At 40.2% G+C, this 115,343-nt stretch carries 110 protein-coding genes, 1 other RNA gene, 2 pseudogenes and 1 riboswitch (1 of these 114 running past the window's edge); of the genes and pseudogenes, 34 read left to right on the forward strand and 79 right to left on the reverse strand.

Translation table 11 applies throughout. The annotated features are described in order from the left end of the window. Positions 1-336: 336 nt before the first annotated feature. The 8 genes from lpdA to M5U24_RS00040 all read right to left on the reverse strand — a co-directional run bounded on the left by lpdA (position 337) and on the right by M5U24_RS00040 (position 8,223). A complete protein-coding gene (lpdA, locus tag M5U24_RS00005) occupies positions 337-1,755 on the reverse strand; it encodes a dihydrolipoyl dehydrogenase (protein ID WP_157820702.1) in 1,419 nt (472 codons plus the stop codon). 6 nt (positions 1,756-1,761) lie between these two features. After that, the gene (locus tag M5U24_RS00010; protein ID WP_261341070.1) at positions 1,762-1,890 is read right to left on the reverse strand and encodes a hypothetical protein; all 129 of its coding nucleotides are present in this window, start codon (positions 1,888-1,890) and stop codon (positions 1,762-1,764) included. Positions 1,891-1,948: 58 nt separating this feature from the next. Next, a complete protein-coding gene (locus M5U24_RS00015; protein ID WP_099326474.1) occupies positions 1,949-3,409 on the reverse strand; it encodes a radical SAM protein in 1,461 nt (486 codons plus the stop codon). Between the two features lie 4 nt (positions 3,410-3,413). Further along, positions 3,414-4,883: an NAD(P)/FAD-dependent oxidoreductase gene (locus M5U24_RS00020; RefSeq protein WP_164994875.1), complete on the reverse strand. Its 1,470-nt coding sequence runs from the start codon at positions 4,881-4,883 to the stop codon at positions 3,414-3,416. Between the two features lie 5 nt (positions 4,884-4,888). Beyond that, positions 4,889-6,127, reverse strand: a complete 1,239-nt coding sequence (locus M5U24_RS00025) for a beta-ketoacyl-[acyl-carrier-protein] synthase family protein (protein WP_099326472.1) — start codon at positions 6,125-6,127, stop codon at positions 4,889-4,891. 98 nt (positions 6,128-6,225) lie between these two features. Next, complete coding sequence (locus tag M5U24_RS00030) at positions 6,226-7,446, reverse strand: beta-ketoacyl-[acyl-carrier-protein] synthase family protein (RefSeq protein ID WP_099326471.1); 1,221 nt, start codon at positions 7,444-7,446, stop codon at positions 6,226-6,228. A gap of 18 nt (positions 7,447-7,464) precedes the next feature. After that, positions 7,465-7,914 (reverse strand): 3-hydroxyacyl-ACP dehydratase FabZ, encoded by a 450-nt coding sequence (gene fabZ / locus M5U24_RS00035; protein WP_099326470.1) that lies wholly within the window; start codon positions 7,912-7,914, stop codon positions 7,465-7,467. Positions 7,915-7,962: 48 nt separating this feature from the next. Continuing rightward, a complete protein-coding gene (locus tag M5U24_RS00040; RefSeq protein ID WP_099326469.1) occupies positions 7,963-8,223 on the reverse strand; it encodes a phosphopantetheine-binding protein in 261 nt (86 codons plus the stop codon). Positions 8,224-8,652: 429 nt separating this feature from the next. On the opposite strand from M5U24_RS00040, the gene icd reads away from it, so the two are divergent. The 3 genes from icd (at position 8,653) to M5U24_RS00055 (ending at position 11,803) form a co-directional block, all read left to right on the forward strand. Further along, positions 8,653-9,897, forward strand: coding sequence for an isocitrate dehydrogenase (NADP(+)) (gene icd / locus M5U24_RS00045; RefSeq protein ID WP_205713392.1), 1,245 nt, complete (start codon positions 8,653-8,655; stop codon positions 9,895-9,897). Positions 9,898-10,992: 1,095 nt separating this feature from the next. Further along, a complete protein-coding gene (locus M5U24_RS00050) occupies positions 10,993-11,268 on the forward strand; it encodes a hypothetical protein (protein WP_157820701.1) in 276 nt (91 codons plus the stop codon). Between the two features lie 208 nt (positions 11,269-11,476). Beyond that, positions 11,477-11,803, forward strand: coding sequence for a carboxymuconolactone decarboxylase family protein (locus tag M5U24_RS00055; protein WP_099326468.1), 327 nt, complete (start codon positions 11,477-11,479; stop codon positions 11,801-11,803). A 672-nt stretch (positions 11,804-12,475) separates the two neighbouring features. Here M5U24_RS00055 and M5U24_RS00060 read toward each other — a convergent pair. Both M5U24_RS00060 and M5U24_RS00065 read right to left on the reverse strand, forming a co-directional pair. Continuing rightward, positions 12,476-13,330, reverse strand: coding sequence for an ISAs1 family transposase (locus tag M5U24_RS00060; RefSeq protein ID WP_298201247.1), 855 nt, complete (start codon positions 13,328-13,330; stop codon positions 12,476-12,478). Then, positions 13,318-13,803: a Druantia anti-phage system protein DruA gene (locus tag M5U24_RS00065; RefSeq protein WP_298201249.1), complete on the reverse strand. Its 486-nt coding sequence runs from the start codon at positions 13,801-13,803 to the stop codon at positions 13,318-13,320. Before M5U24_RS00065 ends, M5U24_RS00060 begins: the two co-directional genes overlap by 13 nt. A gap of 378 nt (positions 13,804-14,181) precedes the next feature. On the opposite strand from M5U24_RS00065, the gene M5U24_RS00070 reads away from it, so the two are divergent. The 7 genes from M5U24_RS00070 (at position 14,182) to M5U24_RS00100 (ending at position 21,959) form a co-directional block, all read left to right on the forward strand. Then, positions 14,182-15,090 carry an SIR2 family protein gene (locus M5U24_RS00070; RefSeq protein ID WP_298201250.1) on the forward strand — a complete coding sequence of 303 codons (909 nt, stop codon included), beginning with the start codon at positions 14,182-14,184 and terminating at the stop codon, positions 15,088-15,090. A gap of 138 nt (positions 15,091-15,228) precedes the next feature. Next, entirely contained in the window at positions 15,229-16,224 is a 996-nt protein-coding gene (locus M5U24_RS00075) for a hypothetical protein (RefSeq protein WP_298201252.1), read from the forward strand. A gap of 151 nt (positions 16,225-16,375) precedes the next feature. Next, entirely contained in the window at positions 16,376-16,681 is a 306-nt protein-coding gene (locus tag M5U24_RS00080; protein WP_099326463.1) for a hypothetical protein, read from the forward strand. Positions 16,682-17,090: 409 nt separating this feature from the next. Continuing rightward, entirely contained in the window at positions 17,091-17,387 is a 297-nt protein-coding gene (locus tag M5U24_RS00085; RefSeq protein ID WP_099326462.1) for a YHS domain-containing protein, read from the forward strand. Between the two features lie 359 nt (positions 17,388-17,746). Continuing rightward, entirely contained in the window at positions 17,747-19,297 is a 1,551-nt protein-coding gene (locus M5U24_RS00090; protein WP_099326461.1) for a hypothetical protein, read from the forward strand. 244 nt (positions 19,298-19,541) lie between these two features. Continuing rightward, the gene (locus tag M5U24_RS00095; RefSeq protein ID WP_099326460.1) at positions 19,542-20,174 is read left to right on the forward strand and encodes a MarC family protein; all 633 of its coding nucleotides are present in this window, start codon (positions 19,542-19,544) and stop codon (positions 20,172-20,174) included. A 243-nt stretch (positions 20,175-20,417) separates the two neighbouring features. Further along, a complete protein-coding gene (locus M5U24_RS00100) occupies positions 20,418-21,959 on the forward strand; it encodes a DUF481 domain-containing protein (RefSeq protein WP_169703446.1) in 1,542 nt (513 codons plus the stop codon). Positions 21,960-22,071: 112 nt separating this feature from the next. Here the strand turns inward: M5U24_RS00100 and M5U24_RS00105 are convergent, their stop codons facing one another. The 4 genes from M5U24_RS00105 to cobK form a co-directional block, all read right to left on the reverse strand. After that, the gene (locus M5U24_RS00105) at positions 22,072-23,229 is read right to left on the reverse strand and encodes a glycosyltransferase family 4 protein (RefSeq protein WP_099326458.1); all 1,158 of its coding nucleotides are present in this window, start codon (positions 23,227-23,229) and stop codon (positions 22,072-22,074) included. Positions 23,230-23,290: 61 nt separating this feature from the next. Then, positions 23,291-23,950: a metallophosphoesterase gene (locus M5U24_RS00110; RefSeq protein WP_099326457.1), complete on the reverse strand. Its 660-nt coding sequence runs from the start codon at positions 23,948-23,950 to the stop codon at positions 23,291-23,293. A 77-nt stretch (positions 23,951-24,027) separates the two neighbouring features. After that, positions 24,028-24,183: a hypothetical protein gene (locus tag M5U24_RS00115; RefSeq protein ID WP_157820699.1), complete on the reverse strand. Its 156-nt coding sequence runs from the start codon at positions 24,181-24,183 to the stop codon at positions 24,028-24,030. A 221-nt stretch (positions 24,184-24,404) separates the two neighbouring features. Beyond that, entirely contained in the window at positions 24,405-25,085 is a 681-nt protein-coding gene (gene cobK, locus M5U24_RS00120; RefSeq protein WP_298201383.1) for a precorrin-6A reductase, read from the reverse strand. 360 nt (positions 25,086-25,445) lie between these two features. Here cobK and lhgO point away from each other — a divergent pair, with 360 nt between their 5' ends. Beyond that, positions 25,446-26,639, forward strand: a complete 1,194-nt coding sequence (gene lhgO, locus M5U24_RS00125; protein ID WP_099326455.1) for an L-2-hydroxyglutarate oxidase — start codon at positions 25,446-25,448, stop codon at positions 26,637-26,639. Positions 26,640-26,854: 215 nt separating this feature from the next. Here the strand turns inward: lhgO and M5U24_RS00130 are convergent, their stop codons facing one another. From M5U24_RS00130 to M5U24_RS00150, 4 genes and pseudogenes are all read right to left on the reverse strand, one after another. After that, positions 26,855-27,034: a hypothetical protein gene (locus tag M5U24_RS00130; RefSeq protein WP_164994260.1), complete on the reverse strand. Its 180-nt coding sequence runs from the start codon at positions 27,032-27,034 to the stop codon at positions 26,855-26,857. Between the two features lie 115 nt (positions 27,035-27,149). Further along, positions 27,150-28,067, reverse strand: a pseudogene (locus M5U24_RS00135) (type I restriction endonuclease). Then, entirely contained in the window at positions 28,051-28,572 is a 522-nt protein-coding gene (locus M5U24_RS00145; RefSeq protein ID WP_099326453.1) for a transposase, read from the reverse strand. The pseudogene M5U24_RS00135 and the gene M5U24_RS00145 overlap by 17 nt, the downstream one beginning before the upstream one ends. Before the next feature lie 15 nt (positions 28,573-28,587). Beyond that, entirely contained in the window at positions 28,588-28,827 is a 240-nt protein-coding gene (locus M5U24_RS00150) for a hypothetical protein (RefSeq protein WP_099326452.1), read from the reverse strand. A 323-nt stretch (positions 28,828-29,150) separates the two neighbouring features. Here M5U24_RS00150 and M5U24_RS00155 point away from each other — a divergent pair, with 323 nt between their 5' ends. Continuing rightward, positions 29,151-30,182 (forward strand): ISL3 family transposase, encoded by a 1,032-nt coding sequence (locus M5U24_RS00155; RefSeq protein ID WP_298201258.1) that lies wholly within the window; start codon positions 29,151-29,153, stop codon positions 30,180-30,182. A gap of 371 nt (positions 30,183-30,553) precedes the next feature. On the opposite strand, the gene M5U24_RS00160 is transcribed toward M5U24_RS00155, so the two are convergent. The 20 genes from M5U24_RS00160 to M5U24_RS00255 form a co-directional block, all read right to left on the reverse strand. After that, positions 30,554-31,105: a hypothetical protein gene (locus M5U24_RS00160; protein WP_172953495.1), complete on the reverse strand. Its 552-nt coding sequence runs from the start codon at positions 31,103-31,105 to the stop codon at positions 30,554-30,556. Further along, positions 31,059-32,810, reverse strand: coding sequence for an FAD:protein FMN transferase (locus M5U24_RS00165; protein ID WP_099326449.1), 1,752 nt, complete (start codon positions 32,808-32,810; stop codon positions 31,059-31,061). The genes M5U24_RS00160 and M5U24_RS00165 overlap by 47 nt, the downstream gene beginning before the upstream one ends. 175 nt (positions 32,811-32,985) lie before the next feature. Next, positions 32,986-33,456, reverse strand: a complete 471-nt coding sequence (locus tag M5U24_RS00170; RefSeq protein WP_099326448.1) for a hypothetical protein — start codon at positions 33,454-33,456, stop codon at positions 32,986-32,988. 573 nt (positions 33,457-34,029) lie between these two features. Continuing rightward, positions 34,030-36,321 (reverse strand): hypothetical protein, encoded by a 2,292-nt coding sequence (locus M5U24_RS00175; protein WP_099326446.1) that lies wholly within the window; start codon positions 36,319-36,321, stop codon positions 34,030-34,032. A 2-nt stretch (positions 36,322-36,323) separates the two neighbouring features. Continuing rightward, a complete protein-coding gene (locus M5U24_RS00180) occupies positions 36,324-36,986 on the reverse strand; it encodes an HD-GYP domain-containing protein (protein ID WP_099326445.1) in 663 nt (220 codons plus the stop codon). 413 nt (positions 36,987-37,399) lie between these two features. Next, entirely contained in the window at positions 37,400-37,717 is a 318-nt protein-coding gene (locus M5U24_RS00185; protein ID WP_099326444.1) for a DUF2325 domain-containing protein, read from the reverse strand. Between the two features lie 74 nt (positions 37,718-37,791). Then, entirely contained in the window at positions 37,792-38,835 is a 1,044-nt protein-coding gene (locus tag M5U24_RS00190) for a lysylphosphatidylglycerol synthase transmembrane domain-containing protein (RefSeq protein WP_298201261.1), read from the reverse strand. 108 nt (positions 38,836-38,943) lie between these two features. Further along, a complete protein-coding gene (locus M5U24_RS00195) occupies positions 38,944-41,502 on the reverse strand; it encodes a multiheme c-type cytochrome (RefSeq protein WP_099326442.1) in 2,559 nt (852 codons plus the stop codon). Between the two features lie 3 nt (positions 41,503-41,505). Then, positions 41,506-42,591 carry a family 1 encapsulin nanocompartment shell protein gene (locus M5U24_RS00200; protein WP_157820694.1) on the reverse strand — a complete coding sequence of 362 codons (1,086 nt, stop codon included), beginning with the start codon at positions 42,589-42,591 and terminating at the stop codon, positions 41,506-41,508. A 72-nt stretch (positions 42,592-42,663) separates the two neighbouring features. Then, positions 42,664-43,638 (reverse strand): cation diffusion facilitator family transporter, encoded by a 975-nt coding sequence (locus M5U24_RS00205; RefSeq protein ID WP_099326440.1) that lies wholly within the window; start codon positions 43,636-43,638, stop codon positions 42,664-42,666. A 128-nt stretch (positions 43,639-43,766) separates the two neighbouring features. Further along, positions 43,767-44,867, reverse strand: a complete 1,101-nt coding sequence (locus tag M5U24_RS00210) for a hypothetical protein (RefSeq protein WP_298201264.1) — start codon at positions 44,865-44,867, stop codon at positions 43,767-43,769. After that, positions 44,837-45,085: a hypothetical protein gene (locus M5U24_RS00215; protein WP_298201266.1), complete on the reverse strand. Its 249-nt coding sequence runs from the start codon at positions 45,083-45,085 to the stop codon at positions 44,837-44,839. The genes M5U24_RS00210 and M5U24_RS00215 overlap by 31 nt, the downstream gene beginning before the upstream one ends. Before the next feature lie 612 nt (positions 45,086-45,697). Then, positions 45,698-46,027, reverse strand: a complete 330-nt coding sequence (locus M5U24_RS00220) for a hypothetical protein (RefSeq protein WP_099326438.1) — start codon at positions 46,025-46,027, stop codon at positions 45,698-45,700. Then, entirely contained in the window at positions 46,024-46,971 is a 948-nt protein-coding gene (locus tag M5U24_RS00225; RefSeq protein ID WP_169703062.1) for a hypothetical protein, read from the reverse strand. The genes M5U24_RS00220 and M5U24_RS00225 overlap by 4 nt, the downstream gene beginning before the upstream one ends. 200 nt (positions 46,972-47,171) lie before the next feature. After that, positions 47,172-48,608 carry a carboxypeptidase-like regulatory domain-containing protein gene (locus M5U24_RS00230; protein WP_197705241.1) on the reverse strand — a complete coding sequence of 479 codons (1,437 nt, stop codon included), beginning with the start codon at positions 48,606-48,608 and terminating at the stop codon, positions 47,172-47,174. A gap of 130 nt (positions 48,609-48,738) precedes the next feature. Continuing rightward, positions 48,739-49,158, reverse strand: coding sequence for a carboxypeptidase-like regulatory domain-containing protein (locus M5U24_RS00235; protein ID WP_099326436.1), 420 nt, complete (start codon positions 49,156-49,158; stop codon positions 48,739-48,741). Between the two features lie 207 nt (positions 49,159-49,365). Beyond that, the gene (locus M5U24_RS00240) at positions 49,366-51,033 is read right to left on the reverse strand and encodes a glycosyltransferase family 39 protein (RefSeq protein WP_099326435.1); all 1,668 of its coding nucleotides are present in this window, start codon (positions 51,031-51,033) and stop codon (positions 49,366-49,368) included. A gap of 275 nt (positions 51,034-51,308) precedes the next feature. Beyond that, the gene (locus tag M5U24_RS00245) at positions 51,309-52,736 is read right to left on the reverse strand and encodes an FAD-dependent oxidoreductase (protein WP_099326434.1); all 1,428 of its coding nucleotides are present in this window, start codon (positions 52,734-52,736) and stop codon (positions 51,309-51,311) included. A gap of 117 nt (positions 52,737-52,853) precedes the next feature. Further along, complete coding sequence (locus tag M5U24_RS00250) at positions 52,854-53,282, reverse strand: hypothetical protein (RefSeq protein WP_169703071.1); 429 nt, start codon at positions 53,280-53,282, stop codon at positions 52,854-52,856. Further along, a complete protein-coding gene (locus M5U24_RS00255) occupies positions 53,279-54,328 on the reverse strand; it encodes a hypothetical protein (protein ID WP_298201270.1) in 1,050 nt (349 codons plus the stop codon). Before M5U24_RS00255 ends, M5U24_RS00250 begins: the two co-directional genes overlap by 4 nt. A 582-nt stretch (positions 54,329-54,910) precedes the next feature. On the opposite strand from M5U24_RS00255, the gene M5U24_RS00260 reads away from it, so the two are divergent. Further along, positions 54,911-55,219: a hypothetical protein gene (locus tag M5U24_RS00260; RefSeq protein ID WP_099326432.1), complete on the forward strand. Its 309-nt coding sequence runs from the start codon at positions 54,911-54,913 to the stop codon at positions 55,217-55,219. A gap of 50 nt (positions 55,220-55,269) precedes the next feature. Here M5U24_RS00260 and glgC read toward each other — a convergent pair whose 3' ends face one another. The 8 genes from glgC to M5U24_RS00300 all read right to left on the reverse strand — a co-directional run bounded on the left by glgC (position 55,270) and on the right by M5U24_RS00300 (position 63,948). Further along, entirely contained in the window at positions 55,270-56,502 is a 1,233-nt protein-coding gene (gene glgC / locus M5U24_RS00265) for a glucose-1-phosphate adenylyltransferase (protein WP_099326431.1), read from the reverse strand. Further along, positions 56,486-56,869 carry a response regulator gene (locus M5U24_RS00270; protein WP_099326430.1) on the reverse strand — a complete coding sequence of 128 codons (384 nt, stop codon included), beginning with the start codon at positions 56,867-56,869 and terminating at the stop codon, positions 56,486-56,488. The genes glgC and M5U24_RS00270 overlap by 17 nt, the downstream gene beginning before the upstream one ends. Positions 56,870-56,892: 23 nt before the next feature. Beyond that, positions 56,893-58,602, reverse strand: a complete 1,710-nt coding sequence (locus tag M5U24_RS00275; RefSeq protein ID WP_099326429.1) for an ATP-binding protein — start codon at positions 58,600-58,602, stop codon at positions 56,893-56,895. Positions 58,603-58,869: 267 nt separating this feature from the next. Continuing rightward, positions 58,870-60,333 (reverse strand): glycogen synthase GlgA, encoded by a 1,464-nt coding sequence (glgA, locus tag M5U24_RS00280; protein ID WP_157820692.1) that lies wholly within the window; start codon positions 60,331-60,333, stop codon positions 58,870-58,872. Beyond that, a complete protein-coding gene (locus M5U24_RS00285) occupies positions 60,330-60,653 on the reverse strand; it encodes a hypothetical protein (protein WP_298201274.1) in 324 nt (107 codons plus the stop codon). The genes glgA and M5U24_RS00285 overlap by 4 nt, the downstream gene beginning before the upstream one ends. Before the next feature lie 10 nt (positions 60,654-60,663). Further along, a complete protein-coding gene (locus M5U24_RS00290) occupies positions 60,664-61,362 on the reverse strand; it encodes a DUF4931 domain-containing protein (protein ID WP_298201276.1) in 699 nt (232 codons plus the stop codon). A 49-nt stretch (positions 61,363-61,411) separates the two neighbouring features. Further along, positions 61,412-62,773 carry a multiheme c-type cytochrome gene (locus tag M5U24_RS00295; RefSeq protein ID WP_099326426.1) on the reverse strand — a complete coding sequence of 454 codons (1,362 nt, stop codon included), beginning with the start codon at positions 62,771-62,773 and terminating at the stop codon, positions 61,412-61,414. Positions 62,774-62,919: 146 nt separating this feature from the next. Beyond that, the gene (locus M5U24_RS00300; protein WP_099326425.1) at positions 62,920-63,948 is read right to left on the reverse strand and encodes a DUF1573 domain-containing protein; all 1,029 of its coding nucleotides are present in this window, start codon (positions 63,946-63,948) and stop codon (positions 62,920-62,922) included. A gap of 344 nt (positions 63,949-64,292) precedes the next feature. On the opposite strand from M5U24_RS00300, the gene M5U24_RS00305 reads away from it, so the two are divergent. Together M5U24_RS00305 and M5U24_RS00310 are read left to right on the forward strand one after the other, a co-directional pair. After that, positions 64,293-65,087: a cyclase family protein gene (locus M5U24_RS00305; protein WP_099326424.1), complete on the forward strand. Its 795-nt coding sequence runs from the start codon at positions 64,293-64,295 to the stop codon at positions 65,085-65,087. 40 nt (positions 65,088-65,127) lie between these two features. Further along, the gene (locus M5U24_RS00310; protein WP_099326423.1) at positions 65,128-66,429 is read left to right on the forward strand and encodes a multiheme c-type cytochrome; all 1,302 of its coding nucleotides are present in this window, start codon (positions 65,128-65,130) and stop codon (positions 66,427-66,429) included. A 187-nt stretch (positions 66,430-66,616) separates the two neighbouring features. On the opposite strand, the gene M5U24_RS00315 is transcribed toward M5U24_RS00310, so the two are convergent. Together M5U24_RS00315 and M5U24_RS00320 are read right to left on the reverse strand one after the other, a co-directional pair. Continuing rightward, positions 66,617-66,778 carry a hypothetical protein gene (locus tag M5U24_RS00315; protein WP_157820691.1) on the reverse strand — a complete coding sequence of 54 codons (162 nt, stop codon included), beginning with the start codon at positions 66,776-66,778 and terminating at the stop codon, positions 66,617-66,619. A 337-nt stretch (positions 66,779-67,115) separates the two neighbouring features. Further along, positions 67,116-67,244, reverse strand: a complete 129-nt coding sequence (locus M5U24_RS00320; protein WP_261345340.1) for a hypothetical protein — start codon at positions 67,242-67,244, stop codon at positions 67,116-67,118. Between the two features lie 239 nt (positions 67,245-67,483). On the opposite strand from M5U24_RS00320, the gene M5U24_RS00325 reads away from it, so the two are divergent. The 6 genes and pseudogenes from M5U24_RS00325 (at position 67,484) to M5U24_RS00350 (ending at position 74,625) form a co-directional block, all read left to right on the forward strand. Further along, positions 67,484-68,365, forward strand: a complete 882-nt coding sequence (locus M5U24_RS00325) for a Druantia anti-phage system protein DruA (RefSeq protein ID WP_099325006.1) — start codon at positions 67,484-67,486, stop codon at positions 68,363-68,365. Beyond that, positions 68,352-69,723: pseudogene (locus tag M5U24_RS00330) on the forward strand (IS66-like element ISCku7 family transposase). Before M5U24_RS00325 ends, M5U24_RS00330 begins: the two are co-directional and overlap by 14 nt. A gap of 187 nt (positions 69,724-69,910) precedes the next feature. Then, a complete protein-coding gene (locus M5U24_RS00335) occupies positions 69,911-70,855 on the forward strand; it encodes an HD domain-containing protein (protein WP_099326421.1) in 945 nt (314 codons plus the stop codon). Positions 70,856-71,195: 340 nt separating this feature from the next. Next, entirely contained in the window at positions 71,196-73,262 is a 2,067-nt protein-coding gene (gene rnr, locus M5U24_RS00340) for a ribonuclease R (protein WP_298201279.1), read from the forward strand. After that, positions 73,238-73,384, forward strand: a complete 147-nt coding sequence (locus M5U24_RS00345; RefSeq protein ID WP_298201281.1) for a hypothetical protein — start codon at positions 73,238-73,240, stop codon at positions 73,382-73,384. Before rnr ends, M5U24_RS00345 begins: the two co-directional genes overlap by 25 nt. A 203-nt stretch (positions 73,385-73,587) precedes the next feature. Beyond that, positions 73,588-74,625, forward strand: coding sequence for an IS630 family transposase (locus tag M5U24_RS00350; protein ID WP_099326419.1), 1,038 nt, complete (start codon positions 73,588-73,590; stop codon positions 74,623-74,625). 36 nt (positions 74,626-74,661) lie between these two features. Here the strand turns inward: M5U24_RS00350 and M5U24_RS00355 are convergent, their stop codons facing one another. From M5U24_RS00355 to M5U24_RS00415, 13 genes are all read right to left on the reverse strand, one after another. Further along, positions 74,662-74,946, reverse strand: coding sequence for a MazF family transcriptional regulator (locus M5U24_RS00355; RefSeq protein WP_099326418.1), 285 nt, complete (start codon positions 74,944-74,946; stop codon positions 74,662-74,664). Positions 74,947-74,963: 17 nt separating this feature from the next. Further along, the gene (locus tag M5U24_RS00360) at positions 74,964-75,131 is read right to left on the reverse strand and encodes a hypothetical protein (protein ID WP_197705240.1); all 168 of its coding nucleotides are present in this window, start codon (positions 75,129-75,131) and stop codon (positions 74,964-74,966) included. Between the two features lie 393 nt (positions 75,132-75,524). Then, on the reverse strand, positions 75,525-75,824 hold the full coding sequence (locus M5U24_RS00365) for a hypothetical protein (protein ID WP_099327104.1): 300 nt from the start codon (positions 75,822-75,824) through the stop codon (positions 75,525-75,527). Between the two features lie 189 nt (positions 75,825-76,013). Beyond that, complete coding sequence (locus tag M5U24_RS00370; RefSeq protein WP_099326417.1) at positions 76,014-76,793, reverse strand: transposase; 780 nt, start codon at positions 76,791-76,793, stop codon at positions 76,014-76,016. Between the two features lie 32 nt (positions 76,794-76,825). Continuing rightward, positions 76,826-77,020: a hypothetical protein gene (locus tag M5U24_RS00375; RefSeq protein WP_099326416.1), complete on the reverse strand. Its 195-nt coding sequence runs from the start codon at positions 77,018-77,020 to the stop codon at positions 76,826-76,828. A gap of 89 nt (positions 77,021-77,109) precedes the next feature. Continuing rightward, positions 77,110-78,066 (reverse strand): hypothetical protein, encoded by a 957-nt coding sequence (locus M5U24_RS00380; RefSeq protein WP_157820690.1) that lies wholly within the window; start codon positions 78,064-78,066, stop codon positions 77,110-77,112. A 27-nt stretch (positions 78,067-78,093) separates the two neighbouring features. Continuing rightward, on the reverse strand, positions 78,094-78,510 hold the full coding sequence (locus M5U24_RS00385) for a toll/interleukin-1 receptor domain-containing protein (protein ID WP_099326414.1): 417 nt from the start codon (positions 78,508-78,510) through the stop codon (positions 78,094-78,096). Beyond that, positions 78,507-78,941, reverse strand: coding sequence for a toll/interleukin-1 receptor domain-containing protein (locus M5U24_RS00390; protein WP_099326413.1), 435 nt, complete (start codon positions 78,939-78,941; stop codon positions 78,507-78,509). The genes M5U24_RS00385 and M5U24_RS00390 overlap by 4 nt, the downstream gene beginning before the upstream one ends. 12 nt (positions 78,942-78,953) lie before the next feature. Continuing rightward, the gene (locus M5U24_RS00395) at positions 78,954-79,427 is read right to left on the reverse strand and encodes a hypothetical protein (protein WP_099326412.1); all 474 of its coding nucleotides are present in this window, start codon (positions 79,425-79,427) and stop codon (positions 78,954-78,956) included. Continuing rightward, positions 79,424-80,002 carry a TIR domain-containing protein gene (locus M5U24_RS00400; protein WP_099326411.1) on the reverse strand — a complete coding sequence of 193 codons (579 nt, stop codon included), beginning with the start codon at positions 80,000-80,002 and terminating at the stop codon, positions 79,424-79,426. The genes M5U24_RS00395 and M5U24_RS00400 overlap by 4 nt, the downstream gene beginning before the upstream one ends. Positions 80,003-80,017: 15 nt before the next feature. After that, positions 80,018-80,554, reverse strand: a complete 537-nt coding sequence (locus M5U24_RS00405; protein ID WP_099326410.1) for a toll/interleukin-1 receptor domain-containing protein — start codon at positions 80,552-80,554, stop codon at positions 80,018-80,020. Positions 80,555-80,621: 67 nt separating this feature from the next. Then, positions 80,622-82,715 carry a DUF262 domain-containing protein gene (locus tag M5U24_RS00410; protein ID WP_099326409.1) on the reverse strand — a complete coding sequence of 698 codons (2,094 nt, stop codon included), beginning with the start codon at positions 82,713-82,715 and terminating at the stop codon, positions 80,622-80,624. 701 nt (positions 82,716-83,416) lie between these two features. Next, the gene (locus M5U24_RS00415; protein WP_298201288.1) at positions 83,417-84,202 is read right to left on the reverse strand and encodes a transposase; all 786 of its coding nucleotides are present in this window, start codon (positions 84,200-84,202) and stop codon (positions 83,417-83,419) included. A 535-nt stretch (positions 84,203-84,737) separates the two neighbouring features. Between M5U24_RS00415 and M5U24_RS00420 the strand changes: the two genes are divergently transcribed. The 3 genes from M5U24_RS00420 (at position 84,738) to M5U24_RS00430 (ending at position 85,764) form a co-directional block, all read left to right on the forward strand. Continuing rightward, positions 84,738-85,043, forward strand: coding sequence for a hypothetical protein (locus tag M5U24_RS00420; RefSeq protein WP_099326407.1), 306 nt, complete (start codon positions 84,738-84,740; stop codon positions 85,041-85,043). 65 nt (positions 85,044-85,108) lie between these two features. Next, the gene (locus M5U24_RS00425) at positions 85,109-85,444 is read left to right on the forward strand and encodes a type II toxin-antitoxin system HicA family toxin (protein WP_197705238.1); all 336 of its coding nucleotides are present in this window, start codon (positions 85,109-85,111) and stop codon (positions 85,442-85,444) included. Next, positions 85,435-85,764: a type II toxin-antitoxin system HicB family antitoxin gene (locus tag M5U24_RS00430; protein ID WP_164995302.1), complete on the forward strand. Its 330-nt coding sequence runs from the start codon at positions 85,435-85,437 to the stop codon at positions 85,762-85,764. Before M5U24_RS00425 ends, M5U24_RS00430 begins: the two co-directional genes overlap by 10 nt. A gap of 669 nt (positions 85,765-86,433) precedes the next feature. Here M5U24_RS00430 and M5U24_RS00435 read toward each other — a convergent pair. The 6 genes from M5U24_RS00435 to M5U24_RS00460 all read right to left on the reverse strand — a co-directional run bounded on the left by M5U24_RS00435 (position 86,434) and on the right by M5U24_RS00460 (position 92,069). Beyond that, complete coding sequence (locus M5U24_RS00435; RefSeq protein ID WP_099326405.1) at positions 86,434-86,652, reverse strand: type II toxin-antitoxin system HicA family toxin; 219 nt, start codon at positions 86,650-86,652, stop codon at positions 86,434-86,436. Then, positions 86,649-86,849, reverse strand: a complete 201-nt coding sequence (locus M5U24_RS00440) for a HicB family protein (protein ID WP_099326404.1) — start codon at positions 86,847-86,849, stop codon at positions 86,649-86,651. The genes M5U24_RS00435 and M5U24_RS00440 overlap by 4 nt, the downstream gene beginning before the upstream one ends. 330 nt (positions 86,850-87,179) lie before the next feature. After that, positions 87,180-88,679, reverse strand: coding sequence for a multiheme c-type cytochrome (locus tag M5U24_RS00445; protein ID WP_099326403.1), 1,500 nt, complete (start codon positions 88,677-88,679; stop codon positions 87,180-87,182). A gap of 308 nt (positions 88,680-88,987) precedes the next feature. Then, entirely contained in the window at positions 88,988-90,184 is a 1,197-nt protein-coding gene (locus M5U24_RS00450) for a sensor domain-containing diguanylate cyclase (protein WP_099326402.1), read from the reverse strand. Positions 90,185-90,598: 414 nt separating this feature from the next. Continuing rightward, positions 90,599-91,387 carry a sulfite exporter TauE/SafE family protein gene (locus M5U24_RS00455; RefSeq protein ID WP_099326401.1) on the reverse strand — a complete coding sequence of 263 codons (789 nt, stop codon included), beginning with the start codon at positions 91,385-91,387 and terminating at the stop codon, positions 90,599-90,601. 511 nt (positions 91,388-91,898) lie between these two features. Next, positions 91,899-92,069, reverse strand: coding sequence for a hypothetical protein (locus tag M5U24_RS00460; RefSeq protein ID WP_164995304.1), 171 nt, complete (start codon positions 92,067-92,069; stop codon positions 91,899-91,901). 35 nt (positions 92,070-92,104) lie between these two features. Between M5U24_RS00460 and M5U24_RS00465 the strand changes: the two genes are divergently transcribed. The 4 genes from M5U24_RS00465 (at position 92,105) to M5U24_RS00480 (ending at position 94,724) form a co-directional block, all read left to right on the forward strand. Then, positions 92,105-92,623 (forward strand): pyridoxamine 5'-phosphate oxidase family protein, encoded by a 519-nt coding sequence (locus tag M5U24_RS00465; protein ID WP_099326400.1) that lies wholly within the window; start codon positions 92,105-92,107, stop codon positions 92,621-92,623. A gap of 231 nt (positions 92,624-92,854) precedes the next feature. Then, the gene (locus M5U24_RS00470; protein WP_099326399.1) at positions 92,855-93,133 is read left to right on the forward strand and encodes a peptidylprolyl isomerase; all 279 of its coding nucleotides are present in this window, start codon (positions 92,855-92,857) and stop codon (positions 93,131-93,133) included. Positions 93,134-93,163: 30 nt separating this feature from the next. Then, positions 93,164-93,409: a YdcH family protein gene (locus M5U24_RS00475; RefSeq protein WP_099326398.1), complete on the forward strand. Its 246-nt coding sequence runs from the start codon at positions 93,164-93,166 to the stop codon at positions 93,407-93,409. 133 nt (positions 93,410-93,542) lie between these two features. Further along, positions 93,543-94,724, forward strand: coding sequence for a DUF362 domain-containing protein (locus M5U24_RS00480; protein ID WP_099326397.1), 1,182 nt, complete (start codon positions 93,543-93,545; stop codon positions 94,722-94,724). Positions 94,725-95,000: 276 nt separating this feature from the next. Here the strand turns inward: M5U24_RS00480 and fdhF are convergent, their stop codons facing one another. Next, positions 95,001-97,691, reverse strand: a complete 2,691-nt coding sequence (gene fdhF / locus M5U24_RS00485) for a formate dehydrogenase subunit alpha (protein WP_298201292.1) — start codon at positions 97,689-97,691, stop codon at positions 95,001-95,003. Positions 97,692-98,232: 541 nt separating this feature from the next. Between fdhF and M5U24_RS00490 the strand changes: the two genes are divergently transcribed. Both M5U24_RS00490 and M5U24_RS00495 read left to right on the forward strand, forming a co-directional pair. After that, on the forward strand, positions 98,233-98,403 hold the full coding sequence (locus tag M5U24_RS00490; RefSeq protein WP_164995306.1) for a hypothetical protein: 171 nt from the start codon (positions 98,233-98,235) through the stop codon (positions 98,401-98,403). Between the two features lie 164 nt (positions 98,404-98,567). Beyond that, positions 98,568-99,560, forward strand: a complete 993-nt coding sequence (locus tag M5U24_RS00495; protein WP_261341110.1) for a cation diffusion facilitator family transporter — start codon at positions 98,568-98,570, stop codon at positions 99,558-99,560. Between the two features lie 167 nt (positions 99,561-99,727). On the opposite strand, the gene M5U24_RS00500 is transcribed toward M5U24_RS00495, so the two are convergent. The 4 genes from M5U24_RS00500 to ssrS all read right to left on the reverse strand — a co-directional run bounded on the left by M5U24_RS00500 (position 99,728) and on the right by ssrS (position 102,554). Continuing rightward, positions 99,728-100,354: a cyclase family protein gene (locus tag M5U24_RS00500; protein WP_157820688.1), complete on the reverse strand. Its 627-nt coding sequence runs from the start codon at positions 100,352-100,354 to the stop codon at positions 99,728-99,730. Positions 100,355-100,608: 254 nt separating this feature from the next. Then, the gene (rsrA, locus tag M5U24_RS00505; protein WP_099326393.1) at positions 100,609-101,433 is read right to left on the reverse strand and encodes a mycothiol system anti-sigma-R factor; all 825 of its coding nucleotides are present in this window, start codon (positions 101,431-101,433) and stop codon (positions 100,609-100,611) included. Beyond that, the gene (locus M5U24_RS00510) at positions 101,430-102,017 is read right to left on the reverse strand and encodes a sigma-70 family RNA polymerase sigma factor (protein WP_099326392.1); all 588 of its coding nucleotides are present in this window, start codon (positions 102,015-102,017) and stop codon (positions 101,430-101,432) included. Before M5U24_RS00510 ends, rsrA begins: the two co-directional genes overlap by 4 nt. A 352-nt stretch (positions 102,018-102,369) precedes the next feature. Next, a non-coding RNA gene (gene ssrS / locus M5U24_RS00515) (6S RNA) lies at positions 102,370-102,554 on the reverse strand. A 177-nt stretch (positions 102,555-102,731) separates the two neighbouring features. Between ssrS and M5U24_RS00520 the strand changes: the two genes are divergently transcribed. The 4 genes from M5U24_RS00520 to alr all read left to right on the forward strand — a co-directional run bounded on the left by M5U24_RS00520 (position 102,732) and on the right by alr (position 107,484). Then, a complete protein-coding gene (locus tag M5U24_RS00520; protein WP_157820687.1) occupies positions 102,732-103,754 on the forward strand; it encodes a hypothetical protein in 1,023 nt (340 codons plus the stop codon). Positions 103,755-103,942: 188 nt separating this feature from the next. Beyond that, positions 103,943-104,944: a biotin synthase BioB gene (gene bioB / locus M5U24_RS00525; protein WP_099326390.1), complete on the forward strand. Its 1,002-nt coding sequence runs from the start codon at positions 103,943-103,945 to the stop codon at positions 104,942-104,944. Between the two features lie 225 nt (positions 104,945-105,169). After that, complete coding sequence (gene bioF, locus M5U24_RS00530; RefSeq protein WP_099326389.1) at positions 105,170-106,345, forward strand: 8-amino-7-oxononanoate synthase; 1,176 nt, start codon at positions 105,170-105,172, stop codon at positions 106,343-106,345. A 14-nt stretch (positions 106,346-106,359) separates the two neighbouring features. Further along, positions 106,360-107,484, forward strand: a complete 1,125-nt coding sequence (alr, locus tag M5U24_RS00535) for an alanine racemase (RefSeq protein WP_164995308.1) — start codon at positions 106,360-106,362, stop codon at positions 107,482-107,484. A 25-nt stretch (positions 107,485-107,509) separates the two neighbouring features. On the opposite strand, the gene M5U24_RS00540 is transcribed toward alr, so the two are convergent. The 7 genes from M5U24_RS00540 to mdh form a co-directional block, all read right to left on the reverse strand. Next, positions 107,510-107,689, reverse strand: a complete 180-nt coding sequence (locus M5U24_RS00540) for a hypothetical protein (protein WP_099326387.1) — start codon at positions 107,687-107,689, stop codon at positions 107,510-107,512. 31 nt (positions 107,690-107,720) lie between these two features. Beyond that, complete coding sequence (locus M5U24_RS00545; RefSeq protein WP_164995309.1) at positions 107,721-109,859, reverse strand: ChaN family lipoprotein; 2,139 nt, start codon at positions 109,857-109,859, stop codon at positions 107,721-107,723. Between the two features lie 906 nt (positions 109,860-110,765). Beyond that, positions 110,766-110,957 carry a hypothetical protein gene (locus M5U24_RS00550; RefSeq protein WP_099326385.1) on the reverse strand — a complete coding sequence of 64 codons (192 nt, stop codon included), beginning with the start codon at positions 110,955-110,957 and terminating at the stop codon, positions 110,766-110,768. A 237-nt stretch (positions 110,958-111,194) separates the two neighbouring features. After that, a complete protein-coding gene (locus M5U24_RS00555; protein WP_157820686.1) occupies positions 111,195-112,328 on the reverse strand; it encodes a hypothetical protein in 1,134 nt (377 codons plus the stop codon). Between the two features lie 259 nt (positions 112,329-112,587). After that, positions 112,588-112,669: riboswitch (cyclic di-GMP riboswitch) on the reverse strand. A 246-nt stretch (positions 112,670-112,915) separates the two neighbouring features. Then, positions 112,916-113,287, reverse strand: a complete 372-nt coding sequence (locus M5U24_RS00560; protein WP_099326383.1) for a hypothetical protein — start codon at positions 113,285-113,287, stop codon at positions 112,916-112,918. A 193-nt stretch (positions 113,288-113,480) separates the two neighbouring features. Continuing rightward, complete coding sequence (locus tag M5U24_RS00565; protein WP_157820685.1) at positions 113,481-114,311, reverse strand: GGDEF domain-containing protein; 831 nt, start codon at positions 114,309-114,311, stop codon at positions 113,481-113,483. A gap of 322 nt (positions 114,312-114,633) precedes the next feature. Further along, a protein-coding gene (mdh, locus tag M5U24_RS00570) for a malate dehydrogenase (protein ID WP_099326381.1) crosses the window boundary here: on the reverse strand, positions 114,634-115,343 show its 3' portion. The gene runs 232 nt beyond the window's last position; 710 of the gene's 942 nt are visible here — the last part of the coding sequence; the start codon falls outside the window, past its right edge — the gene reads right to left on this strand; it ends in the stop codon at positions 114,634-114,636.

Below are 115,343 nucleotides of genomic sequence, written 5' to 3' on the forward strand. Positions count from 1 at the left end.
TTACGAACTTTACACCACTTAGCCTTCAGCTCAATTGGCCGTACAACTACGGTGCTCTTGAAATTTGTGGGTAAAGATTAGTTTCAAGAGAGAGCGATGGGTGCCAAGCGTTTATGTCAAGCATCTCAAGAGTAGTTAAAAAATCAGGTTCTTCTGCATTCAGGCAAAGATATTGTATCACCGCCGCATCCGAGACCATGATGGCACAGTAAGTTTTTCATACACCATCCTTTCTGGCACAGATACTACGTCAGTGTAAATGTTTTGACAATAGGAAAGATCAGGAGTTGCAAAGAAAAACCTTCTTGAAATCCTTAGTGTAGTGTTCATGAGTAGTTATTCAACAGCGTTGCATATAGGTTTATCAACTATTGAATGAGCGGCCTCGAATAAAGCCTCTGATAGAGTAGGGTGAGGGAATATAGCATTTGATACTTCCTGAACCGTACCTTCTAAAATAGAGTTAAGCGAAAGTCCCCACATCCATTCTCCGACGTGATGACCTATTGCATGCACTCCAAGAATTTCACCATATTTTTCTTCCGAAACAATTTTAACAAAACCATCCAATGATTCTCCTTCAATTATTGCCATACTGTTCGCGGCAAAAGGAAATTTTCCGATTTTCACCTTGTAACCCATTTCCTCCGCCTCTTTTTGTGTAAGACCAATACTCGCTACCTGCGGAAAACTGTAAACAACTCTTGGGATATTTTTACGGTTTATGATGTGCATATCTTTCCCTGTAAGATGCGTTACTGACAAGATGCCTTCATTTATTGCTTTATGCGCAAGAAGCGGCGCTCCCGTAATATCGCCTATTGCATAAACCCCTCTCTGGCTTGTTTCCATGCCTTCATTCGTCCTTAAATATTGTCCGTCAAAATTTAACGACATTTCTTCTATCCCGATATTATCCAGCAGAGGTACTCTTCCGGCAGCCAGTAATAACAAATCCGCATGTAAAAATTCTCTATTACCGGAAATATCGTTAACACCTTTAATCTCTAATTTAACGCCATTCTCTATTTCTACTTTTTCCAAAGAGGTTTGGGTCAAAACATTTACCCCTCTACGTATAAGCAGGTTTTTCACAGTTCCGTTGATTTCTTTATCTTCGGAAGGTAGTATATCTTCCAAAAGTTCCAAAACCGTAACCTCTGTCCCAAATGCATTAAAAAGACAGGCAAATTCAATCCCAACCGCACCTCCACCGACAATAATTATCGATTTTGGAATTTCTTCCCGCAATAGAATATCATCGCTGGTAAGTACATATTTTTTATCATAAGGTATGTTTTTTGGAATGAAAGGAGCAGAACCCGTGGCAAGTATAATATTTTTTACCTTTATTCGGTTTGTTTCTATACCATCGCTGACTATTGAAACTTCCTGATTAGATATGATACGCCCTTCGGCGCTGAAGACATCGACACCATTTTTTTTTAAAAGGGACTGAACTCCCTGAAACAAGCGTTTAACAACATATTCTTTGCGCCGATGTATTAGAGGATAATCGACATTCAAACTGCCGGTAGTGATTCCATATTCACCTGCATTAGCAAACTTTCTGTAAAGTTCCGCAGAGTACAACAGCGTTTTTGTGGGAATACAACCCTTATGCAGACATGTGCCGCCAACTTTCTCTTTTTCGATTAAAGCAGTTTTTAAGCCGGACTGAGCGGCTTTTATTGCCGCAACATAACCGGCAGGCCCACCTCCAATGATTGCAAGATCAAAGGCAGAGTTGCTCACAGGCAATTATTCCTCCTTTTTCCATGCAAATAGTATCACAAAGATAAGGGCTATTGTAACAATCAGAATAAATTTTGGGCTTACATCCGGAATAATTGATTTTTCCATAGATAAAGACAATAATTTGCCTATCATTTCATATCTCCTTTCCTACACGTTTACTTTGTATTAAATATCCAAAAATACCTTGTTTTTATGTGGTGATGCTTTCTACCAGTGGTTTCTTCGATACAGACACAGAATTTGATTTATAATAATCTTTATAATAATCGCCGGAATCATATAATAATCTTAAATTTTCCAATACCTGATCGAATACCTGTTGCCAGTCAGAACCTACCCGAAAAGCAAACATGGAATTTCTGGGATTGTTCGTCGTTTTAATAGAATTTCTAAAACGTTTTCTCAAATTATCTCCTGCATAGATATGATCATAAACATATTGCATTCCTTCTATAAAATCCTCCAATGTCATATCCACCAACCGATGGACAACATGTGCTGTATCATAATATTCCCAATCATCCGGATAGTTTTTCCTGAATATTCTCTTTTCCGAATCCAACCTTTTATACAACTGCGTTTTTGGAAAAGGACAGTTAATGCCGAAAGTCAAAATGTCTATGTTATTTTCCAATATAAAATCGGTCATCCTTTTAAAAGAATCTTTACCGTCTCCGTCAGCCCCAAAAACCACCGAACCCCAGGTGACCAAACCCGCATCATGTATTTTCTGAATACAATCATAATAGCTCTCTGTGCCCAGCTTTAAATTTACCTGTTTATTCATTTTTTCTAAAACGGTTTCATTGGTCGACTCTATGCCCATAAGCATGCCAAAACAACCGCTTTTCGCCATATAATCTAATGTTTCCTTATCCTGCGAAATATTTAAAGCAGTAAACCCTAGCCAATCTTTTTGAAGATTACGCTCAACCATGCCTTTAAAAAGATTTCTCGCTCTTTCATTTGACCGCTTCCCATGTCCGTAAAAATTATCTTCTGCCAGCATGAGTCCCTTATAATCAGTCGCCGCTAACTCTTCCAACACATCTTCATAAGGTCTTTCCCTGAATTTTCTTCCCTGAAATGTAGGAACACTGCAAAAATCACAATAATTCGGGCACCCCTTCGTAGTTACAATAGAAGAAAACTTATAATTATATTTCTTCCTCAGAAACTCTCTGTCAGGGAAAACCCTTTTCATCAAATTCAACGGCGGTAAACCACCATCGTAAACCTTCTTTAACTTTCCTGCTTCAAAGTCTTTTATTACCCGTGGCCAGACTTCCTCTGCCTCACCAATAAAAACAGTGTCCACGTACTTTGAAGCCTCTTCAGGCATTACAGACGCATGTATCCCTCCCATTATTACGGTCATACCTTTCCTTTTACATGCAGTAGCAATCTTGTATGCCCTGGGAGATTGGTAGGTCACTGATGTAATACAAACAAGGTCCACCGGCGCGAAAGTAAGTTCGCCATTATCATCAATTGCCAGTTCGATATTTTCATCAATAACATCAAATTCCCAATCACCAGGCGTAAGGGCCTTAATATAAGCAAGGTTTAACGGCATCTGAACAATTACCGTAATACTCTCTTCTCCATGCCTCCCGGGCTTATGTGGATTAATGAGCATCATTTTTTTCATATTTTTACCTCCAATTCTTCAAAATTAAATTAGCAACACTCCATCCCGAAGAAACAACAGCACATATGCCAGGGCCAGGTCTTGTCCAATGGCCTGCCAAATAAAGGCCGCTAATTGGTGTTGTCGGCGAAAGCCTTTGTTCCCATATTTGATCAACGCTTACTGCCCAGCCATAAGCTGCCCCATTGGTATTTAATGTGTAACGCTCCAGGGTTTTAGGAGTAGCCACCTCTATTATTTCTATATGTTTTTTTATATCAGGTAAATAACTTTCTAGTCTCTCCAAAGTACTTGAAACTATATTTTGTTTGAGCAATTCCCAATCCGTCACATTTTTATAAAATTCTTCCTTCTTATACACTACTATGGAGATTATTTGTTTATTTTGAGGGGAAAGGGCCTGGCATATACTGGTTGGAACAGATATATACATCCACTCACTATCAATAGAGTCAAAATTTGAGCCGGATAAATAAAATCCTCTTTTTAAAGTATTTAAATCTATCCCTTTTCCAATTCCCAGATACAAGAGAAAAAAAGAACAGCTTTCCTTCATTCCTTCAATGTTTTTAAGGTACACCGCATCTACATCATTTCCATCATTCAACAAATGATAAAACGTCTGTCTTGCATCTATATTCGACACAACAACGCTCGAATGTATCTCTTTGTCATCATTTAATTTAACACCGTTAACGGAGGGTCCTTTCTTTAAGATTTTTTTGACTTTGGATGATAACATAACGTGTCCGCCAAAATCAATAAATTTCCTAAAAATTGCATTTGCAAACTCTTGCGTTCCGCCTTTTGGGAAAAAGGCGCCATCTTTAAGATAATTTATCATCATTTGAGACATGGCAATCGCAGATGCTTTCGACGGCGCTAAACCTACATAACCCCACTGCCCAGAAAGAACCATCTTTAACTCACTATCATCAAAAAAATGATCGAGCATCATTCCATAAGTCATGTCTTTGTATTTTTCTATAATCTGACTTTTTTCATTATGAAATGTAGCACGATAAAGCCTTATAAAGTCTTGAAAGAACCACTTAATATTGTCCTTTTCATGTGGATACCTTTTCTGTAAACGTAATAAATATTCGTCTAAGTCGGCAGGAATTTCAATGCTGAATGTTGGAAAAATCAGATTATCCATGGGATCTAAGTGGTAAAAATCCATCTCTATCCCGAGCATTTTAAAACAACGCCCAACAACACTCCATTTACCACAACCACCGATGTGATGAACAGCAGCATCAAAAAGAAATCCTTTTCTTTTAAACGAAGTACAATATCCGCCTGGAATAAAATGCTGTTCAATAAGAAGTGCCTTTTTCCCGCTTTTAGCAAGAAATGCGGCACAAATAAGGCCTGCGATACCCGCTCCAATTACAATTACATCGTAAGAAGGATATAATGTATCGATTTTCGTGGATTGAATATGTGGCTTGATAGGCTTGGTCGATGACATGAAACTTATTTAAACTTTGATACTATCAGGGAAGAGCTATTTCCTAAACGTGAGGATGAATTTATAAGGACATTTTTTACCGGAACAGTCGCCGCTCTTTCAACAACCAAACCTAGGTCGCATTCCGGATCAGGTTCCTTATAATTAATTGTCGGAGGAATAGTATGCGTGTTAAGAGACATCACCGCCGCCACTGTCTGTAAAGCCCCTGATGCGTCAAGACATTCACCTGTCATTGATTTGATAGCAGTCACTGGAATAAGTTTCGCGCGCATACCAAATACTTCTTTTAAAGCCCTTACCTCCATTGCATCGCCATATACTCCGGAATATGCATTAGCAGATATGCAGGAAATATCATGAAGCGTTAATTTTGCATCTTCTAAAGCGCTTCGGATAGCCCTTATGCTGCCGTCTGTCTGGTATTCTTTACTGGTGGACATCTTAGGATCAAAGGCTGTTCCATAACCCCTTACTTCCGCGTAAATATTTGCATTCCTCTTTAACGCATCCTCTAAAGTTTCGAGTATAACCAGCGCAGAGGCTTCTCCCAGGACCATGCCATTACGTCTCTTATCAAAAGGCGCACTAATTTCAAGGGTACCGCTATTACTCCCCGCCAAGATTTTTGAACTATGCGCTCCCCAAAAAATGTCATGGCCTAATCCATAAACTCCTCCTGCAATTACCGCCTTTACCCTTCCCATTCGCAGAAAATCAGATGCATATATAATAGCGTCAATGCTGCTCGTTACCCCGTTAGAAATTGTTGTACTTAAACCTGTTGCCTTGCAAAAAATCGACGCCCGGCTGGCAGGTGCGTTTATTACCGTATTAGGAAAGTCCATCGGATTTACATAGTTTGGACCCTCTCTAAGTGATTGAAAATCAAAAGAACTTATACTGTCAATACTGCCATAAGTAGAGCCTACAACGATGCCTAATTCATCTTCATTGTAAGTATTATTCTCAAGATTAGCATCCTTAATCGCCAGACACGTAGCCGAAGATACCAGAAGGGACGTTCTGTCGATATGGCGAATACCCTTCTTCCCCAAATAAATTTTAGGGTCAAAATCCGTGATCTCTCCTGCCTGTTTACTATTAAAATGAGTTACATCAAATAACGTTACCGGTTTAATCCCGGATACCCCGTTTATTAAATTTTGCCAAAAGTCCTCTTTCGTTTCTCCAAGAGGGGAGATGACAGATATTCCTGTAATTACAATCCTCGTATCGCCCATTTATAAACCTCTTATTTTATACGCTTCAACTTTGGAAATATCGTTCTTAAATATAATTATTTCAATTATTTTTAAAATAAATTTTCTTTACAAACATTCTAATTGGTAAATTTCTTTATTACCAGACAACTGTTATTGCCCCCAAAGGCATGAGCATTGTTCAACGCAATGTTTACCTCTTGTTTTCTCATGACATTGGGCACATAATCCAAATCACATTCAGGATCAGGCGTAACATAATTTATAGTAGGAGGAATAATGTCGTTTTGCACCGCTAAGGCGCAAGCAATTGCTTCTATAACACTGGCAGCACCCATTGTATGCCCTATCATCGATTTTATTGAACTAATTGCCAGATGTTCAGGTTTTTCTCCAAAGACCTTTTTTATTGAAATAGTTTCCGCCTTATCATTTGCAGGAGTGCCGGTACCATGAGCGCTTATGTATTGAACATCTTCAGGCCTGAGGTTTGCGCTCTTTAATGCTTTTATCATTGCAGAAATAACACCTTCGCCATCCGGATGTGGTATGGTAATATGGTAAGCATCGCAACTCAAACCGTAACCAATAATCTCAGCATAAACATTAGCGTTTCTTTTCTCCGCAGACTCCAGCGACTCCAAAACAAGCATTCCCGCACCTTCACCAACCATCATGCCCTTTCTATTTTTATCAAAAGGCTGACAAATTTCTGGCGCTATAGCACCTAAACGGGCAAAACCGGTAAAAGCCACTTTCGAAAAAGGATCAGAACCCCCCGCAACCATAACATCTACTCTTCCAAATCTAATTAAATCGTAAGCATAACCAATAGCATAATTCCCCGCTGCACACGCAGTGGGTATTATCGTATTGGGGCCTTTCAAACCAAATTCAATTGCAATGTTAGCAGGGATATTGTTACAGGGATGCATTAAAAACAAATCAGGGGCTACTTTGTCCTCCCCGTCTCTATGTCTGATATAATTTACTTTCTCTAAGATTTGTATTTCACCGGCAGTTGTCCCGACAGACACCCCCATTCGTTCCAATTCAATTTTAGACAAATCCATTTTAGCATCATCTAACGCAAGTTTCGTAGCCGCTATAGCAAATTGCGAACCCTTGCCTATCTCTTTTAAGACACCATTTTTAATATAATCTGAATAATTAAAATTCTTGACCTCGCACCCTTTGTGTACTCTGTATCCTGAAGTATCTATACATGACACTTCAGATACGCCCGATTCCCCGGCGGTAAGGGCGTTCCAAAAAACATCTTTCCCCGAACCAATGGGAGTTATCATCCCAACACCAGTTATAACGACTCGTTTATCCATATATTAATGCTATTTTAATTAAACCAACGAACTCTTTTCCACAATACCAAAAGTCAAAGCTGCTTTAGCAACGACCTTTTCCTGAACTTTCACAACAGACTGAACTATAGCACCTCTTGAAACAATCTTTTCAACAATCACTTCTATGGTAAGCTGATCACCGGGAACGACGGGTTTTGTAAATCTGGCATTATTGACTGATGCCAATAAAAAAACAGCATCTTCATCGTTTCTGGAAGGAAGACTCTTTCTGAACAAGATTATTGAAGCTTGCGCCATCGCCTCAATGATTAAAACACCAGGCATTATGGCAAAATCAGGGAAATGTCCTACAAAGACAGGTTCATTACCGGAAATGTTTTTTACGCATACGATTCTCTTGCTTTCTTCAAACTCAATCGCTCTATCAATAAATATGAAAGGATATTTTTGAGGAAGAAGAGATCGTATTTCCTCAAAAAGTATCATGTTGAATATCTCTTTCTTTCATTGCACAATGATTTTCGAATAACCAATTTACTTCCCACTCTCTGCCAAAACCGATTTTGTTAAACCAATCGTGGCGCTCAAAGAAGTAATATCTACAAGTTTTTCTTCTGGAATTTGCACTTTAAATTTTTTTTCTATAAGCGCTAAAATCTCAAGCGCCAGAAGAGAATCAATTTCAAGGTCCTGAAAAAAATTCGCATCCCTTTTCTCCCAGATCTCTTTTTCATCCAGCTCTGTAACCTCTGCAACTATTGAGGTTACACCTTTTTCAATCTCTTCGTCGTTCAACCTAGTCCTCCTTATAATATTTTCTCTGTAAAGCCCTAAAAATACCTTAATCTACTGCACACCTAAAGGTGAATCATGGTAGCAGACACAAATTACATTGTCAATAATATTATTTCCTTAATAGGTAAAAAAAGCTATCCACACATCTTATGCCCAAAATATCCAATTTATACAATATTTCTTGCAGGCACAACCCGTTAAGTCTTTATTAAAATTAAAAAAATAACTATGAATGAATATCGGGGTTGTCTCAGGGATATCAGTACCATAAAAATACAGCCACGCAAGGAACATTTAAGCAATGAACCCATAACAAGACGCCTTACTAAATTCCTGTTACTATTAAATTGAATTTATCTTCTTATGAATGTACTATAAAGCCTTTTATAAACTGCTGCAAAACTGAACAAATTTACAGGAGGGTTCGTCTTGGTAACAAAAACACAAAAACTGTCAAAGGAAGGTAGCGCTATAACAAAAGAAAAAACTCATTTGGTTGTACCGAATGATCCTATTATTCCGTTTATCAGCGGAGACGGCACAGGCCCTGATATCTGGAACGCTTCGGTACGGGTGTTTGATGCGGCAGTAAGCATTGCCTATAAAAACAAAAAAAGGGTTCACTGGTTGGAAGTACTGGCAGGAGAAAAGACCTTTAACGAATGTGGTGAATGGTTGCCCGGAGAAACCTTAAAAGCAATAAAAAAATACAAGGTAGCAATCAAGGGGCCTCTTACGACACCCGTTGGAGGTGGAATCCGAAGCCTCAATGTCACACTTCGCCAGGAACTCGATTTATATGCCTGTGTCCGTCCTGTCCGCTATTTTGAAGGTGTTCCCAGTCCTGTTAAATCACCGGAAAAATTAAACGTCATCATTTTTCGTGAAAACACCGAGGATGTTTATGCGGGTATCGAATACAAAAAAGGGTCTCCCGATGCAAAAAAACTCATCGCCTTTATAGAAAAAGAGTTCCGGGTAAAAATCAGAAAAGATTCCGGCATTGGCATTAAGCCGATAAGTGTGACAGGCACAAAGAGGTTAGTAAGGCGTGCAATTCAGTATGCCATTGATAAAAAGCTATGCAGTGTAACCCTGATGCATAAAGGCAACATCATGAAGTACACTGAGGGCGCCTTTTGTGAATGGGGATATGAAGTCGCCAGAGAAGAATTCTCTAAATCGGTAATAACTGAAGAAGAAGTACAAAAAAAATATAACGGTAAAGCACCCAAAAACAAGGTAGTGATAAAAGATAGAATTGCAGATGCAATGTTCCAGCAAGTACTCCTTCGGCCAGATGAATATAGTGTTATTGCCACTCCGAATTTAAACGGCGATTATATCTCCGATGCCTGCGCGGCACAGGTTGGCGGATTAGGCATGGCGCCGGGCGCCAATATTGGCGATAATGCGGCAATCTTCGAAGCGACACATGGTACTGCGCCAAAATATGCCGGAAAGGATATTGTTAATCCAGGCTCAGTAATTTTATCAGGAGTTATGATGTTTGAACACCTTGGATGGGATAAAGCGGCAATGTTAATTATAACGGCATTAGAAAAAACCATTCGGCAAAAAACGGTAACCTATGATTTGGAACGGCAAATGGACGGCGCTCAATTGCTGAAATGTTCAGAGTTCGCAGACAGAATAATCGCTAACATGTCATGATTTTCCCATAACCTTTTCAAGTGTTTTGATATATTTTCGTTCCTTACAAAGAGTCTTTATTCCGGTCGTATTATCAAGGCATGCGGGAGGGTTTTTTGTTTTTATTCTGTCCAATGGTTTTTGATTTTGTTTCATTCAGAGTACGGTACTACTCAGGTGTGACCATGAATCATTTGTTGTTATAAAAGTCTATAAATTCAGGACAAGAGAATTACCCTAAAGAAGTGTATATGATATAGCTGGGATTCCCTGTCTTTATTGTGGTGGATTCGCTGCCGCTTAATCCCCCCTACACAGCAGGTCTTCAGGGTCAGCATGCGTTAATCTTGCTGAAGGCGTGATAAAATGTAGATATAAGGCGGTATTTGTTAATAAATTAACCGCTTGCAGAATAAGAAGCGGCAGAAACATAAACAGGGTTGGAGTTTGCATTGAAGTGTAGGTATATTAACAACGAAACATTTAAAATGTTGGACGAAAGGGATTGGCATATTTTTGCAAAGCTTATTACGCGATGAAACGAAAAACAGACTCATTCTGCAAAGTTAACGGATCCCTCTCCCACCTCCTGTTCTCTCCTCCTTCGTCCCTCTATTTTTCATTTGCTTTCTTACACTGGCATTCATATAGTATCGGCAGGCTGTTCTTCAAAAAGTTCCACCTCTTCTGGCATCGTAACTTCTCAATAAGTTGAGGTAAACACCCCCCCTTACTTCATTAATAGGGAATACTGTGCTGTCAGCAATCGGCAATCGGCAAATTGCAGACTGTAGACTGTAGGCTGTAGACTGTAGAAACTATTATAAAAACCTCAACTTATTGAGAGGTTACCCAGCATCTAACCTTGATCGGAATTTCTATGTTCGAAAGGTTTCGGGCTGTAAGATTCAGGTTCACCATCTGCGCTAAATACCAAATACGCTTTCCCGCATATAAAGGCGCCGTATTCTGCGGCGGCTTTGGATATGCCTTTAGACTTGTAGTATGCGTAATCAAGAGCAAAGAATGCGATGAATGTCTCTTAAAGCAGAAGTGCATTTACTCCTATATCTTTGAGACCCCTCCTCAACCATTGCCCATGCGCATATAACGGTATTGGCCTATCATATGCCTGCCGGGATATTAAAGAAGCTAAGAACCGTGGGGATTCATCATACGTGGAATACGATCTGTAATATCCTTGCTACACACATAAGGGTAACAACTACCATGAACACAGAGGATGGCCACGTTATTGATGTCAGAACCTGCACAACACCCACGGAAGAGCAACACATGATTTATAATAATCTTCATATGAAACATACACCGCCAGGCAGAAAATATATAAAATCACCTATTAAAACTCAAAGATGTAGTGTAGAAAAATGAAGTACTAAAATTGCAACTTATTGGTGTTACAAAAGATATGGTTTTTACTTGTTGAACTTGGATCAATAGGATTTTTCCTTATAAAAATCAATAACAACATAACTCAATAATATTTATCATCCTTTTTTTAACAACAGTATGATAAAATACAGTACTTACCCACCGTAAATTATAATCAGTATAATTGCTTATTGAAAAGGAGTGTAGTATGGCAAAGGAAAAATTACCTAAACAGTTTCTTCAAATTAAAAAACGACATGAAAAATATTTCGATGCCGTTGAGGAGCTTGGCAAGGTTGTTAAACAGGAGGGTCCCCTGGACGAAAAGACTGCACAACTAATTCAACTTGCAACTGCTGCAACTGAACGCTCCGAGGGCGCTGTTCATAGTCATGTAAGAAGGGCACTTGAAGCAGGGGTAACACCGGAGGAGATATATCATACAATGATTCTCGTCACCAGTACCATTGGATTTCCGAACGTTGTTGCTGCATTAAGCTGGGCAGACGATATTATACAAAATAAAAAAGGATAATTCAGAGATAATTCAAGGGACACCATACTTAATTCACGGCAACGTCAAAGTCACCCTACGAAAGACGCGGATCAAGAATTTGTGCCAAAAGCTCCCGTCAATAAGTGGAGAAGAAAGTAAAAAACGATAGAATTCCCATATAAATCTGCAGAAATGAGCAAAACAAGCAAAATGTAACGGGAGTATCCCTGTGGTAACGAAAGAGATAGTAAAAAAATAAAGGCTTTTTTTTGTTCTCTACATTACAAGCGAAGCATTTGAAGTGCAAGAAAAGGTCTTGCCGCAAAATTTCTGAGCGTCTTTGCAATATTTGGTACATTGAGAAAATGAAACAGCCCAACCACAAGGTTCTTCAAAGAAGCCATTGCCCTTGGGGCATTTTGTGTGCGTATTTGAGAATGGTCTTCACGGAAGGAGGTATCACGCACATAATGAAGTCCATTTTCTATTGACCAGTGTCCGCGGGAAAACTTAAGAATGGTTTTGGGACTTGCTTTTTGTTGTGTCAGGCTGGTAATACCGTAAACAATTTCCTCGGTCTTTTTGCCGGTCTTGACTTTTGTAAATATTCTATGAATGCAAAATACCTGCTTAACGTAGGGGAAATCAAGTTATTCGTTTAATTCGGTGCTGGTCCAAATCCTGCGGATTTCAATGCGGCCATGGCCTTTTTCAATTGTTTCGTGCTGAGGGGGGAAAAGAACTGAGATTCAGTTCCTTGATGGCTTGTTTTATGGTTTTTTGATTATCTTTCACCGTGAATATATATTCTGCCTTTTTGTCTTCTACCAGATAACGGGCGGTTTCCTTTTGCGCATGTAAGGCATCGAAAGTAACGACACGGTCTTTTATGTCTAAATCATCAAACAATACCGGAACCATCGGTATTTCGTTTGTTTTGCGGTCTACCTGAGTTTGTGCGAGAACTATACCCTGTTTATGAAGAAAAGCGGCAAGCAAATGTACCTGTTTGCCGTCAGGCTGTCTTGCACCGCAAAGGGTTTTCCCGTCAACCGCAATGGGCAGGCTTTTATCACCTACAGATTGAAACCAACGCGAGAGGACTTTATCAACTGCTTCTGCATCCACCTGCTGTAAGAAACGCCTGATGGTAGGTTCACTCGGTGGTTCGTATCGTTTCGTTTTTGTATTATAACGGCAGGAGAGACGTTTTAGCATATTTTGCGGACAACGCTTTGCCCACTCTGCAATGGCGGCAAAGCTCCAGGCATTGCAGATGATAGCACAGATAGAAATTGCCAGGATAGAACGTTTCCTGTGGCGAACGCCTCTGGGCATGCGATGTTCAGGGATTTGCTGCAATAATTCGTCAAGAAATTCCGCATCTTTTAAAGATAATTTCATAGGCTTTGTCTCCTTTCTTAATTGTATGGTAAGATTAAGGTTGTTAAGTTGTTTTTGGACTTGTGCTTTCAATGAGCGAACAAAGACCATCTTTGGCTTATTGTGCAGAAGATAGCCTTGTGATGATCTGGCAAAACCGGTTGAATGTCCTAAAAAATCCATCCTGCGGCCTTATAGCAGACGCCTTTAAAAAAACGAGGATCGACAAAGGTCTCCACAAGCCAGATTGGATGCCCATAGACCTTAGTCCAGTCTTGTGATAAGCGCTTAAGGTTAAGAGAAAGAATACGGGAGGCAAGGTTTGGTACGTGTATCTGAGGAAGGATCAGGAAACGTGAGTTGTTTGCTATGAGTTTCAGTCGTTGCGATTTTAAAAATGGCGGCCATCCAATCCACTTATCGCGAACGGTACATTTTAATGCTGCGGCAGCCCAGCCGATCAAGGCAAGCCATTGTCCCTGTGATTCCGCTACGTAGCGAATTGATTCTCCTACGAGAGAACGAAATCCAAGGTAATGATGCTGGCGCATCAGTGTGTCCCAATTTGCCTGGTCGTTTTGTGAAACAGGACGAACGGTAATTGAATGAAGTAGTTCGTTGTGTGTGTTATCGATTGGTGTTGTATGCTGGTTCATGCCCTATAATATAAAATATTTTAGGGGGAATATCCACGTTTTTTTACATATCTTTGTATTTTATGTGCTTATGGAAAACTTTGACAGCGTCATGGTTGTTCGATGTGCGTGCTAATTTCGTGCTAAAATCAATCAAAAATGATAGAATTGATGTATGCCAACAATATCTTAATTTTCAAGGAAAAGCGGGAAACCAGCCCAATATCAATGACTTAAGAACTTTTAATATTTCATATTTACAAATTCAAACAGATACAAATGCTATAGAAGTAAATATCAATATAATTTGGTATATTTTAATTGTTAATTAAAATATTTATTGCTAATTCTACTTTTATTTTTTTGTTTAAAAATATTTCTTGAGGAGCTATTTTAAATTTGACATATGCAATAGAATTAAACTCATTCAATAAACTAAGAAATGAGCTTGGTGATTCTTTTGTCATTTTTTGTGGTTGCGGAATTTCTTTGTTAGGAAATGGGATTGAAAAAAATTTTCTACCATCAGTTTCTGACTTTTCAAAGCACTTCTTTTATAATTTAAAACTATTTTTAGAATTAGAAGATGCAGAAAAATCACCTTCATACTATGATAGATTGTTAGCCAAGTACTCGTATGAATTAGCGGAAGGAGTATATGTTTCTCTTCGTATAAATACTAAATTCGAAGATCTTTTATATCGTATTCAAGTTTCCTTTATTTCAAAAGACGTTGGTTCTCCAGATTCCTCTATTAATGCGTTTGAACAACCATCGAAAGAAAAGCCAAGTGTTATTGATTCTTTAATAAGAGCTGTATTTAAATGCAAAGAAAAACAATTTAACTCAAACCATTCGGCGATTAGCTTTCTACTTGAGAAAAAGAAGGCAAGCGCTGTTATTACAACTAATTTTGATAATGCCATTGAATTGTGTAACAATAGCATCCGATTATTAATTCATTCTCAACCATTAAATAATTTAGAAAACGAACCATACATACTTAAGCTTCATGGAGATGTTTTTCAGGGTAAGATCAAAGCAACTTCTCCTGCTTTAATAAAAGGAAAATATCTTGAAGAGTACAACTATATCGAAAAACTGCTTAATAATAAAGTAGTTCTTGTCGTCGGCTACAGTGGATATGGCGATATTGATATTTCGCCTCACTTAAGAAACTTAAATAATACTTGTGCGAAATTAATCTGGGTTGTAAAAAAGGTGAGAGACCACCAGATTTCACTAAATATTGGATTAGAACTAATCTTACATCTGAAGATACAAAAGATAATTGGTTACTCAAATTAGGTGCTGAATATGGATGGAAACGTAGCACAAATTCCCAAAATCCTGAGTGGGAAAAAAACTTTAAAGATTGGTTCAGTGAAATTTCTTTAGAAAATCTTAGAAACTCTACTTATATTATGTTTGATAAAGGGAGGGGTTATGAGGGGAGGGGTTATTGCAGGATGGCCTTCCTTGCATATTCAATATATACGCGAATTATCCTATAATAGTAGTAAAAATACTATAACAAAACTTACGCCACTACTATATTGGGATATAGCAAATGCTCTTTTAAGTGTATCTGCCTATTGCTCTGCAATGCAATATTTAGAAAAAATTAACGTAAACGACAATCTTAACAATGAGTCCTCAAAAATCACTTGTCTAAAAGGCTTTACTTATTGGCGCCTTGGAAAATTGGACGATGCAATAAAAACTCTAGAACCAATTGTTCTTGATCCTCCATTGCTACTTGACAGAAGAGAATTGGCAATTATAACACGCCTTTATCTTGAGATAGCACGTGATATAATACGAAGCAATACTCCTCATTGCAAACGCTTGAAAAAAGAACACGTTATTGAGAAACAAACCAATTTTGAAAAAATATTTAGCGATTTCTCTCGCCTTAGTTCTGAATCTGCTGAATATGATTCCTTCGAAGATGGGTTTTTGAGTGAAATTATTATTTTAGACATTGAACGATTGCAAGGCAAAAAAATAGCTGTTAACAAAATACAAGAAGTCTATAAACAAGCATGTTATTGTCAAAGCTGGAACGCCGCTGATGCGGCAGCTCGTGTTCTAATTTCTGTTGATTTTTTTTCAGGTATAAAAGCACTTATAAATACTAACCGCACTTATATACGTCAACGCCACTATAAAAGAATTCGAAAGGGAATTGCTGCTTTTTTCTATAAATGTTTCAAGCGCCCTTACATTCTTGATCTTCTGGATGGTTCTGCCGGTGCGAAACTTGGTGTATGTATCCGCGAATTAAGATGTAAGAGAAAATTGCGGCAATGGGAGCATTTTTATAAAGAAAAGAAAATTATTTGTGCGGCGGATGGGTTTGTCAAGACCATTTATTGCTGTTTTGTAGATGCATTGCTTTGTTTAATTAAAAAAATCAAAAAATATCTAAACCATGAATAGATATTTTTTAATCCTATACATCTCCTTTGGCCTGTGTCTTGATGGAAAATTAATTTCTTTATTTATTTATTTTATAATGGACGGGCTTTTTCAGACCAGTAGTTAAGATGCTTTTTTGGTAAGATAGGTAATGGAAAGGGAGGTCTGAAAAATGAGAAAGAGTTTTGATGCAGAATACATGGCAAAGGTGGCATTGGATGCAATCAGGGAGGAAAAGACGCTGGCAGAATTGTCATCACAGTACGAAGTCCATAAGACACAAATAGCAAAGTGGCGGAAACGAGCGATAGAAGGATTAGGAGGGATATTTCAGGGAAAGGAGGCGAAGACTATCGGAGAAAAGAAGAAGGTAATAGATGAGTTGTACCGGCAAATAGGGCAATTGAAGGTGGAGAACGAATGGCTTAAAAAAAAGCTAGACAGATTGAGCGTTGATGAAAAAAACAAGACGGTTTAACATAAGGCCTCGCCGAAGCGGACATTCTCTCGTTCTCAAGCTCCACAGACTGGGGCAAATGAAACTTTGTTGCCTCAAAAGGGAGAAATGCTTGTTGTGAAATAGGATAAAATTGCACATTTGACCCAGTCTGTTCTGTTTGGGAACGAGTGGTGCTTCGATAGTTTAATAGATTACGCTGAATAGTTACCAGTTAAACAGGATCACCTGTTGAATAATGTCCGCCGGGTAAATAATAAATGCGTATTTATCTTTTATTCGGTATTATTGTTTTTTATAATCGATGAGCGTGAAACGGAATACGAAAATAGATAGACCTTGTTGTTTACAATTTTCTTTATTTCGAAAGGAGGCATTGCTGTATTATTTTAGATTATAAATCAAGTATATTTCTCAAGGAGATTTATTTATGAAAAAATATTTCTACATAAACAGGACAACCATCTTTTTTATTACTTGCATTAGCATCTTTTGCGTAAGCGCTGCTTCCTGGGCAAGCTGTGGAGTATGCGGCAGTGATGCCAGCCGTCCGCCACATAAGCACGAAATAAAAGAAGAAGGGCAGGAAGGGGTTGCAAAAGATCCCATTTGCGGAATGGAAGTTAAGGATTTGAAAAATTCCCCTTCAGCAGAATTCAAAGGGGAGGTATATTACTTCTGTTCAGAACAGTGTAAGAAAGTTTTTAACGAGAGAACCGGACAGTAATACATTCTCTCATTTTTACCCTGTTTGAATCATCTCCAAATTGATTCATCGTCATGTATGACCAACAAAAACAGGCTGGATATAATATCCAGCCTGTTTTTGTTTATCCTATCGGGTAACTATTCAGCGTAAACATTACACCTCACCTTCATTTACTTTTAACGTTGCATTTTCTCAATATGGTATTTATAATATCCACTCATATCAATAAACATCTCTATTGGGATAGCGTGCTTTTTTCTTTCTTTGTCACACACCAAATAACTCATAAATATTACCCCGCTCTTAAATCAAAAAACGGGTAATTTACTTTATCTCTACCGCAAAATATTTTTAAAAGAAGATCAGGAGAAAGGCGCATGAACGGAATTACGTGCAGAAATATTTTTTTGTATAGTATTGTTTTAATTTGTGTTTCATTTATTTCGGCTATTGCCCCAACAAACAATACAATTGCCTCTGATTGTAAGCCCAAGTCTATGCAAACTAACCCGGAAAAGACACTTACCATCAAAAAAGGCAAGAGCGGCAATGTCATTCTAAGGTTAAAATGCAAGGACGACAGCCCGGCTTCCGGTGTTGCCATAGAGACGAAAGTATTAAAAGGCAACAAAAACATATCCTTTTCTCCAAAAAGTGCGGTAACAGACGAAAATGGCAAAGCCGTGTTTACTATCACGGGAGATAAGAAGACAGAAACGGAAAATGCCGAAATCAAATTCAAGGCAGACAAACTTAGCACTACGCTAGAGATAAAGGTTCAGGCTGAAGAATGCAAGTTGGATACTATAAAGACAAATCCTGAGAACAAAGTAACACTTTTCGTAGGGCAAAGCAGCGATATAACCGTCAGGTTAAAATGCAACAATGGAAGTCCCGCGGTTGATGTTAAAGTGGATGCCATCATACAGAAGGGCAGTAATAGCATAAAACTTTCCTCTTCCAGCGCATTAACCGATGAAAGCGGCAAAGCCGTCTTTACCGTTTCCGGTATAAGTAAAACGAAGAAAGATGCACCTACCATCAAATTTTCCGCAGATGATATTAAAACAATTCTCGAGGTAAAGGTTAAAACAGAAGCAGAAAAAGACACAGAAGCCGGTTCTGAAGAAGAAACCGTTGCCGCTTCCCTGGTGAAAGAAGAAGGTGAGGAGTCATCTAACGAAGAAATAGTTGATGAATCCATATCCACTGATGAAGTTGAAGTTGAGGGCACTTCTCTAACGGAAGAGAAAACCTCCGCAGACACCGCTAAAACAACATCAGCAGAGGAAACTACAGAAATAACAACTCCATGCAAACCAAAAACAGTAATAACGCTTCCCGATAAAAAATTAACCCTGGAAAAAGGCAAAAATGCCAGCATTACCGTTAAAGTAAAGTGCAAGGACGATAGTCCGGCAGAGGGCGTTAAACTAGAAGCCGAGGTAATAAAAGGCAAGAAATATATAACGCTTACTCCCAAAAGCGCTGAAACAGATAAAAATGGAAAGGCAGTTTTTGCTGTGTCCGGTGATATGAAAACCGATACAGAGCCAGCAGAAATTAAATTCAAGGCTGAAAAACTCAGCGCTAAACTAGAGGTAAAGGTTCAGGCAGAGGCATGCAGTCTTGGCAGTTTAACAACAAATCCTGATAAAAAGCTTAAACTCAAAGAAGGAGAAAGCAGCGAAGTAACAGTCAAGGCAAAATGTAAAAACGGAAGCCCCGCAGTGGACGCTAAGATTGATGCAATTGTCCAAAAGGATGGCAACAAGGTAAAGATTTCATCTACTGCAATTTTGACAGATGAAGCAGGTAAGGCAGTATTTACAGTAACAGGCGCAAGGAAAACATCAAAAAAAGACAATATTAGCATAAAGTTTTCCTCTGGCGATTTACAATCAATACTTGACGTTAATGTTGACTAGAAAGAAACTTACGAGACGGTTACGGGTTGGTAAGCAACATTCGTTAGACAATTATTTTTACACAAAAAAAGCATGGACAATTCAATACTGTCCATGCTTTTTTCTTTGATTATAGTCTGATATTCTAAATCTTTTTCTATGAGGTGATTTTTGTATTCCCCTGTTTGAGAGGGGCTGGATCATTCTCTTGTTTAGAGAAGGGGTCAAAACTATTACAAAAGAAGTTTTTACAGGGTAATACTCTATGGAACATTGGACGGAATACACGCGATTTTTGACAGCCCTCATGGTAATACTGGACCCTTTTGCGGCTATTCCCATATTTTTAAGCCTAACGCAGGGATACAGCCAATCACAAAGAGCACGGGTCGTGCTTGTTACCATAATAACGGTAGCACTTGTCCTCATTTCCTCTGCCATTAGCGGTGAATCATTATTAAAGACTTTTGGCACAAGCCTTGCCTCTTTTAGAGTCGGTGGCGGCATTGTATTGTTTATAATGGCATTGGCAATGCTAAGAGCGCAGGCCGATAAAGTGAAAACAAGCCCCACTGAAGAGGCAGCGGCAGAGAACAAGGCGACAATTGCCGTCGTTCCCCTTGCCATTCCGCTGCTAGCCGGTCCCGGCTCGATAAGTACTGTTATAATAGAAATGCACCGTTCTTCCGCCACTTATCACGGGGCGCTGGTCATACTATGTATTCTTATCACCTGCATACTGCTCTGGATAGTTCTTCGCCTTGCAAGCCCTATAGGCAGGGCATTAGGCCCGATAGGACGCAATATCCTTAATCGTTTATTTGGTTTGATTCTAACCGCAATCGCAATAGAAATTATAGCAAACGGGCTGCGTGAATTATTCCCTTCGCTCGCATAATTTCAGTTTTACAGTGTAGGGGTGAGGCATTTACCAGTTGGGGTATGCACTTATTTATGACAATTTATAGTAATTGCTTAGCCCCTACGCTGTGCGGCAAACATCGCTATTATTGGAATTTTTCAAAAAATAAATTGTTACTTTTTATCGATTCTGCAAATGCAATCAATAATGAAGTTTTCTTTCACTGTAATAATTTTGCTTATAAGTGTTTGTTCCGCTGCATATGGAGATTCTTTATTTTTGAAGAATGCCGACAAAAGCATCGATATTGAAATTGTCGGTTTTGAGGGAAATTATGTAACCGCAGAGCTGTCAGAAAGCGATCTTAAATCTTTAATAATGCAGTTTCCCGACGATACTTACTCCTCCGGTCATGTTTCCTTAAAGGTTGATGATATAACCATTCCATGTAAAGTGGACGCCTATGCAAATAACAAACTAATACTCTCTATTCCGGCAGATACGATTTCTTCACTTCATATGGCATTTAATAATTCTCATAGTAAAAATGCGCATGGTTTTACTGAAAATGAATATGGAGTTTACGCTCCCGATGATGATGAAGACATTGACGTAATAAAGACCCGCAGGCACATCAAATCTGCAAATACAAAAATACACATGCAAAACAAGCTGCGCACCTCAACATCTCAGACGCTTTCAGATGAATTGATAACAGTTGATGGGATATACATAAAAGGGAAACTTATCAAAATTACCGATAATTCCATTACCTTTCTGCAGGACGGAGAAAATATCTGTACTATCCGATTAGAGAACGTCAGTGTTTTTTCCAGCAATAACGAAATTATAAAAGTCTATTATCATGAAAACAAACCCACTCAGTTCTCGATTCTTAAACCTGTAAACGGTGAATATGTATCCATCAAAAAAATAAACGTTTATGCTTTTAAACTATTAGATGCCACTCATACCCTTGATGAAATAATAACCGCACAAAAAGAACCATCTTCATATTTAATACCCAAACAGGCAATACCATCAGATACGCATACATCCGAAAAGGAAGGTGACGCCGTACCTCCAATTGCCGGGGATAAGGATGAAACCGTTACACTGGCGGTAGATGAGTCCAAAAAAGATTCTTCTCCTCAAAAAACATGGAAAGGGAGCGTTGAGTCCGGCATTAACATTAAAACAGGAAATACGGAAGCCACAACAACGCACCTGAAAATTGGATATTCAAACGAAAGGAAATGCGACAAAATATTTTTCGATATGCTTGCCATTTTTGAAACAAAGAAGAACCAAAGTACCGGTGGGTCTGAAGAAACCGCCAATGAGCAAAAGGTGACATTGAAATACGAATATAACACCTCTTTCAAAGTATATCTGTTTTTGCAGGAATATTTTGAACATGATGAACTTGAAAATTTAAATTACAGAACGATTTCCTCTTTTGGGCCTGGGTATCGTTTATTTAGTAGTGAAAAAATTAAATATCGGATTGAAGGAGGCCCTGCATTTACCCATGAAAGATATCACGGAGGTATCACGGAAAACAATTTCGGTTTACGGTTTGGGCATTATTTAGACTGGCAGATGCTGAGTTCTACAAAGTTATTTGCAAAAAATGAATACAACACAAGTGTTGAAGATCAGGAAGATTGGCGGTTAGATTCAAGTTTAGGGATAAAGCATGATTTGATGAAGGCTTTGTCACTAAGCACGGTATTAATAAACCAGTATGATAATACCCCTTCCGGGGCTAATAAAAAAGATGATACCACTCTTATTGGAAGCATTGGATACAACTTTTAGAAACATCATTAATACTACGCTTGAACTGCGCTAAAAACAATCCTCAGTCCTCAATCGGCAATCTGCAATTTGCCGACTGTAGACTGTAGATTGCCAACTGCCAAGTATGGTATTAAAAGTTACTGTCACACACAAGCCTCCGATATACCGACAACGTTTTGTTTATATTTACTTCTAATGAATACTTTTCCGACTTATTCCTTGCTGCCAGTCCCATTTGCTTCCGTTTCTCCTTATCATAAAGCATCTGCAAAGCATCAGCGATTTCTTTTGCATTGATCGGATGTTCAATAACGATACCATCTTTGCCGTCCTCGATAATTTCAGATGCACCGCTCGCTTTACTCACAATTACCGGAAGACCCGACGCCATTGCCTCCAGGCATGCCGTGCCAAACGCATCATACTCACTGGGGAAAACAAAAATATCACCTGCCGCATATATTTTGTGAATTTCTTTGCTAGTGCCCGCAAAAATTACCAGTTCATAAATACCTTTCTCCTTCGCAATTGCCCGAAACTTTTCTTCATATCCCCTGCCAACAACCAACAGTTTCACGTTTTTTGGCATATCTGCCATTGCCAAGGCATGTATCACATGTATGAGGCCCTTCCTCTTAAACCCGGAACCCACAAACACCAAAAGAATATCATCCGGAGCCACATCATACATGCTTCTTATGCTATCCCTGTATTTCCGGCTGTTATCCGGACTAAAAAGCATTGTATCCACGCCATTGTAAATAATTGCTATGTCTTCAGGGGGTATTTTATAATGTGACACCAACTCATCTTTGCACATCTCAGAAATACAAGTAACCTGTTTGTAGCGTTTCCCTTTAAAAATCATTTTCTCTAAAAGCAAAAGGCTCATGTGCCTTGGATTAAGGCAGAGCAATGCCCTGCCAAAGATGGTCTGCATGGAAGGATACGTATGCAGCATATAATCCCAGTGACATCCCCCCCCTACTCTGTAAATATCCTGATACAATGTTTGTGTAAACCCGTGAACAATGTCAAATCGTATGCCAGTTTTTTTAACCGCCCGTGGGGCATTGAAGGCGAATGTCCAGTATTTTAGCGGAGACCAGAAAGAAATGGCAGGTACATAGTGAAAGATATATCTGTTATCTTCTTTTTCAGGAAGACAATGCGTAAATATATGCACCTCATATTTTTTACTGACTAGTTGCTCTGCCAAATTATATACATAACGCTCAACGCCACCTTTTTCTTTAATAAATTGATACACTACTAATGCAATCTTCATTGAAATCAGGTTCCTTTGGCAGCGACTTTATTCTGTTATTGTTGTTAAAGATAGAAATCCCTTATGCTATAGACCGCAGGTTAGCAGATATTACTCTTTCATCACAATCTATTTCAATATACCACCCATCACGAAACATACCCGCATTCAATATCAGCGTGTCCCCGATTTTATCTTTTCCTTTTGCCTCATGTATATGTCCTGAAATGCAAACGTGAGGCTTTTGTTGTTCAATAAAATCCCTCGCGGCGCTGCTTCCCACATGCATGCCATTACTAATTCTGTCAACAGCGGTATCTTTGGGCGGTGTGTGACACACCATAATTTTCCATCGTGCGCCCTTTACCATGTTATATCCTTTTAACAAATTTGCCGCTATTTCATCTTCACTGATTTCAGACGGAGTATTAAAAGGGGTTGGATTTGATGCACCACAGCCGAATACCCCAACGTCTCCAAAAAAATACCCTTTCCCATGCAGGTTTATGCCGATATCAGTCAGATAATTATTTACTGCAGAAGTATCCATATTCCCATACTGTGCATATATATTATTATTAATCATTTTCAATAAGTTTATGACCGGTTCAGCGTGTTTTTTGCCGTGACAGTTTGTAATGTCACCTGAAATAATTATTAAATCGGCTTTTTCCACAATGTGTTGAATTAACGGAAGTTTACTGACGTCTTCATGAACATCGCCAAATGATATGATTTTCATTGTCGCACCTCAAAAAATCTTCTGTCGAAATATGAGACCAGAAAGTCAGGCAAGAAACCCGACCTACGTTATCTAATTCAATGTTTAGTACCTTCTATCGCTCGTTTGCACCACTTTGCTATTTGTGTCTTATGAACTTCGTACTGTGATGACAATTCTGCCAGCGTCTTTTCTTCCCTGATAGCATCCAATGCCACCTTTGCCATGTATTCTGCATCAAAACCCTTTCTCATTTTTCAGACCTCCCTTTCTATTACTTATCTTACCAAAAAAGCATCTTAACTACTGGTATGAAAAAGCCCGTCCATTATATTATGCAAATGCATCGTTTTACCGCAGGGCTTTTACTTTATTCAGGATATCAGTAATACTTGTGTAAACATCCGGTAATGCTAATGCAGGCCTTGTTATCAGAATCGTGTCGATACCTAACTCAATAGCTGCCTGAATTTTCTCATTTACCCCCCACTCCCCCGCTTTCTTTTGAAACGATGACATTAATCCCGTATTGCTGAAACATAGCTTTGTTTAACTCTGTTGAAAACGGGCCATGCATTGCGATAATGTTTTTAGGAAATATCCCCATTTCAATGCACGACACGATATGTTCCGGTATGGGAAGTATACGAACAAATAGCTGTTTTTCATTTTTTAAAGAGATAAACTTTGAAACGCCTGAAATCCCGGTTGTCAAAAAAATATTAGTTCCAAGCTGCCTGGCTTTTTTTACCGCATCATCGGCAGAACTAACGCTATGTATAAGCGGGTGATCAGATATCACGGAGTCTTTGCGTTCAAAGCGAAAATAGTCAATGCCGGCTTCCCTGCATGCTTCATATGCGTTTTTTGTCGCTTCAACCGCAAAAGGATGTGTTGCATCAATTAAAACAGTGATTCCTTTTTCCTGAATGAGTCTTCTAAATCCTTCCTTGTCACAACGCTTTTGAATGCAAAGAGTATCAAGTCCAATTTGTTCAAACATCTTTCTGCCATATTCAGTAGCAACTGTAGTCCTTACATTAAAACCATCATAATGAAGTTGTCGGACGATTTCTTTACCCTCTTCGGGGGGGGAAAAAAAAAAAAAAAAAAAAAAAAAAAAAAAAAAAAAAAAAAAAAAAAAAAGTAAAGGAATAAATCCTGTGTCTCTGCTTTATCGATTGATTTTTTAAGACAAGCAGAACGGAAAAAAATGCTTATTAAAATACTTTTGTAAATTTTTGGCAAAATGATGATACTTACACCTTATTTATTGCCATATCATTCCGTAACATGGTATTAATGGTCTATAGAAACAGGTCTTTTTCAACGCCTTGTTATCGTACATAAAATAAAACTACCGGTCAATTTCAAAAGGAAATTTGAAACATCCTTTTGGATTTACGATTTACAATTTTGAATCGTACCTCGTAAATCGTACTTCGCGAAGTCTGGAGATAGAAAGTATTTTCAGACAAAAAAACGTTCAGCAACCATCCATTAAGGAATATCGTACATGATAAAAACAGACATTTTAATTATTGGCGCCAGCATTATGGGACTCTCCATCGCGCGAGAGCTGCATCATAGACATCCTGAATTAATAATTACTTTAATCGAGAAAGAAGATTCCCCTGGCCGCCATGCAAGTGGCAGGAATAGCGGCATACTTCATGCGGGATTTTACTATACTCCTGACAGTTTAAAAGCGAAATTTACGGTTGAGGGAAACAGGCTTTTAACAGCATATTGTTTACAACACAACCTTTCCATTAACAGATGCGGGAAAGTAGTTGTTGCAAAAGATGAAGAGGATTTAAAAGGGATTTATGCGTTAAAAAACAGAGGTGACAAAAATGGCGTGGAATTACAAATAATAGATGAACAGGAACTATCCCAAATCGACCCAAATGCAAAAACATATTGCAAGGCTATCCATTCTCCTGCAACTTCAGTGGTGAACCCAAAAGAAGTATTGAACCATATCGCAACCGGTTTTAAAAAAAACATCAACCTGCTATTGAATGAAAAATTCATAAAGCGAGAGGGCCTTCATTCGGCAGTCACTAATAAAAATACAATACACTACCGGCACCTTATTAATTGCGCCGGTCTGTATGCCGATAAAATAGGCCACCAATACGGTGTTGGAAAACACTATACCCTCATCCCTTTTAAAGGACTGTATATTGAATATAAGGACAGTAATTTTATTCAAAAACACATATACCCCGTTCCCAATCTGAAAAACCCGTTTCTTGGCGTACACTTTACAAAAATGGTTGACGGGAGGGTAAAAATGGGGCCAACGGCAATTCCCGTATTTTGGAGGGAAAATTATGAGGGTTTATCCAATTTTCATCCCGGAGAATTCTTTGAAATACTCCGGTACGAGGCAAAACTTTTTCTTATGAATTCTTTTAATTTCAGAGATCTGGCATTTGCAGAGATGAAAAAACACTATAGGAAATATTTCATAAAACAAGCCGCTCATTTAGTGAAAAACCTGGAAGAGGATAAATTCGGCAATTATCTCACCCCGGGAATAAGGGCGCAACTGCTTGATACAAGAACAATGAAACTGGAGATGGATTTCGTTGTAGAACAGGAAGAAACTTCCACCCACATATTAAACGCGGTATCCCCCGCATTTACCTCTTCTTTTTCATTCAGCAAATTTATCGCAGATAAAGTGGAAAAGGCGATGTGAATCACCGGCAAAGCCTTATATGTATTGGTATTCAAGGCAGCTTGTATTTTCCGTTAGTAGCTTACTGCCGTACTTTTACCGTACCTTTTTTAAGGGGACACCATGAAAACAATAATTATCGCCTCATGTTTGTTGGTTGCCGGATGCACTTCAACGGTATCACAAACGGAGCAACAGTATTATGACGTTTATGACGAACAGGGCAAGCGCAAAGGTTACATTAGCAAAGTTTCTGAAAGCGTCATATTTTTTCTCAGTTTTCCTGCCAACTCCTTGAGTTTTGGATTATAGGAAAGGATTTTTCTCTTTCCACCCACCCTCTGAATCCCCTCCCAGGAGGGGACTTTTTGTTCTTCCCTCAACACAAAGGAGACTTTTTGTTTTGTCGTTTTCATGGGAGGATCGAGAATCTGTATTCCCCACCCTGTAAAGGCCGGAAACTATGTTCCCCTCCTGAGAAGGATCAGAGATTCTGTTCCACCCCTGGAAGGGGTCTAAAATTATATTCCCCTATCGGGAGGGGCTAGGGGTGGGTACATACCCAGCCGCCCTAATCGTTGATTCAACGTCCCTGTTCACCGCATAATACTGATGATACGCTGCAAGTATCTTTACTGTCTGTATAGTGATAATACCGGTTTCTCTGTCCTCTCTTTTGGATTTTTCAAAAACAATAAAATGCCGGACAAGGTCTAAGAGAGTAGTCTTATTCAACAGACCCTTGACGAGTGTCTCAAGCTGACCAATAAGAGGCGAGGCTTCAACCTTGTCGTCAGCCGTCTTCCACGCCATAAAACGGTTGAAAGCGGCGGAAATTGTACCTGCCCTGGCCTCCAGCCCATCTGAAATAACGATGAAACCGTTGTATGTAAACAATCCGGGAATCGCCTGCTTGTAGGTTTGTATCTGCTGAAAGGCGGAGTGAACAGTAGCGTTTTCATCGGCAGGATTCTTTAGCTCGATAATTACCAGCGGTAATCCATTTACGAAAAGAACTACATCAGGCCTTTTGTTGACGTGGTTCTCGATTACCGTGTACTGATTCAACACCAAAAAGTCGTTGTTCTCCGGGGAGTTGAAATCAATAAGCCATACGAGGTCGCCACGGCTGCTACCATCTTTCTGGTAGCTTACCTTAATGCCTTCGGTTAGCATCCGGTGAAAAGTTTCATTGTTCGATATGAGATCGGGTAAATTGAGACAAAGCAATTACTTTATCGCATCTTCCCTTGCATCCGCAGGGACATTCGAATTGATGCGGACCACGAAGGCAGTAAGCCGCTCAATGAGAAGAACATCCTCAAAAGACTGTCGCTCAGGTGTTACGCTGTCGGGCGCAACATCGGGGCCATAGACGTATTGATAGCCTGATTTTTCGAGCAGTTCGATGGCGAATTGTTCGATGGTATTTTCAGAAATTTTGTTCATAGTATTTATCAGTTAGCCAATGAGAGGGATTATTGATAATGTATTCTGAAATTTTATAATATGATTGTTCGTTGCGTATAATATGTTCGTAATAATTACGTTGCCATACCGTATGTACGTTTGTATTTTTCCGAAACCATTTTGTTACGCCAATTTTAAATCCCCGCACTATGGCGCCGATTGTTTTGGACGTGCCGTTTTGTAGGGGCGAATAATTATTCGCCCCTACATGTGCAACGATTTCGATAATCCAGTGTACATGGTTCGGCATAATCACATATTCACGTAAAATGGTATTCGGATAATGTTTTGGAATATCTAACCAACATTCTTCTGCTATGTTTCCCGCATTATTCAATACCATTTTACCATCGTATATTTTGCCGAATAAACATACATAGTGATTCGTGCATATCGTAATAAAATAGAATCCTTCCTGTGAATAATCGTATTCTTTTAATCTGATTGACTGACGATGATGTATTTTTGGATTATATTTTTTCAATTTTCAACCTGTCCATTAATCAGAAGCCTTAATTTTCTTCAAATTGAACCTTACTTTGCCACTCATTGATTTCTGTAACAGTAAATCGCGTAGTTTTTCGAGGATACGGATTTGTTTATTATTTATATCTATTTTTTCAAGATAAGGGGCACATTGGCGGTTAAAATCTTTAAGCCTTTCATAAGGTGCTATTTTGATTTCCGTGGAAAGCGCAATGTTTCTATTAAGACCCGGAACCGCTGAATCAGAATTCATTTCTTCGAAATTCAGAGTTTTCAACAAAAAATATTCATAGAAAAGCCCAGCAGAGTTAACTTTTCGACTTCACATAATATGTTGTGTCAATCGGAAAAAAGTTGTTATACAAATGTTTTGCTTCAGGCAAGTGAGTGGGTAAGAATGAGTCATGAATTGACTGCAACATAGCATAAAATAAGGGAAAAAAGAAGTTTTTTATGCGCAAAAAAACTGTATGCTAATTGAATGAAAAAAAAGAGACGACTGCTGGACGAATATAGGTTTCCCCGGGTTTAGTCCGAGAGCAGAAATTAAGGGGATATTTGGAGACTCGAAGGCACGTGTTATTAGACTTAAGCGGACACAAAAAAACGGGATGTGGGTGTTGTGGAAAGATTCATTGGAGTCATTACGACAAGAAGGTGCGTCTGGTACGGGATTTATCCTGTGGAGATGCACGGATTTACCTGGAAGTGGAGGTGCGGCGAGTATTATGTCGGAAGTGCAAAAAGGTGAAGCGGGAAAAACTGGAATGGCTTGCGGGCAATCCCTTTTACACGAAGCGATTTGCCTATTCTGTAGGACGGAAGTGCCGTACTATGACCGTAAAGGATGTGGCGAAGGAGTTCAAGCTGGACTGGGATACGGTGAAGACATTAGACAAAGAATACATGAAGAAACAGCTTCGGAGGTATCCAGTAGCAGCACCTCGTGTAATTGGTATAGACGAAATATCCATAAGGAAAGGGCATACCTATCGGATAGTGGTAAGCGATTTGGAGCGTGGAAGACCGATTTGGTTTGGAGGGAAGGATCGGTCTAAAGAGAGTCTCGATATATTTTACCAGTGGCTTGGTGCAAAGAAGGTAAAGAAGATACGGTTGGCAGTAATGGATATGTGGAAGGCATTTGAGAAGTCAACGAGGGAGAATGCGTTTCATGCTGCGATCCTTTATGACAAGTTTCATGTAATGAGGCATCTTGGGGAAGCGTTGGACAAAGTGCGGAAGATGGAATATGCACGGCTTTCAGGTAAAGAACGTTCGTATATCAAAGGGCAGAAATATACGCTTCTGTCAAACAGAGAGAACCTCACCCTTGATGGACGCAAGGCGTTAAAGAAGCTGCTCATGGCAAACAAACGGCTCAACACTGCCTATCTGTTGAAGGAATCCTTTGGACAATTATGGAGCTATAAGACAGGGGGATGGTCAAGGAAGTTTTTCGATAACTGGAAGGAATCGCTGAAGTGGCAACGGTTAAAGCCTTACGAGAAGTTTGCAGAAATGATAGAGAAACACTGTGATGGCATTGCAGCATACAGCAGACCTGAGAACAAGGTCCCATTAGGCTTTGTCGAAGGCCTTAAATAACAAGATTAGGGTGATACAGAGAAGAGCATACGGTCTGAGAAATGAGGAATATCTTCGGCTAAAAATTCTTACTTGTATGCTACCAGAGATATAAAAATGCAAAAATTTACCCACTCATTTGCCTGAAGAGCCAACTAACTATTCGTCGGAGAGCGCCTTATTGCACTGGAAACTCTGTTTCCAGAACATTAGTGGGATTTGATTTAACAAATTATCAAAACTTATGTAACACATTAGTCTTTTAAAAAAGCAGGGGCGAAGCATTTGCCCGTTTGGGTATGAACGCATTTATGACAATTTATAGCAAATGCTTCGCCCCTACTGTCTCAGGTATTGTCGTGCTGTAGCTGTTTGTCTGTCTGTGTTGCCTGTTACTTTTTTATTTGCCCACGATAAAACCACATATCGTAGAGGGGGAAAAAGATGTATGCGCCGAAGGTAAGGATAAAGAGGATGTTGGAAATGGTTAACAGTATGACAAAATGGTGTGATGTATAGCGTATAAGCCATGGCGCACCGAGGTTCATGATGATCCCTGCTAAAGAGCCGCTGTAAACGGCAATCTTTAACCAATCACGCAATTGCGTCATTGCAAGCATCCTGGAAAGGATAAAAACGACAATGGGTATTGAGAAAATATGGGCGTGGGTTACTCCTAAAAGTTCTCTGTACGACTTGGGAAAATAAATACCTTCCTTTAAGCTCTCCAGGTATTCTTCCTGAGATTGATTCGGATCAAATTCTCCCCCTTCATCGCCACAATAATAGCGCACCGTTTTCGCCGGAGAAAAACCCGTCTTGTCATACGCTATCCAAAAACCTACCCCAATGGCGACGGTAATTATGGCCAGGAAAAATGTAAAAAATATCTTATTGCTAATTGGCAGAGACCACATGCCACGTGACATCGGTTTTTCCTTCATTTTCAACTCTTGTAAATTTTTCATTAAAACCACGGGTTGCATACAATACAATTTTCCCGCCCTTCTCACACGCAATCAATGCCTCAGCACCGGGAATCTCACGTAAATATTTCAGTCCTTTTTCTTGTCCCAAAACATATACACTTGTAGAAAGCGCATCAACATCCGTTCCGGATGGAGCAATTATTGTCACAGCAATTGTTCCGTTTACAGGCTTCCCTGTCCGTGGATCAATTATGTGTGAATACCGGACGCCATTAATTTCAAAGAATCGTTCATAATCGCCCGACGTCGCAGTTGCTTCATCCTTAAGCTCCAAATATCCCAGTATTTCATTTTTATATCTAGGATGCTGTATGCCAACCCTCCAGGCGTCTTTCCCGTCAGAAACCCCCAATACATATATATTGCCGCCCAGATTAATACAGGCATTGTCAATGCCATATTTCTTTAATACGTTCAACGCCTTGTCTACGGCATATCCTTTCCCAATAGCGCCCGGGTCTATTTGCGTTGATATATGTTTAAAAAACACCGTGCCTGGTTTTTTCTTATCTCCGTTTCTTTTTATCTCTATATTTTTATACGATACAGACGGCAAAAGCCTGTTAATTTCTTCATCAGAGGGAATATGTCCCTTCTCATTAAAGAACCCCCATAACGAAACTATGGGAGAAACGGTAATATCAAACGCCCCGCCGCTTAACTCGCTAAAAAAAAGTGATTGTTCAATAAATTCCAGGAATTCCTCAGAGCATGGAACAGGAGCCTTTGCCGCTTCCCTATTCACCCTGGAAAGTTCGCTGTCTTTTTTGTAATTGCTTAAAAGTGCGTCCATTCGCTCCATTTCATTCAGCGCGGCGTCAATTGCTGCACCTGCATTCTTCACATCATTGGAATAGGTGGATATCTCAGCGAAAGTACCCATAATCATTCTCGTTTCTTTTACGAGTTTTTTCCCGGAAGCTTCATCCCCTTTTTTGCTCTGTTCTTCATTGAAATTGCGATGCGCCACGCCCTCAGACGATTGCATTTTTTTATCATTAAACGTGCCATCTCCATTAAGTTTTACCAGGGTATTGCCCTGTTTCTTAACGTTTACCTCCCTCTTGCCGTTCAGATAATATTCATTTATCACTCCCAGCACCTTCCTTACACCGGCGCACATATATTGAACTGACATGGTAGCACCGGTGATATTAATGATGTCTTTGTTGGTCCTGATTGAATTTTTGAATGATTTGCCTGAAAACTGGTGGAGAAAACGTTTCCTTGCAATCTCTCCCCCGCGGCTTTCCCGATAGACAAGCACGGCGACCTCGCTTATCTTCCCGTTTGGTTTTACTCCAACAATAAAGGTAAACGGGTGAAACTTGCCTATCTCTTCTGTTATGATCGCATATCCCTGGATTTCATTATTTTTCTTTCCAATATATACGATAAAACCATCCTCAAAGATACGCCTTTTTAATAACTGTTCCAGATGCTGTTTTTCTTCCGGAGTCATAATAAATTCGTCGGTTACTATTTCATCGCTCTTCGGGAAAACCAGTTTAAGCGCCTCTTCCTGGGTAAGATACACGTCCATTTGAAAATTTTCTGCAGGTTCCGCTTCCCCTTCCTGAGAAAAAACCTTGCCGGCAAAAGACACCAACAAGATCAGTGAAACGTAAAGGCTGAACTGAAAAAATACATTTTTATTCATGATAAACTATCCTATCGGAAAATATCCGGCGAAGCGGGGCCTCAAACCGATTTAAAAAAGCTAATATTGACACATTGGAGAGCACGGTAGCGGTGAAGCATTTGCCCGTTTGGGTATGAACGCATTTATGACAATTTACAACAAATGCTTCGCCCCTACATTGCAATTAAATGTTTCAAGGTGCCTGCTCCATTGCACTAAGAATCTGTTCAACCCTATCAAGGATCATTTGTTCGGGGAGTCCATTTGACGGAATGCGGTCCCAGCGATACGCGCGCGTTCCGCCAGGAGCCTTCTGTTCCACCTGAGATCCTATCGAAAGATAGGTTTTGTTTTGCTCCGGCACAACGGTAATGAATAAACGGTAACGTTCGTGCCATCGCCCCTCCAAAAGCACTCCCATGTTCTGTGTTGTGGAATAGCCACTCACCCAGTCAGTTATCAGAAGTCCTTTTTCTACATTCTTCTCTTTCACGCGTATTCCAATAAGCGCCTGATCAACCGCCTCCCAAACCGATGCTGCATCGCCGTTGACATACCGTGAAACATTGGTTAAATTCCTTCGTCCCCATTGTCCTGTAGCGCAACCGGCAAGTGCTATGAAAGCAAAAAAAGTGATCATTAATAAGGCAACATTCCGTTTCATTTACGACAATCCCTTTGTCTTCGTTGAAAAGTAAAAATAGTAACAGATATATCCATCTTTTACAAACACTTTGTATCCTTCCTGTTTTCAGATTGAACCGGATGTTTTTTACAGTACCATTGGCTGTGAATGGTAAAAAGCCGTGAAAAAAACCATAAACAGTGCAAAAAGTTTCGGTTCAATTTTGGACAATTGAATCAGATCCAAGAAACTACTCCACGGAAAAATCACGGACAAACAGAGTTTGTCCGTGCCACCCCTTGTAATGGATTTTATTTAAAATATGTAAATCCTTGGTATCCATTTTACGGCTCTACAGTTATTTCCAATTTATGCGATCTCCAAGCGGGTTCAGGTCTGTGACCTGAACCCCACGTTTTATATAGGCAATTTAACCATAAAATGTATGTGGCGCTTCTGAACCCGCAAAGAGTTTTTTGAAAAATCCCGATAATTGCAATGTTTTGGGCATTCAAACATTTTAATTTAGTATTTGTCTTGAATTTCGTGATTCGACATTCGAATTTGTTCTTAATTTTTTTGTTCAGTAACGCACCTTCACGGATATCCATTTTACGGCTCTACGGTTATTTCCACTTTATGCGATTCATAATCATTTTCCTCCAGGGAAGAAATCACATATCCGTTTTGCGCCGCAAATTCAAGCGTTCCTTTCGGATAAAAGCGGTAAATAAGCCTTGCAGTGATGGTTATTGTGCTGTTGTCCAGTGTTTGGAACTCATAGTGTGTGGTGTCTGTCTCATTCGCCTTGATGCGCGTATCGTACAATTCCTCAACGGCAAAGGCATACAATATATCATTGAAAAAAGGATCCAGATCCTTGTTATCTTCAAGCATCCTGTTATGTTTTATGAATATTTTGCCCGACTTCCCTGCATAGTCTCCTTCACCATTATAATAGCCATTCGGGAAATTTCCTCCCGGGGTATCAACGACTTGATCATTGGTTTGACTAAGAGAATTTCCTGTTTGCGTTACTTCCACATATAAAACGACATTTCGTTGCGTAACACCGGATGGGTAAGCATGACCCGTATGTGAATTTTTCACATCCACATCAAAACTGACAATACCATCAGTGACACTGGCATTCGAAACTGAAAGATCCACCGCCCAATCAAGATATCGTTTCTTTTCGCCAACCGGAAGGTTTTGATTGGTTCCTTCAAAATGGTGAGGATATATGGTTCTGGGGTCGCGGCTGGTCCCCGACTGCTTTTTGTCTTCGGACAACATATAAAATGAATCTGTGACCTCTTTATAATTTGCAATAGATTTGCCCGTTGCGGGGTCAGGGGGTGGGTCTTTCATATGGCAATCCTGACACTGCAGCGCCCGCCCTGCATAATTGTTTACCGGATAATCTTCTTCCAATCCGCTATAACCGCTAAATCTCCATTCGCGATATGTATCTTCACTCCATAATATTCTCTCAATGGTTTCTTCGCCCGTAGGTTGATCATTTTCGTCTACCGGTTGTAAATATAATTTCCGTGCATCCTGATGGCAGGAGGTGCATATTTCACTCTTTTTAAACAGAGGAACGTACGATGCCTGCATACTTTTATATGTAACATCGTCAAAAGGCCCAAACATCACCTTCCCCTCTTTTGAGGATTCCAGGGAAGGATCGGGACGTAAAAGGTCAACTTTATAATTCACGCCTGGTTCCGTCCAATACTCTTCCCCATCATGCACATTTTGAATCTTATGACAAAAATCACAATGAACACCCTGTTTGTCTATTGAAGATAAATTATCAACATCAGTCAAAACACCTGCCCTCATATCCCATTTTGGTGTCTTACCGTCGCCCTGTAAACCGGATGCAAACGAAGGAGAATGACAATCAGCGCAATCGTGAAGATTCCCCGCGTCTCCGAGAATCTTATATCTGCCGGTGTCGTCTTCAAATATTTTCCCCTTATCGCCTACAAATTCAGGATTCGGATCGTTAAAGATTGAATCATCTTCAAAATTTGAGCGGTCACCCGTCACGTACCATGCGGTATATAAAAGAAAGTTCAGTTGATTTATCGGATTCATCGCCGAGGCTGCCATCTCGCTGTCATTCCATTCATTATAAATATTACTGTGACACTTTTTACAATTTTTACTCGTCCGGTATTCATAATCAGAATGGTCTTTCTCCGGAAACGTTGAAAGGGCAATCTCTGCAAAATCATCCTCCCCCAAAATTATTTCTTTACCCGCATTTTTAAATCCTTCTTTGCCTGCGGCAACTATGACTTCCTGTCCGGAAATGCCCTCGTATGTAATTAAAAAACTTCCGTCTTCGTCAGAGAGCACATAGTGTGCTTCATCTTCCGGATAATAGCTCTCATCATTTTTATTAATATCCGCCATCCCCTGTATCCTTACCCGGGCATCTTTTATATTACCTGAATATTTATCATAAACGGTTCCGGCAATCTCCCACGTTTCATACGTACCTACCACAAGACGCGCTTTTTTTCTGATTTTATAATCTTTCCATTCCAGTAGTATCTTGATTGTTATTTTTTTGCCAACCTCATAATCACCGAACGAAACTGAACCTGTGAACGCGCTTTGAGCCGTATTCCAGGTTAATTCAAATTCATTTTTTGAGTTTTTACCCTTTTCTTTTAAAGTAAAAACAGATTTTGTAACGTCATGATAGTCATACTTATTTTGTGATATCTTCACAAAGAGGGTATCCGTGGCGAGAAAAGCCCTGTCATCCGTAGAAAAGTCCGCATTTCTGCTCAACGTATATGAAACACCGGCAAAGGCGCCCTTGCAAAGAAAAACAGATACAATGAAAAACACAATGGTTATCTTTAGAGTAGTATTATATTTCATAACTAAATCAATCTCCTTGAGTGCATTAATTCTTCATGCCCCACAAAGGCATAATGTTTTATTTCTTCTGTTTTTAATTTATTTAATACCACTTCTATTTCATTTTGTATCTTCATCATGTGGCTTATTACTGTTGGACAAAACTGGCTCCCGGTATGAAGCTCAATCTCCCCGAAACATTCCTCTATGTTTTTTGCCCTTCTATAGGAACGGCCTGCAATTATTGCATCAACGGCGTCTGCCACAGAAATTATTCTCGAGGCCAGAGGAATGCCTCCCCCTTTAATGCCTTCCGGATAACCCAGTCCGTCAAAACGTTCATGATGGTGAAGCACTATCCATGATATATCCCCAAACAACGGCAATCTTTTCAGAATATTACAACCTATCCGTGGATGTGCCTGTATTTCTTTTTTTTCTTCAATGGTCAGTTTTCCAGGTTTATTTAATATCTTATCGCATATACCTATCTTGCCTATATCGTGCAAATGTGCTGCTATATGTATTATTTCTTTTTCATTCTCCGGCAATGCCATTTCATTTGCAATCATCACTGACAATTCAGCAACGCGCCATGAATGAATAGAGGTGTATGGATCCCTTGCATTTAAAATATTTACGACAATATCAATTACTTCGTGGATATTTGCCTTTTGTCTTGTCATAATATTATTTTAATCGATAACTGCTCCTCAATGGTTTATTAAACATTCGTAATTTTTATAACTGTTTAACCCACTGCCCCCTTCTTTATCCCCTCTTTTTAGCGAGAAAATGAGAATTGTTTCTTTTAAGTTGAGTTTTTAAAAGCCAAAAACCAACGGCATTCAATTTTACTCACCCCCTGGCCCCTCCCAAGAGGGGAATTTGACAAGTCCCTTCTTGGGAGGGGATTAATGGGTGAGTTTGTTCATTGTTTGACTAAAAATTTGAAACTCCAATACATCAATGCAGAGCAAAGCGCCACTTCGCTCGTAACGAAGCAATCGCTTCGTTCTACAACTTTGAAATTCCATAACATTTTTTGTAGAGACGCATGCAATGCGTCTCTACAAAAATATTGAAAATTCCTATACGTTTAATTAAGTGGGAACAGCAACCCCTTCTTTTTAAGCTGACACTGGTTATCCTTTATCTTTTGATAAATGGACGACCATGATCTTTTTGCATAAACAACGGGTATTTCCTTCAAACTTGCATACTCTTTAATTTTATGTGAAAGGTTATGGTTCACGTAATCACACAATACGATAATAAAATCCATTGACTCAGGAATGCTGTTTCGCATCTTTTGATTGCTCCTCCCAGCCAGATGTTTTATATCATTCACCCCTATTTTATCGAGCTCCTTTGGAATACTCCCCAGATGATCACCGCCCACTATCAATACAGACATTTTCAATCCTCCAAATATTGTTATTGAGACTCATTCGCAATATACTACTAAAAAAAATCTGATTGTCAATAAAATTATTCTCCGACTTTCCTTCCATATCTTTCTTTCAAAATACATGGCGCCGCTGCGATAGCATCGTATTTTCTCAAAGTAATTTTTGAATAAATGGTAACAACCAGCATATAACACAGTATAATTATGTGTGATGAAAAAGATACGATACTGGCGTCTTTCCCTGAAAACCCGATAAGCACCAGTCCTCCGAACCATCCCATCTCGTGTGAACCAAAATCCGCGACCCCCTGAAACGCCCTTGACATTACGGCGATAACCGATACGGCTGTCATCTGCAAAAAGCTTACAGAATACCCTAATCCCCTGGTAATCATATAAAAAGCCAGGAATATGCACAACCAGGTACATAGTGTATAAAAAACGGTTTGAAGGCCTGTCCTGATATTACTGATTTCCCTGAAGCTCTGTACAATTTTCTGAAACTCTCCTGAAAATTTTTGGATTAATTTATTTTCCTGCCACAAAGCGAAAAAATTACTTTTTTCCCCTATCCATACCACATAGGTATTCTTCCTTAACATGCACAAAATAAACAATGCGGTAATCGCAAAAAACAATACTGCCCCGCCTTTCATTAGCATGCTTATCCAGGGTGTCATGCGCAATTTCATACATAATGCTATTATCCCGCAACATACAATAAGAAGTGAGTAATCAAACATCCTTGCAACCACAAGGGAAGAGATACCGTTCGCCACAGGAATGTTCAAATGCTTTCGCGCAAGATATATATACGTAGCCTCTCCGGTCCTAAAAGGCAGCAAGTAGTTATAAAAAATGTATAATGACTGCACCCGGAACAATTGTTTTCTCAATGTCTTTTTTGTGTGGATAAGGCATTGAAAACGTAATGTGCGAAATGCCTGGTTTGCGCTATAGGCAATAAACCCTAATGCTAACCAGAGAACAGACGCATTTTTTATCGTAACGAGAAAATCTTCCGGCCTCATTTTCGAAAATAAAACCCAATAAATAACAAACGGCAATGCTATGGGGAAGAGCCATTTTATGCTATTTTTAACTATCTCTTTTTTGTAATTCACACAATTATTCATCTGAAAATATCGATTTTTGTAACGACGGTTCAACACTCTTAACACGCTCATACATATAAAAAACTTAAAATCCTGCCAACGAATGCCTTTGCTTTTTCAAAAGCCTGAACTGCTACCGGATTTTAAACGTCTTAATTTTTCAGCCTCATCCCGTATACGAGTCAGATTCCCGACTCCCTGAGCAGTACCCCACCACCAGCTTATATCCGGCTGGGCGTGAGCAGCGCCTTTATAACCTTGCAAATGGCTCCAGAACCACATCTCCGCATATTCCCTTTCTATGCCGCCAGGATTCCCTTCATTTTGGGTAAAAATAGAATAAGCGCCAAGAATGGGGCCTATCACCGGTAAATGCCCGTTGGTTTGTTTAAATAGCCTGTACATTTCAGCCCCCAGTTTTTCAGCGCCAAGCACCTTAATAATCAAATCACTGAGGGGAAAGGGAGGCCTTTTCTCCGGAGGAGGTTCAATTGCATTCTCACTAAAAAGTTTTTCTATAATAAGCTGCGCTTCGTCTATCCGCCGCCATGATTCAAACATATATTGGTCTAACGAATCAAGCCACATGCCGGCAAAGCGGCTGCTATGGCATTTTGAACAAAGCTCCACCCATTTGCGGCGTTTTTCCTGGCTTTCAGCAGAATAGATTTCAAGTTTTTTATCCATGGGCGGTATTTTTATTCCATAGGGGAAGTCTTTTAGTCCTGATTTAAATTCCACTTCCTTTGGGGGAATGACTCCCATGCGCCATATACCCTTTGTTTCCACATTCATTTCCCATTTATTATTTCCAACGTACATATGACAATATTGACAAGTCGGCGCCAGATAATCTTCCCCGGGAATAACCTCCGCAAGGTTTTTGTCCCAATTCCACCGCTCTTTTGTAGTCTCATAAATTACCCCCCATTTGGAACGTGAATAACTCTCCCAATCGGGGTGGTCAGGTCCCATATGACAAATTGAACATGCTTCGGGCCTTCGGGCTTCAGCCGCGGAAAAACGGTGGCGTGAATGGCAATCATCACATGAAGACATGTTTTGGTGGCATTGATCGCACCCCACCATAGAATATCCCTCGCCTCGCCGATAGTATTCAGCATACCATGGAGTAGATACATTCCCTTCCCAGCTTTGAGGGTGGTTTGGCCTTCCATGATCTCTCCCTTTTATAAATTCCGCTGCTTGTTTTGGATGACAGGCTCCGCATGAATTGTCAACTGTGGGCATAAAGAGTTTTTCATGATCGGAACCATGGCAGTAAGAACAATACACACCGTCCTTTGTGCCAGGCCGCCAGTTGTTCAGCTCTTTCCCGATTAATGCCTCTATCTCCTGCGTCTCAGCGGATACATGCGGGTTTTTCTTTGGATTTGCATGGTTGGACATTTTCCATTCGGCAACAATACCAGGTGTTGTTTCCTCATGGCATTCTACGCACTGATCCGGCCTGTATTTCACCAGTAGATTTGTATAAGCGTCGCTTTCCGGAGGAACATAATGCCGTGAAGGATTAAAATAGGTATAAAGCGGAATAGGGCTATAATAATCACCCCAAATGCCGTCACCCTTTTCTAAGCCTGCAAATGATTCATACATGTTTTTCTCTGTAATTTCCGGATACATGTAAGCACCTGAAAAACCCTCAAGCGTTGGAGGCTGTCTATCCTGGCCAGGCGCACTGAGTGTTTTCCTACCTTCATCGCACGATGCAATCACAGCATTGACCCTTTTCCCTTCCTCAACCATAAAAATACCGAACATGCCGTTCATCATATGTTCCTGTGACTGGCAGTGAAAAGCCCAGTTACCCTTCCCCACACCTTCACCGGCAACGAAATCCAGGACATAAGAGTCAAATGGATTCAACCCGATAGTATCAATAAGCTTATCACAAGATTTATCCAGCCAGCGATGCCCGTGGGTATGAAAAGTGTGTGCTTCCTCCGTAATATTTATGAGATGAAACCTTACCTTGTCCCCCATTTTTGCCTTCCATGTTTCTCCTGGAAATGCGGAACTGTCTCCCCTCATAAGCTCAATATCGCCTGATTTATTGTTAAAGGCATAGTATTCCTGTCCGTTTACATTAAATGCATGCATAAATACCACAAACTCTTTATCCGGAGGATTTGGATCACCGCCAACCGGTTCCACAATAAGCGCTCCCCATAATCCTCTGGATAATCCCTCTTCGCCGCCTCTCTCAAATACGTAGGAGTGGTAAAACCACGTGCCTGGCGTGCCGGCAGTATCCCACTCAAAAATCCTTGAATCCCCAGGCGCTACAATACTTGCTGGATTCCCGGCAATATTAACGCCGACATTGGCGGTGGTATATTTAACTCCGTGAGGGTGGATAGAGGCAGGAACTGTCAGTTTATTCCTGAAGAGAATCTTAACCTTAGTTCCTTCCCTTACCTTTATGACAGGGCCGGGTACGGTGGGTACGTCACCTTTCAGGCAATACCCCCAGGCATCAAAGAACACGCCGGGCCTTGGCTCTATTGTTAAGGGTTTGGCCTCCATCTCCAAATGCACAGCACCATCCTTACCGGTAAGACAGCGGATGTCAGCGTATAAACATTGAAAACACAGAAAAAGGAAAAGGAAAGCCAGCACCACAGGCACTAAAGCCGCTGATTTGTTAAGCATAACCTACTCCAATGTACAAATTGCCTGCGGACATTTAATCCTGAGCACAGAACTCCCCACAACCCTGAACCGGTGGTTCAGATCCTGAGGGCCCCAGTACTCTACTTTATAATTGCTCCCTACGGCAAGGTCCATATTCAGACTGCCCGTTGCAATTACGAGCGCCACATCTTTATTAAAAACGTAGCTCTGATAAACACCCCCGTTTACCAACTCTTTTACCCCCTGTATCTCTAATTGTCCTGTACGCTCATAAACCCTGTGGAGATATGCATACAACTTTGGACTCACTACCAAAGCAAACGGGCCATTAAAACCCCTGCTTGTCAGTTTCTCTACTGCCAATACAACATCCTGAAAGCCGTTTCCAATAACTGACCAATCACTGAGTTTCATTATATTCCTGCCGCTTGCAGTCAAAAGCCCCGGAATGCCCATCTCAGACAAACCGTTAAAAACCATGTCGTCCTCTTTCCTGGAAACAGACACCGCAGCTCCTATTGCAGCACTTATATCAATGGGCGTCTCACACTTTTTGCTGAACTCAATATCTCTCCGGAAAAGCCAAAAGTCTTTGTAAATAAGGTATATTTGAGCAATTTCCCTCTTAAGGGGATGTATCGCCTCATTGCCCTCGCCCAGCATATCAATGCTTGCCCATGATGGCAGGCCATACGTATCAAGTGGCACACTCTGGGCGCCTGTTCCAAGTGGTCCGTAAATGTTTAAGAATTTTCTCCCTACAAGATGCTTTTCTGTTGTCTCATGGACTGCACGTTGAATTTTGTTCCAATCTTCTTTGTTGATGTTTATTTCAGATGAAATTTTTGCGAATCTACCATCTTTTGCGTCTGAGCATGTATCATCTGCAGCAAAAGCTTTGTGACACACAATACAGCTTTGTCCCTGGTATGGAGTATTTTTATGGACTGCATTTAATTCTTGTGTGGTATGACACGAAAAGCAATCATCTACTTTTGCACACGCGGCAAAAGCAGAGGACCCCACCTGCGATAGAGAAAATACTGCTAACAAGGCAAAAAAACCCGTCACTGCATATACTTTTTTAAATGTATTTAAAATACCCATAACCATCCCTCCCGAATTTCCTCTTATAAATGTTTATTTAAAAAATCCACCAATAAAATACTGCATTATTAGTCATATGGTATTCTCCTTTTTGTCAAATAAAAGTAATAAAAACCAAATTGAGCTTACATATGAAAAAAATGAAAGTCCATTGTATTCTTTTACATTTATTTTATCAGAATGGTACGGTTCTATATGCACTACCACATCGCGGATATTTACATTTTTATTAATCAGCTCGTCTTTTACCAGGTGTGCAATCGCATGGCTTTCCATTACACTCATCTCACCTTCAACCTGCACATGAATATCTACCAGCAGCGTAATTCCGCTTTTTCTAATCCTGCATTTCCCGATCGATAAAACACCCTCTACCTGTTTTGCCATTCTAATGGTTTCATCTTTTATTGTTTGCGGAGCTGAGGCATCCATTACCTCATTGAGCGCTGTCCTGAAAAGTTTCATACCGTTAAAAGTTATAATCACACATGCAAATAAAGCCGCCCAACTGTCTGCGCTTTCATAGCCTTTGCCGCCTATAAGAGCAATTGAAATACCAATTAATGCCGCGGCTGAAGTAAGTGCGTCAGCCCGATGATGCCATGCGTCACCTTGCAATGCGGTACTGTCTATTGAATCTCCGATGGAAATAACAAACCGAAAGAGTATTTCTTTTGTTACAATGACAAACACTAATACGATAAGCGTAAACCATTCAGGTGTTTTATGGGGAACCAGAATATCTTTAATACTATGAACTGCAATAAACAAGGCTGCCCCAAATAATAACATGGAAACAAACAGTCCTGCAATAGAGTCTGCCTTTCCATGCCCGTAAGGGTGTTTTTCATCCGGAGGTTCTGATGCTATTCTCAGGCCGCTCCATACGATAACAGAACTGATGACATCCGTAGTGGATTCAATGCCGTCTGCAATTAATGCATACGAATGCCCGATGATGCCGGTAATGATTTTAATTATTGCCAGCGCTGTATTAATAATTATACCAAGCACAGAGGCCTTAATGCCTGATTCAATGGAAGTCATTGTTTGTTATTACTTACAAAGAGTAACACTTTAGTCTTTTGAAACTGGAAATTGTCATTTGTAGTGCGACGAGGTTCGTCGCACTACATACTACTATCCATCAATTTCTTGTTTTTTATGCGTGTTTTTCATGCCGCCATTTCCGTAAGTGCTTTAATATCAAGGGCTGAAGCGGTCATCAGTGAACAAGAGAACTTCTGGCCTTTCTCCGTCAAAACATAGCGGTTGGCCCTCGGAACTTTGCGGATTAGACCGTGTGCCCGCAGCATCTTTATCCGTCGGGTCGTTCGTCCGGAATATTTCTTTTGCTGATCCTTGCCGGATTGTTCGGATTCCCGGTAAAGCCACTTACGCAAATCATGGTTGCGGAATCCATTTATCGCGTTTTCGCCTTTGGACAGGAACATCAGCATCTGGTAATCATCCTGCTGCCAGGGATTCAAACCCCGATACCTCTTGCCCTCTTTGACAACCTTGTTACAAGCGCTGCTCACCACTTCTTTCAGTTTCTCCTCTACCTGAGCCGCCGCCAAAGCATCCCCATAACGATCATTGCATTGTTGGCTCACCTCACACCGTCGATGAAGATCGCTTACGCCCTTACGCATCTTCTGCCATGACGCCGGTTTGCCTTCATCATCATTGGGACTCCGAAAGACCTTAAAGTCCCGCGTATTATTGATCGTTGTCTCAATACGCAAGAGACTACCGCTCTTGTTATACATCTTCACTGAATTATAATTCACACTGTGCTTGACCCGTATACCTTCATAGCGTCTTCGATAGTCGCTGATAACCTCATCAGGGGCAGCGCCTGCAAGGTTACGCCTACCCAAATACTTCATCACCGAAGAACTGTCGCAAACCCGCATCGCATGATGAACAAACGATGGAAACAACTCCTCCAATGCCTCAACCGATTTAAACATGATGTCCGTCGCCCACTCCGTCTCATCCGCAGACCAGTAATACTCCGCTCCCAACGGACGAAGAATCTGCGACAATGCCGGGCAACTGCCCAACGCAAGCCCGTTCAGCAGCTTCGCCCAGTCAGTCTTAAGCTGCTCATGGAGCAGAACCTGCGCAGCCGCAATATCCTCTATACGCACAAAACAGTTGCCGTCCTTAACATAATCAATACCTTGCTTCTGAAGTTGCCTGCTCCAGCCAATGACGACCATTGAGACAAATGAAAATATTAAACGGCGCCCAACTCTGGATACGAACATGACCAAAAACCAAACACTGGATCGTTAAAATAATGATACACAAAGACACACTTGCGGGGCGCCATTACCAACTCGAGCTTCTTGCTGGCCTTGTTGCCCTTGACCATCGGCGCAATACAAGGCTCTACCACACTCAACAGGCAGATGGAACCTTCCGTAATCCTCTTATCCGCCGCGATCTGGCGAGCCAACTTCTCCTTATCAACACCGCTGCTCATCAAACTACATATTTATTAAAAATACAGCCTTAACAAACTATGTATTAAGCACTTATGCGTTTTGGCAGGGGTGAACATCCGTTACAAAGAGTAACACTTTAGTCTTTTGAAACTGGAAATTGTCATTTGTAGTGCGACGAGGTTCGTCGCACTACATGAATTTAGTGGGCGTAGATATCAAGTGAGGAACGAGCAGCAACCGATTATAACAAATGCTTCTCCCCTACACTATGCGGCAAGCAGCGCTATTATTGGAATTTTTCAAAAAACTACATCGTTACTACAAAGAGCACCTTACACAATTTAAAAACATAATACATGATGAATAACTCCGTAATAATTTCTATACAATCAAACTAATGCGTACAACATACTTATAACCAACAAACCCGTCAAAGAAAAGAGATACCAATATGCAAACCTTCTCATTTTTTATTTTCCCTCCTAAGCTGGCATAGCCAGAAGTAAACAAGCAAAAAAACAGTCATTAGTCCTCAGTCCTCAATCTGCAATTTGCCGACTGTAGATTGTAGATTGAGTGTTGATGACTTCGGATTTCACCATTCAATAGCAGCAAGGAAAATGGTAATTGCTCCCCGTTTTATTCAGGGCTCATTTTTTCCCCTGCTCCGCTATGCAGCTCTCTTGCAATACTGGTATCTGAAGTTCTTTTGCTTCTTTCAGTATAGTATTGAGGTAGGGAGAACCACCGGCATCTCTCCCTACTATGATAAAATCAACAAACGGCACAAATGCAATTGCGGTAGCGTCCAAATCCGTTCTCTCCTTAACACTACAAAAATGAATATTTGTAATACCGTAATCTTCGAGTGGTTTCGCCATACCGGCAAAGCCCTCTGCACTACTTATTACCATTGCTGACACAACACACCTCCATTCTTTTTTTTTGCCGCCGGTTTTCCCGGAAAGTACACTATTCATTTATCGTTTCCACTTCCGCTGCCGCTGCCACTTCCTTCGGGACATACCCCTGCATCGCTGATGTCTGCCTCACTGGGATCCTCACCATTAGGCCCCTTTGCCCCGCTGGCTATCCAGCGCTCTATCTTCTGGATTTCATATTCGCTAAAATAGGGGCCTCCGTAAGGCATTCTGTGATCATTTTCTTTTTCCTCTTCCGTTACCTGACCGCGCAGCCGTCGTACTAGTAAACTATTCGATGGGTTTTCTCTATCCACAAGTTCCTCGTGTTCAATCCCGTCAGCACCTGATATTATCCCCTCCCAACTTGTCAAATCCATGCATGCCTGAGCAGGCGAACGTTCTTTGGAACTAGCATCATTATTATTATAGTGACATAGACTGCAAGGAATATTGCCATTTACCGATTTAGTCAACAGTGGAAGTACATCACGATTAAAATCAGGTTCCGGAGTATCATCAATTGCCCCCTGTTCTATCCAGGTGCGGATTTTTTTGATTTTATTTTTTTTAAAAAACGGGCCGCCGTATGGCATGCGCGCGTCGCCCGCCGCCATATCATCGCCCTTTCCCTCCAGCCTTTGCAACAACAAGCTTATATCAGGATCTTCAATATCAATAATAGGTTCTGTACCTGCGTCAGCCCCTGCCATAATATCCGCATATGACCCCAGGCTAAATTCTGCAAAGGCGTTTTCCTGAATTCCGCTGCTTTCTATGGTAAGACTCGTAAAATGGCATCTGACGCATACAACCGATTCCTCACCGCCTCTTTTTTGTGGCTCAGTAAAGAGCGGCAATATATCATTGGTAAAGCTAATCTTTTTGCTTTTTTTACCTAACTTGTTTTTTACATCCGATTTTGCATGTTCATATTGAGAATGCTCTTCTGCATTTCCGGACCTGTAATAAGCCGTTACAGAAATCCCTGTTGCCAGTATCAAAAAAAAAGTATCGAATAAATCTTTTTATTTCTGTTCATAGAATCTCCTTGCTACACGAAAGACCGTTAAATAAAATCCAAACTCACAACATACTTCCATTTTCCTGGCGGGCTTCCACGTGGTTTATTTGGATAATAACGCCTGAGATAATCAACGCTACATTGACAATACATAAAGCGGGTTCAGATTAAAAACCTAAACTACAGCAATTCGTTTTCGTAACTCTCAATAAGTGAACTGATTGTTTCTATGGCGGATGCGGCAGATGATGCTTTCATTTTATCGCTGGCATTCCTCAAATCATGGAGCGCATCTTCCATATCATCCATAGCATCATCACCCAACCGTAATCCCAAATCTTCCAGAAATACTTCTGAATAAAGCAATGCCTCTTCAGCTACAATCATGGCATCTTTACGGTCACCTTCGCTTATGTTGGATTCGGCAGCATCCAACTCCCCTTCTACCCGGCCAATAAAACCCCTGCTCATTTCACTTACAATGGTATCGGCATCTACCTCCGACACATCGCCAGTCAGTTGGCTTTTTATCGTCTCATTTCCGGAAGGATTATCACGGGAAACATATTCTTCGATGATTCTGTAATAAACTTCTCCTTCTTTCTGATATTCCAATGCCTTCTCAAGGTCTGTATCGCGATTATTGATAATGCTCTCCACTTCCCTCAATACTGCAATATAGAAAGACCTGATAAGGGATAACCGGATAACCTGCCTCTGGACCCCTACGGTAATCTCGTCTTCGTCTAAATCTTTTTTATTTAACGCTGCTTTTCCCCGTATAAATGCAACAGTAACCCCATCCTCAAGATTCGGATTACTCCCTGTTTCTATGGACAAACGGTCCTCCGTCAGCACCTTATTTTCCCTGTCTGCCGTACTAAACAATGCCTGATAAGCAGCATATGCCTCATCCCATAATGTTCCCAGATATGAAGTACTTTCGTCATCAAAATCATTGTTGACCTCTGTAATTCTGTCATAAATCGCCAGGTAAAATACCCGTTGCAGCGTTTTGTCGATTACCTGCCCTGCCAGCTTTGGGTCAATATCATTTTCAATATCACCCATTGCAGAAATCAGGTCTTCGTCCATGGTCAGACTATATTCACTATCCAATTGCTGCGTTAAATCCTGTAAATATTCCTCATATAGAGATACAATCTCTTCTATATTGACAGGGTCTTCTTTTCTCAATGTGCCAATTTGCTGAAAAGCCGATACGGCATCATCCATCGTTTCAGTGTCGTTTGTCTTCACGTATTCATCAAAATTCAATGTAAAATCACCCTCGACATCATCTGCGTTATTTCCAATCTTTACTTTTTCCTTCCCGTTTTTATATCCAACAGACGTCACCTTAATCGTGTATTTTCCTTTTTTCAGTCCAGTAAACTCATAAAGCCCATCGGAATCTGTTTTTATTTTTTGCTTCTTATCATGCCCTTTTTTCCCTTTAATCGTCACCTCGGCCTTCTCTATCCCAACGCCATTTTCATCTACTATAATACCGTTGATAGATGCCGCCAAAACCATTGAGTGATCCTGCGGCAATGACTGCACACCATACAAAATTCCCATAAAACCAAACGACAACAATACTTTCTTAAACAACATAAAATACTCCTCCTTGATAATACTGAGACTCACTCTCACAGATAATTTAAAATTTTTTTAAGATAAGCACAGACAAACTTTGTTTGTCTGTGCCGCCCTTAAGTATACTGCCATGTTGAGAGACATTTTATCAGCCGCCACTTCCGGAACCAGAACCTCCCCCACTTCCACCTCCATTACCGGAACCACTACCGCCTCCGTTCTCTTTTGTTTTCAACGTAATGTCAACCGTTTTTTCCCGTCCATCTTTAAGCTTAAAACTCTTTTTCCCATTTGAATATCCTGACTTTTTTACGGTTAGCTTATATTTTCCTGCATCAAGATTGGAAAATTCGTATTCACCGTTTGTTCCAGTAGTACCCTTGTCTTTGAATTTTGTCTTCTTATTTTTCAATACTACATTTGCGTCTTTTACCGGTTCATTCTGCTCGCTGGTTACCGTGCCGGAGACGCTCGCGCCACCCACGGACTGTGCCTTTACCTCGCTTAAAGAAGCAAGCACACCTGTAACACATACAAAACACAACGACAAATAAAACGTTTTTACCATCTTTCACACTCCTTCCTGAATAAATAAAAATCTCATTTTTTATGAACGCATCGTTCCAAGAGTCAAACTTTTTATATTCCCCTTTTGAGAAGCTCTGTCCTCAGCCCTCAATCTGCAATTTGCCTACAGCCGACTGTAAACTGTAAACTGCTACGGTATAATAGAAAATACCTAGTCCCTTAACGGATGCGGCTAAGCAATTATTTCTTATCTTGTTTCATCAAATTTTACCAACGGCATGCCCTCCTGTTCTTCAACAATACCTTGTCTATTTGAATGATCTCTCCTTTCCACAGGCTCTTTTATCTTCGCCTTGCTTTCAAAGCGATACAATGCAAGCAAGTTATAATCTGCAACTCCATAAACGTCTCTTTCAAATACTGCCAGTTCCTTCAACCTGTCTGCATATTTGTGGCGTCCAAAAAGTTTTGAGGAGATAAGCACATTTTCCGGTTTCTTCTTCAGCCGTTTTAAGTCATTTTTCACCCCATTCATATGTGAGACAAAATATACGTGAGTGTTTTTCCTGTCACACCATTCAGGGGCGTAATACTGGAACAGCCGCCAGTCATTCAGACAGTAGAATTTAGTATCTTCTTTTTTATAATTCTCTTTTATATAGTCTATTTGCGAAACAGAGGGAGGTTTTATATCCCTGTTTATCGATACAATCCTCACGGAGTCAACCGCATGTGATAAAATAAATACCCCTGTCATAAGATAAAAGGATATTCTTCCGTATCTTTTATTCTTCAGATAATACGTATAAAAATAAAGCAATCCGGCGCTTATCACCATTGCCAGAAAAGGAACAAGCACCATGATCTGACGTATAGCATCCTGAATAAAAAGAACCCATAAACCATAAAAGAGGAAAACTACCGATAAAAACCGTATCTTTTCAGACCATTTCACCTTTTTAAAGAAATACACCAGAGAGACTACCACAATAATTGTAGGCACTACGCGCAGTAAAAACGCATCCTGCCACCACAGCCCCATACAATGGGCAATGAAACGGTAAGCGATATCATGCACCCTTTCAAAAAAACTGTCTGTTGTAACAATAGAATTGCCGTCTTCATAAAAATGGTACTCAGCATGACGTAAAAATTTTTTAAAGAACTTGCCAGGGGTAAAATGTATTATCAGATAGACCAGCCATGACGAGACCCCGGCAGCAAAACCAAGGCCGCCCCATGCGACAATCCTTCGGACAGAAAAGATATTCCTTAACAGAAAAGCCACGTAAAGCATAACAGGGGCTAACGCGAGGTATGTAACCCTTACGCCAATCCCCAAACCCAGCAGAAACCCGCTGAAGGCCAGATATGTCAAAGCATTATTTTCATTCCTCTCCAGATATTCCGGAATATCCTTTGAAATAGCCACCCGTTCTAACGCAAGATAAGAAAACAAAACAGCAGTAATCACAAAAAATAAGCCAAAGGCGTCAGAGAGTGGTTTTTCCGCCTGCAACCATATTTGCGGATTTACTATGTATAAAATGACAGCAAGTATTGACACATTTTTGGAAAACATCCGTTTTGCCAGTTCATACAGGGGAAATACCGCCATGCTGCTAAATAAAATACCTGAAAAAATCAATGCCTTAATGTCAGAACCGATAATCTTATACCCTATCCAGCTAAAAAACATGTATACCGGGTACCCCGGGAAATGCGGCTGGTCGTGTAAAATATCGTATCCCTTTGACAAACCAAAGGCAAAGTTAACACTATCCCACTCGTCAACATATCTACCAAAGAACAACAGTCTTGTCACAAGACATAGTGCAACTGCACATAATGGAAACATGTTTCCCTTTAATAAATTTTCTTTTTTTTTGATAGCTGTCAGATTTTGCTCTGCCATTTACGTTATACACCCTTGCACTATTAACATTAACTAAATTACTCCAAGCTGGTATAGCCAGAACCAGACAAGCAGGAATAAAAATACGAAATTCGAAGCACGAAATATGAAACAGGCTGGTTTTACGGTCACAGCAAACGGACACACATCTTGGTTTTAGTTTTGAACATTTTAATTTTGAGTTTCGGTATTGTTTCGAATTTCGATATTCGATTTTAGAATTTAAACGTTTTGACATATCGACAAAATTTTGTCGATGTCGAGGCGCTAAACGCCTAGGATGTCACAGAGCTTACTTCAATAAGCTCATCCTCAGAACGCATGTGATGAATAGCATCCTTCTTCGACATTGTATCCAGCATAAGATGGTGGGCAGCGGCAATTCCCATTTCCATTGCAATATCCATAAAGATATACCTGAAAGTCCCCTGCCTGCCGCACGTGATTATATTTTCATATCTTTCTAAAAATTGAAAGAGTTTTTGGCGATGCTCCACGTAATCAAGGGTATAAACAGGATATCCGTGAGTCACGCCGGTGGTAAAATAATCGACGACCTTATCCCTTATATCGAGGCCAAGGTCTTTTAAATCTTTCAAACATCTCTCCAGCAAATCCACCTTTGGGCAACTCCAAATTTCATCACCCTCATTGCATGGGATTTCAAGCATTATGGACGTTTTTCCCTCCGGGGCGCTGAAGGAACTTCTTCTCTTTGGTTCCTGGATGCGTGTCATGATGTATTTTCCTTCGGACACATACATCCATGTGTTTTCACTTATATCCGGAAGATTCACCAGAATATTAAGGAAACGAACCGCCCTGAATTTCAGCAGAGATATATGTTTCTCCATGCCAGCAGTCAAATGTGCCGGAAACGTATTAATCAGATCCGGCAATGATATGGTGGAAATCACCGCATCACAATCAATCGTTTCCTCCACGCCATCTTTCAGATACCGCACGCCGGTTATCGCATCGTTGTTTATATTCACACCCACGACCTCTGCATTCAGGACGATCCTGCCACCCATACTTTCTATTTCACCACCCATAATATCAAACATCTGCCCGATGCCTTTTTTGGGATAATAATATCCCTTTGCATAGGTTCTCGGCGTCCTCCTCTTCAGTTTAAGGAGATGAAAAAGGACGTCCTTTAGATTCAATAGTGATATTCTTTGTGATGCCCAGTCGGAGGAAATCTCCCCGGGCGATATGCCCCACAGTTTTTCGGTATAAGGGCCAAAAAACAAATTATAAAGAGTACGTCCAAAACGACGCACAATCCAATCCTCAAACGACACCTCCCTTTTGCGAACGAACATACGTGAAAATGCAGCGATAAGATAAGACATAAATGCCTTTGCATTTGTCCACATATCCATTTTCAGGAATATATCCTTTGCGGAAAGGGGATATTCAAAGACCTTTCCCTTCAGCAAAATCACACTTTTCCGCGACGATGTCAAAAGTTCACTTCCCATCATTGTGCGAACATCTTCTACCAGTTCCCTGTTTTTAGAAATAAACCTATGCCCGCCAAGGTCAAACCGATAACCGTTATATTCATTGGTAATGCACAATCCGCCCACTTTTGAGCCCTTCTCCAGCACAGTAACGTTATATCCATGTTTGGATAATTCCCATGCGGCAGACAAGCCACATGGGCCTCCCCCTAAAACAAGCACTTTTCCTTTCATAAATCTTACTCCTTCTCACAAAAACGCCGGTTTTTCTGAACATTTGCAAATCGAATATTCATTGCTCAAACAAAACGGTATCCATCAGCGTTTCATGTAAATTCCTTAAATGTTTTATTAAAAATATGTTGCCACAGAAAACAGAAATGCGTTATTTGCTTCGTCAGGCATATCTTTATTTTCCATGTTGATTTGATAATCCAGTTTAAATACCGTGTCCTCTGTGTACCGGTAATTAATGCCCGGCGTAACCCTCGATCTCAGCCAATGGACTTTTGCAAAATCATCATCCCTGCCTGCCGTCTGCACCTGATCCCATCGCACTACTCCGGTAAATGTTGAATTATCGCCAAACAGTGTTGGGGACATGTTTCTCAGGAAAGACGGCATAAAGTGGTAACGAGCCTCAAGGTAATATCCCCACATATCATCAGTAATCCCTGAATCCTTTGCAAAATCATCCGTCTCAACAAATGCATATGCGCCCTCACCCAGGAATTCAAATGCACCCCTTTGATAGGTAAAATCAAGGGCGGAAATGGTCAACTGGTTATTGTTATTTTCGTCATACCTGCTTGTATACGCAGATCCCCCAAATCGAGCCCGATGAACGGACTAAAAGAAACACGCCCGACAACGGCGGGACTTTTATTATAATTATCATTATTATACCCCCCCTTTGCGCTTCTTAATCCGTTCATTTCTCCGATACTTATATCGCCATCTTTATCCAGCCCCCTGAACGCACCATTCGTAACATAAATTTCATAATTGAGCTTGCTCAGTTCCGTTGGATAGAGCGAGCCAAAAAAGCCCATCCCCAGATCGGTAAGCGTGGTTGGAATAATCAACTGGTTAACAAGTGGTCGGTCAGTGAGGTCCTGTATCGGAGAATCATGGACAAGATTAAACTTTCCTAAAGGCGTAAGAAGATAGCCGCCTCTCCAGTTGATCCATTCGGTTACCAGGAAATCGATAGTTCCAAATTCAAGAATCACTTCGCCGGATCTGCCGCCGCCAACGCCGCCGAACTCAAACTCAATTTCCGTCGCCAGTTTTACACGGTCAGATATGTCTGAATAGATAAACGGTATGAATCTTTTCTGGGTAAACCCGTGTGCGGCGTCTTCATCTTCCGGCGCCCTGAATTCAAAATCCATATATCCTCCAAGATACGTATTCCTGCCGAATCGTCTCAAAAAGGGCTTTGTGTAAACCCCTCCAAATGCAGACCCAAGGTCTTTATCCACCATTTCAGAACTCTTTTTTGCCAGATAAAAGTCCTTTTCCATTTCCTGTCCTGCAGTGATTTGTTGATCATCCATGCCCGCATAAGCCGCAGGAACACTCTCTGCCTTACTACTTACCACATCCGCTTGCGCAGCTAATTGTTTTTTCAAGTCAGCAATCTCTTCATCTTTCTGCATGTCTCTCGATACTTGGTTTTTCAATAGTTCCTTAATCTCTTGTAATTGGTTTTCAAGCGCCTGCACACGGTTATTTAACATTTCCGTATCTCCTGATTGGGCAAATGCCTGCGGAGTAAAAACCCCTATACCTCCAAATACAACAATTAAACACACATACCTCACATCACACCTCCATCCTAAAAACTATATTGAGACTCAATCTCACACGTCTAGGATTGTATAATAAAAAACAATATTGTCAATTATTATTTATTATTTTTTGCATTCAAATCACGCCAATCGTGTAAAGAACCGTAACATCGCTTTCTCCGCATGACTTTTGCTATAATTTTTTGATGCCTGCCTCAATCTTTGACTTCTGGAAACACCACTATAAAAACGCTTTCATAAAATGAAGATTCCTGTACAATTGCAATGAGAATTAAGCAGGTAATTTCCTTGCATTTTTTGGCAAAATATTTACTGGTGAAATCCTAAATATCCTCCCCCTAATCCCCTACAAAGGAGGCAGAATGTCCCCCGCTGGCGGGGGTGCAGGGGTGGATTATGGAATTTGTTTCGTATTTCGTACTTAGAATTTCGTATTTCGTGTTTCGTATTTCGTCCTTGTTTGGTTCCGTCCATGCCAGTTAGGTTGGGTTCTAAAAGATTTTTTATGTTTTGTGGGTAGGTAAGGCGGATTCGTGGTTAAATTCTTTTTGGTTGCAGCTTTTTGCTGCATTATAAAATATGAAGAGAAACTCTTTGGATGAATTAGTTGATATAGTGAAGGCTATTGGAAAGATATACGACGATGAGGGTATGCGTATTGAAGTCGATTTTGACCCGAATGACGGTATCATCCTTGTCAAATACCAGAGTGCTACTTCTGAACAAAAAACTTACGTTATAAATTCCAGGAACAAAACCGTCAGCGGGATTGATACCACAAAATTCTGGCTGCCAGACTATTCAAGAGAACAGAAGGCAAGTAAAAAACTTCTCCATTTTCTGCAAGCAAACGGTTACTCACCATCCAACATTCATTACAAAAAAAATCAAGACCGAAAATAAAATGTAACTATTCAGCGTAAACATTACAGTCGAACACCGGCATGGATGTTTCATATCAGATGCATTTCCTTGTGCGCAACAACGATGCCTTTTTCGGTTACCGTAAATTGTTTTCCATCATCCTGCAAATCATATCCCATTTTCATCCCATCCGGTATTGTTACATGTTTATCAATGATTGCATTTTTAATCTTAACGTTTTCCCCGATTCTTACACCTTCCATTATAATGGAACCTATCACTGATGATTGAGCTCCGATTGTAACGCAGGGAGATATAATGGATTTCACGATGCTGGCGTCATTGATCAGGCATCCATTTGATATCAATGCATCTTTTATCATTCCGTTTTTCTCATTTTCGAATATATATTTTGCGGGAGGATATTGCTTATTATATGTTCGGATAGGCCACCTATTATCAAAAAGATCAAAGTCGGGGTTTTTTTTAACCAGATCAATATTCGCCTCCCAATATGCATCTAAAGTGCCAATATCTCTCCAATAGTTAGACGTGTTATGCTCATTGCCATTAAAAACAAATGAAAGCACCCGGTCTTTTTGAATCATAGTTGGAATAATATTTTTCCCAAAATCTCTGTTAGTGTCATTTTTTGCATTCTCTATTATGCGCCTTACAAGCACCTCGGTATTGAACAAATATATGCCCATGGAAACAAGGGCGACATTTTGATTTGTGGGAAGTGGTTTGGGATTCGAAGGTTTTTCATCAAAATCAATGATACGGGAATCATTATCTATGGCTACTACGCCAAACCGAGTAGCATCTTCCAACGGCACCTCAATACAGGGAACCGTCAGATCCGCTTCATTTGTGATATGGTAATTTATCAGTTCAGCATAGTCCATTTTGTATATATGATCGCCTGCTAAAACCAATACCATCTCAGGGCGTTCACTTTCCAGAACATATATATTCTGATATACCGCATCGGCAGTTCCCAGATACCACATTTCGTTGGTTCTCTTTTGAGGAGGGATATTTTCAATAAATTCATCCAGCTCGGTATTGAAAATATTCCAACCTACCCGTAAATGCCTGTCTAATGAATAAGACTTATACTGTGTTAAAACGCATATTTTTCTTAATCCTGAATTAATGCAATTACTTAAGGTGAAATCTATAATGCGGTAAATCCCGCCGAAAGGGACTGCGGGCTTTGCCCTGTCTCTTGTCAACGGATACAACCTTTCCCCTTTGCCCCCTGCAAGCAGCATTACAAGGACTTTTCTATACAATGTATGATCAAACGGTTTTATCATTGTCGTTTTTCTTCCTTTTATTAAGCAATTCTTTAATCTTGTCTTTTAATTCTTTTAGATCAGATGATTTAACAATGTATGCATCAGCCGACCATGACATGAAATTGTTCTGATAGTTGCTATACGCCGTATTAATGATTATAGGAATGTTTTTATGTTCACTCAAAATCCTGCACATAGACTCAATGCCGTCCATCATGGGCATATTTATGTCCATTACCACTAAGTCCGGTTTAAAATGCCGCGCGTTCTCAATAGCCTCTATCCCATTTGTAGCCGTAACAACTTTATAACCTTCTATTGCTAGTTCCTGTTCATATAACAAAATCTGATTTTTATCATCTTCTACCAATAATATAGTATCCATTTTAAACTCCCTTCAATATATAATTATTTCTTTAGCGGCAGAAAAATGGAAAATGTAGCGCCTTGATTTAATTCGCTTTTTACTTTTATAAAGCCTTCATGATCATCTACAATTTTCTGCGATACCGCCAAACCAATACCGGTCCCTTCCCTTTTTTTAGTATAAAATGGAGTAAAAATATTTTCTATAGTGTCCGCGTCCATACCCACTCCTGTATCAGTAATATCTATTCTCACATATTCATCCTCTTTCGTTGTTCCGACAATCAGTTTTCCTCCATTTTGCATCGATTCAGCGGCATTTTTAAAGATATTTAAAAATACCTGCCGTATCTGGTCCTGATCAACCACAATATCCGGTATCATTGATTCGTATTTTTTTACTACATCTATGCCGATATTTTTAAAATATGATTCCATGAGTGATATTGTATTGTCAACTATTTCATTTACCTGCGTTTTCACCTTAGCAGGTTTAGCGACTTTGCTAAAATCCATTACGACTGCAAGAATTTTTTCTAACCTGCTTACCTCATCAATAATAATTTCTGCGCTATTCTTTATTGTTTTATTATCCGCTGTTTCCCGGGCTATTGATCTGGCAAATCCTCCGATAGTCACCAGAGGATTTCGTATTTCATGGGCAATATAACCCGCCATGTTACCGATAACCGCAAGCTTTTCAGAACGTACCAGCCGTTCCTGTGCGTCTTTCAGTTGAATAATTTTTTTCTCTAATTTCTTGTACGCATCCGCGTTTTCAATCGCCAGCGCTGCATGATTCGCAAATGTGGATAAAAGCATTACCATTTCATCTGTTATTGGTTTTTTGCTGTATATATTATCTGCGCAAATAGCCCCAATCGCTTTATCTCTTACAATCAAAGGAACACAGACAAATTCGTTTGAACCAATCATATTTACAAAATTCTTGTTGATATTGGGATTGTTAAATGCATTTTTTTCCACGATAACCTTCTTTTTTCTGATGCATGAAACAATAACCTCATTTTCGTCATCCAGCGAATATGCCATCAGCCGGGTAATCATGTGCAAGGGGGAATCATATTGATAATTATCTTCCGACGCCTTTATTAAATCCTCCAGCATTTTGTATTTATGTGCTATTTCATTCCATATCTTATTCGCTTCGGCAACATCTGACGGACCTACCGCCATCTTGCCGAAAACAATGTTGCGGTCATGGTCCACAACAAAAAGCCTTGCACGGTTAAACCCCAGCGCAGTTCCCGCCGTCACACACGTCAGAATCAAATGAAGAAGCCGGTCAATTTGAAGCGTTCCCTGCATTAATTCAGCTAATTTTCTCAATAAATCATATTGATGAATCTTCTCTTCTTTTAACGTAATATCAGTAGTAATTTTTAATAAATGTGTTATGCTTCCCTTTTCATCTTTAATTGGTACCGATACATTTTGCAGGTATTTTCTTGTATCTTTATCAGCGCTTAACTGAACCTCGCTGTACTGTTTTCTGCCGCTGGAAAGAGCCTTGAGTATTGTGCAATTATTCTTATCTTTGCATTCACAGTCAAATATCTCACGGCATGATTTTCCAACCGGATCATAATTCAATTTTAAAATAGAAGAAAGTGAGCGGTTCGCCCATGCAACATTAAGATCGTGATCAAGCAATGCCAATCCGGCAACTCCCGAATCTGAAATATTATTTATAATATCTTCCAGTTTTAATTTTATAGTATCCGGCAACATTTATCTGGCCAAAGGTTAAGTTAAGTTGGGTTTCCAAAAGACAAAACCCAACGGCGTTCATTTTTTACCCACCCCTCAATCCCCTCCCGAGAGGGGAATTTGACAAGTTCCCTGTTGGAAGGGGTTAGGGGTGGGTTTGTTCATTGCTTAAATAAAAATAAATATTGCAATTCCTAAACGTTAAGTTAGTACTGCTAAGTATACTTAACAGGGAAATTGCATTTTCTCATCCCGCCCGGCAAAATAGCAATTACAGGGGAAATAAGATTAATTTCTCAAAATTTTTTCATAAAGAGAGATATACTTTCGCGCACTTTCCTCCCATAGCCAGTTCTGTTTCATTCCGTTTCTCATAAGTTTCGTCCACTCTGAACGATTTTTATAGAAATCAAGCGCCCGTATAATTGTTGCATACAATAAATCTGCATTATATTCTTTAAATGAAAACCCGTTTGCTTTTTCTTTATAAACTTTTTCGTGACGAACGTCAAAAATCGTGTCCGCAAGACCTCCGGTATGTCTTACAATCGGTACCGTTCCATATTTTATGCTATATAATTGATTTAACCCGCACGGTTCATAGCGCGACGGCATTAAAAAAATATCTGCCCCGGCTTCAATTTCATGCGCCAGTGGCTCATTAAACGAGATATTTGCTGAAACCTTTGCAGGGACAATTTTAGCGTACTGTTTAAAAAAATCCTGATAGACAGATTCTCCGGAACCTAATAAAACGAATTGTATATCCAATCTAAGCAATTTATTAAAAATATTCATTACTAAATCCAGACCCTTTTGATCCGTCAGGCGTGTAATCATTGCAATTATGGGAACAGCCTTTTCCGGCAGTCCCAGCTTTCTTTGCAGGGCCTTTTTACAGACATGCTTGCCTGAAAGATCTTTGTACGAATAATTAGCCGCTATAAGCGCATCACTTTCAGGATTCCATAATGAATAATCTATTCCATTAAGAATGCCATAGATATCCTTTGACCTCGTTCTCAATACACCATCCAGACGTTCTCCAAATTCCTGCGTCTGTATCTCCTCTGCATATGTCTCGCTTACGGTGGTAATACTATCACTAAAGATAATGCCTGCTTTGAGAAAATTTATCATTCCATAGAACTCTAAATAAGCCGGGTGAAAAAGACCCCAGTCTAACCCCGTATATTTCATACAATCAGCCGGAAATAATCCCTGAAACGCAAGGTTGTGAATGGTCATTATCGTCCGTGTCTTTTTAAAACATTCGTTATTCCCGTATATCGTCTTTAAATAAACAGGAATAAGCCCGGTCTGCCAATCGTTGCAATGGATAATATCCGGACAAGGTTTTAAACGCAGCATTAATTCCAGGGCGCTTCGGGCAAAGAAGATAAAACGTTCGCAATTATCTTCATAATTGCGCATGGTACCAGGATAGTTATACAGGCCATTTCTCCCGAAATAGTGTTCGTTGTGTAAAAAATATATCGGAATATCTGTGCCGGGCAGACAACTTTTATATACACAGCAGGTTTTTGCATCGTCTCCGATGTTTACCGTAAAGGTGATATCTGTCTTATCTATAGTGCAATTACATTCTTTCACCATATTATAAAATGGCATTATTACAATAACGTTGATGCCCAATTTATTTAAATTCTTTGGTATTACACTCGAGATATCAGCCAGCCCTCCTGATTTTGCAAAGGGAAGGACCTCAGATGATAAATATACTACATTCACAATTTCATATCCTCATTGTTGTTTTGGATGTTAGCATTCCTGAGAAATTCAGCGGCAGTCTCAGGCGTAACCGTATTAATATAAAAACCACTGCCCCACTCAAATCCGGCGATGTTTGTCAGGCGTGGAATAATCTCTATATGCCAGTGATAGTATTCTATTTCTCCATAGGTAAAAGGCGTTGTGTGAATAATATAATTATAAGGAGGATATGTTAAACATGCCTCCAGCTTTAATATTGTTTTCTGTAATATCTTTGCTAATTCCTCAACCTCAAGTTTTTGTATGTTTTCAAAATGAGACGCATGCGTTTTTGACAAAATCCAAATCTCAAAGGGGAAACGGGAGGCATAAGGCGTAAAGGCTATAAAATTTTTTTCCTTCCATTACAATTCTGGCGTCTGTTGCTAATTCCTGTCTGACCATATCACAAAATAAACAACGTCCCCTGTATTTGTAGAATACCTCCGATCCTTCCATTTCATGGATAACCGTAATAGGCACAATCGGAGTGACAATTAACTGGGAATGCGAGTGCTCCAGAGAGGCGCCTGCGGCTCTTCCCACATTTTTAAACAACAATCCGTAAATGAAACGTTTGTCCTTTTTTAAATCAATCATCCTGTCCCTGTACGTCCACAATATTTCTTCCACCTGCCAGATAGACATTTCCGTTAATGATGTAATGTGCAAGGGACTTTCAATAATCACTTCGTGAGCGCCTACGCCACTCATGGTATCGTATATTCCCACACCTTGTTTGTTCAATCCCCCCTCAATTTTTAATGCCGGGAATTTATTCGGCACAACCCTCACCCTCCACCCTTTTTTATTTGCATAGCTGCCTTTTTCCCTATATGCCATAATTTCAGGAGGAGTCTTGTCTTCATTGCCTTCACAAAACGGACAAAACACATCTGCACTTAATGGGGCATGCGGTTCTATCTTAAAATCGTTAGGCCGCATAGCCCGTTCCGTCGCAATAATAACCCAACGACCGGATACAGGGTCTTTTCTAAGGTCTGGCATAATTATCAATTCCCGTTATTCGCAAAATTATTATGAAGTTAGTCATTAGTCAACCGCCGTGTGTATTTTCAGGCATGCCCTCAGGAATCTCTTTGGGATGTTTAATTTTTTCCCAGTATTTTGGGTATTGAAATTTTGGACTATGGTCGAAATTGTGACATTCAAGGCAACGATTTTCGTTTACCTTGCCATATGAATCAGTGATATTTTTTATGTGATTGCCGCCTGCTCCGTGACAACTTTCGCACCCGACATGCGCAAGATTCCGGTTTGTATCATAATTTGCAAAACCAGAGACGTATCCAAATCCAACCGTATGACAACGTATACATTCGGGATCATACTGTTGTCCGCTATCGGACAATGTAGTGTATGCTTTTTGATGACTTGTATTACTCCAATGGGCATGAATTTTCTTGTGACATGTTCCGCAAGCCAAACTCCCAATATAGAAATTTCCATCTTCCAACGGTAATTTCGGGAGGTTGCTCAACAAATCCTCCTCCTTTAACGTTTGCTGATATTGCTTCAGCAATACCTGCATTTTTTCAGATGCAGCATATTTGTCGTCTAAGGGAACTATATCAACGGATGTATTTCGTATCGAGCCGCTTTTCACAACATAGTCAGCAACCGCTACGTATCTCCCCCTTGTTCCATGTGAGAGAAGAGGGGTATTATTTACATACATTAACGATTCTATTGGGTCTTCGATACCATGTCCGGTAATTACTAATCCAATTTCCGGGAATGTTTCGGCAATTTCAACAGATTCCTCCATGGGTGCGTGCGATATAAGCACGATAAGATCTGCTTTCCCTTTTATCTGGTTTATTACCGGCGTTAATGATTGAACAGGATCATATACCCTTATAAAATCCAATAAATGCCCTTTGATCAGCGACTCTGAAATAATGCTTAAAAATGCGATTTTTAACGGAATGTTGAATCCTGGCAATTCTTTTAACAGGTATTTTTTATACTTTAAAGGGAACGGCGAATTTATTTCAATATTGCCGCAAAGAAAGTCTATCGTATTTGTTTGCGAAGCAAAACTCAGAGCCTGCAGGCCAATTTCAAAATCTTTCTCGCCAAGATTGTGTAATATACACCCCATCTCTTTCATTGCAGCAAGCAAATATTCCATTTTAATCTCTTCCTGGCGTTCAGGACTCTTAATAAGATCGCCCGTACTTACCGCTATCGCAGAAATGCCTTGTGTTTCGTAATCCTTTAAAAGCGTATCCCTTCGCGAGATACCGCCCAATTGACCCTCAAAACAACCGCAGGGGGCAAGGGCGCCTTGCTCTTCACCGAAAAATATTAAAACGAATCTATCGGAAGAACTGCCGGTTTTTGCGATCAGAGAAATGAAAACAAGGAGAAATATGGCGTTATAATATTTTTTCATAAAAATATTGTAACATTTGTAACAGTGTTACACATTCTTTTTTCTATCCGAAACCGGAGCTTAATTGGAAACGGGAGCAGTTTTTATTTTTTTGACAACCCCTACCAAAACTTATTGAGAAACTACCGTAAGAATTATTTACCACTTCAATCATTTATTGTCGCCGAAATAGGGATACAAATCTCAGGCTGAAGAGAGCTATTCGAATAGATCAACAAACTGCCGTTTACCGTTCCGGTAAAATCTCCCTGATTCATATGCACACTGATTACCCGGCTATCATCATTCAGCGGAGAAATATTATATGTCATAAATGCAGGCTCTATTTCTATTTTTTCAATTTCTACACTTTTATCCACTAAGGTAACAATAACCGTTTTTTTAACTTCCCGGTTTTTCCTGACTGTTCCAAAGGACAGTTTATTCGGGTAATACGTAATATCACCTATCACCTCGCCGTTAAAAGGGATATCAATCTTTGGTTTCTTTTCGCTATTTGTATGAACAAAAATAAAACCGTTAAACTTTCCAAGCTCTTCAACACCTCTTAACGCAACCTCATAATTCCAAACATCTCCACTTTTCTCTTTATCCTTTAGTTTTATATAGGGAAAATTTGTTTCAACATTCAATATTTTTATCCTTGAACCGGGTAATGTTTTTATTTCGAGATTTACTGAACAAGGACTACCCATTCTGATGACGCCAAAATTAATTCGCTTAGGAGTAACGCTTACTTCTTCAATTATATTCATTTCAATGACCAATTTAACCTTTGGATTAACGGGGTCATTTGAATGCACAAATATTGATTTTGCTATTTTACCAACGTACTTGCCGGAATTGAATTTTACCTCGATTTCTCCCTCTTCATTTTTTTTGATATTTTTCTTTGTACTTAATGCCGCCGTACAACCGCATGCAGATTTCACCTTATCGATTATCAATTCACCGTCGCCATGATTTTTGAATTTAAATTTATGGATAACTTTTTCACCACTATAAATCTTCCCAAAATCATGGGTATATGCATCAAATTGTATAGCCGGAGCAATGCTTTCAGCATTTTTTAATCTGCCATCACCCTGTATCTTATCATCTGCAATTCCATCAATAGCATTTCCCACAACAAGCGCCAATAATAATACAAAACCATACATTGCCATTTTACGCATAATTAGTATCCTCTAAAACCAGTACTCAAAAATAACAAATTATCTGCCGGGAATTATACCTTTTTCATAAAAACCACAGTTACTGTTTGTTATTTAAATACATATACACCTTAAAATAAATAAAAAAAGATAATTATTGAACTCCGCCGGTATGAATCGATAAGATATGCTACACTTTTGTCTTTGATTGAATTATAGTGCAAATTTTCTCGTAACAATTTAGTTTTTTGAAAAAGTAGGGGCGAAGCATTTGCCAGTTTGGGCACGAACGCATTTATGCCAATTTATAGCTAATGCTTCGCCCCCTGCTTTTATTTTCATTAATCCATGGAAGGAAGTTTGTTATGAAAATGGTTTTCATACCCCTTTTTACCTGCATTGCATTGTCCTGCATTACATCAGACATATCCGCAGGGATTCTGGAGAAGGTGATGGACGGCAAGGCATCAATTATCGATTTAACTTATCCACTAAACGAAAAAAATGCGCACTGGCCTGTAGGGGCATATGAACCATTCAAATATGAAGTAATCGCTTCATTAAGAAAAGACAAGGTCTTTTCGGGAAAATACAGCACACCGGAACATTTAGGCACACATATTGACGCACCAAATCATTTTGAGCCAAATCAATCTTCCGTAGACCAAATACCATTCGAACAATTAGTCGGCCCCGCTATTGTGATTAACATACAGGAAAAGGTAAAAAGAAACCAGGATTACACACTGTCTGCCGAAGATATACTGCACTGGGAAAAAGAACACGGCACAATTCCTCATGGGGCCATTGTTTTGCTTTATACCGGATGGAGCAAGCGATGGGATAATAATGAACAATACAAAAATATGGACAACTGCAACAGGATGCATTTCCCCGGCTATTCTAAAGAAGCGGCGCTTTTTTTAATACAGCAAAGAGAAATAAAGGGCATTGGCATTGATACCTTAAGCGGAGATTGCGGCATGTGTTCAGACTTTCAGGTGCATCATATAATAAATGGCGCAGGCAAGTACATACTTGAAAATGTAGCAAACCTCGACAAATTGCCGCCAAAAGGCATCATACTTATCCTCGCACCGATTAAAATAGAGGGAGGTTCGGGAGGACAATGCCGGATGTGGGCATTGTTGTCTGAATAATCTTCATATTTTTACGAAATGATTTGTAAGGAGAATAAAAATGTCTGCTCCAATCCCTGTTAAAACTTTTATGTATTTGCAAACATCCCTCATTGTTATTTCCTGTTTGCTCTTCTTTCCGGGCTGTGCCACACAGAATGAACATACAAATGTTCCAACCCTTGAAGTGGTTAAACCAAAAGAAGAAAAAAACGTTGCCGTGGAAGAGTCGTTACACTGCATCTCATGTCATAAAAAATCCAACGTTGCTCATCATCTGAATGTCGAATGGCAAACTAACAAACACGCCGTAATGAATGTCGGCTGCAAGGACTGTCACGCTGTTTCTCCTGAATTTGACAAAACAGAAAAAGAGTCATTTCAAAAAAAAGAAACCAGTTGTTCTGACAAAGGCGTTCAACGTATGGTATCTCCACAGATTTGTGGACGCTGTCACATGAAACAATACAATGAGTTCATGCAAAGCAGCCACTCATCCAGTTGGGATTCAGTGGTTGATTTCCAAAAAAATGTTCCATTCTCGTCAGACAATCTTTTAACTTCCTGCGAATCATGTCATACTATACAATTTAAATGCAATTCATGCCATACACAGCATGTAACCGGCCAGTCTCACATAAAATCTCCCGCTGTTTGTGGCGTCTGCCACACCGGTTCTGATCATCCGCAGTATGAAATCTATATGAATTCTAAGCATGGTTTGGTGAGTTCCGCTATTCGATCTGCAAAAGAGGGCTATTCCAAATCCGCTTACTTATCATCACCCGTTTGTGTAACGTGCCATATGCCTGACGGCACACATGATACACGCTTCAGACTATCCGGCAAAATGGGCGGTAAATCACCCTATTCAGAGAAAGAAGAAGAGAAAGGCTTCAATAAAGAAGATTCATGGAAAGAGAAAAATGATATGTTGGTGCTATGCAATAAATGCCACTCCCCAGCTTTTTCAAAAGATGCGCTGGTGAGCGCAAAAAATGCGCAAAAGGTATTTAATACGGTAGTAAAAGAGGCAGAAGGGTTAGTGTTGGCGCTTGACAGGGAGAAACTACTCTTACCTGAATTGACAATACCGCTAAATAGCAGTTATCCTGAGCATGCATATTTTACAGGAGAATACCCCTTGCACAGCACTGTTTCAAAGGCGGAAGGTATTTTTATACGTCTGACAAAACGCCATGCGGCTATTGCCGGAAAAGCGCTTCATCATATGAATGTAAATTATGCGTATTCTCATTGTTGGCCGGAAATGTTAAATGATTTACGAGCGTTAAAAAATGAGGCAAATAATCTACGGCAGGAAGCGGAAATTAATCGAAAAATGAAGATCAAGCTCAGGTAGTGAGTGTATCCGCAATAATGCAAAACCTGCGTTTCAAAATACGTTGTATCGTATTTTCTCACAAAACAAGTCATTGTAATGTCCAATTATTATACCTTGCGATATAACCCGATGTAGGGATGAGGCATTTGCTATAAATTGTCACAAATGCGTTCATACCCAAACTTATACATGCTTAGCCCCTACGTTAATGCTTGTTTATTTGATCCATCTCTGAGAGAAGGTCGCCATATCTAAATTCCCTGTCTCCTTCCATAAGAACATGTAAGGCATCCAGGGTATCATAAAGTTCTTCTCTGTCATTATCGTTATAATATTCTGAAAAAATCTTTTTATGCTTTCCCATCATAATTCCTCCAAACAATTGTAAAAAAATAATTAATACGGCCTTTCTTTTGAGCAATCAGCATGCCATGAATTATGTACTATGATAAAATTACGAAATCCGAAGCAGATTCTAATGACAAAATAATTTGAAATTATAATTAACATTTAATTTGTATAGAGGCGCACGGCTGTGCGCCTCTACACAAAATTCTTCTCTAAAGTGTTTGAATTAGAATAGTTATAAATTTATCATTAAATGCATTTTTTAAAGGTGGGGTGACGTTTACAACAAATAAAAAATTCTAAATTCAAATAATGTGAGATTTTGTACCAAATAAACTGAGACGCAGCATTTCTGCTTATGCAATTGCAGATTTCGACCAATCCGGGAGGATCATCTTTCGTATTTTTAGCGTAACGAGGCCTGCGTGTTTGTTCACTTGCGCTACGGTCTGACGGCTCGCTACAGGAAACTCGAACGTATTCATCGCTGTTTACACCCTCCCGTGAGGCTTTCTGCCTCTTTCACTGATGCCCGAACGGCCAATTGACGGGTTGGATTTGCACCAACTGATATATAAACACTCCTTGGCGTACCAGATTAACACAGATGAGAAAATTCGTAACACTTTAGTTCTTTGAAAAATTAATAGCGAAAAAAGGTAAAAAAAGCTGGCGTCTGTTTTTCCTTTGTGGTATAAAAGGCTTCAATAAAGGGAAACAGTTTATGAAGCCTATCATATTCCAATACCGTTCACGAAAACTGCATGCGGACGATATCGCCTTTATAAAGGCGCTCATCGAGCAGCATTTTCTCAGAGGTCGGACTTATATTTCCTGCGAACTATGCAAGCATTGGAACTGGGTGCAGCCCAATGGCAAACATAAAGAATACGCAGCACGAGACCTCCTTTTGAGATTAGAAGAACAGGGATTGATAACGCTTCCTCCACGTATACGGGCCAAAAACAATCTGAAACCCAAGGTCTTTGTCCAGACACCCCTTTTCGTCAGGAGACCACTAGAAGGTAAAATCACAGAGTATGAAAACCTGACAATCCATGTGGTAAAAGACCCTCAGGAAAGATATCTCTGGGAGTATCTCTTCCAACACTATCACTACCTCGGCAATCCCCGGCTTGTTGGCGAACACCTCAGACACATCGTACGTATAGGCAATCAGGTTGTTGCCTGCCTGGGGTGGGCAAGCGCCGCATGGAAAGTCAAAGACCGTGATCGTTTCATTGAATGGGATGAGACGACTAAACGTACACACTTACATTTGATTGCAAATAACGTACGATTTCTCATTCTACCATGGGTTAAGATCAAACACCTTGCATCCAAGGTATTGTCACTTGCCCTCAGACGTCTGTCAGATGACTGGAATACCGTTTACGGCCATCCCGTTTATTTAGCCGAAACCTTTGTTGATACCGCGCGGTTTAAGGGTACCTGCTATCAGGCGGCCAATTGGATTCGTGCTGGCAAAACCAAAGGGAGCGCAAAACGGGGCAATCGCTATCTGTATCATGGCCAACCTAAGGATCTCTACCTCTACCCTCTTCAAAAAAACTTTCGGAGGTTTCTTGACTGTGACCAGGGATGAAGCCATAGCTATTTTGGAGATGGACAGAGAGGATGCGATTCAAGCCATCCTGATACTGGCGGAGAAAGCAGAAAAATATGACCGGCTTTGCGATAAACCGGGTCCGACTACCCCTTCCGGTTCGATACCGCCCTATCTAAAGCCCACAAAGAAAAAGAGAAAACGGCCTTGTGGCAGGAAAAAGGGACATAAGGGAGTTTGCCGGAAACGACCTGAAACAGTAACTGCCTATCAAACGCATTCCATGGAGAGTTGCCCTGATTGCCACCAGCCATTACAAAAACCGGTAAGAACTTATAAGCGATACATCGAAGATATTCCACGCCTTGACCCTGTTGTGACGGAACATACAGTTCATGGTTACTGGTGTGCTTGTTGCAAAAAGATAGTTCAACCCAAGGTCACAGATGCGTTGCATGGCGCGCCCGACTAGGATTGCGCCTTGTTGTCTTTACCGCATGGCTTCACTACTTAATCGGTATCAGTGTAAACAACATCGTAAAGATGCTTTCCGTATTTTTCAACCTTCAAATAAGCGCCGGCGGTCTAACCCAGGCATGGAAATCCCTTGCAACACTCCTGGAGCCACAGTATAACGAGATTGGCCAAAAAGTCTCCGCAAGCGCTGTCTTATATGCAGATGAAACCGGATGGAGGTTGAATGGAAAAACCCATTGGCTATGGTGTTTTACAACACAAAAACTCTGCTACTATCTCATAACACCAAGTCGGGGGTCTCCTGTCATAAAAAAACTCTTGGGCATTCTATTTGGTGGTATCCTGATCTGTGACTTTCTGGGCGCTTACAACAAGATAAGCGCACTGGCAAAGCAGCGGTGTTTCTATCATCTGTTCACGGAACTCGTGAAAGTAGATGCCCACAACCATTCTGCCGCATGGAAAGCTTTCCGGAAAAAACTCTCCCGGTTGCTCAAGGATGCCATCCGGTTATCAGAGAAAAAGAACCAGATAAGCCTGGTATGCTTTCTTCGGCTAAAAAAAAGATTGTATCGCAGGCTTGAACAGTTTTTGGCAACGCCTTGTCAGGATAAAGACGTACAAAGATTGACCAAACGCCTGAAGCGCCATAAACAGGAACTCTTTACGTTCCTGGAACATGAAGGTGTGAGTCCCTATAATAATCATGCCGAGCAACAGATGCGAAAGCCAGTATTGACCCGAAAGGTATCACAACAGAATCGTTCTGTTCAGGGCGCCAATACCCAGGCTATCCTTATGACGTTGCTTCGCTCTGCAGAATTGCAAGGAGACAACCCCGTGGAAAACCTTCTGGCATACGCCAAAAAGCTCTTTTAACAAAAACCACTTCCGGCTTAACTTATAATATCGCTTGTTAATTTTTCAAAGAACTAAAGTGTTACGAAAATTCTTATTGTGTAATCTGTAATTCCACCTTTAACTGGCATAGAGCACTGTGTCTATTGTAAAGAAATGCGGCGTATTCCGTTATATTTCTTGACTTTACACAATTACTCTCTTACAATTTCTGCATAAATTACCTTTCCAAAAAATCCTGCTTAAATAATGTCCAGACAATATATAGCAAATCTAAAGAGTGGCAATCAGGTAGAGGGCGTTTTCCTTGTTCTCAAAAAGGAGATTCGGGAGACTAAAGACAAAAAACCATATCTCAATCTGCAACTGGCAGACAAATCCGGATGTATTGACGCAAAAAAATGGGATGCAAGCACATCGCTTTATAATAGTTTCAATAGTGACGGATTTATAAGAATCAAAGGTACGGTAGAAACCTTTAATAATTCTCTGCAAATCAAACTTTTGGAAATTACCCCTGTTTCTGAATCAGAAGTGCAAATGGATGAGTTTGTACAAAGCACTGAAAAAAATGTCCCGGAAATGCTGGCTGAATTGAAAGAAATTATCAGGTCCGTTAAAGACCCCTATCTTTCAAAACTGCTCATCTCCTTTTTTACGGATAAGTCATTTGTTACGGCATTTTGTGCTGCACCGGCCGCAACACAAAATCACCACGCCTTTTTGGGCGGCTTGCTGGAACATGTCCTTTCAGTTACAAAACTGGCAGTCAATTTTTCCGGTTTTTATCCTGTGGTCAAAAAGGACCTGTTAATTACCGGTGCGATTCTTCATGATATTGGTAAGATTAGAGAATTATCTTACGAGAGAAGCTTTCAATATACCGATGAAGGCTTGCTTACGGGTCACCTCATATCAGGCGTCCTTATGGTGAATGAGAAGGCTTCAAAGATTGAAGGATTTCCGGGAGAACATCTTAACGTCCTTTTGCATCTCATATTGAGTCATCACGGCGAGTATGAATGGGGTTCCCCAGTAAAACCTGGCACACCTGAGGCAATAGCACTGCACTATCTTGATAATCTGGACGCAAAAATGCAAGGCGCTTTAAAAGCCATCAGTAATCATAAAGATGACAGCAGTGCCTGGACGGATTATGTGAGGATGTTTGAGCGGAGACTTTATAAAAAATGAAGGCTCATGGAACTTAGGGATTTGGAATTTGGAATTTGCCATTATACCGTAACACTCGGCAGTCGATAGTAGGCAGTGGGCAGTGGGCAGTAGGCAGTAGGCAGTAGGCAGTAGGCAAATTGCAGATTGAGGATTGAAAACTGAAGACTGAAGACTGAAGACTGTGCAAAGGGAGAAATCTTAGAATTTCTCCCTTTGGCGAAAATGACAATTACAGGCATATTAAATTCTTCTATGTCCATTACTCCTATATTAAAGACATCCCCTCTATAACCTTTTCAATATCCGTACATGTATTTCCCTTTTTCATTAAAATAATTTTATTGTTAATAAAGTACCTATGATAGAACCTGTATCAATTATACAATTTGTCCACAGCAAAAAATACACTCCAATGACTGCCGCCGAGCTGGCGGAACATTTTGAGATCAACGACCAGGAATACCGGGCTTTCTGCAAATTATTGCAGGATCTCGAATTCCAGGGTGAAATCGTCAAGATAAAACGAAAACAATACGCCAATCCCAAAACGGTAAATCTGTTGGTGGGAACGATGGATTGCAATTCAAGGGGGTTTGGCTTTGTAGTGCCGGCGAAAAAAGGCGAGGGGAAGGATATCTTTGTAAACGAAGAAAACATGCATTCTGCCATGCACGGAGATACCGTCGTTGTTCGCCTGCCGGATTTAGAACAAATACCAAAAAGAGGCAAACAAAAGGGGGGCGGTTCCGGACAGATTGTCAACGTGTTAAAACGCGCCAATCCTTTAGTTGTGGGTACCTTTAAAAAGTCCAAACGGTTACGATACGTCGTACCGGACAACGCACGCCTGTTCAGAGATGTTTATGTAACAGAAGGCGATGCAAAAGACGCTACACCGGATGATAAGGTAGTGGTTAAAATAGTGCAATGGCCGTCAAGACACCTGAATCCGGAAGGCGAGATAACGGAAATATTAGGAAAAGAAGGCGACCCGAAAGTAGACCTCCATTCCATAATATATCAATTCAAACTGCCGCGGGCATTTCATAAAAATGTATTGAATGAAGCGGAAAGCATCTCTCAGGAAATACCTCAGGAGGAAATCCAAACACGGCTTGATTTACGGAAAAAGCTCATTATCACAATAGACCCGGATGACGCCAAGGATTTTGATGATGCGCTGTCCCTTGAAAAGGACGATAGGGGTAATTGGCAATTGGGGGTGCATATCGCCGATGTTTCCTATTATGTAAAACAGGACTCTGCCATTGATAAAGAAGCACGACTCCGCGGTACGAGCGTATATTTGCCAGGGAAAGTCATTCCCATGCTGCCGGAGGCATTATCGAATAATCTTTGCAGTCTCATGGAAGGGGAAGACCGTCTGACCAAAAGCGTTCTCGTAACGATTGACCCTGAGGGACATATCCTCAAAAGCACTGTTAAACATTCAGTCATCAACGCTACAAAACGCTTAACCTATAAACAGGCAACGGCAATTATTAATAATGAATCGGCGGGGAATATACCGGAGATGGTAAAGAATGTTTTGGTAGAACTGGCGCAACTGGCACAAATACTTTTTAAGAACAAAATGAACCGGGGGGCAATAGAGCTTGACCTGCCTGAAGTATCCCTGAAACTGGACGAACAGGGAAATATTGAACATGTTGAAAAGGAAGAAAGGGATGTATCACACCGGCTTGTTGAGGAGTGTATGCTCCTGGCAAATGAAATGGTGGCGACATTTATGCATAAAAACAAATTGCCGCTGATAAGCAGGGTGCATCCGGAGCCTGACGAAGAAGATATGCTCGAATTCGCTGATTTTGTCCGCGGGCTTGAAAACACCAGAGTGGACCCTTTTAAAATACATCAATTACAAGCATTTTTGAAGGAAATAAGCGGAAAACCTGAGGCGCATATGATAAACCTTGTCTTGCTGAAATCGATGAAACAGGCAGTGTATTCGGCAACGGAGAGCGGGCATTTTGCCCTTGCCCTTGAACATTACGCTCATTTCACATCCCCTATCCGCCGCTATCCCGACCTCATTATCCACAGGGTTTTGGATCAGCATTTTTCAGGAGAATTGCGGTCACCTGTCGTGCAAAAAATATGGGAAAACTGTTTGCCAGAATGGGCAGGGCATTGCTCCGTTACGGAACGCAGGGCGGAAGAAGCAGAGCGGGAAATCACCAAACTGAAATTGCTGCGCTTTTTTGAAACCCGTGTGGGAGATAATTTTGAGGGCATTATCACCGGAGTGCAGGAATACGGCTTCTTTGTGCAATTAAGCGAATATCTCCTGGAAGGTCTTGTACATATCCGTACCCTGGAAGATGATATCTATCAGATAAGCAAAAAACATATGGCGCTTGTAGCACCAGACGGAAAAAAATGTTTCGAATCGGAGACGTGGTAAAAGTAAAAATATACAAAATAGATCTTTTAAAACGAGAGGTGGATTTTATCCCCTATGAGAACAGAAATGAAAAGCCCCACCGCGGGAAAACACGAAATATCCCGGAAGATGACCCTGAGTAATAACCCTGCAGTACCTTATCAGTAATTTTTCTGCACACTTCCATTCGTCAGTGCGTGCTTTTTGGCAAAATATTTAATGTTGAAATCCGAAACGCGAAATACGATGCATAACCCAGTCAGGGAAATATAGTAAAAAGCATTTATTTTTAGAAGAACCTGTTTTTTTCTTGCATTTGAATTGTTTCTAGAGTATTAAATTCTGCATGAATCCATTTCTCAGTGAAAAAACCCGAATAGAATTTAAAAAAGCACATAAGAAAGAGCCTCATAGACGTCATGCCGACCGAATCAAAGCTATACTTCTTCTTGATTCAGGATGGAGTTATGAAGAAGTAGCAGAAGCGCTCTTGTTAGACGATCAAACAATCAGGAATTACGAAAAACTATACAAAGATAAAGGTTTTGACGGGCTTTTATCTGACAATTATATTGGCTGTGTGCCAAAACTCACCTGCGAACAAGAAGAACAATTAAAAGATCATATCAGGAAAAACAACTATAGCGCGGCAAAAGAAATTGTTGAATATGTAAAACAGACATTCAATAAAATCTATACACCCGAAGGAATGGTACATACCCTCGATAGATTAGGCTTTACTTACAAGAAAACTACAATAGTTCCAGGCAAAGCAAACCCTGAAAAACAAAAAGAATTTATCGAAAAATACAAACAACTCAAAGAAGAGAAAGCCCCCGGAGATAAGATACTTTTTATGGATGGAGTTCATCCACAGCACAATTCTACGTCTGCATATTGCTGGATAGAGAAAGGCAAAAAGAAGGAAATACCCTCTAATACCGGTAGGAAAAGAATAAATTTAAACGGTGCTATTGACATAGAAACCTTTGAAGTAACAATCCGGGAAGATGAAAGCATCAATGCTCAATCAACAATAAAGCTTTTCCATGAAATAGAGTCAAGGTATGCTCAAGCCGGTACTATTTACATAATCTCTGATAATGCTAAATATTACAGTTCTAAGTTGGTCAAAGAATACCTTGCAAATTCGAGAATAAAGATCAAATTTCTCCCTTCCTATTCACCCAATTTAAATCTCATTGAAAGATTATGGAAATTCTTTCGCAAAGAAATATTGTATAACAAGTATTATGATACTTATGAGAAGTTTAAAAACAAATGTTTAAGTTTTTTCAAAAATATTAACGAGTATACAGATGAATTGTCTACTCTTTTAACTGAAAATTTTCAAATTATTGGCGAGCAAATTTCGAAAACCTGATTTGTTTGACTATATAGGAACACTTCCCTTATTCTCCTACCAGATCAAACAAGAAATATGGGAAGTGTCCCCATATTCCCTGTTTGCAGTGTAAATTCCACGCTTAACCGTCGTGATCACATTAAGCCCCGCACTATTCCAGTCTGTCAGTATAAACTCACCCGGCAAAAGAGAAGCTGTTTTACTGGTCAGTGGCACAACAAAAATGTCACCAGAGATATGTGGCGTACTGATAACAACCGCAGGTCTGACCGTTGAGCTTGACAAATCTGCAAAGGGATAACGGACTAAAACTACATCATTCTTTGAGTAATTCTGCATACACATCATCCTCTGAGTTATTCCAAATCGCATCCAAAGAGATTTGGCTTGTTTTCAACCAGAACTGTAAATCCAGTATCGTCAGGCAACACAGTTACCAAAACCCTTGTCCCTTCAGGGATATTTGCCTTTCCCAGAAGCTCAATTTTTTCTTTTTTGACAACACCCCACAATGTATTTAACATCTTTAATCTCCTGGTACTTTATTGATAGTTACTGATACTAACGCACAGCATCAGCCGACAGCAGATTAGAAGCGCATAAGTTGGCCTGCATGATGATGGTGAACGAAGCCACAAAACTAGAAAACCGCAAAAGGGTAGCTGGTCGGCTGAATGCGCTGGTTAGCACTGAATTACCTGCGTTGTTTATTATACCCACGAGCCTTGCCTTGCCTTGCCTTTACTTTTCTTGCACTTACTTTCTGCTGCAATTAATGTTTGATTTACAAAATATGTTGAGCTAAGCCGACCCATCAAAATAAGGCCGTGGCTTGGCGGTTGTATTTCATTGATACCAATAATGTTTGGATTCTATTGGCTTTATCCCAGTGCCGCCGACAAGCCACACCCTGTAAATTACCCGTATGTTTCTTTATATGCAGTTTTCAACTGAACATATAATTCGTGCAGCTTGATGTAGCCTTCATCTTCTCTATCTGGATATTCTTTTTTATCATTAAGGGCCATAGAAAGTACATCTAGGATACAATCTAAATCCCAACTGTAAAAGGATATTGGTCTAGTACCTTTGTAATTTTCAATTCTTCTATCCAGACCAAATGCTTCACACATATCGACTGTATATTTCTGGAGTTCTTCTAATTGCCTGCCAGATATTTTGACCTTTATAGGTATATCGTTTTTTTCTGGTTTCATCTGTTTTCTTCTTTTAAGTGCTAACATTGATTAGATTGATCCGCATAATATGCGGAATACAGATTTATTGTACATATAACACGCCTTTGATATGGCAAGTACTATATTGATAAACACTTCAAACACCATCGCTTATGTCTCTTTGTTGGATCGGGTCGGACCAAGCTAACCTGTTGCGTTGACTATGTTTCACCCCCAACAATACATATTTTCATGCCTTAGAAGATCTTTTTTGGCACTTAAATGAGCATTGTAAGGAACAATCGGTTCTTTAAGTACAAACTTATCGTTACCCTCCTCTACCTTGCGTCCATGTGCTTTTAAACATAACTTAACCTTCGTATCTTCTACAAATCGCCTACTCCCTACTGCGATACTTGCTGTCCAACAGAACTCTCTCCTGAGGCCATTATCATTAATGGCAGCTTCTACCCATTGTTTATATTCATGCCTCAGTTGTTCCTTGTTGGATAACCCACATAATTCAATCAAGCCTTTTATGTCTATTAAGGCGTATCTATCCGGTGGGTTTTGTATCTCATCATATCCACTCATTGCCCATTCACACGGATGCTTTACAACACCAGCCCTGACCATATTCAAATCAATATACATCATATATCTTATCAAATGTATGTCAGTTTCTATTGCCGTTGCGTGATATCTGTCTTCCCAAAATGCACCCTTACGCTTTTTTCCTTGATTATACTCCTGTGCAGTTCTCCCCGCTACCAATTGGATACTCTTCGGAATAACCTCACGACCATTGTCAATAACCAATAGATGAATATGATTTGATGTGACAGTATAGTTTAATATCCTTAATCCAAATCTCTTTTTAGCTACAAACAGCCAGTACACCCAACGCTTACGATCTTTCAGAAATTTCAAAAGAAATTCTTTCTTATGGCATCTATGAGTAATATGCCAAACATAATTTGGGATATAATGTCTATTTGCACGTGCCATAACAAAAATTACTTAAACAACTCTTTTCTGTACTAAAAATAGGTATTTAAGGATAAAAATGTCACCCCTTTAAAGGTTATCTCTTTGTGCAGCGATAACTTATCATGGTCCGACCCCGTTGCCATCTCCAACACAGTTACCAAAACCCTTGTCCCTTCAGGGATATTTGCCTTTTCCAGAAGCTCAATTTTTTCTTTTTTGACAACACCCCACAATGTATTTAACATCTTTAATCTCCTGGTACTTTATTGATAGTTACTGATACTAACGATCAAACTCAGCCGCGCTGCTTTTTAGCGTCGGCTGGAGTGCCTTGTTAGGCATTAGTTGGTATTGCACTTTTAACCTCATTAAATATTTCCGTGACGGTAAGTAGCTCCACAGAGTAATCAAGTGGTTGTCTTTGTAGTTGTTCAGTAATTACTGTTTTATCAGCATCACTTGTTACTATGACCATAATACTCATTGTCTCGAACAATCGATCTACAAAAGGTAGTAGTTCTTGTGTAATAAGACCCTGCGCGACTCTACCAGGAAGTGAGCTGCGTCGGCCTGATACTACTGAATTAAGTTTTCTTAATCGCCATACGACAGATTCTGGCCTAAGAGAAGTAAATCTGCCAAAGTATACGTACTCGTTACCTGAGAATGTATTGAGCAGGTTAAATCCAAGTGAATCACCCAAGCGATACAAGTTTCTATCGCCTTCGCTATCTATCGCAGAAACTAGTAATCCTCTCTCCATTAAAAACAATTGGATTATTTGATCAGAATTGTCCCGTGGCACTGACTCCTGTGTCGTTTCAGAGATTGCCTGTTCTAATGCAATAATCGCTTTATCTCGAAAGTTTTGATTTGTGTATTTTACGGTATCTAGGCCAGCGACATTAAAGGGAAGATGCTGGCCCTCACGTTGAAAAGGGATTACATATTTATTAAATCCTAGCATTAGCCCATATTCCATATTTACGTTTGCATTTGGAGTCTCAACGCCATTTCTTAAGTCATGATTTAATAAAACTACACAGAATTGAGATGTAATAATTTTCGAGCAAATTTTTGCGCAAAATGCACTTTGACCAGGAGCAAGTGTACCACCTGCTTCTTCAGCAATGAGGCCGCGCTCTTCTAGTAGGCTTTTTAGGATATTCATTTCCAGTGTACTAGTATCAAAGCCATACGCTATGAAACAACTACGAGTTGAAGAAAACACGAAGTCACAGCGTGGTAATCCAACAACGCATATCTCATTTTTTCTAATTGATTTATCCATGTTTACTATATATACCTAACAAAAAGCTCAGCGGCGCGACTTTTTCTCGTCCGCTGAAGCGTCTTGTTCTGCTATTTTGCATAATGTTTCTTTGATTTTTTCAGCAGCTTCATTAATACTATTCGCCCTGATATATTTATGCTCTGACAAGAAGGAGGGAATATGAGTATCTTTAAGAACCACAGGAATGATTTTTTTCTTTAAAGCGACAGCAGCACCAAACTCCATCATCACCCACTCACTTGCCAGTGCTCGTGGAGATATGAACAAAAGTACAATTTCACTTTTTCTAAGATTCTCTTCAATTAAGTTAGCCCAGTTATCACCTGCAGAAATATTTTGATCTGACCAAATATCAAGGTTAATTTGACTCAAATTGTCAACTAAAGCTCTTATTTCGGAGGTATCTTCCCTTGAATAGGATATAAATACTTTTTTATTCATTGCACACCAGATTGAAACTCTTGTATTTTGTTTTTTAATTGCAAAAAGAATTTATCGATTTCGTTCAGTTCAATTATGTCTCGTTTTTTAATAAATACAGGGATTCCAGGGCGTTTTTGAAGTTCAGATGAAGTGATACCATGTAAAACAACTATTATTGGGATTCGATTGCTCCATGCAGCACCTATCTCTGCCCATACATAAGGTCGTTCTAAGGCCCAAGGGGTAAATAAAACTATCAAATAGTGCGATTTATCCAAAAATTCCAATATTTTATCTTCAAACTCGTCTCCAATATTCACATTTGCTTCATCTAAGAATGGAATTGCACCACATAGTTCGACCTCCTTAGCTATCTGTTTCGCTATCCAAGTATCGAGGCTACTGTGACTAATAAAAACAAACCTTGAATTATTTTGATTACTGGACATTTTGGGTTTTATTTATTGTTTCTCAAGTTCTGTCAAATCCTCTACCCCTGACATATCTGCAAGCATTTTCGTGTATATTAGTAAAATTTTTTGAAGCTCCTCTAGTTCTTTCCTAAACTCCGCGCATTTCGTAGGATTCTCAAAAGCTTTGTCTATCATCAGTTTGTGCCATTTTGCAGTGAATGGTCTAATTTTTTGGTTAAGAATCACAATCGCAATTTTAGTAAATTCAATACAGAGACGACCACGCCTTTTGATAACTTCTCTGGTAAGGTTGAATATGGAATGAATAGAATCAAGTGCTGTAGATTCATCGCCATGTTCTTTGGGGAGTGGTTGTGTGGTAATGCGTGTTAGAAGCTCAATATATAGCTCCCAAGCTGCATCTTTGTCCTCATCTTTAGGCTTCCACTCCATTTCCAGAAAAGGTGGATTTATTTTAAGGGTTGTCATACTCCAATTTTCAAGCCATTCTTTCCATTTCATTCTGACCACCTTTCTCCCGATTTGTTATTAATGAAAGAGGGAAATGAATTATCTGGATCAACCTTAAAACGGCGGTTAAACGCTCCTTCTATCCATTGTGAAACTATCGCTGGGTCATCAGACCAATCATGAAGTGTAGCATAACCGCATTTGGCGCAATAATGAAGGCGAGGAGGGGTTATGTAAGGTATATATTTATCCCGACCAAAATCAGGATGATCTGGCAAAAAAATTCCCAGTAATCCAGATCTTGAATTTAAAATTGTGTGCCTTAGACTCGCACCAATTTCCCAGTCAACATTCTTTCTTTTCCATGTTTCTTTACCAATGAGTACTACTGTAACCGTGCTGTCTCTGAGGTATTCATCCCGGATTTTTTGTCGAATGGTATCTGTTTTTAGGAATGCGCTAATTTCACCTATTTGGACAGATTTTGAAATAAAAACGCTATAATAATTACTAAATAAATTTTCGAATCGATCCCTATCCCATTGATCATTGGCATGGTGATAACTTATAAAAACCTTATGCTTAGGTGGGATGCGTAGACCAGATAATATGCCGTAATTTTGCATTTAGCGAACCTTTCCCTAACGGAGCCATTCTCCCAAGCCAGTGGCTGTGTTATCGTTATGGTCCCAAACCATCCATTCACTCTTATCTTTACCTTTAAATTTTGACCACACTATTCTTTTATATAATCCAAGATATTCCTGCTCATGCCAGCTTTCTGTCAACGAATCCTTTACGACTGGGAAAATGGCTATGCTACTTTGAAATTTTTTCCCATCTCCAAGACCCAATTCCCAAGGCACCCAGCGGCTGTCTTTCGTGTTTGTTGTTACTAATACGACCAATTTGCTACACTTACCAATTGTTTCACGCAGGACTTCGGCTGTATTAGGGTTTACCTTTCCTGATAACCTGGGATCACCATCATCTATATAGACTCTTCCACCATGGTTCTCGAGTATTTTTATTACAGCAGGCAAAGATTCATGATCAGCGGAAGAATGTGAAAGAAACACACTAGGATACTGACGGCTATAAGCTTCTTTAATAATTACGTTTCGATCAATTTTTTCATTAATCGAACGGATATCATCAAATGTAGTGTATGGAGACATTTTTATTTATCAGCAGAACGACTTAAATAACCCGCGCAGGCAACCACTTCGGGAAAAACCGCCGACGCTATTCTGCGTCGGGTTGATTTTTTTGTTCGGCGTTTTCATTTGCATATTTAATTGTTAATTCATCCTCAAGATTGAGCAAGGTCAGTGCCTGCTTAATCCTGTCAAACTTACCTATATTGTCTAAGTTGCTTTCAATAAAATACGTGTCGTTAATGGCAATTGGTTGTCTGGGGCTTCCTTCGACTGGATTTTTAGTTAAGCCGATGCGCAGCCCTATGTCTGATGTAAAGAATGTTTCAGGTTGTAATTCAAAGAGTTGTTTGAATACTTCAACGTAAAGCTGAGACACCGCCCTGATTTCAAGTTTTTGATCCAGAAATATGGCATACTCCAATTTCTTGAATTTTGGGTCCTCTGCCTCAAATATATTAACTTCATTATTGCCATTATCCTCAGCAAAAGCTATGGTTGGAAGCTCCCATATTTTCAAGAATCTCTCTGCAATTATGCCAAAACGTCTTTCAATTTCCGCCCTGTCCCACTTCTCTGCGACTGACAGATATTTGTTTAGCCACAGCCTGCTATCTTTGTAACCATCGTTTTCTTTATCTCTTTTTTCGAGGAATGGCTTATTGCCAAGTTTTCCATTGTTGCCGGAAAGGGTAAGGTTGCCGATTGTATTTAAATAATTTTCCTTAATGAAAGAATATTCATCATTACCTAATTCAATTTTCCATTTGGTATCAGGATTCTGCGGAAAGATATGTTCAATTGTAATATCTGGATTTCCATCAATTGCGACGTGTTCACGGTTGTCATAATTTTCAAGCCGCTCAAGTAAATATATTCTGTTCTTAGCCTTTATGTTGTAAACATCTTTTACTTTTAATGCATCTATGGTCTCTTCATTTTTAGGATATCTTTGAACTCCTGCCCGCTGTAATAAAGCTTTTTGAATTGAATATAAATAATTCTCTCGCTCAACCTTGTCGTAAAGATTCATAAATATTTTATTCAAAGCATTTGTTGGGAGACCAACAATAAAACGACGCCAAGTGAATGATTGGATTGTATCTAAAACCTTTAAGAATGTTGCTTTGTCAATTATGGAGTTGCTGTAATCATCATATACCTTCATCAAAAAGGGATAGGCAACATTAATTTCAAGGCGGTTAATATATTCGAGTTGCAATCTTATTTCTTTATCCGGTTCATTTTTCGGATTAATCAGCTTGTTATAGTGCTTTCCTAATGATTTAATTCCTGATAAGTTTGATTCCAATTCTTCAAGGGTAGATGTAGGATACTTTGATTTGAATTCAAAATATACTCTGCCTTTGTTCGGAATATTATTATTTTCGACTGTTAAATAATCGCGGATGAAATCAGAAACGCGGCTGACATTAAGAATTTCATCCTTGGCAAGTTTTTCAATTACTTCCCAATAATTCTGATAAATCTTATTCTGCTCTCTTCGTTTGAGACCCATCAAAATATAGTTGCGAATCAGGTCAGCTTGTGAAAGTTCCAGGCCAGTTGAATTAAGGCTCTCAAATATTCGCTGCGGCTCGTCTCTTTCTCGGTCAAGCGAAATTTCGACGAACATTAATTTTGATAAACCAGTCAATACTATCTGATAGTTATCTTCTGTAATTCTGCCTTTGAAATAATTGAAGTTATCAATGAGTTTTGAAAAATCAGAGTATTCTTCATTTGCATCGCCGCGCAAAAGGTATTTCAGTGCTTTATCGTTATTGTCTGTTGGCCGGAGTTTCAGCTTTTCTTCTTCAGGAGCAAACTTGTTTATTAAATACGTTTCACTGATTTCATTAACAAGCTTTTCTTCTTTGAGTTCCTGTGCAAGACGATGTAATACCAAATAAATCAGGGTCAAGGTTGTAACTCGTTGCTGACCATCAATGACGGTAAGTTCCTTGATTCTTGATGCCGTGTATACGTCATCGTGAACATAAACGATACTGCCGATAAAATGGGCGTTCATCTTCTTGTTTGTACCAACTTCGAGAATGTCATCGAGTAGCAGTTTGCATTGACTGATAGACCAGTCATAATTCCTTTGATAAACAGGGATTATGAATTGTGTCTTGTTTGATGATAAAAAGTCTTCTACCTTTGTTTCGCTTGCCTTCATATTCTTATCCTTATGATTATTGGATTTGATTTATGCCGTAATTTAATTGGCCGCACCGGATAGGTCACGGGCATTGCTGCCCGATTCCCTCCTAAGAACTGTACGTGATAGTTTCCCATCATACAGCTCAAGCATTTCAATAAGCTGCCCTTGTGGGACAACCCGACTGTTTTACCTCGATGCTATCATTGCCTGATATTGGCGATGTGATAGCGCACCAAGCAGACGTGATTCCTTACTGTTTCTCCTTCTCCAGAAATAATTACTGTATTCAGAAAGGTAAGGAGTTGCTTCTGCTTTAATCTTTATATGCCTTTTTATCCCTATAGAGCTTACCCGAATTATTTTTAAAATTCGAGTCTTCTCTTTTTACTTGTGTAAGATTGAAAAGACATGTTTTCCTGCGGCTGACCAGTACTTTTTTATTAGCCAGCCTTTGGTCTTGTTCTGATGCCTTCTTCTTACCATACGCCATAGTTGTTCAAAGATATAGGTGTCAACACGGCTGAATGCTTCCGATGAGACAACATGCCTGTGATAATTAGCCCAACCTCGTAGAACAGAGTTGAGCTTTTCAAACAAGGCTTCAATAGGAGCACTCACATGTTTACGTATAATGTCCCCTACTTTTCTGATGAGAGATTGAACTCCCTCTTTGGGGTTGGTAAATCGGGTCGGACCAAGCTAACCTGTTGCGTTGACTATGTTTCCCCCCAACAATACATGTTTTCATGCCTTAGAAGATCTTTTTTGGCACTTAAATGAGCCTTGTAAGGAACAATCGGTTCTTTAAGTACAAACTTATCGTTACCCTCCTCTACCTTGCGTCCATGTGCTTTTAAACCTAACTTAACCTTCGTATCTTCTACAAATCGCCTACTCCCTACTGCGATACTTGCTGTCCAACAGGACTCTCTCCTGAGGCCATTATCATTAATGGCAGCTTCTACCCATTGTTTATATTCATGCCTCAGTTGTTCCTTGTTGGATAACCCACATAATTCAATCAAGCCTTTTATGTCTATTAAGGCGTATCTATCCGGTGGGTTTTGTATCTCATTATATCCACTCATTGCCCATTCACACGAATGCTTTACAACACCAGCCCTGACCATATTCAAATCAATATACATCATACATCTTATCAAATGTATGTCAGTTTCTATTGCCGTTGCGTGATATCTGTCTTCCCAAAATGCACCCTTACGCTTTTTTCTTTGATTATACTCCTGTGCAGTTCTCCCCGCTACCAATTGGATACTCTTCGGAATAACCTCACGACCATTGTCAATAACCAATAGATGAATATGATTTGATGTGACAGTATAGTTTAATATCCTTAATCCAAATCTCTTTTTAGCTTCAAACAGCCAGTACATCCAACGCTTACGATCTTTCAGAAATTTCAAAAGAAATTCTTTTTTATGGCATCTATGAGTAATATGCCAAACATAATTTGGGATATAATGTCTATTTGCACGTGCCATAACAAAAATTACTTAAACAACTCTTTTCTGTACTAAAAATAGGTATTTAAGGATAAAAATGTCACCCCTTTAAAGGTTATCTCTTTGTGCAGCGATAGTTGCTGTTGCTGTTGCTGAAAGGGCTTCACGAAGACGGTTCATGAGTTTCGGCTTGCGGTCCATTTCCGACTTGTCTGGTGGACATTTGATGGTCATGTTCGAACTTGTTGTTACGAAGAGAGCTTCCTGTATTGTCTTCTCCCCTTGGCGAAATCAAGATGATAGGAAATTGCTTTTGCTTTAAAAAGGAAGATACTACAAAAATAAAGAAGAATGCAAGCTTTTTTTTGGTTATTCTGAGGAGTGAACGGGAAGGAATCTCTCCATACACATCAACCTAACCTTTATTAAGGGGAAATATGGGAACACGTCCCTTATTCTCCTACCAGATCAAACAAAATATGGGAAGTGTGTCCCCCTATCCCCCATACGGAACGAAAGGATAAAATACGTATTATCAATTGCAGAAAGGCAACAGCACGCGAAAGAAGATTTTATGAAGAAGGTATCCACTAAAGGCTCGTTGAGGGAAGAAGATATGAGGTCGGAATACGATTTTCCCAGTATGAAAAGAGCGGTACGGGGAAAACACTACAAAGCGTATCGTTCGGGTCATAAAGTTGAGATACATCAGGCTGATGGCACTATCTCAGTACAGTATTTTAAGCTTGAAGATGGAGCAGTTCTGTTGGCGCCGGACGTAAAAAAATATTTTCCTGATTCGGAAGCGGTCAACAAAGCACTTAGATCATTGATCGAGATTATTCCATCTAAACGGCGAATAACTGCCAACATCAAATGACAATCAGCCGCGTAACAAGTCGCTCAAGCGGACGGCAAAAACCAGCCGGCGCTTAGTTCGGCGTTATGTGTCAAAACAATATAAATGCCCAATCACATTCTAGCCTTGACAATGATATCATTAATGATACTATCTTAAAATGGAGCAAGATAAAAGATATTTTAGAACAGATGCGCCAAAGCCCTAATAATGTAAGATTCAATGATCTTTGCGCAGTTTGTGATAATTATTTTGGAGACGCACTTCAAAGGGGAAGCAGTCATCGAGTATATAAAACACCATGGCTGGATAACCCGCGGATAAATATACAGAATAATAAAGGAAAGGCTAAAGCATATCAAGTGAAACAAGTGCTTATGGCCGTTGAAAGATTGGAGATTGGAGATAAATTATGGCACTGAAAAATGATCATTATACTTATCGTGTTATATGGTCGGCAGACGACAATGAATATGTAGGATTATGTGCAGAATTTCCAGGCTTAAGCTGGCTTGCAAAAACTCCTGAGGGAGCATTAAGAGGCATACGCAAAGTTATTGCTGATGTAATAGATGATATGAAAAGAAACGGTGAGGAAATACCAGAGCCAATTGCTAATAGAACTTATAGCGGTAAGTTTATGGTGCGAGTTCCACCAGAAGAACATAGAAAACTTGCGATACAAGCCGCAGAAGCAGGAGTCAGTATAAACCGCCTTGCCAGTGCAAAATTAAGCAAATAATACACATAACCAGTCACTTAAGCTAACCGCAAAAAGACACGCGGTAGCTTAGCTCAACGTTAGCCATAGAAGAGAGAATTGTAGAAAATATGGACAAAATGCCCATTGTCAATATTCTGCGTGTCGGACTATCCGGTCTATGCTTCTTACAGGAAATACAGGGACACTTCCCTTATTTTCCCACCATATCAAGCAAGAAATATGGGATATGTCCATAATTCTCCCAACGTTTCCGTTTTCAATGTACGATTTTAGATTTACAATTTACGATTTTTAAATCGTACTTCGTACATCGTAAATCATACATCAAATGCCATTACGGTTATGAACATTTCGGCGTGCCGGATTTGTCGCTCAATGCCCGGATTCGCATTTTTTTGAATATTCATATATTTCGTGAAAATTCTTCGTCAACTGCCACCATCCATTTTTAAAAGTAGCATGGTCTGCGCCTATCATGGCAGACGCAAACCGTATTGAATTTGCATAAAAGAACCATTCTTTTACCCACAACAATTCGATCAACTCATCAAATGGAAATATGGAAATATAGGGACACTTCCCTTATTTTCCCCAGATCAATCAATCAATAAGGGAAATGTCCCTATATTTCCTATATTTATCCATAGATTTTTCATCAAATTAATATCAAATTGCAAAATTTGTGCTTTATGAAAGGTCGTTTGGAGTTAGTCCTGTATGCTTTGAAATTCTCGCAAGCATACGAGGGCCAATTTCTTCTTTGTCATGAAAGGCAAAAACATAATCAGGCCATCCTTCCCTCTCCAGAACCCTATGAGATGTTTTGTCATGTCGCTTAATATTCCATCCGAGTCTCATTAACGCCCTCAGGACAAGGCGAGCTTTTTTAGAAGGCCATTGACTCATACAGGTGCCACAAAAAGTGCGTCAAGTTCGGGGATTTGATCGCCGTGTTCAACCCGATCAGCCATCACGCGAAGCGCCAAAACTTCCACTTTAGAAATAGCATCTTCCCGGTTACTTCCATAAACCACAACTCCGGGCAATTGCTTAATTTCAGCTATCCAGCGACCATCTTCCTCCCGTTCTAATTCAATATTCATTGATTACGCCTCCTGTTTAAAAGTCTAATAATACCCAAATATTTAATTCCGACTTCTTTCTCTGATACAAATGCGAGTTTCTGTCTTTCAAACCCCTTCTTTACACATATTTTATTTCAAAATGTTTTCAATTGCATTATATACCATTTGGGGTTCAATATAATTCATGCAAGACTTACTTTGCATACATCTTGGACTCAAACGATGTACGATTTTAGATTTACTATTTACTATTTACGATTTACGATTTTTAAATCGTACTTCGTACATCGTAAATCGTACATCAAATGCCGTTACGGTTATGAACATTCAGCATGCCGGATTTGTCGCTCAATGTCCGGATTCGCATTTCTTTGAATATTCATATATTTCGTGAAAATTCTCCGTCAACTGCCACCATCCATTTTTAAAAGTAGCATGGTCTGCGCCTATCATGGCAGATGCAAACCGTATTGAATTTGCATAAAAGAACCATTCTTTTACCCACAACAATTCGATCAATTCATCAAACGGATTCGATGCGTCTGCAAAACCGTTATCCCACATGTTTTTCATAAGATTTGTCGTATTTAAAACCATAGTGTCGGTTTCTATTATTGTTGTATCGAGTTTTTCAAAGTGGCCCATAACCCAGTCGGTGCTATGGCAGCTATTGCATACTTTTTTCATTTCTTTTTTCCGCAGTAATTGTTCCTCTTCATCAATCAAATATTCCACAGCCGGTTCATTCATAAATGTCACAGGCAAAGGCAAACCATCTTTATTTTCTATTTCATATGTTTTCCCGTTTTTAGGTTGGGGGTGAGAATAAATAAGACCAAATATCCTGACCCATAAACGTGAGCCAAAATCATGCGTGCGGGATACAACTTCCTTCCCTTCGGGTGTGACAAGCAAACTATTGTGGCATGCTGCACAGGTAGGGGCTTGAAAATCTTTGCCAACCTTCCATGGAACGTTGTTCCAATTCCACGTATCCTGTTTTGTAAGAAATATGTTTCCATGTTTACTCTCACAGTACACTTCATACGCCGGTATATCCGGTTCGAGGTGGCATTGTGAACATGTATATGGTTTTCTTGCTATTTCAATGGAGAAACTATGTCTTGGGTGGCATGCCGTACAGGCGCCGCGACTCCCGTCGGGATTAATCCTTCCTACGCCCTGATTAGGCCAATTCTGCAGGTTGGGAACTTCAATGCTTCCAGTGTTTGTTTGTATTTCTTTCATGCCATCCACTGTTATTTCAGTGCCATGGCACGCATAGCATGTTTCCCGTCTTGAATTTTCCGATGGGATTAAACATCGTATTGATTTATCGCCTACTTCTTTTATACCCGGAATCGCATCAACAAATTTTTGGTAAACGGGGTTTTCCCGCAGATTATCCAACGCGTATGCTTTCTTGCTGCCGGAGAATTGTTCTACCTCTACTGCATGGCATGTCCTGCAATCGTTTGGAGATACAATTACATTGATCCAAAACCCGAAATGCTCAAAACTGTCCTTGTGTTGTGAAATATTCTGACTATGGCATTCATAACATCCAACGACAACCGGACGAATGTCTTCCGGTATTGTTTGGCTCGAAACCCTTCTCTCTAATGCCGTTTTTTTAAGGGCGATTTCTGGAGTTATTTTCGAGTGCCTGCTTGTTTTCCAGTCTTCCACAATGCCTGGTGTCACGTTTTTATGACATAATATACATATCTTTGTCTGTTCGCTCACCGCATACGGCAAATCATGTTGTGATTTGCCAATAGCATATATTTTTGAAGTAAGAAGAAAAACTGAAAATAAAAGCAATGCACAAATAGATATCTTTTTCATAGACGTCTCCCTTCTATTTATGGTTATCATTCTGTGCGTAATCGCACGCAGAGAGATGCAACGCACAGGCGGGTCGATATTAAAATGCTATATTAAATTGTCTGAAAATATAGTAAGAATTTAATTTTTTGAAAACGTAGGGGCGAAGCATTAGTATGTTTGGTTATAAACGCATGTGTGCCGGTTATAGCAAATGCTTCGCCCCTACATCGTGCGGCGAAACATCGTTATTATTTGAATTTTTCAAAAAAACTAAAGTGTTACAGAATAGATACTTTTAGCTATACCGTGCATTTGTAGGAGTGGCATCAGACGCATTCACCGCGAAGAGAATCTTCGCTAAAAGATGAAAATTGATAATTATTTTTACCCGATTCTTTTGCACGGTATAACGCTATGTCTGCGCTTTTTAATAATGTATTCACGTCTTTGCCATTATCAGGATACTGCGCAATTCCAATGCTAATGGTAATGCTTATTGTGTTGCCGTCGAGCACTACCGGCTGTCTTACCGCTTCAAGTATTTTGTCAGCTACGCTTATTATATTGCTTTCATGCTCTACCTGCGTCAGTAAAACCGTAAATTCATCACCACCCATCCTTGCAATCGTATCTGATTTTCGGACGGTCTGGTTTAATCTATACGCAATTTCCCTAAGCAATTGGTCGCCTGTCTGGTGACCAAAGGCATCATTAACCTCTTTAAATCCATCGAGATCAAGAAACATTACTGCAAGCCTTTGCCGGTACCGGTTCGCATTTGAAATGGCCACATACAGGCGATCATTAAATAGCCTTCTATTGGGAAAGTTCGTAATTTCATCAAAATACGCCATGTGTGTAATCACTTCTTGCGTCCACAGATGCTGGACAGCAATGGCATATAAGATTGCAATACGTTCCAACAACTGAATATCTTTTCCGGAATAGCCGTTTGCAGCATTACCCACAGTTATCTGCCCTACAATTATCTCGCCGAGCATGGCAGGCGCTGATAAAAAATGCTTTAATGATGCATTCTTATTTAATGACGCCTCCGACCTTGCATCATTTAACGGGTCGTTTGATAGAAGAGGTTTTTTGTTTTCAAGCACCCATCCCCATAGCCCCTGGAATTCATCAACCCCGATGTTTCCTTCCGGTATATTAAATATTTTGGAAACTTCGGGTGTTATTGCAGGAGAAACAAAGCTGTTTGTTTGCTTGTCAATATATCCGACATAGCCAACAGGACTGTTTGTCAGACATTTTGCATATTCCAAAACAAGCGCCGACAAACTTTCAATTGAGTTTTCCGGTTTTACCAATGCCTTTGATAAATCTACCAGCGCTGCATTAGCTTTTGCCTCCCATGCAGCGGCTTCTTCCGCCTGTTCAACTTTTAATTGCCGCGTCTCGTATTCACTCAATTTTTGACGCAATATCTTTATCTCTTCAATCAGTTGTTGCTTTGTCTTTATTTCGTCCATACTGCCCGCAGTATTTGTTTTATCTTTAATGTCCATACGATATGAAAACCTCCCCTCCTCCCAATAATCGATTAATTTGTGCCTTCATCAGTCTACCGTCGGCAATCTGCAATCAGCAATCGGCAATCGGCAGTCTACGGACTGAAAACCGTTACACGTTCTTATAGCACTTAATTTCAAAATAGTATAATAAAAAAACGGCATTTGTTCAGCATAAATCGGCAAAATCTAAACCTCCCGATAAGTTGTGGCAGTCTACAGTCTACAGCCTACAGCCTACAGTCGGCAGTCGGCAGTCGGCAAGTTGTAGATTGAGGACTGAGGATTATTTTCGTGCCTGGTTGGTTCTGGCTATGCCAGCTTAGGAGATAGTAAAAAAAGCCCCACTATAGCCAAAAGCATCAATTATTCAAAAAACGGTCACCTCTCACACAGAGCAGGGCATGTAGATCAGACAATCCCCGTCCCCAGTATGAATGCCAACACAAACAATAATATCCCGACAATACGTTTGATTGTGCGCATAGTAATTTTCTTTATGAGGCGCGAACCGATAAATGCGCCGGTAAATGCGGTCAAAATAGCCGCCGCAATTAGTCCATACCCAATCTGTCCACGAATGACATGAATGTTTTGCGAAAAGAATGTGACCCCATAAGCAGCAAGCCGCGTTACATCCACCACGACTGCAGAAACAACCATCGTCCCTATGAACGCCTCTTTTTTCAGTCCGATTCGTATCAGAAATGCAGTACGCAATGCCCCCTGATGTCCGGATAATCCGCCAAAGAATCCCGATAGCATCCCGCCAAGCGGAATATATTTTGGATGGAATGAGAGTGTTTCAAAAGAGGGCACCAATTCGAGGATTGCAAAGATTGCAATAAGAACGGCGATAATCAATTTTAAAAAAGTAATAGAAAAGACTTTTCCGGCAAGCACATACTCGGCGAGAGGCTGCATGCCGCTGAAATAGTTCAGTAATAACGCCCCGACGATAGCCATGCCTGATGCGGGAATAGCAAATGTAAGTACGACCCGAATGTCCGCCCTCTTCCCGACCAGCACGACTTTAAATATATTGTTTGCAAGATGGACGAAGGCCGTTGCGCCAATGGCCACCTCCAGTGGGAAAAAAAGCGCAAAGGCCGGCATAAGCAGTGTCCCCAAACCAAAACCGGAAAAGAGAGTTAAGGCGGATACTATCAGTGAAACCGTGCAAATTATCAGATAAACCATGTATTTTCCTCTTTTTTCGGCAAAATATTTAATGGTGAAATACGAAATTCTAAGCACGAAATACGAAACAAATTCAAAAATACAAAATCCCAATGAAAAAACGGGTTTTGAACATTTGAAAATTGAAATTTGGGGTAACTATTCATCGTAAACGATACACGGCTCGTTCCCAAACATATACTTCACTATGTTCAGTACAAGGTTTGGCAACGAGTTGCGCTCTGATCTCCGGTAGTTTAATAAATCACGCTGAATAGTTACCAATATTTCATCGATTGGTTTACTACATATAAAATGTTTTCCGCTTTTGTAAAAAGAAATGCAAGGCAAGCCACTTTATTCTTTTGCATTGAAAATAAAGATATATTTTGTTATCTATTTCAAAGACCTGAAAAAATATTTTATTCTTTAGGTGTTTTCATATTATAAGCTCTATGTGAGTTTGGGATGAAGCATGCCCTCTATTGGTTCTGTAGCGGGGTTTTGCGGTTATGAGTATCAACAGAGAAAACTATACGTTTATGTCGCATTTAAAATAGGCGCCTGTTATAATTATCAGGTGCGTGGCGAGTATTTTTATTTGATAATCTGTCACTACCTGCGCCGGATTACGATGATGTGTGTTTGGACAATTTCCCCATATTGTTATTTCCCTTATTGTCTTATAAGTAAATTTTGACAACGTAATTTCCACAGGGTCATTAATAAAGGTATGAAATGTCAGAATCTTTTAATGAACTTAACAAGGAATTGCAAGAGTTTATTTCCCGGCAGAAGATGTTTTTTGTTGCAACTGCTCCTGAAAATGGCAATATTGCTATTTCTCCAAAATGCATGGATACATTCAGGTGTTTAGACCGCAAGACGATTATTTACCTGGACTTGAAAGGCAGTGGGAATAATACCGCTATGAACATACAAGAAAATGGCAGAATGGCGATGATGTTCTGCAGCTTTGACAAAGATCCCATGATACTTCGTTTATATGGGAAAGGCGAAGTGGTCCGGCAAGACGACGTGAAGTGGAGCGAATACTACCGGCATTTTCAGCATATTCACGGGAAACGCCAGATTATCCTGCTTAAAATCAATTCAGCACAGACTTCCTGCGGAACCTCTGTTCCTGTTTATGAGTTTAAAAGGGAACGGTCAAAGCTGAATGCGTGGGGAAAACTTAACATTATGGAGATTGGCAAACAAATAGTAAGTAAATTCCTGAAGACAGGTATAGTCTAAAATTTGTACTGCTATTTTTTATGAATAGTTTATGTGGTGTGTGGAACAACTCCATAAATCCCCCTTGTGGAGTTGCTGAAGGCCTTCTTCAACACCGCTCTTAACCGGGGAAAAAGAATTATTGGCCTAACATGTGTGAACGAGAGCCAGAAATAAAATTCGGCTTTTATGCAATTTTTCAGTGAAATAGTACAGATAATTAATCATTTTAAACTACGAAAGGAGTACCGCATGGTAAGAGCACGGGCGCGTCATATTCTGGTTTCAACTCAACAGGAATGCGAAGATATTAAATCAAAAATTCAAAATGGAGAAGAATTTGCAACAATGGCCCAGCAGTATTCGCAATGTCCATCAGGCAAACAGGGAGGAGATCTTGGAGAATTCGGACCAGGGCAAATGGTTAAGGAATTTGACCAGGTAGTATTCAGGGATGAAGTAGGAAAAGTTCACGGACCAATCTGTACGCAATTTGGCTACCACCTTATAGAAATTACCAGTCGAGCTTAATTCGTTAAAACGTAAGAAAGAGGATGCACAATGCAAAGCGAACACCATGCCCTCGCAAATGAATTTCCTGAATTTAGGGACAAAATCCATGACCTTAAAATGTCTGACGAACACTTTCAAAAACTTTTTGATGAGTACCACAAACTCGATCGGAAGGTGTACCGTGTTGAATACGATATCGAACCACGGTCGGACACTGCGCTTGAAGAACTAAAAAAACGCAGGCTTGCTTTAAAAGATGAGCTTTACAATATTCTAAAACATAGTGTTTCTTAATCATGAGTACAGCAAAATCATCGAAAATAAAAGGATCCTCTCCCTATCCACATCTTTAAGGCGCTTCCTTAAATGGTCCACCATCTGTAAACATTTACATTGTGATATAGGGGAGCACAAAGAGACGTATGCAATGTATCCAGAGAGATGTTATTTTCCCGGGAAACAGATACTGATAACACCAAAAAGAGAGAAATGTATGCGTGTACGATGCAAGGATTATACCAGAAGAGATTTTCTCAAGGGAACGGCAGGAACATTTGCCATGAGCACTTTTCCTACCATTTTTACCAGTTACGGAGGACTTCAGCAAAAAAAACACTCCGTATACATTAAAAAATATACCTCTTACGACAAAAACGACTTTCAACAGCTTAAAAACTGTATTGGGGAAATGGTTGCAAGCCTGTATCAGATTAATCCCTTTTTTTCGTATGGGGATAAAATATCCCTTAAAATAAATCTTGTTGCAACCAAAGATTGTCTCGACCTGCCTGCTGGCGATACGTACGTTACAAATCCGCTGGTGGTGAAGGCGCTTGGAGAGGTATTGCTTGATCTTGGCGCTGGTTCATTATTTATCGTTGAAGGCTCCACACATCCATCAAATACAATGGAGGCATTCACGGCGCTTGGATATGACGTAATTGCCTCTCAACTCGAAGCAACATTGATTGATCTGAATAAGGCAGACCCTTATCCTGATTTCACTCATGTAGACATTGAAAGAGGGCTTATTTACAACTCTATCGCGGTGAACAATCATATTGCCGAAACAGATTGCCTTATCACCGTATCAAAATTAAAAGTCCACAGCTCGGCAGGAGTTACCCTGTCTTTGAAAAACATGATTGGTCTGTTGCCCATTCAAAAATATGGAACAAATGGAAATGGCGCACGCATGCAGTACGTACACTCTCCCGACCAAAGAACTCAAATCCCTTATAATATAGTGGATATTGCAAGGGCTTTTCCGATTGATTTTGCGTTTATAGACGGCATATCTGCCATCGATAAGGGCGAGGGTCCGTGGGTAAAAAACATCTCTTACGCAACTCCAGGGGTATTGGTAGCAGGCGATAATGCAGTTGCAGTGGATAGTATAGGAACCGCAATAATGGGGTTTTCACCGGAAACGGCTTACCCCTATCCTCCATTTGTGAATTGCTACAACCACATACAACTCGCAAGCAGTTACGGCCTTGGCTCTAATAATTTAAATGACATTGCCGTTTTGGGAGAAAAGGTAAAAGATGTAATGTATCCTTATACCCCTCCGGAGCAACAGGAAACTACTACAAAATCCTATCATTAAGCCGGAACCAAACAAGCAAGAAATAAAAAATCCGAAGTTCGAAGTACGAAATTCGAAACAAATTCCAAATTCCAAAATTCCAATTAAAAAACCGGGTTTTGAACATTTCCCCAGCTCGTTCCCGAACTCCTGGTTCACAAATGTATTTGAATACCCTCACCGTTTAACCCTGACAGGGTTCCAAACCCTGTCAGGGTTGTTTCCTTTATATACTGGTGAAGCATATATACAATCGCGGCTATATCTCTGAAACAAAAATATAACCGTAGTGTTTGTTTACATTTTCTCTACCTTAACGGCACACACCTTATACTCCGGTGTAAGCGCAAGCATATCTTCTCCAGGCCCAGTTAACACATTCGTCGGTGTTTCAGGATAATGGAAGGATAGAAAGACGCTTCCCAAACGGGATTTTTCCGTTACCTCCGTCTTCACTTCCAGCGAACCACGCCTCGAAGATACTCTGACCTTCTCGCCTGATTTTATATCCAGTTTCGCCGCATCCGCCGGATGTATTTCCATAAACTCCTCAGAGTTTATGGCGCATATCTCCGGATTCCTCAAGGACATCGATCCATTATTATACTGATACAGCCGCCGACCGGTTGTCAGCAACAACGGATACTCTTCGTCCGGCAATTCTTCTGAAGGGGTATACATCAGGTCGTTAAACATCCCCCGCCCCCTTTTAAAGGTGTCTTTATGCAGTATCGGCGTTCCGGGATGATTCATGTCCCACACAGGCCACACTAACCCGTCTCCCTCCAGACGCTTGTAATTAATACCCGCCATATCAGGCGTCAGCTTCGCTATCTCATCCATAATCTCACTCGGATGATTATAACTCATAGGGTATCCCATTGCCGTGGCGATTGAACAAATAATATCCCAGTCCGATTTCGTTCCCTCCGGCAACGGTATAGCCTTATGTAGCCTCCGTACTCTTCTCTCCGCATTGGTAAACGTACCATCCTTCTCAAAGTAACAACTCGTTGGCAATACCACATGCGCAAGTTTCGCCGTCTCTGTCATGAATAGCTCCTGCACTACCAGAAATTCAAGCTTGCTTATTGATGCCCTTACCTTGTTTATATCCGCCTGTGATATCGCCGGGTCATAGCCTATTATATACATCGCCTTCAAATCCCCGGATTCTATCGCACGGTACATCTGCGGCTCTTTCAAACCGGGCTTCTCCGGAAGCTTCTTTACCTTCCATGCTTCAGCATGCTTACGGTTGGCTTCCGGATCGTCCACCCTCTGGTAACATGCATATACGTCCGGCAATGCACCCATATCACACGACCCCTGTACGTTGTTCTGCCCACGCAGAGGGTTTATACCCGTATTCGGACGCCCAACATTCCCGGTTATTAGCGCCAGATTCGCCAAAGACATTACCCCGTGTGAACCCGCCTTGTGCTCCGTCATCCCTAACCCGTAAATGATCATACCCTTGTTCGTACCCGCATACATCCTTGCGGCTTTTATTATGTCTTCCTTCGGGACCCCGGTAATCGCCTCCGTCTCTTCAGGGGTATATTTGCTTACTACCTGCTTCAGCATTTCAAAGTTCTCGGTACGCCTTTCTATGAAGTCGTCATTCTGCAATCCCTCTTTTATGATTACGTGAAGGAGTCCGTTTATGAGCGCCACATTTGTCCCTGCCCTTAACTGAAGGTGTATATCCGCATATTTGACCAGTTCTATTTTTCTGGGATCTATTACGATGAGTTTCGCTCCGTTCTGCCTCACCGCCTTTTTTATTTTTAACGCGGCTACCGGGTGGGCTTCCGTCGTGTTGGAACCGCTCACGATGAGCACTTCAGCGCCTTCAATATCGGCCAGTGAGTTTGTTGCCGCTCCGCTCCCAAGCGCAGCCCTCAGCCCCGTTACCGAAGGCGCATGACATACACGTGCACAATTGTCCATATTATTGGTGCCCATTACCACACGTGTAAATTTCTGGGCAAGAAAGTTTTCCTCGTTTGTACCCCTCGATGAACTCAGACACCCGAACGAATCCGGGCCGTACTTTTTCTTTATCTCCGAAAATCTCTTCGCCACAAGGCCGATTGCCTCTTCCCAGCTTGCTTCCCGAAACGGTTCGTTTATGTTATCACGCACAAGCGGCGTTTTTAAACGATCCTTGCTTGAATAAAATTCAAATCCATACCGCCCCTTAACACAGAGGCTCCCATAATTGGGCGCAGAGTTTATATCCGCCGTTACTTGTAATATTTCATTGTTTTTTATATGGAGCACCAGACTGCAACCCACCCCGCAGTAAGAACATACCGTCCTCACTTTTCTGGTCTCCCATGAACGCGCCTTCTTCATTACCGGCTTGTCCATTAACGCCCCCACCGGACAGACGGATACACAATGACCGCAGAACACACAACCCCCGTCCTGCATCGATTTCTCAAAGGCGGTTGATACCCTTGTCTTTATCCCACGATCCGAAAACGTCCACACATGCTGCCCCTGCACTTCATCGCATATCCTGACACATTTGCCGCACATTATGCACTTGTTCATGTCACGGTAAATGGCAGGATTAGACTCGTCAGGCGCAGGCACGGGATTCTGCTTCACAAACCGCGATGTCTTTACGTCATACTCATACATCAGGTTCTGCAGGCTACACTCCCCCGCCTTGTCGCAGGTAAGGCAATCATTGGGATGATTCGACCAGAGCAATTCCAGATTCAGCCGCCGGGAACGCAGCACCGCTTCGCTCCGGGTTGACACCTTCATGCCCTCCGATACAGGCGTCGCACACGAAGCCGCCAAATTGTCCTTCCCTTCCACTTCCACCACACATATCCTGCACGCCCCCGATGGCTTCAACCGCGGATCATGGCATAGTGTCGGTATCCGTATCCCAACCCGACGTGCTGCTTCCAGTATCGTCTGCGAAGGGTCTGCCTCCACACGCTTCCCGTCTATTATTACTGTCGTCATGTCTCCTCCTGCATTTTATAACTATCTCACATATAATTTGTAAAAAAATAGGTTTAGCATTAATGTACAAAAAGTCTAAATCGCCTGCAAAATTACGCGTTAAAATTTATTATGCCACACATTTAAAAAAGCATAAAGGTTTAATTATACAAAAATGAACCTTTTTATTTCAATTTTAAAAACATTAAACAAATTAAAAAGGTTTGTTTTAGATAAGAGAGGTATTTATAATTCATCTTGAAATCCCTTAATATTAAATTATTTCCAAATAGTCATCATGTTGCATTGGCAGCACCCGGAAACGATGAAAATGGTTTTATAACCATCTCGTGTTGTAGTATCTGTACTTAAACTATTTTTCGTAGTCTTACTTTCGAGTCGGAAATGTCCGGCATTTCTGTTTCTGTACCGGTTCAAATGTATAGGGTCATCCAAAAAGGTATCAGCTTGTCATTGTGAGGGTCTTTTCCGAAGCAATCAGTATACTAAGAGATATTTCGTGACGTAAGAAACGCCATATCGCGGGAGAAGCAAATTAAGGGTGGCTCAAGGGCTAAAAAAAATAGAATTAATTAATGGAATGATGCAGGATGGAAGGATCTCTATGACGGTTTATGAGATTGCTTCGGAAAAAGCCCTCGCAATGACAGATGATGCCCTTGCAATGACAAACGGATGTGTTAGCAATGACAAACGGATGCCCTTGTTATGACAAAATAAGTCACTAGTCATCATGTTTCATTTGCAACACCCGGAAACGATGAAAATAGGCTTATAACCATATCGTGTTGTAGTATCTGTACTTAAACTATTTTTTGTAGTCTTATTTTCGAGCCGGTATCCTGAAAATAAATATGGAGACATGCCATTAAACACATTCATGACTTAGATTATTACAATTCATCTGAAGGGAATACGCACAAGCATACCTATAGACTTCACGAGCGAAAAAAGCTTATCATGGCAAGCGCTATCACGGGAGTCATATTTATTGTTGAAGTAATTGGCGGGATTATCACAAACAGCCTTGCCTTACTTAGTGATGCAGGCCATATGCTCACCCACCTCTTTGCTTTATTGATTAGCCTGTTTGCCATAATGTTTGCATCAAAACCGCCTACGCAAAGAAAGACCTACGGTTTTTACCGGTTAGAAATACTGGCAGCATTGCTTAACGGCATCATACTCCTCCTCATCACCGTTTGGATATTTTACGAAGCATACCATCGGTTTGTAACCCCGGAAGCGATATCTAGCGGCATGATGTTTTTCCTGGCTATTATAGGCCTGCTTGCAAATATAAGCTGTGTTTATATTCTTAAGTCAGGCGAACATGGGCACAGTCTGAATGTCAAATCGGCTTTTTTGCATATGCTTGGAGATACCATTTCCTCCGTTGGCGTAATAATCGGCGCAGTTATTATTTATTATACAAACTGGTATATTATCGATCCCATCATTAGTATAATGCTATGCATCCTCATCCTGATATGGTCATACAAATTAATAATGGAATCAGTTGATATTTTGCTTGAAGCAACGCCAAAGGATATTAATGTCGGGGAGGTAATTTCACAATTAGAGCAAATCACGGGCGTTGACGGAGCGCATGATATTCATATTTGGACAATTACTTCCGGCATGTATGCAATGAGCGTGCATATAGACACGAAGGATATGCCGATCAGCAAAACTGCCGCAATTTCAAGGGAAATTAACCGTGTTTTAGTTGAGAAATTCAGGATAGGACATACTGTGATACAGTATGGATGCGAATGCAACAATAACAATGGTGAAAGTAGTAAACATCTATACAACAAAGAACATGCGCATGAACAAGACCATACCCACGCACATGATAACAAATAAATATTTACGCATTTTGTAACGATTTAGTTGCAGACCAGCGTGTCTAAGGTAGTACGTTATCAGTAATTTCTGTGCATTTGACCGTAGACTGTAGACTGTAGACTGTAGACTGTAGACTGTAGACTGTAGACTGTTTTTTGCGCTTGTTTGGTTCTGTCTATGCCAGCTTAGGTACTTTTTAAAACAACCCGTGCCGGGCTTCCATCGCCGTCCTTTATTTTTAATGGCAATGCAATTAATTCATACCTTCCACGCTCAACATTTGATAAATCCAGGCCTTCGAGAATAATGACGTCGTTTCGCAAAAGAGTGTGATGTGTTTCTGCCAGTTGGCTTTCAAATTTTTCTACTGAAAGATAATCGACTCCAACAAGTCTTATTCCCTTGTCTACTAAGTACTGCGCCGCATCTTTTGTTAAGTAAACAAAATCTTTTTTAAAGGTGGAAAATTTCCAGTATGATGAGTTGACTGTTTTAAAAAGAACCCTTTTTACATTGTCAAATCGCAATTGCTTTATATCACTTACGTCGATATTTTCTTTGTTTTTAAACTCAAATACCGTTGCTTCGCCTATCAGATTTTCAAGGGCAAGCTGGTCAATTGTCCTGCCGTTTTCCAGAAAATGGCTGGGAGCGTCAATATGAGTGCCGCAATGCGAACCTATTTTTAATTCAGAAAGATTACAAAAATCTCCCCGGGAAATCAGGCTTGTTCCAGTAATCGATACCGCAGGGTCGGATGGCCAGGTAATCATGGCATTTGATATGGGTACGGTTACATCATAAAAAGTCATTTTTCTCCCCTTATATAATCCCCGCAAGTATGGGAGAAGCATTTGCTATGAATTGCCCCCGAACTGGCAAATGCTTTTCTCCTATTCTTTTATTAAACACTATAAACAATACCGCCATTTTCAAATATGAAGAAATTATGCGAAACAAATCAAGGGGATATTTTTATAGCGGGTTGGAAGGGTACTAAAGAAACACACGATGTGAAGCCAATAGCCAAAGACACCATTATTTGCTGGCAAGATAGCCTCAACAATTAATGCGAAGCAAGAGTTGCGGCAAATCTTAGCATTTCATTGGTATGAATGTCTGATGTAAGGAAATAGGTAGTGTCATTTTCAATCCAAATAACTGTATTAAATCCACGCCGGTTAGTGATGTAAAAGTCTCTGGGACCAAAACTAATACGTTCCAGTTTTGCTATTGGGAAATGCATGTTGCGGATAATTTGAAGTGATAGTTTATTCCCCTCGTGGTTAAATACAATACACGGACTGCTTGTGCCATAATGATTTACAGGCATGTCATTTACAATGCGTACCTGCTCTATATTCAACGGATTTAATGACTTGCGTATCTGGGTATTAATGTTTTGGCTTAAATATCTGCTGGCGTTCCCAACAACAGATGTTCTTTCATTAAAGACTAAATTCTCATTCAGCACTTTAACATGATTGGTAACTGCGTCATCGACAATAGAAACCGAGCCTGCCTGTCGATTGTTCGCCAGATAAAATATTCCGCCTGCAATCATTAATAATAGAGAAGCCGCTATCGCAAGAGTATGGGGTGAAAATAGTATTTTTAATCGTTTTCGTTCGTGGGAGGGGGCTGTGCGAGAAACCGATTCATGGTCAATGGAGTCAAGATTTGCTATGATTCTGCTGCGTAAATGGCGCGGGGCGGTTACGTTTTTACAATGAGCTTTTATCAATAAACGGGTTTGTTTTTCAAATTCATATCGTTGATTACAAAGAATGCATTGTTCTAAATGCTTTTGCAGTTTGGGATAAAGACCGGTCTCCAACTCACCGTCCATAAATTCATAGAGATATTTATTAACATCGATACAAGACATCATTTCTCCCTCTTAACAAAGCCTCTTTCTTTCGCATAGTTCCACAAATTTTTTCTCAGCAAACTTCTTGCGCGATTAATCCTTGATTTTACTGTTCCGATGGGAACATTTATAATTTCTGCGATATCTTTATACGTTAATTCTTCAATATCAGAATATATTATTGCCTCGCGATATTCGATGGGCAAACTATCTATTGCGTTCTTTATATCATCTCCCAGTATATCATCAAGGCTCTCTACCTTGCTTTTCAATGTATCAATTGATTCCTTTGTGTCTGGTTCATTATTGTTTGATACATAAGAGCTTACTAATTCAATATCTTCGTAAAACACTTCACCTGGGGAACTGATAGTCTTTCTGTATTTATTTATAAATGTATTCCTTAGGATTTTAAAAAGCCATGCTTTAACATTTGTCCCCTTTTGGAATGTGTTAAAAAACCGATATGCCTTCAAGTATGTTTCCTGAACAAGATCTTCCGCATCTTCTTTGTTCATTGACATACGCACTGCCATATTATAAAGGGAATCTACGTGCGGCATTGTGAGTTCTTCGAATTCTTTTCTTGTGTCGTTTCCCTTCATTTTTTCTCAATGCATCCTTACAAACAGTTAAGTACTGGATAATGTTCCCGACGAAGTGAGTATTCTGCAATTTTTAATTCAAATTTTAAGAAAATATGCGACCGGTAAAAAAGGTGGTTCTTTGATAATGCCAAGTGGGAAGGTTTATTTGTAACTTCTCAATAAGCAGAGGGAAACAACCCTCTTTATTAATGAAAATACTGTAACAGTCGGCAATCTACAGTCGGCAAATTGCAGATTGTAGATTGCCGACTGTGGACTGTGGACTGTGGAAGGTAGAAATTATTATAAAAACCTCAACTTATTGAGAAGTCACGTCTATTTTTGTTGTTTCAGTTGTATTGATAGGCATAAAGGCTCCACCGCAATGCCGTGTGAGTTTTTTTTAAATGACCCGTATTTTACGGTGGTATTCCCAATGATAGCTTTGTATTTTTCTCACTGGAGACTATATACGCCACTAACAAAGACGGGATCCCAAATTATTGTTATAGGTCTTAAAAATTATACCTCTATCCACGTACATGGCAGAGCCCTTAAAAGTAAATTCATGTTAGCAATAAATATATTTTCTGGCAAGCGAAAAAAAGTTTTACAAATAATAGTTTTTTTAAAATGGAATACTTTTGTCTGAAAACAATCAGGGGGTTTTTGTTTTCGGATGTTCATTTGATTCTCTTGACAGAAATGTTGCTTAAGTTTAATATTGCATGCATGAAATTCGGAGCCAGTTATTTTGCTAACAGAATAGTACGTCATGTAAAAACAGACATGGAAAAGATGGCAGACGATGGGTGTACCTTCGTTGTTCACACCATGAGCGAACACGACGTCACGTACCATTCCGGAAACATGTCAGATATCGTCAAAGCAAGCCATGACGCCGGACTTGAGGTATTCCTCGATCCATGGGGCATAGGCCGTGTTTTTGGCGGAGAGTCTTTTTCCGCTTTTGTAAAGGTATACCCGCATTGCAGACAAAAGCTGAACTTCGCGGAAGGCGATATGATGATATACAAGGCCTGCTTGAACGTAAAAACTTTCAGGGATTACATGACAAATTGGATTGAATTGGCGGCAAAAACAGGCACAGACGGGGTTTTTTGGGATGAACCACACCTTTTCTTCGGGGAATTTACCCACCTTTTCGGGGGCAGAAAAAAGGACGTATGGGGCTGTGTATGCAACACGTGCCGCGACCTGTTCAAACAGAAATACGGCTATGAAATGCCACTGGAATTTACTGGTGAGGTAAAGGCATTTCGCCAATCCACTATTGTTGATTTTCTGGAATACCTGGCAAACACTGCTTCTCAAAAGGGACTCAGGAATTCCGTGTGTCTGTTCCCGACGACAGACCCACGATACGGCATATATGAATGGGAAAAGGTTGCGATGATTAAAAGTATGGATATATTCGGCAGCGATCCTTACTGGTATGCCTATAAAAAAGAGGTTACGGAATTTGTAAGAGAGATTTCATCAGCGGTTCTCTCTCTATCATTAAAACATAAAAAAGAACCACAAATATGGATACAGGGATATAGAGTTCCTGCCAACAGGGAAGAAGAAATAATGACGGCGGTTGACGTTGCATACAATACCGGGATTCATAATATCGCCACATGGAGTTTTGAAGGCACAGATTGCATGACTTACGTGCGGTCTGACCGTCCTGAGATCGTTTGGCAAAATGTACGCAACGCCTATTTAAAATACAGAAAGAAACACCCCTAAACTGGCATAGACAGAACTAAACAAGCACGAAACACGAAAGGGAAACCACAGATTGCACAGACTTCGTCGTAAGCTCAGTCGAACGATTACACCGATTAAAAAAAAAATAGTAGGAGCACGGAGTACCACGTCCCTGCAAAAGGACGAATAACTAATAACCAATGACCAATGACCAATGACCAAAAATTATGCATAACCGGATAGAAACAATCGCCCAACAATCGTTACAGAACAATGAGATCAGCCATGAAGACGCCATTTATCTATCGCAGGCAGGAAACGACGAAGTGTATGATCTTTTTTATTGGGCAAACAGAATTCGCCTGAAATATTTCGGGCAAACAGTAAAGGCATGCTCTATTGTAAGTGCCAAACAGGGAACGTGTACAGAAGACTGTGCCTTTTGTTCCCAGTCTTCATATTATCCCACGGCAATTGAAAAATATAATCTCATTGAAGAAAATAAGATAGTCGATGCCGCATTGTACGCGGAAAATACCGGTGCCCACTCGCTTGGCATCGTTACCAGCGGATATAGTATTGACAATGAAAATGAATTGGACCGTGTGTGCCGCGCAATAAGTACCATCTCCCGCGATGCACACATACATCCACACGGCTCGTTCGGCGTATTAACAAGAGAAATGGCGGATGCTCTGGCAAAGAGCGGTTTAAAGAGAATAAATCACAATTTGGAAACCTCCGAACGATTTTTCCGCAACATTTGCACTACCCATACCTACGCTGACCGTTTAAACACAATATACGCATCAAAACAAGCCGGACTCGAAATTTGCTGTGGTGCAATATTTGGCATTGGCGAAGAAACGGAGGATCGTATTCATCTTGCATTTACTTTGAAAAAATTAGACGTCGATTCCGTGCCACTCAATTTTCTACATCCCATCCCAGGCACCCCTATGGGAAACCGCTCAGTTCTGACTCCTATGGAAATATTAAAAATTATCTCTCTCTTCCGGTTTATTTTGCCTGATAAAGAAATCAAAATCGCCGGCGGCAGGGAAAAGAATCTGAGAAGCCTGCAATCATGGATGTTTTACGCCGGGGCAAACAGCACAATGATTGGAAATTATTTAACGACAAAAGGGAAACCAGGAGAGGAAGACCTGCAAATGATAAAAGACCTGGGGTTAGAATTAGAAAGAACTTCTAATGACGAAATGATTTGAAATTCAAAACAAGCCTCATGGTGTTTTCAGGTTTGCAAACCTGAAAACACCTGAAAATCTGTGTAATCGTTCGACTTAGCTCACGACGAAGTCTGTGTAATCTGCGGTTCCCCTTTCGTAATTTTGCGTGTGTATTGAGGACTTAGGATTTCACAATAATCGGATAGCACCTCTAAATATTTTGCCAAAAAAAGTGTTACCGGAAAACGAAAAGGTGTTTATGTTATGACTATGGAATTTATTTCCGGCATATTAGATGAATTAAAAGACCGCTCCCTACTGCGTGATTACATAACGATTGAAAGCGCTCAGGAGCCAACTGTACAGATAAATGAAAAACCCTATCTCTCTTTCTGCTCAAATAATTATCTGGGACTTGCCAACCATCCCATAGTAAAGCAGGCAGCCATAGAGGCTATACGCCAGTATGGCTGTGGAACCGGCGCATCACGGCTGGTATCCGGCACTATGTCCCTGCACACAGAACTGGAAAAGAACATTGCCCAACTCAAAAAAACAGAGGCCGCATTGCTTTTCCCCACGGGCTATATGGCGAATCTTGGTGCAATATGTACACTTGTCTCGAAAGAAGACATCGTTATCGGCGATAAGCTGAACCATGCAAGTATTATTGACGGATGCCTATATTCCGGCGCAACGTTCCGTGTTTATCCACACAAAGATATAAATAAACTGGAGTCATTGCTGCAGAGGTCTTCATCATACCGCAGAAAACTGGTAGTAACAGACAGTGTATTCAGTATGGATGGCGATACTGCCCCCTTAGTGGAAATCGCCAGCGTCGCAAAAAAGTACGACGCGCTGCTCATGGTGGATGACGCCCATGCTACCGGGGTATTCGGGGAAAACGGCAGAGGATTGATTGAACATTACGGACTGGAAGGACAGGTGGAAATCATCATGGGATCATTAAGCAAGGCTGTTGGCAGTGTTGGCGGATTTATTGCCGGCAGTCAGCAGCTCATTGATTTCTTAAAAAACAAGGCACGGCATTTTATTTATACCACCGCCCTGCCACCGGCCGTATGCGCAGCGTCACTGGCCGGACTGGGCCTAATCCGGAAAGATTTATCCCTAATGAATAACTTGTGGGAAAATATCCGTTATCTCAACGCCCGTTTGTCTCATTTTACCCCTGCCATTACCAGCGAAAGCCCTATCTTCCCCTTTGTTGCCGGGTCAGCCAAAGACGCACTGTCTCTTTCACTGAAACTATTTAAAAACGGCATACTAATTCCCGCAATCAGGCCTCCAACCGTTCCCGAGGGAACCTGCCGTTTGCGTGTCTCCCTTATGGCAAATCACGAGAAACACCATCTTGACAGATTAATTGAAGTATTGTGTAACATTGGATTTTTGAATGAACATTCGCCACGATAAGGAGTGACTCTTCCATGCACAGGCCTACATGGGCGGAGATTGACCTTTCCGCCCTGAGACATAATCTGCAGGAAATAAGAAGACGCATCGGGGCAAACATAAAAATCCTTGGCGTTGTAAAGGCAAATGCATACGGTCACGGTGATTACGAAATTGGTGCGCTATTGGTAAAAAATGGCGTTGAAATGCTCGGCATCGCCATTCTCGAAGAAGGCGTCCACCTTAGGGAAAAAGGAATCACTTCTCCGTTACTCCTCTTTGGCGGTTTCTTTGAAGAACAAATTGATGCGATTATTCACTACAACCTCACGCCAACCGTTTACGATCTGACACTTGCCGAAAAACTTGCACATCATGCACATTCTGCCGGAAAAACCGTTAATGTCCACGTTTATATCGATACGGGAATGGGCGGCACGGGAGTGAGACATGACGTCGCTTTTGAATGTATAAAACATCTGACCGGAATGAACGGCCTCGTTATCGAAGGGATTTACACACACTGTTCTTCTGCGGACGATAATGATTCCACTAACACGGAACGGCAAATAAGAAATTTCAAGGACATTATTGCGAAACTTGATACGGCTGGTATAATAATTCCGCTGAAGCATATGGCAAATACCGGATCAATACTGCGTTACAATGACTCGTATTTTACCATGGCAAGGCCTGGCCTTTCACTCTACGGTTTACACGTATCAGATAAAGAATCGCGCAACCTGTCTGTTAAACCTGTTATGAGTTTAAAAACAAGGATTATACATATCAAAACAATGGAACCGGGAGAGACTTTGGGCTATGGCGGATCATATAAAATCACCCGGACTACCCGTGTAGCGACGCTGCCTTTAGGTTACGATGATGGATACAACCGGTTATTATCAAATCAGGGAAGGGTCATTGTGCGGGGAAATAAGGTTCCTGTTATCGGAAGAATTTGTATGGATCAATGTTTTATTGACGTAACCACGATAAAAAACGTATCGGTGGGAGACGAAGTCGTGATCTATGGCAGACAGGGAAAAGAAACTATTTCAATAGAATCTGTTGCAGAGCAGCGAAAAACCATTCCCTATGAAATAACCTGTAATGTGAGTTACCGGGTACCAAGGATATATATTGACGAGAATGGTTAGATCGGAATTTCCCCTTCTTTTCCCATTAATATTCGATACTCCAATCAGGGTCATACCTTGCGTGACAGCTTGGGCATATCAGGATAATCCCGGTTTTCTTCTTTTCTCTCCTTATAAATGACATATGAAAACCATCCTCGTATCCACACTGAGGACAACGGTGCAATTCTTCTTCTATCCTGATGGGAATCGGTTCTTTCTTCATATCAACAATAATGCTCCATTTTTACCGCACCTTATTTCATTTCAAACAATGTAACTGCATACGTAATTTTAGTGCCGTCGCGGTCTATGTTAACGGTACACGAATCCCCAAACTGCTTTGTTTGAAGGTAGTGTACCAATTCAGCGACAGTATTCATCGCCTTGCCGTCAACCGCCAAGATAACATCGCCTGCCATAAGTCCTGCCTTCTCCGCAGGACTGCCTTCACTTAATTTTTGTATAATTAATTTCTTATCATCCCTGTTTTGTATATGTACGCCAAGATATATTCTCTTTGTTTGTGATGTTGTAGTTGCTACAACCCAGATAAAATCCGCCGGCTCCAGGGGGATTGAAGAGATAAACATGTGATGGTCCCCGCCCGGCATCCCGCCGTTAAACACGGTAGGGTAGATAGTATAATACGGCAATAAAGTGCGCCTGAACACCCTGGCCGGTATGCCAAAATCGTAGATTATGTGGCCGTTCCCCACAAAAACCAACATTTTTTTACCCTTACCTTCCCATGAGGATAAATAGTCCACAATTGATTGCGCCATATACTCTTCCCAAAGGCACTGCACATTATTATATTTTTCCAGATTTTCCTTCCCGTGCATATGGCCGCCGATAACTTCCTGCAAATAAATACGGTGGAAAAAACCTGTTGTATCTATTTCTGGGAGTTGTGCTTTTTCTTCCTCCGTTAAAGATTCAAGCCCCTTTTCGCTCACCATTTTAACCACTTCTTTTGGCGCATTTAACGCACGTACGCTGATCTTTTTTTCCCTTGCGAAGTCCAATATATCTTTATACAAGTAATAGTCAAATCCCCATTGTTTATCCCAGTCTGTATATTCCAGAAATTTCTTCTCGTCAATCTCTCCGGCAACCCATTGGTCCAAAAAAGGTTGATACTGTCTTGTAAACATTTCCATGCCTATAGCAAGATTTTCTCCGTATTTTTCATAACACGCCTGCAATACCTTTAACTGCGCCCTATGAGTAGCATCGACGGCATGTATTTCCCCCACGTAGATGATGCCGGCGGAATCAAAGAATTTTAATACATCAGTAAAATTCATTATTATCCCTGTCGGCACGTGAACAATATCCTCAACCTCCACTTTTTGCGGAAAATGTTTTAATCTCGTCACCTTTTCTTCCTCAGAAAAAGCATTTAGAGTTAACGTTAAGATACAAAAAAAAAGGATACACGCTGTTTTCCCGAAATTTTTCATCAACAAGTGTTTTAAAAGACTTTTTACTACTCTAAAAAAACCGAACCCTATTGGTGTTAATTTCGGAAGCCTGAAATTGTTCACCTTTGCGGCAGACAATGATTCACCATGAATTTCTATTCTGTTCAAATCTTGCTCTCCTATGTTATGCAATTTTGCTGTTTGTAAAATAGGCGACTGTGAGGGAGATACTCCAATAACCTCTGCAATAACGCGGTCAATGGCAATGCAATCCTTTCCACCAATTAACAGTGACACATTTCTGGGAACCCCGCCCGAAGGTCCCCGCTCTTCCATAGCCATAACAGCGTCCACAATAGTAAATGATGGTTTTACCCTATGATAGTTTGCCAATAACATTTCCGTATACCATCTGATGTCGTTATTTGACCGGAAATGCCTCCATACCTTTCTTTTGCCACTGACACAACCATACATATTTTTAACTGCGGCGGTAAATAACAATTGTACATGCGCCTTAAGTTTTGGAATATTTATAATAGCATCAACATCTAACGCCTTTCCGGAAACCGTTAAGTTAAAGGTCTTTGTCCCGCATTGCGCTTTTACCCTGCGTGCGTTATCAAGCTCGACAATGTCGATTCCATGTTTTTCCGCAAATGTATCAAGCTTCAGACGTCTGACAATCTTTGACACTGCCCCAAAAGCAGGACTGTCTCCAATTATTGGCGTTGCTCCAAATTCTAATAGTTTTTCCGCTATTCCCTCGATAACAAGCGGGTGGGTGACCGTACAATCGCCATAGTTACTTTCTTTCAAAAAGTTCGGTTTCAGGAGCACTTTTGCCCCTTTATTTATTACATTGCCAAGGCCGCCAAAAAAGTCAAACGTTTGCGCAAGAGCAATAGAAATCTTTTCCTTGTCATAGACCTCGCATCGAACAACTGAAACCTTTGTTATCTTTAACATGAAATAAAGATTAGATAGTTTATGGGGACATTTTTACCGGTTACCATGCGGCTATTTACGGAAGGATAGGTAATAAAATACCTCATAAATTAAGAACTCTCAATAGGTTGAGGTAAACACCGCCCCTGCTCCCTTTATTAATGTGGAATACTGTACAGTCGGCAAATTGCAGATTATGGACGGTGGAAGGTAGAAATTATTATAAAAAACACAACTTATTGAGAAGTTACATAAATTACTCTTATTGTGATGAATTATCCTATACTATACTCAAGGGGTTCACAAAATGTGATTTAAGAAATGCTATAACTATTTATGTCAACAAAAGTTGAATCTAATTTTAGAAATCCCTATTTGTGAGCTCTTACAGTATAATTCCCTATGGATTTCCCATGTAGTTTATTATTTTTTTGCTTGCAATAGTATATTATTTTATCGCTATTCTCAGGGTATTCAAGTCATTCTTCTTTTTATTCCTTTTGATAGTTTTTTGAGTAACTATTCAACGTAATATATTAAATTGCAGAAACACGACTCGTTACCAAAAACCCCTGTTTGGGAATGCCTGCATTTGCGTTGCGCTCAGACAGCTTGATGGGTAGCACTGATAATCTTGTTTGTCAGTAAAATTGCTTCAACTCATAACAACACGGACAAACAGAGTTTGTCCGTGCCACCTATTACGATGAATTTTATTGTTCTTCTTTCGAGAACCTTATTTGTTGTAACACTTTAGTTTTTTGAAACCGTAGGGGCGAAGCATTTGCATGTTTGGGCATGAACGCATGTATGCCAGTTATTGCAAATGCTTCGCCCCTATATCGTGCGGCAAGACAATGTTATTATTGGAATTTTTCAAAAAATTAAAATGTTAGTATTTGTTTGACCATATTTATGGACAAGTTCCTAGGCGAAAACGTCAACATTTTTACCAACACCATCAGGATTAGTTGCTCCCTTATCTGTCCGCACACTTTCAGAATCCCCAATAAGCTTTAAAATTGTAGCGCCTTCCGTTTTCATTGACTCCATGGCTTGTTTTGCCATAACCACGTTATTCGACATGCTTTGCGCAAGATTTGTCAACGTATTATCCATAATAATCTCCTTTTCACCTCCTAAGTGATATCAAATTTTGACCAAACTATCTTATCGGCAGCAGCTTTTATTACTAATCAACCCTTTTTAATAGTCTGCAACATTCCCAAAAGGAAAAGCCTCCCAACCTCTCTTTCAAGAGGTTGGGAAAGGTTTTTTCCTTTCTCTACGATACCTCTAACCGAATAAAATCTTTGATTAACCATTCAAATTTAATCTCAATCCTACGATTGTTCATTAGCGTCGATTTTTCCCTTTTCCCTTGTCCTTGCCTTTATCGCCATCATCATCGTCTTCGTCTTCATCGTCGTTGTCATCGTTTTTTCCCTTCTTACTTCCCTTCACCTTAACGGTATCGCTTCCCTCGAATTTTGTACCATCTGATAATTCCCCTGTAATGGTAAATTCAACACTTTGTGATTCACTTGTTTTTAAATCTAAACCAACTTCTAAATCACTTATATTAAACTTGACCTTAAGTTTATTCTTTTTTTCATCACAATCAATTGCAACAGCACCTTCACACACTACTGTTTCACATACTATATCTTCGATATTATGCGTGGAAGGTAGTTTTATATTGGCAATAAACTTACCGTTACTATTAAGATTTATCGTCTTTGACTGGAAGCTCACATATGCCTCTATTACAGAAGGCGTCTCGACTGGTGTTGATGTGGGAGTTGCAGAAGGTTCTGTTGGCGTTGCCGCAGGCGTGGCAAATGACGTTGGTGTAGGCGTTATTTCGGCATCAGTAATCAAACCTCCCGGAACCAGCAATTCAACATCATCCCCGGATATCTCTGCCGAAACTTCCAAAACAGAGGTTGAGTATGGCGCAACAGTTGCGGTAGGCGTCACAACGGGCGAGGTGGTTGCAATTGGAGATGCCGTTGCAACAGGAGTTGGAGAACCTGCCGGCAAAGGAGAAGCAACGGCAATGGGAGAAGGCGTTGGGGTTCCTGTAGGGGAAGCCTTTTCGTTAATAACGACGCTTACAATCTCCACTTTATCGCCTGATTGAAGAACAAGGTCCATATCCTCCAACGCAATTCCCTCTTCAATCTCAAATGGAAATTCATATGGCTTTGCGATATCGTTCACTTCTGTTTCAATTACCAAGGCACATGTTTTATTGGCATACAGTAGTGTATCAAGATGTATTAAATTGGATATTGATAATTTTACTTTTCCATTTTTGTTTATTTCAACACTTGCATCTAATTTGTCTCCATCAAAAGCGCTTGAATCACTGACGGTAAGGCTGGTTTTATAAAGGGTATCCGCTCCAGCCCCCTCCACTACAAACGACAAATAAATACCTGTAAATACAATCGTCCATACACTTAAAACTAATTTCCTTTTCATCATTTTACTCCTTTCCAAAAAAAATTTCTCTAACAAAAACAACAATTTTATACCCATTGTAAAATAAAAAAACCCAAGACAATATGCCACATATGCCTTGGGTTTTGGGTTATCTTAAAAGCCTATTGAAATCTTGAACCTAATCAATAAAGCATCACATTTTATAAAAGGGATTCAACCGTAAGTTTATAGCTAAACCTTTTACAAACAAAATACTTACCGGCTCAGCGCCTGATCAATAAACAGCTTTTACACCATTATAGGTGGCAACCTGGCATTCTTTCCAAAAAATAAGACCCATGGCTTTGCGTCCCAACCTCACGATTGGTTTGCCTTTGTATGCACACTTTTACCAAAATACATTAATTAGTCAAGAAAATTATCGCGGTTTGGCAAAAAAAATATTTTAAAATATTTGTAACTCTTTAGTCTTTTTAAAAAGACTTTAACTTTTATGTTTACAACACACATTCCGACACCGAGGGAGGATGTGTGCAGTAAGCATAGCAACAGTTCAGCCGGTTTGAAATGTATGTGGAATACAACTTGGTTAAGAAATATTTACGGTCTCACTCGAAACCACTGGCTGGCTAATAGTACCGGTTTGATCTCTGTAACCACAAAAAAGTCACACTGCTTAACTCCTTATTGTAAACCTCTATCATCCCCCTTTTCTCATGAATGCTCAATCTGTGTAGATTTTTTTTAAGCCATTCGTTCTCCACCTTCAATTTCCTTATTTGCCGATACAACTCATCTATTACTTTCTCCTTCTCTCCGACTAACTTCGCCTCCTTCTCCTGAAATATCCCACCTAATCCTTCTATCGCTCGTTTACGCCATTTTGCTATTTGCGTCCTATGCATTTCGTACTGTGATGACAACTCTGCTAGCGTTTTTTCATCCCTGATCGCTTCTAATGCCACTTTTGCCATAAATTCTGTATTAGAACTCTTTCTCATTTTTCAGACCTCCATTGTTATTATATCCTACCCAAAATGCATCTTAACTACTGGTCTGAAAATGCCAGTCAATTATAGTTCGCAAAGATATCTGCAGCGGTTGATGAACTCTTAACGAAAACAATACGGCGCAATGGCAACCAGCTTGTTGAAAACCAAACAGCGTTTACTCCCCATAGCCTTGATTGAAATGTTATGCACTTGTTTTATTAAATGAGTGGACTTTATTTTCAATTCTGTTTTTTCCGCTCGCTTTTATTGTGTACATGAGATTATCAGCTTCTTTTATTAATTCATTCAATTTGCAAGATTCGGAGCATGTGACAAGGCCTATGCTAAAAGTCACCGGCCAATTATTTTCATGCACCATATCTAAAAGAGCATGTCGTAATTTATTTAAAGCTGTAATAGCACTTTGAGCATTTGTTTCTGGCATTAGAAGTGCAAATTCATCACCTCCGAGTCTCGATACTGTATCAATTGATCGAATGTTTTCTTTTATTGTGCCAGCAACTACTTGCAAGAGTTTATCACCGGCACTGTGACCAAGGGTATCATTTACCTGCTTAAAATTATCGATATCAATATAAGCAAGTGACAATGGGTGAATAAATCTTGCAATTCGTTCTATTTCTTTTGTAGCTATTTCATAAAAAAAACGCCTATTAGCCACTCCCGTTAAAAAATCGTTTCGCGCCATAGATTTTTCCTTATTTAACAGATTTCTGACTTTGTCAATGGAGGAGGTAACAATTAAGAAGAACCCTAACCGCATAATCGAGTTCCAGACAGGAATTATATAATGCGAATATGCATGACCAGAATTGATGTCTGCCAGATACCATGTTATTGCACTGAAAACAGAGATTACGACTCCATATCTTCGCTTGGCGAACCACGTTGCCATTAGCACAGGCAACAGATAAAAAATTGAAAACGATATCTCGGAACCTGAGGCATAGTCTATAATGCCAAGAAAAACAACCAATAAAGAGCTGCTTGCTGCGATTATTATTTTAGGCATTCTATCCATATATTTCAACAGTAGTTTCATCTTATGGCTCACCTAATTGGCAGTTTGTTTTTTGCATAACAATGACGTAAAAAGAGAAGTAGAGTGTCGGGAGGTGAAGGGTATTATAAGTTTTTTTTATACACTTCACATATTGATTTAATAGTAAAGAATCCAACCGCAGGTAATTCAGGAGACACCATACATAATTCCTGCGCTAAACTGTCCACTTTGCGCATGGATTTAGCCCAGGAATTAAAGTCCCCCTCTTTTCCGTAAAAAGTTGTAGCACGAAGCGATTGCTTCGTGAGTTATTTAATAGAAGCGATACGCTTTAAAGTCCCAATAATGCGTCAACCTTATTGCATAGCTGTTTTACTTCATTAGCAGATTTTTGTAAAGCAACGGACTCTTTTTCGTTGAGCTTGATTTCAAAAATATCTTCAACCCCATTGGATCCAAGTATTACCGGCACACCAACAAAAAGATTATTTATTCCATATTCTCCTTCACACAAAGCGGTGCATGGCGCTATCTTTCGTTTGTCTTTTAAAACAGCCTCAACCATTTCCACAACGGCTGCCGAAGGGGCGTAAAACGCGCTACCGGTTTTCAGCAAATTAACAATTTCCGCGCCGCCATTTCTCGTTCGCTCAACAATTTCATTCAATCGTTCCTGTGGAATTAATTCTTCAACAGGAACGCCGGCAATAGTGGTATACCGGGTGGAGGGCACCATAGTATCCCCATGCCCTCCAAGGACAAATGCATGGATATTTTCAACGGACACACCAAGCTCCATTGAAATAAAAGCGCTAAAACGCGCAGCATCAAGAATGCCTGCCATTCCGATAATGCGACGCCTGGGAAATTTGCTGATTTTGTAAGCCACATATGTCATGGCATCCAGTGGGTTAGACACTATGATAAGAATGGCATTCGGCGAGGTCTTTGCTATGTTTTCAGTAACTCCTTTTACGATACCCGTATTTATTTGTAGCAGGTCATCCCTGCTCATTCCTGGTTTTCTCGACACACCAGAGG

It is taken from the genome of Candidatus Kuenenia sp. (assembly GCF_027493735.1).
Lineage (GTDB): Bacteria > Planctomycetota > Brocadiia > Brocadiales > Brocadiaceae > Kuenenia > Kuenenia stuttgartiensis_A.

Bases quoted from the DNA above. Each gene is read 5' to 3' on its own strand.
- M5U24_RS00555 (WP_157820686.1), bottom strand. From the start codon at position 112,328: ATGATGAAAAGGAAATTAGTTTTAAGTGTATGGACGATTGTATTTACA.
- M5U24_RS00055 (WP_099326468.1), top strand. From the start codon at position 11,477: ATGGCAAAGGAAAAATTACCTAAACAGTTTCTTCAAATTAAAAAACGA.
- M5U24_RS00305 (WP_099326424.1), top strand. From the start codon at position 64,293: ATGAAAATGGTTTTCATACCCCTTTTTACCTGCATTGCATTGTCCTGC.
- M5U24_RS00405 (WP_099326410.1), bottom strand. From the start codon at position 80,554: ATGTCTCCATACACTACATTTGATGATATCCGTTCGATTAATGAAAAA.
- M5U24_RS00325 (WP_099325006.1), top strand. From the start codon at position 67,484: ATGAAGCCTATCATATTCCAATACCGTTCACGAAAACTGCATGCGGAC.
- M5U24_RS00450 (WP_099326402.1), bottom strand. From the start codon at position 90,184: ATGGACATTAAAGATAAAACAAATACTGCGGGCAGTATGGACGAAATA.
- M5U24_RS00080 (WP_099326463.1), top strand. From the start codon at position 16,376: ATGAGAAAGAGTTTTGATGCAGAATACATGGCAAAGGTGGCATTGGAT.
- M5U24_RS00010 (WP_261341070.1), bottom strand. From the start codon at position 1,890: ATGATAGGCAAATTATTGTCTTTATCTATGGAAAAATCAATTATTCCG.
- M5U24_RS00435 (WP_099326405.1), bottom strand. From the start codon at position 86,652: ATGAGTCAATGGCCTTCTAAAAAAGCTCGCCTTGTCCTGAGGGCGTTA.
- M5U24_RS00270 (WP_099326430.1), bottom strand. From the start codon at position 56,869: ATGGATACTATATTATTGGTAGAAGATGATAAAAATCAGATTTTGTTA.
- M5U24_RS00245 (WP_099326434.1), bottom strand. From the start codon at position 52,736: ATGAAAGGAAAAGTGCTTGTTTTAGGGGGAGGCCCATGTGGCTTGTCT.
- M5U24_RS00015 (WP_099326474.1), bottom strand. From the start codon at position 3,409: ATGAAAAAAATGATGCTCATTAATCCACATAAGCCCGGGAGGCATGGA.
- M5U24_RS00360 (WP_197705240.1), bottom strand. From the start codon at position 75,131: ATGTTAAATACATTGTGGGGTGTTGTCAAAAAAGAAAAAATTGAGCTT.
- M5U24_RS00170 (WP_099326448.1), bottom strand. From the start codon at position 33,456: ATGAAACGGAATGTTGCCTTATTAATGATCACTTTTTTTGCTTTCATA.
- M5U24_RS00230 (WP_197705241.1), bottom strand. From the start codon at position 48,608: ATGTTGTTTAAGAAAGTATTGTTGTCGTTTGGTTTTATGGGAATTTTG.
- M5U24_RS00350 (WP_099326419.1), top strand. From the start codon at position 73,588: ATGAATCCATTTCTCAGTGAAAAAACCCGAATAGAATTTAAAAAAGCA.
- M5U24_RS00545 (WP_164995309.1), bottom strand. From the start codon at position 109,859: ATGTTAAAGATAACAAAGGTTTCAGTTGTTCGATGCGAGGTCTATGAC.
- rsrA (WP_099326393.1), bottom strand. From the start codon at position 101,433: ATGATGTCTTGTATCGATGTTAATAAATATCTCTATGAATTTATGGAC.
- alr (WP_164995308.1), top strand. From the start codon at position 106,360: ATGCACAGGCCTACATGGGCGGAGATTGACCTTTCCGCCCTGAGACAT.
- M5U24_RS00105 (WP_099326458.1), bottom strand. From the start codon at position 23,229: ATGAAGATTGCATTAGTAGTGTATCAATTTATTAAAGAAAAAGGTGGC.
- M5U24_RS00200 (WP_157820694.1), bottom strand. From the start codon at position 42,591: ATGGGTATTTTAAATACATTTAAAAAAGTATATGCAGTGACGGGTTTT.
- M5U24_RS00560 (WP_099326383.1), bottom strand. From the start codon at position 113,287: ATGAGAAAGAGTTCTAATACAGAATTTATGGCAAAAGTGGCATTAGAA.
- M5U24_RS00370 (WP_099326417.1), bottom strand. From the start codon at position 76,793: ATGGCACGTGCAAATAGACATTATATCCCAAATTATGTTTGGCATATT.
- M5U24_RS00090 (WP_099326461.1), top strand. From the start codon at position 17,747: ATGAACGGAATTACGTGCAGAAATATTTTTTTGTATAGTATTGTTTTA.
- M5U24_RS00385 (WP_099326414.1), bottom strand. From the start codon at position 78,510: ATGAATAAAAAAGTATTTATATCCTATTCAAGGGAAGATACCTCCGAA.
- M5U24_RS00165 (WP_099326449.1), bottom strand. From the start codon at position 32,810: ATGAATAAAAATGTATTTTTTCAGTTCAGCCTTTACGTTTCACTGATC.
- M5U24_RS00065 (WP_298201249.1), bottom strand. From the start codon at position 13,803: ATGAACCAGCATACAACACCAATCGATAACACACACAACGAACTACTT.
- M5U24_RS00175 (WP_099326446.1), bottom strand. From the start codon at position 36,321: ATGAAATATAATACTACTCTAAAGATAACCATTGTGTTTTTCATTGTA.
- M5U24_RS00130 (WP_164994260.1), bottom strand. From the start codon at position 27,034: ATGAAAACGACAAAACAAAAAGTCTCCTTTGTGTTGAGGGAAGAACAA.
- fdhF (WP_298201292.1), bottom strand. From the start codon at position 97,691: ATGACGACAGTAATAATAGACGGGAAGCGTGTGGAGGCAGACCCTTCG.
- M5U24_RS00185 (WP_099326444.1), bottom strand. From the start codon at position 37,717: ATGTCTGTATTGATAGTGGGCGGTGATCATCTGGGGAGTATTCCAAAG.
- M5U24_RS00320 (WP_261345340.1), bottom strand. From the start codon at position 67,244: ATGAATACGTTCGAGTTTCCTGTAGCGAGCCGTCAGACCGTAGCGCAA.
- M5U24_RS00235 (WP_099326436.1), bottom strand. From the start codon at position 49,158: ATGGTAAAAACGTTTTATTTGTCGTTGTGTTTTGTATGTGTTACAGGT.
- M5U24_RS00195 (WP_099326442.1), bottom strand. From the start codon at position 41,502: ATGCTTAACAAATCAGCGGCTTTAGTGCCTGTGGTGCTGGCTTTCCTT.
- M5U24_RS00410 (WP_099326409.1), bottom strand. From the start codon at position 82,715: ATGAAGGCAAGCGAAACAAAGGTAGAAGACTTTTTATCATCAAACAAG.
- M5U24_RS00465 (WP_099326400.1), top strand. From the start codon at position 92,105: ATGTCAGAATCTTTTAATGAACTTAACAAGGAATTGCAAGAGTTTATT.
- M5U24_RS00365 (WP_099327104.1), bottom strand. From the start codon at position 75,824: ATGAAACCAGAAAAAAACGATATACCTATAAAGGTCAAAATATCTGGC.
- M5U24_RS00300 (WP_099326425.1), bottom strand. From the start codon at position 63,948: ATGCGTAAAATGGCAATGTATGGTTTTGTATTATTATTGGCGCTTGTT.
- M5U24_RS00345 (WP_298201281.1), top strand. From the start codon at position 73,238: ATGTTTCGAATCGGAGACGTGGTAAAAGTAAAAATATACAAAATAGAT.
- M5U24_RS00275 (WP_099326429.1), bottom strand. From the start codon at position 58,602: ATGTTGCCGGATACTATAAAATTAAAACTGGAAGATATTATAAATAAT.
- M5U24_RS00510 (WP_099326392.1), bottom strand. From the start codon at position 102,017: ATGAAGGGAAACGACACAAGAAAAGAATTCGAAGAACTCACAATGCCG.
- M5U24_RS00500 (WP_157820688.1), bottom strand. From the start codon at position 100,354: ATGACTTTTTATGATGTAACCGTACCCATATCAAATGCCATGATTACC.
- M5U24_RS00290 (WP_298201276.1), bottom strand. From the start codon at position 61,362: ATGCCAGACCTTAGAAAAGACCCTGTATCCGGTCGTTGGGTTATTATT.
- bioB (WP_099326390.1), top strand. From the start codon at position 103,943: ATGCATAACCGGATAGAAACAATCGCCCAACAATCGTTACAGAACAAT.
- M5U24_RS00540 (WP_099326387.1), bottom strand. From the start codon at position 107,689: ATGAAGAAAGAACCGATTCCCATCAGGATAGAAGAAGAATTGCACCGT.
- M5U24_RS00470 (WP_099326399.1), top strand. From the start codon at position 92,855: ATGGTAAGAGCACGGGCGCGTCATATTCTGGTTTCAACTCAACAGGAA.
- M5U24_RS00115 (WP_157820699.1), bottom strand. From the start codon at position 24,183: ATGAGAAAGGGTTTTGATGCAGAATACATGGCAAAGGTGGCATTGGAT.
- M5U24_RS00355 (WP_099326418.1), bottom strand. From the start codon at position 74,946: ATGCAGAATTACTCAAAGAATGATGTAGTTTTAGTCCGTTATCCCTTT.
- M5U24_RS00315 (WP_157820691.1), bottom strand. From the start codon at position 66,778: ATGATGGGAAAGCATAAAAAGATTTTTTCAGAATATTATAACGATAAT.
- M5U24_RS00520 (WP_157820687.1), top strand. From the start codon at position 102,732: ATGAAATTCGGAGCCAGTTATTTTGCTAACAGAATAGTACGTCATGTA.
- M5U24_RS00475 (WP_099326398.1), top strand. From the start codon at position 93,164: ATGCAAAGCGAACACCATGCCCTCGCAAATGAATTTCCTGAATTTAGG.
- M5U24_RS00075 (WP_298201252.1), top strand. From the start codon at position 15,229: ATGAGGGGAGGGGTTATTGCAGGATGGCCTTCCTTGCATATTCAATAT.
- M5U24_RS00415 (WP_298201288.1), bottom strand. From the start codon at position 84,202: ATGGCACGTGCAAATAGACATTATATCCCAAATTATGTTTGGCATATT.
- M5U24_RS00060 (WP_298201247.1), bottom strand. From the start codon at position 13,330: ATGGATTTTTTAGGACATTCAACCGGTTTTGCCAGATCATCACAAGGC.
- M5U24_RS00425 (WP_197705238.1), top strand. From the start codon at position 85,109: ATGTGTCAAAACAATATAAATGCCCAATCACATTCTAGCCTTGACAAT.
- M5U24_RS00395 (WP_099326412.1), bottom strand. From the start codon at position 79,427: ATGAAATGGAAAGAATGGCTTGAAAATTGGAGTATGACAACCCTTAAA.
- M5U24_RS00375 (WP_099326416.1), bottom strand. From the start codon at position 77,020: ATGTTAAATACATTGTGGGGTGTTGTCAAAAAAGAAAAAATTGAGCTT.
- M5U24_RS00310 (WP_099326423.1), top strand. From the start codon at position 65,128: ATGTCTGCTCCAATCCCTGTTAAAACTTTTATGTATTTGCAAACATCC.
- M5U24_RS00180 (WP_099326445.1), bottom strand. From the start codon at position 36,986: ATGACAAGACAAAAGGCAAATATCCACGAAGTAATTGATATTGTCGTA.
- M5U24_RS00160 (WP_172953495.1), bottom strand. From the start codon at position 31,105: ATGAAGGAAAAACCGATGTCACGTGGCATGTGGTCTCTGCCAATTAGC.
- M5U24_RS00295 (WP_099326426.1), bottom strand. From the start codon at position 62,773: ATGAAAAAATATTATAACGCCATATTTCTCCTTGTTTTCATTTCTCTG.
- M5U24_RS00240 (WP_099326435.1), bottom strand. From the start codon at position 51,033: ATGGCAGAGCAAAATCTGACAGCTATCAAAAAAAAAGAAAATTTATTA.
- M5U24_RS00430 (WP_164995302.1), top strand. From the start codon at position 85,435: ATGGCACTGAAAAATGATCATTATACTTATCGTGTTATATGGTCGGCA.
- M5U24_RS00380 (WP_157820690.1), bottom strand. From the start codon at position 78,066: ATGGATAAATCAATTAGAAAAAATGAGATATGCGTTGTTGGATTACCA.
- M5U24_RS00020 (WP_164994875.1), bottom strand. From the start codon at position 4,883: ATGTCATCGACCAAGCCTATCAAGCCACATATTCAATCCACGAAAATC.
- M5U24_RS00455 (WP_099326401.1), bottom strand. From the start codon at position 91,387: ATGGTTTATCTGATAATTTGCACGGTTTCACTGATAGTATCCGCCTTA.
- M5U24_RS00550 (WP_099326385.1), bottom strand. From the start codon at position 110,957: ATGGATAATACGTTGACAAATCTTGCGCAAAGCATGTCGAATAACGTG.
- M5U24_RS00095 (WP_099326460.1), top strand. From the start codon at position 19,542: ATGGAACATTGGACGGAATACACGCGATTTTTGACAGCCCTCATGGTA.
- M5U24_RS00215 (WP_298201266.1), bottom strand. From the start codon at position 45,085: ATGAGCAGCGGTGTTGATAAGGAGAAGTTGGCTCGCCAGATCGCGGCG.
- M5U24_RS00205 (WP_099326440.1), bottom strand. From the start codon at position 43,638: ATGACTTCCATTGAATCAGGCATTAAGGCCTCTGTGCTTGGTATAATT.
- glgC (WP_099326431.1), bottom strand. From the start codon at position 56,502: ATGATAAAACCGTTTGATCATACATTGTATAGAAAAGTCCTTGTAATG.
- M5U24_RS00335 (WP_099326421.1), top strand. From the start codon at position 69,911: ATGTCCAGACAATATATAGCAAATCTAAAGAGTGGCAATCAGGTAGAG.
- M5U24_RS00210 (WP_298201264.1), bottom strand. From the start codon at position 44,867: ATGTTCGTATCCAGAGTTGGGCGCCGTTTAATATTTTCATTTGTCTCA.
- M5U24_RS00025 (WP_099326472.1), bottom strand. From the start codon at position 6,127: ATGGGCGATACGAGGATTGTAATTACAGGAATATCTGTCATCTCCCCT.
- M5U24_RS00565 (WP_157820685.1), bottom strand. From the start codon at position 114,311: ATGCCTAAAATAATAATCGCAGCAAGCAGCTCTTTATTGGTTGTTTTT.
- M5U24_RS00030 (WP_099326471.1), bottom strand. From the start codon at position 7,446: ATGGATAAACGAGTCGTTATAACTGGTGTTGGGATGATAACTCCCATT.
- M5U24_RS00150 (WP_099326452.1), bottom strand. From the start codon at position 28,827: ATGAATTCTGATTCAGCGGTTCCGGGTCTTAATAGAAACATTGCGCTT.
- M5U24_RS00420 (WP_099326407.1), top strand. From the start codon at position 84,738: ATGAAGAAGGTATCCACTAAAGGCTCGTTGAGGGAAGAAGATATGAGG.
- M5U24_RS00440 (WP_099326404.1), bottom strand. From the start codon at position 86,849: ATGAATATTGAATTAGAACGGGAGGAAGATGGTCGCTGGATAGCTGAA.
- M5U24_RS00220 (WP_099326438.1), bottom strand. From the start codon at position 46,027: ATGAATAGTGTACTTTCCGGGAAAACCGGCGGCAAAAAAAAAGAATGG.
- lhgO (WP_099326455.1), top strand. From the start codon at position 25,446: ATGATAAAAACAGACATTTTAATTATTGGCGCCAGCATTATGGGACTC.
- M5U24_RS00390 (WP_099326413.1), bottom strand. From the start codon at position 78,941: ATGTCCAGTAATCAAAATAATTCAAGGTTTGTTTTTATTAGTCACAGT.
- rnr (WP_298201279.1), top strand. From the start codon at position 71,196: ATGATAGAACCTGTATCAATTATACAATTTGTCCACAGCAAAAAATAC.
- M5U24_RS00400 (WP_099326411.1), bottom strand. From the start codon at position 80,002: ATGCAAAATTACGGCATATTATCTGGTCTACGCATCCCACCTAAGCAT.
- fabZ (WP_099326470.1), bottom strand. From the start codon at position 7,914: ATGATACTTTTTGAGGAAATACGATCTCTTCTTCCTCAAAAATATCCT.
- M5U24_RS00110 (WP_099326457.1), bottom strand. From the start codon at position 23,950: ATGAAAATCATATCATTTGGCGATGTTCATGAAGACGTCAGTAAACTT.
- M5U24_RS00085 (WP_099326462.1), top strand. From the start codon at position 17,091: ATGAAAAAATATTTCTACATAAACAGGACAACCATCTTTTTTATTACT.
- bioF (WP_099326389.1), top strand. From the start codon at position 105,170: ATGACTATGGAATTTATTTCCGGCATATTAGATGAATTAAAAGACCGC.
- M5U24_RS00480 (WP_099326397.1), top strand. From the start codon at position 93,543: ATGTATCCAGAGAGATGTTATTTTCCCGGGAAACAGATACTGATAACA.
- M5U24_RS00445 (WP_099326403.1), bottom strand. From the start codon at position 88,679: ATGAAAAAGATATCTATTTGTGCATTGCTTTTATTTTCAGTTTTTCTT.